Annotated in this window: 110 protein-coding genes and 2 pseudogenes (2 of these 112 cut by a window edge); 88 read left to right on the top strand and 24 right to left on the bottom strand. The window is 33.4% G+C overall.

Annotation, left to right across the window (positions count from 1 at the left end):
- On the bottom strand, positions 1-531 hold the 5' portion of the coding sequence (locus tag CS873_RS00880) for a C69 family dipeptidase (protein ID WP_099974010.1). 876 nt of this gene lie to the left of the window's left edge; 531 of the gene's 1,407 nt are visible here — the first part of the coding sequence; it begins with the start codon at positions 529-531; its stop codon lies off the left edge, out of view.
- Between the two features lie 778 nt (positions 532-1,309).
- Between CS873_RS00880 and CS873_RS00875 the strand changes: the two genes are divergently transcribed.
- From CS873_RS00875 to CS873_RS00865, 3 genes are all read left to right on the top strand, one after another.
- A complete protein-coding gene (locus tag CS873_RS00875) occupies positions 1,310-1,561 on the top strand; it encodes a hypothetical protein (RefSeq protein ID WP_099974009.1) in 252 nt (83 codons plus the stop codon).
- A gap of 23 nt (positions 1,562-1,584) precedes the next feature.
- Entirely contained in the window at positions 1,585-1,941 is a 357-nt protein-coding gene (locus tag CS873_RS00870; protein ID WP_099974008.1) for an MmcQ/YjbR family DNA-binding protein, read from the top strand.
- Positions 1,942-2,197: 256 nt separating this feature from the next.
- A complete protein-coding gene (locus CS873_RS00865; protein ID WP_099974007.1) occupies positions 2,198-4,729 on the top strand; it encodes a M1 family metallopeptidase in 2,532 nt (843 codons plus the stop codon).
- A gap of 81 nt (positions 4,730-4,810) precedes the next feature.
- Here the strand turns inward: CS873_RS00865 and CS873_RS00860 are convergent, their stop codons facing one another.
- A complete protein-coding gene (locus tag CS873_RS00860) occupies positions 4,811-5,848 on the bottom strand; it encodes a zinc-dependent alcohol dehydrogenase family protein (RefSeq protein WP_099974006.1) in 1,038 nt (345 codons plus the stop codon).
- 347 nt (positions 5,849-6,195) lie between these two features.
- On the opposite strand from CS873_RS00860, the gene CS873_RS00855 reads away from it, so the two are divergent.
- Complete coding sequence (locus CS873_RS00855; RefSeq protein WP_099974005.1) at positions 6,196-7,017, top strand: GIY-YIG nuclease family protein; 822 nt, start codon at positions 6,196-6,198, stop codon at positions 7,015-7,017.
- Positions 7,018-7,058: 41 nt separating this feature from the next.
- Here CS873_RS00855 and CS873_RS00850 read toward each other — a convergent pair whose 3' ends face one another.
- Positions 7,059-7,616 (bottom strand): stage II sporulation protein M, encoded by a 558-nt coding sequence (locus CS873_RS00850; protein WP_099974004.1) that lies wholly within the window; start codon positions 7,614-7,616, stop codon positions 7,059-7,061.
- 169 nt (positions 7,617-7,785) lie between these two features.
- On the opposite strand from CS873_RS00850, the gene CS873_RS00845 reads away from it, so the two are divergent.
- From CS873_RS00845 to CS873_RS00785, 13 genes are all read left to right on the top strand, one after another.
- Complete coding sequence (locus CS873_RS00845; protein ID WP_099974003.1) at positions 7,786-10,890, top strand: type I restriction endonuclease subunit R; 3,105 nt, start codon at positions 7,786-7,788, stop codon at positions 10,888-10,890.
- Positions 10,891-10,910: 20 nt separating this feature from the next.
- Positions 10,911-12,575: a type I restriction-modification system subunit M gene (locus CS873_RS00840; protein ID WP_099974002.1), complete on the top strand. Its 1,665-nt coding sequence runs from the start codon at positions 10,911-10,913 to the stop codon at positions 12,573-12,575.
- A complete protein-coding gene (locus CS873_RS00835; RefSeq protein ID WP_099974001.1) occupies positions 12,568-13,800 on the top strand; it encodes a restriction endonuclease subunit S in 1,233 nt (410 codons plus the stop codon). Before CS873_RS00840 ends, CS873_RS00835 begins: the two co-directional genes overlap by 8 nt.
- 103 nt (positions 13,801-13,903) lie before the next feature.
- Complete coding sequence (locus CS873_RS00830) at positions 13,904-14,551, top strand: nitroreductase (RefSeq protein ID WP_099974000.1); 648 nt, start codon at positions 13,904-13,906, stop codon at positions 14,549-14,551.
- A 63-nt stretch (positions 14,552-14,614) separates the two neighbouring features.
- Positions 14,615-15,172, top strand: coding sequence for a GNAT family N-acetyltransferase (locus CS873_RS00825; RefSeq protein WP_099973999.1), 558 nt, complete (start codon positions 14,615-14,617; stop codon positions 15,170-15,172).
- Between the two features lie 102 nt (positions 15,173-15,274).
- Positions 15,275-15,994: an ABC transporter ATP-binding protein gene (locus CS873_RS00820; protein ID WP_099973998.1), complete on the top strand. Its 720-nt coding sequence runs from the start codon at positions 15,275-15,277 to the stop codon at positions 15,992-15,994.
- Positions 15,994-17,106 carry an ABC transporter permease gene (locus tag CS873_RS00815; RefSeq protein WP_099973997.1) on the top strand — a complete coding sequence of 371 codons (1,113 nt, stop codon included), beginning with the start codon at positions 15,994-15,996 and terminating at the stop codon, positions 17,104-17,106. The genes CS873_RS00820 and CS873_RS00815 overlap by 1 nt, the downstream gene beginning before the upstream one ends.
- Before the next feature lie 4 nt (positions 17,107-17,110).
- On the top strand, positions 17,111-17,764 hold the full coding sequence (locus CS873_RS00810; RefSeq protein WP_099973996.1) for a TetR/AcrR family transcriptional regulator: 654 nt from the start codon (positions 17,111-17,113) through the stop codon (positions 17,762-17,764).
- A gap of 176 nt (positions 17,765-17,940) precedes the next feature.
- The gene (gene ptcA, locus CS873_RS00805; RefSeq protein WP_099973995.1) at positions 17,941-18,981 is read left to right on the top strand and encodes a putrescine carbamoyltransferase; all 1,041 of its coding nucleotides are present in this window, start codon (positions 17,941-17,943) and stop codon (positions 18,979-18,981) included.
- Positions 18,982-19,009: 28 nt separating this feature from the next.
- A complete protein-coding gene (locus CS873_RS00800; RefSeq protein ID WP_099973994.1) occupies positions 19,010-20,371 on the top strand; it encodes an APC family permease in 1,362 nt (453 codons plus the stop codon).
- Between the two features lies 1 nt (position 20,372).
- The gene (gene aguA, locus CS873_RS00795) at positions 20,373-21,470 is read left to right on the top strand and encodes an agmatine deiminase (protein ID WP_099973993.1); all 1,098 of its coding nucleotides are present in this window, start codon (positions 20,373-20,375) and stop codon (positions 21,468-21,470) included.
- A gap of 84 nt (positions 21,471-21,554) precedes the next feature.
- Entirely contained in the window at positions 21,555-22,655 is a 1,101-nt protein-coding gene (gene aguA, locus CS873_RS00790) for an agmatine deiminase (RefSeq protein WP_099973992.1), read from the top strand.
- A gap of 3 nt (positions 22,656-22,658) precedes the next feature.
- Positions 22,659-23,441 (top strand): MurR/RpiR family transcriptional regulator, encoded by a 783-nt coding sequence (locus CS873_RS00785; protein WP_099973991.1) that lies wholly within the window; start codon positions 22,659-22,661, stop codon positions 23,439-23,441.
- Between the two features lie 35 nt (positions 23,442-23,476).
- Here the strand turns inward: CS873_RS00785 and CS873_RS00780 are convergent.
- Both CS873_RS00780 and CS873_RS00775 read right to left on the bottom strand, forming a co-directional pair.
- Positions 23,477-24,496: pseudogene (locus CS873_RS00780) on the bottom strand (zinc-binding alcohol dehydrogenase family protein).
- Positions 24,497-24,662: 166 nt separating this feature from the next.
- Complete coding sequence (locus CS873_RS00775; protein WP_099973990.1) at positions 24,663-24,845, bottom strand: hypothetical protein; 183 nt, start codon at positions 24,843-24,845, stop codon at positions 24,663-24,665.
- 156 nt (positions 24,846-25,001) lie between these two features.
- On the opposite strand from CS873_RS00775, the gene CS873_RS00770 reads away from it, so the two are divergent.
- From CS873_RS00770 to CS873_RS08210, 5 genes are read left to right on the top strand one after another with little or no spacing between them, the layout of a single operon-like run.
- A complete protein-coding gene (locus CS873_RS00770; RefSeq protein ID WP_099973989.1) occupies positions 25,002-25,898 on the top strand; it encodes an ABC transporter ATP-binding protein in 897 nt (298 codons plus the stop codon).
- Entirely contained in the window at positions 25,891-26,631 is a 741-nt protein-coding gene (locus CS873_RS00765; protein ID WP_099973988.1) for an ABC transporter permease, read from the top strand. Before CS873_RS00770 ends, CS873_RS00765 begins: the two co-directional genes overlap by 8 nt.
- A 6-nt stretch (positions 26,632-26,637) precedes the next feature.
- Positions 26,638-27,765: a sensor histidine kinase gene (locus tag CS873_RS00760; RefSeq protein WP_099973987.1), complete on the top strand. Its 1,128-nt coding sequence runs from the start codon at positions 26,638-26,640 to the stop codon at positions 27,763-27,765.
- Between the two features lies 1 nt (position 27,766).
- The gene (locus CS873_RS00755; protein ID WP_099973986.1) at positions 27,767-28,366 is read left to right on the top strand and encodes a response regulator transcription factor; all 600 of its coding nucleotides are present in this window, start codon (positions 27,767-27,769) and stop codon (positions 28,364-28,366) included.
- 15 nt (positions 28,367-28,381) lie between these two features.
- On the top strand, positions 28,382-29,134 hold the full coding sequence (locus tag CS873_RS08210; RefSeq protein ID WP_245823064.1) for a hypothetical protein: 753 nt from the start codon (positions 28,382-28,384) through the stop codon (positions 29,132-29,134).
- A gap of 31 nt (positions 29,135-29,165) precedes the next feature.
- Here the strand turns inward: CS873_RS08210 and CS873_RS00745 are convergent, their stop codons facing one another.
- A complete protein-coding gene (locus CS873_RS00745; protein WP_099973985.1) occupies positions 29,166-29,960 on the bottom strand; it encodes an SDR family NAD(P)-dependent oxidoreductase in 795 nt (264 codons plus the stop codon).
- 87 nt (positions 29,961-30,047) lie between these two features.
- Positions 30,048-30,538: pseudogene (locus CS873_RS00740) on the bottom strand (PTS sugar transporter subunit IIA).
- A 188-nt stretch (positions 30,539-30,726) separates the two neighbouring features.
- Here CS873_RS00740 and CS873_RS00735 point away from each other — a divergent pair.
- Complete coding sequence (locus CS873_RS00735) at positions 30,727-32,112, top strand: MFS transporter (protein ID WP_099973984.1); 1,386 nt, start codon at positions 30,727-30,729, stop codon at positions 32,110-32,112.
- A gap of 25 nt (positions 32,113-32,137) precedes the next feature.
- Entirely contained in the window at positions 32,138-33,301 is a 1,164-nt protein-coding gene (locus tag CS873_RS00730) for an MFS transporter (protein ID WP_169922427.1), read from the top strand.
- A gap of 30 nt (positions 33,302-33,331) precedes the next feature.
- On the opposite strand, the gene CS873_RS00725 is transcribed toward CS873_RS00730, so the two are convergent.
- Entirely contained in the window at positions 33,332-34,657 is a 1,326-nt protein-coding gene (locus tag CS873_RS00725; protein ID WP_099973982.1) for a dihydrolipoyl dehydrogenase family protein, read from the bottom strand.
- 97 nt (positions 34,658-34,754) lie between these two features.
- Between CS873_RS00725 and CS873_RS00720 the strand changes: the two genes are divergently transcribed.
- On the top strand, positions 34,755-36,122 hold the full coding sequence (locus CS873_RS00720; RefSeq protein WP_099973981.1) for a flavocytochrome c: 1,368 nt from the start codon (positions 34,755-34,757) through the stop codon (positions 36,120-36,122).
- Positions 36,123-36,136: 14 nt separating this feature from the next.
- On the opposite strand, the gene CS873_RS00715 is transcribed toward CS873_RS00720, so the two are convergent.
- Positions 36,137-36,841: an NAD-dependent protein deacylase gene (locus tag CS873_RS00715; protein ID WP_099973980.1), complete on the bottom strand. Its 705-nt coding sequence runs from the start codon at positions 36,839-36,841 to the stop codon at positions 36,137-36,139.
- A gap of 15 nt (positions 36,842-36,856) precedes the next feature.
- Positions 36,857-37,768 carry an aldo/keto reductase gene (locus CS873_RS00710; protein WP_099973979.1) on the bottom strand — a complete coding sequence of 304 codons (912 nt, stop codon included), beginning with the start codon at positions 37,766-37,768 and terminating at the stop codon, positions 36,857-36,859.
- 119 nt (positions 37,769-37,887) lie between these two features.
- Between CS873_RS00710 and CS873_RS00705 the strand changes: the two genes are divergently transcribed.
- Positions 37,888-38,241 carry a DUF1516 family protein gene (locus CS873_RS00705; protein ID WP_099973978.1) on the top strand — a complete coding sequence of 118 codons (354 nt, stop codon included), beginning with the start codon at positions 37,888-37,890 and terminating at the stop codon, positions 38,239-38,241.
- Positions 38,242-38,267: 26 nt separating this feature from the next.
- On the opposite strand, the gene CS873_RS00700 is transcribed toward CS873_RS00705, so the two are convergent.
- Positions 38,268-38,735 carry an effector binding domain-containing protein gene (locus tag CS873_RS00700; protein ID WP_099973977.1) on the bottom strand — a complete coding sequence of 156 codons (468 nt, stop codon included), beginning with the start codon at positions 38,733-38,735 and terminating at the stop codon, positions 38,268-38,270.
- A gap of 86 nt (positions 38,736-38,821) precedes the next feature.
- Positions 38,822-39,274 (bottom strand): Fur family transcriptional regulator, encoded by a 453-nt coding sequence (locus CS873_RS00695; RefSeq protein ID WP_281252425.1) that lies wholly within the window; start codon positions 39,272-39,274, stop codon positions 38,822-38,824.
- A gap of 130 nt (positions 39,275-39,404) precedes the next feature.
- Between CS873_RS00695 and CS873_RS00690 the strand changes: the two genes are divergently transcribed.
- The 5 genes from CS873_RS00690 (at position 39,405) to CS873_RS00670 (ending at position 44,507) form a co-directional block, all read left to right on the top strand.
- On the top strand, positions 39,405-40,082 hold the full coding sequence (locus CS873_RS00690) for a VIT1/CCC1 transporter family protein (RefSeq protein ID WP_099973976.1): 678 nt from the start codon (positions 39,405-39,407) through the stop codon (positions 40,080-40,082).
- 12 nt (positions 40,083-40,094) lie between these two features.
- On the top strand, positions 40,095-40,775 hold the full coding sequence (locus tag CS873_RS00685) for a VIT1/CCC1 transporter family protein (RefSeq protein WP_245823063.1): 681 nt from the start codon (positions 40,095-40,097) through the stop codon (positions 40,773-40,775).
- Positions 40,776-40,864: 89 nt separating this feature from the next.
- Positions 40,865-41,836, top strand: coding sequence for an alpha/beta hydrolase (locus tag CS873_RS00680; protein ID WP_169922426.1), 972 nt, complete (start codon positions 40,865-40,867; stop codon positions 41,834-41,836).
- A 358-nt stretch (positions 41,837-42,194) separates the two neighbouring features.
- Positions 42,195-43,121 (top strand): hypothetical protein, encoded by a 927-nt coding sequence (locus tag CS873_RS00675; RefSeq protein ID WP_099973974.1) that lies wholly within the window; start codon positions 42,195-42,197, stop codon positions 43,119-43,121.
- 240 nt (positions 43,122-43,361) lie between these two features.
- Entirely contained in the window at positions 43,362-44,507 is a 1,146-nt protein-coding gene (locus CS873_RS00670; RefSeq protein WP_099973973.1) for an alpha/beta hydrolase, read from the top strand.
- A gap of 344 nt (positions 44,508-44,851) precedes the next feature.
- On the opposite strand, the gene CS873_RS00665 is transcribed toward CS873_RS00670, so the two are convergent.
- The gene (locus CS873_RS00665; RefSeq protein ID WP_099973972.1) at positions 44,852-45,802 is read right to left on the bottom strand and encodes a Dyp-type peroxidase; all 951 of its coding nucleotides are present in this window, start codon (positions 45,800-45,802) and stop codon (positions 44,852-44,854) included.
- 502 nt (positions 45,803-46,304) lie between these two features.
- On the opposite strand from CS873_RS00665, the gene CS873_RS00660 reads away from it, so the two are divergent.
- From CS873_RS00660 to CS873_RS00645, 4 genes are all read left to right on the top strand, one after another.
- A complete protein-coding gene (locus CS873_RS00660; protein ID WP_099973971.1) occupies positions 46,305-47,294 on the top strand; it encodes a bile salt hydrolase in 990 nt (329 codons plus the stop codon).
- 238 nt (positions 47,295-47,532) lie between these two features.
- Entirely contained in the window at positions 47,533-48,375 is an 843-nt protein-coding gene (locus CS873_RS00655; RefSeq protein ID WP_099973970.1) for a DUF4357 domain-containing protein, read from the top strand.
- Positions 48,376-49,132: 757 nt separating this feature from the next.
- Positions 49,133-49,861 (top strand): GntR family transcriptional regulator, encoded by a 729-nt coding sequence (locus CS873_RS00650; protein ID WP_099973969.1) that lies wholly within the window; start codon positions 49,133-49,135, stop codon positions 49,859-49,861.
- A 98-nt stretch (positions 49,862-49,959) separates the two neighbouring features.
- Positions 49,960-52,314, top strand: a complete 2,355-nt coding sequence (locus tag CS873_RS00645; protein ID WP_099973968.1) for a phosphoketolase family protein — start codon at positions 49,960-49,962, stop codon at positions 52,312-52,314.
- A 267-nt stretch (positions 52,315-52,581) separates the two neighbouring features.
- On the opposite strand, the gene CS873_RS00640 is transcribed toward CS873_RS00645, so the two are convergent.
- The gene (locus tag CS873_RS00640; RefSeq protein WP_099973967.1) at positions 52,582-53,391 is read right to left on the bottom strand and encodes a tyrosine-protein phosphatase; all 810 of its coding nucleotides are present in this window, start codon (positions 53,389-53,391) and stop codon (positions 52,582-52,584) included.
- A gap of 56 nt (positions 53,392-53,447) precedes the next feature.
- On the opposite strand from CS873_RS00640, the gene CS873_RS00635 reads away from it, so the two are divergent.
- From CS873_RS00635 to CS873_RS00570, 14 genes are all read left to right on the top strand, one after another.
- Positions 53,448-54,569 carry a glycerate kinase gene (locus CS873_RS00635; RefSeq protein ID WP_099973966.1) on the top strand — a complete coding sequence of 374 codons (1,122 nt, stop codon included), beginning with the start codon at positions 53,448-53,450 and terminating at the stop codon, positions 54,567-54,569.
- Positions 54,570-54,651: 82 nt separating this feature from the next.
- The gene (locus CS873_RS00630; RefSeq protein ID WP_099973965.1) at positions 54,652-55,119 is read left to right on the top strand and encodes a universal stress protein; all 468 of its coding nucleotides are present in this window, start codon (positions 54,652-54,654) and stop codon (positions 55,117-55,119) included.
- A 51-nt stretch (positions 55,120-55,170) separates the two neighbouring features.
- Positions 55,171-55,716: a DNA-3-methyladenine glycosylase I gene (locus CS873_RS00625; RefSeq protein WP_099973964.1), complete on the top strand. Its 546-nt coding sequence runs from the start codon at positions 55,171-55,173 to the stop codon at positions 55,714-55,716.
- Positions 55,717-55,813: 97 nt separating this feature from the next.
- Positions 55,814-56,305, top strand: a complete 492-nt coding sequence (locus tag CS873_RS00620; protein WP_099973963.1) for a hypothetical protein — start codon at positions 55,814-55,816, stop codon at positions 56,303-56,305.
- Complete coding sequence (locus tag CS873_RS00615; RefSeq protein ID WP_169922425.1) at positions 56,305-57,123, top strand: ABC transporter ATP-binding protein; 819 nt, start codon at positions 56,305-56,307, stop codon at positions 57,121-57,123. Before CS873_RS00620 ends, CS873_RS00615 begins: the two co-directional genes overlap by 1 nt.
- Positions 57,110-57,784, top strand: a complete 675-nt coding sequence (locus tag CS873_RS00610) for a hypothetical protein (RefSeq protein WP_099973961.1) — start codon at positions 57,110-57,112, stop codon at positions 57,782-57,784. Before CS873_RS00615 ends, CS873_RS00610 begins: the two co-directional genes overlap by 14 nt.
- 71 nt (positions 57,785-57,855) lie before the next feature.
- Complete coding sequence (locus CS873_RS00605) at positions 57,856-58,380, top strand: GNAT family N-acetyltransferase (protein ID WP_099973960.1); 525 nt, start codon at positions 57,856-57,858, stop codon at positions 58,378-58,380.
- Positions 58,381-58,498: 118 nt separating this feature from the next.
- Complete coding sequence (locus CS873_RS00600; protein ID WP_099973959.1) at positions 58,499-59,656, top strand: metallophosphoesterase family protein; 1,158 nt, start codon at positions 58,499-58,501, stop codon at positions 59,654-59,656.
- 9 nt (positions 59,657-59,665) lie between these two features.
- On the top strand, positions 59,666-61,564 hold the full coding sequence (gene asnB / locus CS873_RS00595; RefSeq protein WP_099973958.1) for an asparagine synthase (glutamine-hydrolyzing): 1,899 nt from the start codon (positions 59,666-59,668) through the stop codon (positions 61,562-61,564).
- A 179-nt stretch (positions 61,565-61,743) separates the two neighbouring features.
- Positions 61,744-62,964, top strand: coding sequence for a carboxylate--amine ligase (locus CS873_RS00590; RefSeq protein WP_099973957.1), 1,221 nt, complete (start codon positions 61,744-61,746; stop codon positions 62,962-62,964).
- Between the two features lie 24 nt (positions 62,965-62,988).
- The gene (locus CS873_RS00585; RefSeq protein ID WP_099973956.1) at positions 62,989-63,459 is read left to right on the top strand and encodes a universal stress protein; all 471 of its coding nucleotides are present in this window, start codon (positions 62,989-62,991) and stop codon (positions 63,457-63,459) included.
- 101 nt (positions 63,460-63,560) lie between these two features.
- On the top strand, positions 63,561-65,504 hold the full coding sequence (locus tag CS873_RS00580; protein WP_099973955.1) for a M13 family metallopeptidase: 1,944 nt from the start codon (positions 63,561-63,563) through the stop codon (positions 65,502-65,504).
- Positions 65,505-65,646: 142 nt separating this feature from the next.
- Positions 65,647-65,898: a hypothetical protein gene (locus CS873_RS00575; RefSeq protein WP_099973954.1), complete on the top strand. Its 252-nt coding sequence runs from the start codon at positions 65,647-65,649 to the stop codon at positions 65,896-65,898.
- A 63-nt stretch (positions 65,899-65,961) separates the two neighbouring features.
- Positions 65,962-66,714: an alpha/beta fold hydrolase gene (locus CS873_RS00570; RefSeq protein WP_099975315.1), complete on the top strand. Its 753-nt coding sequence runs from the start codon at positions 65,962-65,964 to the stop codon at positions 66,712-66,714.
- Between the two features lie 29 nt (positions 66,715-66,743).
- Here CS873_RS00570 and CS873_RS00565 read toward each other — a convergent pair whose 3' ends face one another.
- The gene (locus CS873_RS00565; RefSeq protein ID WP_245823062.1) at positions 66,744-68,213 is read right to left on the bottom strand and encodes an o-succinylbenzoate--CoA ligase; all 1,470 of its coding nucleotides are present in this window, start codon (positions 68,211-68,213) and stop codon (positions 66,744-66,746) included.
- Between the two features lie 9 nt (positions 68,214-68,222).
- Complete coding sequence (gene menB, locus CS873_RS00560) at positions 68,223-69,038, bottom strand: 1,4-dihydroxy-2-naphthoyl-CoA synthase (RefSeq protein ID WP_099973952.1); 816 nt, start codon at positions 69,036-69,038, stop codon at positions 68,223-68,225.
- A gap of 24 nt (positions 69,039-69,062) precedes the next feature.
- Between menB and CS873_RS00555 the strand changes: the two genes are divergently transcribed.
- Positions 69,063-69,431 (top strand): PaaI family thioesterase, encoded by a 369-nt coding sequence (locus tag CS873_RS00555; RefSeq protein ID WP_099973951.1) that lies wholly within the window; start codon positions 69,063-69,065, stop codon positions 69,429-69,431.
- On the opposite strand, the gene CS873_RS00550 is transcribed toward CS873_RS00555, so the two are convergent.
- The gene (locus CS873_RS00550) at positions 69,428-69,949 is read right to left on the bottom strand and encodes a DUF308 domain-containing protein (RefSeq protein WP_099973950.1); all 522 of its coding nucleotides are present in this window, start codon (positions 69,947-69,949) and stop codon (positions 69,428-69,430) included. The genes CS873_RS00555 and CS873_RS00550 overlap by 4 nt on opposite strands.
- A gap of 203 nt (positions 69,950-70,152) precedes the next feature.
- Between CS873_RS00550 and CS873_RS00545 the strand changes: the two genes are divergently transcribed.
- From CS873_RS00545 to CS873_RS00495, 11 genes are all read left to right on the top strand, one after another.
- Positions 70,153-71,886, top strand: a complete 1,734-nt coding sequence (locus CS873_RS00545) for a pyruvate oxidase (protein ID WP_099973949.1) — start codon at positions 70,153-70,155, stop codon at positions 71,884-71,886.
- A 105-nt stretch (positions 71,887-71,991) separates the two neighbouring features.
- A complete protein-coding gene (locus CS873_RS00540) occupies positions 71,992-73,422 on the top strand; it encodes an APC family permease (RefSeq protein ID WP_099973948.1) in 1,431 nt (476 codons plus the stop codon).
- A gap of 740 nt (positions 73,423-74,162) precedes the next feature.
- Positions 74,163-75,632, top strand: coding sequence for an SLAP domain-containing protein (locus tag CS873_RS00535; RefSeq protein WP_099973947.1), 1,470 nt, complete (start codon positions 74,163-74,165; stop codon positions 75,630-75,632).
- A 276-nt stretch (positions 75,633-75,908) separates the two neighbouring features.
- Positions 75,909-77,141: an SLAP domain-containing protein gene (locus CS873_RS00530; protein WP_099973946.1), complete on the top strand. Its 1,233-nt coding sequence runs from the start codon at positions 75,909-75,911 to the stop codon at positions 77,139-77,141.
- Between the two features lie 246 nt (positions 77,142-77,387).
- Positions 77,388-78,860 carry an SLAP domain-containing protein gene (locus CS873_RS00525; RefSeq protein WP_099973945.1) on the top strand — a complete coding sequence of 491 codons (1,473 nt, stop codon included), beginning with the start codon at positions 77,388-77,390 and terminating at the stop codon, positions 78,858-78,860.
- 378 nt (positions 78,861-79,238) lie between these two features.
- Complete coding sequence (locus tag CS873_RS00520) at positions 79,239-80,153, top strand: hypothetical protein (RefSeq protein ID WP_099973944.1); 915 nt, start codon at positions 79,239-79,241, stop codon at positions 80,151-80,153.
- On the top strand, positions 80,134-80,592 hold the full coding sequence (locus CS873_RS00515; RefSeq protein WP_099973943.1) for an SLAP domain-containing protein: 459 nt from the start codon (positions 80,134-80,136) through the stop codon (positions 80,590-80,592). Before CS873_RS00520 ends, CS873_RS00515 begins: the two co-directional genes overlap by 20 nt.
- Before the next feature lie 194 nt (positions 80,593-80,786).
- Positions 80,787-82,382 carry a hypothetical protein gene (locus tag CS873_RS00510; protein WP_138108114.1) on the top strand — a complete coding sequence of 532 codons (1,596 nt, stop codon included), beginning with the start codon at positions 80,787-80,789 and terminating at the stop codon, positions 82,380-82,382.
- Between the two features lie 158 nt (positions 82,383-82,540).
- A complete protein-coding gene (locus CS873_RS00505; RefSeq protein WP_099973941.1) occupies positions 82,541-83,683 on the top strand; it encodes a hypothetical protein in 1,143 nt (380 codons plus the stop codon).
- Positions 83,670-84,014: a hypothetical protein gene (locus tag CS873_RS00500; protein WP_099973940.1), complete on the top strand. Its 345-nt coding sequence runs from the start codon at positions 83,670-83,672 to the stop codon at positions 84,012-84,014. The genes CS873_RS00505 and CS873_RS00500 overlap by 14 nt, the downstream gene beginning before the upstream one ends.
- Before the next feature lie 145 nt (positions 84,015-84,159).
- Complete coding sequence (locus tag CS873_RS00495) at positions 84,160-85,635, top strand: hypothetical protein (RefSeq protein ID WP_099973939.1); 1,476 nt, start codon at positions 84,160-84,162, stop codon at positions 85,633-85,635.
- Positions 85,636-85,680: 45 nt separating this feature from the next.
- On the opposite strand, the gene CS873_RS00490 is transcribed toward CS873_RS00495, so the two are convergent.
- Positions 85,681-86,484: a hypothetical protein gene (locus CS873_RS00490; RefSeq protein ID WP_099973938.1), complete on the bottom strand. Its 804-nt coding sequence runs from the start codon at positions 86,482-86,484 to the stop codon at positions 85,681-85,683.
- Positions 86,485-86,689: 205 nt separating this feature from the next.
- On the opposite strand from CS873_RS00490, the gene CS873_RS00485 reads away from it, so the two are divergent.
- From CS873_RS00485 to CS873_RS00410, 16 genes are all read left to right on the top strand, one after another.
- A complete protein-coding gene (locus CS873_RS00485; protein WP_099973937.1) occupies positions 86,690-87,115 on the top strand; it encodes a hypothetical protein in 426 nt (141 codons plus the stop codon).
- A gap of 209 nt (positions 87,116-87,324) precedes the next feature.
- Positions 87,325-88,770: an SLAP domain-containing protein gene (locus CS873_RS08205; protein ID WP_099973936.1), complete on the top strand. Its 1,446-nt coding sequence runs from the start codon at positions 87,325-87,327 to the stop codon at positions 88,768-88,770.
- A gap of 98 nt (positions 88,771-88,868) precedes the next feature.
- A complete protein-coding gene (locus tag CS873_RS00475) occupies positions 88,869-89,102 on the top strand; it encodes a hypothetical protein (protein WP_099973935.1) in 234 nt (77 codons plus the stop codon).
- A 188-nt stretch (positions 89,103-89,290) separates the two neighbouring features.
- The gene (locus CS873_RS08275; protein ID WP_099973934.1) at positions 89,291-91,066 is read left to right on the top strand and encodes a glycoside hydrolase family 73 protein; all 1,776 of its coding nucleotides are present in this window, start codon (positions 89,291-89,293) and stop codon (positions 91,064-91,066) included.
- 103 nt (positions 91,067-91,169) lie between these two features.
- Positions 91,170-91,874: a hypothetical protein gene (locus tag CS873_RS00465; protein WP_169922424.1), complete on the top strand. Its 705-nt coding sequence runs from the start codon at positions 91,170-91,172 to the stop codon at positions 91,872-91,874.
- A gap of 155 nt (positions 91,875-92,029) precedes the next feature.
- On the top strand, positions 92,030-92,518 hold the full coding sequence (locus CS873_RS00460) for a hypothetical protein (protein WP_099973932.1): 489 nt from the start codon (positions 92,030-92,032) through the stop codon (positions 92,516-92,518).
- Between the two features lie 81 nt (positions 92,519-92,599).
- Positions 92,600-93,571 carry a peptidoglycan recognition protein family protein gene (locus tag CS873_RS00455; RefSeq protein WP_099973931.1) on the top strand — a complete coding sequence of 324 codons (972 nt, stop codon included), beginning with the start codon at positions 92,600-92,602 and terminating at the stop codon, positions 93,569-93,571.
- 127 nt (positions 93,572-93,698) lie between these two features.
- The gene (locus CS873_RS00450; protein WP_099973930.1) at positions 93,699-94,649 is read left to right on the top strand and encodes a peptidoglycan recognition protein family protein; all 951 of its coding nucleotides are present in this window, start codon (positions 93,699-93,701) and stop codon (positions 94,647-94,649) included.
- Between the two features lie 115 nt (positions 94,650-94,764).
- Positions 94,765-96,180: a hypothetical protein gene (locus tag CS873_RS00445; protein ID WP_099973929.1), complete on the top strand. Its 1,416-nt coding sequence runs from the start codon at positions 94,765-94,767 to the stop codon at positions 96,178-96,180.
- A gap of 57 nt (positions 96,181-96,237) precedes the next feature.
- Entirely contained in the window at positions 96,238-97,287 is a 1,050-nt protein-coding gene (locus tag CS873_RS00440; protein ID WP_099973928.1) for an AI-2E family transporter, read from the top strand.
- A 59-nt stretch (positions 97,288-97,346) separates the two neighbouring features.
- A complete protein-coding gene (locus CS873_RS00435; protein WP_099973927.1) occupies positions 97,347-98,675 on the top strand; it encodes a hypothetical protein in 1,329 nt (442 codons plus the stop codon).
- Positions 98,676-98,768: 93 nt separating this feature from the next.
- A complete protein-coding gene (locus CS873_RS00430; RefSeq protein ID WP_099973926.1) occupies positions 98,769-99,458 on the top strand; it encodes a 2,3-diphosphoglycerate-dependent phosphoglycerate mutase in 690 nt (229 codons plus the stop codon).
- A 137-nt stretch (positions 99,459-99,595) separates the two neighbouring features.
- Positions 99,596-100,117, top strand: coding sequence for an SLAP domain-containing protein (locus CS873_RS00425; RefSeq protein WP_099973925.1), 522 nt, complete (start codon positions 99,596-99,598; stop codon positions 100,115-100,117).
- A 144-nt stretch (positions 100,118-100,261) separates the two neighbouring features.
- A complete protein-coding gene (locus CS873_RS00420; protein ID WP_099973924.1) occupies positions 100,262-100,777 on the top strand; it encodes a hypothetical protein in 516 nt (171 codons plus the stop codon).
- Between the two features lie 138 nt (positions 100,778-100,915).
- A complete protein-coding gene (locus tag CS873_RS00415; RefSeq protein ID WP_099973923.1) occupies positions 100,916-101,422 on the top strand; it encodes an SLAP domain-containing protein in 507 nt (168 codons plus the stop codon).
- Between the two features lie 162 nt (positions 101,423-101,584).
- Positions 101,585-102,574 (top strand): carboxylesterase family protein, encoded by a 990-nt coding sequence (locus tag CS873_RS00410; protein ID WP_099973922.1) that lies wholly within the window; start codon positions 101,585-101,587, stop codon positions 102,572-102,574.
- 41 nt (positions 102,575-102,615) lie between these two features.
- Here the strand turns inward: CS873_RS00410 and CS873_RS00405 are convergent, their stop codons facing one another.
- Entirely contained in the window at positions 102,616-103,233 is a 618-nt protein-coding gene (locus tag CS873_RS00405) for an NAD(P)-dependent oxidoreductase (protein ID WP_099973921.1), read from the bottom strand.
- Positions 103,234-103,248: 15 nt separating this feature from the next.
- The gene (locus CS873_RS00400) at positions 103,249-103,590 is read right to left on the bottom strand and encodes a winged helix-turn-helix transcriptional regulator (protein WP_099973920.1); all 342 of its coding nucleotides are present in this window, start codon (positions 103,588-103,590) and stop codon (positions 103,249-103,251) included.
- 98 nt (positions 103,591-103,688) lie between these two features.
- Here CS873_RS00400 and CS873_RS00395 point away from each other — a divergent pair, with 98 nt between their 5' ends.
- A complete protein-coding gene (locus CS873_RS00395) occupies positions 103,689-104,417 on the top strand; it encodes an SDR family oxidoreductase (RefSeq protein ID WP_099973919.1) in 729 nt (242 codons plus the stop codon).
- 39 nt (positions 104,418-104,456) lie between these two features.
- Here the strand turns inward: CS873_RS00395 and CS873_RS00390 are convergent, their stop codons facing one another.
- Entirely contained in the window at positions 104,457-105,374 is a 918-nt protein-coding gene (locus CS873_RS00390) for a prenyltransferase (RefSeq protein WP_245823061.1), read from the bottom strand.
- Between the two features lie 170 nt (positions 105,375-105,544).
- On the opposite strand from CS873_RS00390, the gene CS873_RS00385 reads away from it, so the two are divergent.
- Both CS873_RS00385 and CS873_RS00380 read left to right on the top strand, forming a co-directional pair.
- Positions 105,545-105,844, top strand: a complete 300-nt coding sequence (locus tag CS873_RS00385) for a hypothetical protein (protein WP_138108113.1) — start codon at positions 105,545-105,547, stop codon at positions 105,842-105,844.
- A gap of 26 nt (positions 105,845-105,870) precedes the next feature.
- Positions 105,871-106,725: an MFS transporter gene (locus tag CS873_RS00380; RefSeq protein ID WP_099973917.1), complete on the top strand. Its 855-nt coding sequence runs from the start codon at positions 105,871-105,873 to the stop codon at positions 106,723-106,725.
- Positions 106,726-106,760: 35 nt separating this feature from the next.
- Here the strand turns inward: CS873_RS00380 and CS873_RS00375 are convergent, their stop codons facing one another.
- From CS873_RS00375 to CS873_RS00365, 3 genes are all read right to left on the bottom strand, one after another.
- The gene (locus tag CS873_RS00375) at positions 106,761-106,955 is read right to left on the bottom strand and encodes a hypothetical protein (protein WP_099973916.1); all 195 of its coding nucleotides are present in this window, start codon (positions 106,953-106,955) and stop codon (positions 106,761-106,763) included.
- An 85-nt stretch (positions 106,956-107,040) separates the two neighbouring features.
- Complete coding sequence (locus CS873_RS00370; RefSeq protein ID WP_099973915.1) at positions 107,041-107,604, bottom strand: TMEM175 family protein; 564 nt, start codon at positions 107,602-107,604, stop codon at positions 107,041-107,043.
- A gap of 20 nt (positions 107,605-107,624) precedes the next feature.
- On the bottom strand, positions 107,625-108,494 hold the full coding sequence (locus tag CS873_RS00365; protein WP_245823060.1) for a LysR family transcriptional regulator: 870 nt from the start codon (positions 108,492-108,494) through the stop codon (positions 107,625-107,627).
- A 106-nt stretch (positions 108,495-108,600) separates the two neighbouring features.
- Here CS873_RS00365 and CS873_RS00360 point away from each other — a divergent pair, with 106 nt between their 5' ends.
- The 8 genes from CS873_RS00360 to CS873_RS00325 form a co-directional block, all read left to right on the top strand.
- Positions 108,601-109,458 carry an aldo/keto reductase gene (locus tag CS873_RS00360; protein ID WP_099973913.1) on the top strand — a complete coding sequence of 286 codons (858 nt, stop codon included), beginning with the start codon at positions 108,601-108,603 and terminating at the stop codon, positions 109,456-109,458.
- A 59-nt stretch (positions 109,459-109,517) separates the two neighbouring features.
- On the top strand, positions 109,518-110,231 hold the full coding sequence (locus CS873_RS00355) for an alpha/beta hydrolase (protein WP_169922423.1): 714 nt from the start codon (positions 109,518-109,520) through the stop codon (positions 110,229-110,231).
- A 255-nt stretch (positions 110,232-110,486) separates the two neighbouring features.
- Positions 110,487-111,299 (top strand): aldo/keto reductase, encoded by an 813-nt coding sequence (locus CS873_RS00350; RefSeq protein WP_099975313.1) that lies wholly within the window; start codon positions 110,487-110,489, stop codon positions 111,297-111,299.
- 14 nt (positions 111,300-111,313) lie between these two features.
- Positions 111,314-111,967 (top strand): NAD(P)H-binding protein, encoded by a 654-nt coding sequence (locus CS873_RS00345; protein ID WP_099973911.1) that lies wholly within the window; start codon positions 111,314-111,316, stop codon positions 111,965-111,967.
- Between the two features lie 19 nt (positions 111,968-111,986).
- Entirely contained in the window at positions 111,987-112,442 is a 456-nt protein-coding gene (locus CS873_RS00340; protein WP_169922422.1) for a flavodoxin, read from the top strand.
- Between the two features lie 14 nt (positions 112,443-112,456).
- On the top strand, positions 112,457-112,993 hold the full coding sequence (locus CS873_RS00335; protein ID WP_099973909.1) for a flavodoxin: 537 nt from the start codon (positions 112,457-112,459) through the stop codon (positions 112,991-112,993).
- An 87-nt stretch (positions 112,994-113,080) separates the two neighbouring features.
- The gene (locus CS873_RS00330) at positions 113,081-114,109 is read left to right on the top strand and encodes an alpha/beta hydrolase (RefSeq protein ID WP_099973908.1); all 1,029 of its coding nucleotides are present in this window, start codon (positions 113,081-113,083) and stop codon (positions 114,107-114,109) included.
- Between the two features lie 76 nt (positions 114,110-114,185).
- Positions 114,186-115,343, top strand: partial view of an MFS transporter gene (locus CS873_RS00325; RefSeq protein ID WP_099973907.1) — the 5' portion only. It continues 189 nt past the right edge of the window; the window shows 1,158 of its 1,347 coding nt (coding positions 1-1,158); the start codon lies at positions 114,186-114,188; the stop codon falls past the right edge of the window.

The raw sequence follows: 115,343 nt of genomic DNA, 5'->3' as shown, positions 1-115,343 counted from the left end.
AGCCCAGTGATGTCCACCAATTGTTTCTAGCCACCAAACTTCATTATGATCAGAAAAGGCAATTCCATTTGTTTCGTATGTTCCAAATTCTTCTAAAAGGGATCCAAGTCTTTCTACTCCTTCTTTCGCACTATGGATATAAGGAAGAACCAGTGTAACAAGATCTTCTTCACCAATTCCACCATCTACTAATGGATCAAATCCTAATACTCTAGAATTTGTAGTGATTGTTTCAGTAGCTGACATAGCAACATTTTCACTATTGATACCAGCAGCAGGCCAGATACCATTTGTCAAAATAGAGTTAGGAATTGAGGTATAACGCATAGGATTATCAGGAAGGTCAACTTGAACTTTGCTGATTACTGATTGATATTTTCTAGGTTGATCTTCAGGTTGAACAACGATAAAACGTTGAGGATCAAGTGCTTCATGGCCATCATCATTCCTTGAAATAATTGTAGAGCCATCAATTGAAGCATCTTTACCAACCAAAATTGTTGTACATGAACCTTGAATTTTTTTACTCATAAAAGAATACTCCTTTTGTTATTTAACTATCATTATAGACTTAATTAATCAAAAGTTAATAGTGGGTGAAGTTCTTAGTTGTTAGTTATAAAGATTCATTTAATTGGTATAAAGAAGCTATAAAATCTAGTGGATCTATTTTATAGGACAAATAAAAAAAGACATCATTACGATGTATTTTTTTTATTATTTTGTTACGTCGAAGAATTCGTCGTAAACTGCTGATGCTGTACAAGCAAGAACATAGTTAAATAGTGTAATCATTATATAGCTCCTTTGAATTAATTTATGGTTAAATAGTAATATATAATTTGAATTAATTTATGGTTAAATAGTAATATATAATTTGAATTAATACAATAGATAATATAAAAATATATTTAATTTTTAAATAGAAATCGTTATAAATAAAATTTGTTTTTATAAATTAAAAAAACTCTCAAATAATTTGAGAGTTAACTATAAAAAAGTATATGATAATGTATTATGAAATCCATTACATATACTATTTTTGATATAATGTAAGTTGTCTAAAAATACATTAAAGATAATTTTCAATATCTAACTTGATATTAACGAGTACCATCAAAGAATTCGTCATTAATTGCTGATAGAACACATAAACCTAAATAGTTGAAAAGTGTAATCATATCTAGTTACCCCCGAAATTATATTTGTTCTATAAAAGGAATATTTCCTTAATAAAGGACAACCACATTATCACAAATAAATTCATTGATGTCAAGTTGTATTGCTAATTATTATTGAAAGGAAAATAATGAATCAAAAAGATAAAGATACACTGGGTTTTTTCTTAAAATCTAAGCGTTTTTTTGCTGATATGAGTTTACAAGATGTCGTTGATGAGTTGTCAAAATATGATTATCAAAGTTCTACAACTGGATTGAATCAAATAGAAAGAGACCAAGTTAAAAAAGTTGATATAAGACTATGTCTTATACTCTCAAAAATATATGATTTTAAAATGAAGGAACTAGAAGATATTTTGAAAGTTGAAAAACATTCATAGGTTAATTAGTCAAAGGCAGTATTATGAAAATCAAAGATCAAGTTTTAGAGTATATAAAAACTGAATACGGTGAAGAAATCACTTTTCCTTTTAAGAAGTTTCCTGAAGACGGAGTTTTTCGTCATTCAGATCATGGCAAATGGTTTGCGTTAATTATGACCATTTCAGCTGACAAAATAGGCTTGGATAGTAATGAAAAGCTAGATATTCTTGATGTCAAAGTTGATCCAGAAATATTAGGGTCATTACGAAAAGATGAGGGATTTTACCCGGGTTATCATATGAATAAAGATTATTGGATTACTATTGTTTTGGATAGTACGGTCAGTTTAGACAAGATTACTCCGCTCATTGATATGAGTTTTGAACTGACAAAGTAACAGAATATTCACAACTATTCTAATTTATTTCTTATTTGTATAGATATATCTTCAAAATTTCAGGTTACTATATAACCATAGTCAGATAAAGATATGGCTAATAGATTTTTTCAATAATATTCCCCCCTTAAATATTAATCCCCTCATAAATAAATAACTTTCCCCCAAAAAGTTGAAAAAGAGTTGGCTTAGCTAACTCTTTTTTTGTGCACTGTCGTATAATAAAAACAATTATTGAACTTTAAGGAGAGAATTTATGGCAGAATTGAATCATTTTTATCAATTATTCGAACCAACTCACTATGATATCTTTATTGATATCAATCGTGAGAAGAAACAAATCCAAGGTACATCAACAATTACAGGTGATGCCAAAGAGAAGAATATTTCTATTCATCAAAAATATTTAACTATCGAATCAGTGATTTCAAATGGTACAAATCTTCCATTTGAAGTGGACGACAAGAATGAAGCTATCAATATTGAACTTTCAGATATTGGTGAAGTAACATTAGAAATCAAATATAATGCTAAACTTACTGATACTATGATGGGAATTTATCCTTCATACTATGAAGTTGATGGCGTTAAGAAACAAATAATTGGAACACAATTTGAAACTACTTTTGCACGCCAAGCTTTCCCAAGTGTTGATGAACCTGAAGCAAAAGCCACTTTTGACTTAGCTATCAAGTTTGATGAACATGATGGCGAAACAATTTTGAGTAATATGCCTGAGGTTCGTAATGAAGGTGGAGTTCACTATTTTGATACTACAGTTCGCATGTCCACATATCTAATTGCCTTTGCATTTGGTGAACTACAAAGTAAGATGACAACTACTAAAAGTGGTGTTCAAGTTGGAGTGTTTGGAACTAAAGCACATGCTAGCAATGAACTAGATTTTGCACTAGACATTGCTCAACGATCTATTGAATTTTTTGAAGAATTCTATGAAACTCCTTATCCATTGCCACATTCATGGCAATTAGCTTTGCCTGATTTTTCAGCAGGAGCAATGGAGAACTGGGGTCTGATTACTTATCGTGAAGCATATTTATTGTTAGATCCTGAAAATACCGCACTCAATGTAAAACAATTAGTTGCTACTGTTATCGCCCATGAGTTGGCACATCAATGGTTTGGTGATTTGGTAACTATGAAGTGGTGGGATGATTTATGGTTAAATGAAAGTTTCGCCAATATGATGGAATATGTAGCTATCGATGCCATACAACCAGATTGGCATATTTGGGAATTATTCCAAACTTCAGATGCTCCAGCAGCATTGCAGCGTGATGCAACTGATGGGGTGCAATCTGTTCATGTTCAAGTAAATGATCCAGCTGAAATCGATTCTCTATTTGATGGAGCTATTGTTTACGCTAAAGGTGCTCGTATGCTAGTTATGGTTCGTGCTTTGATAGGTGATGATGCCTTACGAGCAGGACTGAAGAATTATTTTGCTGAACACAAGTATAGCAATGCCAGAGGTGCAGACCTTTGGGATGCTTTAGGTAAAGCATCTGGGCTAGACTTAGGTGCAATTATGAATTCTTGGTTGGAACAGCCAGGATATCCAGTAGTTACTGCTAAGATTGAAAATGGAGATTTGGTTCTAAATCAAAAGCAATTCTTTATTGGTGACGGCGTTGACAAGGATAGATATTGGCAAATTCCTTTGAATGCTAATTATGATCAAGCTCCAAAACTAATGACTGAAAATTCAATTAATTTGGGAAATTATGCTGATCTACGTACAAAAAATGCCAAATCTTTCCGATTAAATATGGAAAATAATTCACACTTTATAGTAAATTATGATCAAGAATTATTAGATGATATTTTGAATGATGTTGATAATTTGGATGCAATTTCAAAATTACAAATACTTCAAGACTTGAGACTATTGGCAGAAAGCCGTCAAATTTCTTATAGTTCAGTAGTTCCTTTGTTGAATCAATTCTCAGATAATGATGAAACGATTGTTAATGACGCTCTATACACAGTCGTAGGTAATTTGAAGAAATTTGTTCAACCAGATTCAAATGAAGAACAAAATTTACGTAAACTCTATGGTAAATTAAGTGAAAAACAAGTTGCTAAATTAGGTTGGGAAAAGCAAGCCGGAGAATCAAATGATAATCAATTAACTCGACCAATTGTATTATCAGCCGCATTATATTCTAAAAATCCCGAAATGATTTCTAAAGCGCATGATTTATTTAAACAAAATAAATCTAATCTAGCTGCCTTACCAGCAGATACACGTACATTGATTTTGGCAAATGAAGTTAGAAATTATGGGGATGAAACATTATTTGAAAATCTTCTAAACGAATATGTTCAAACTTCAGACCCTAGTTATAAGAATGCAATTACTTCTGCACTTACAAGTGCTACTGATGAGAAATTATTGACAAAATTGATCGAAAAATTTGAAGATGCTAGTGTTATTAAGCCTCAAGATTTGCGTGCTTGGTTCTATGGCGTATTGAATAATTCTAAAGGTGAGCAATTAGCATGGGATTGGATTCGCAACGAATGGCAATGGCTAGAAGATACTGTTGGTGGAGATATGGAATTCACGACATTTATCCTAGTTATTAGCCGAGTGTTTAGAACTAATCAAAGATTGTCAGAGTTCAAAGAATTCTTTGAACCAAAACTTAACCAATCTGGATTAACTCGTGAAATCACAATGGATATTAGTGTTATTGAAACACGAGTCAACTTGATCGAAAATGAAAAAGATTCTGTAAATAAATCTATTGAAGAAGCAATTTAAATATAATAATTTCCTTAAAAAAGGATAATAATATAAATAAAAAAGCTAAGACAATTACAATTTGTCTTAGCTTTTTATTTATTACATAACAATTAGTGATTTGATTGCTTCACGTTTGTCCATTGCTTCATATGCATCTTCAATTTCATCAAGAGAGAAACTCTTTGTAAATACTTTACCAGGGTTGATTTCTCCACTTAGAACAGCATCTAGAAGTCCGCCTTTAACATATGTTGTAACAGATGCAGGGCCACCTCCGATAATGTTGTTATTGTAGAATGTTGAAGTCATATCCATATTAGGATTTTGAGGTAGACCAACACGACCAATAGTAGCACCAGGACGAGCAGCTTTTAGGGCTGTTTCAGTTGATAATTCTGTACCAACACATTCAAGAACTGCGTCAGCACCTGCGCCATCAGTAAGTTCCATGATTTTGGCAATAGCTTCGTCACCACGTTCAGCGATGATATCAGTAGCACCAAATTCTAGAGCAAGTTTTTGTCTGTCTTCGTGACGACTCATAGCAATAATACGTTTTGCTCCACGCATTTTAGCAGCGATAACACCACATAGACCAACAGCACCATCACCAACGACAACAGCTGTATCACCAGCTGAAACATTAGCTACTCGAGCAGCGTGGTAACCTGTAGGCATAACGTCTGAAAGAGCTAATAGTGATTTGATCATATCATCACTGTAGTCTTCTGGTTTACCAGGAATCTTGATAAGAGACCAGTTAGCATGTTGATAACGGATGTATTCAGATTGGATACCTGAACTGAAGTTATCAGTATGGTTTTGACAATCTCCTTCAAAACCTGCAAGACATGCAGCACAGTGACCACATCCATGAGTAAATGGAGCGATAATGAAATCACCAGGGATAAAAGTAGAAATATCAGAACCTACTTCTTCAATGACACCAATAGCCTCGTGACCACCATTTTCAGAATGTTCTGGTTTTTCAGTTAGACCACGATAAGCCCATAAATCTGAACCACAGACACAAGTACGAACAACGCGAATAATTACGTCATCAGGTGCTTGAATTTTTGGCATATCAATATCTTCTATTTGAATATCTCCGACTTTTTCAAAAATAGCACTTTTCATATTTTCAATATCTCCTATTAGTCATATTATTTAATAATAAATGTAATACAAAGTAATTTTACAACTTAAACCATACTATAAGTCAAACAAAATCAATTAATTATGTAAGTTAACAGAATCTTCACATTTTATTAGTTATTAATTCAAATATTAAAGTTAATATATAACCATAGTCAGATGAGAGATGACTTTTAATACTTAATATTCCCCCCTATAATATTAAACCCCCGTAAAACTCTCGATAAAAATATACAAGATATATAAAATACAAAAAGCTAACCTTCCCCTGGGTTAGCTTTTTTTTGCGTAATTAATAGTAGTGAGATATTTAAAAATTTGGAGGCAATATGGGTGAAAATATTTTTGTTACAGCTGACGGAAAAAATGATAATATCTATGTCTATCATCAAGAACCAGCAGAAGTCGTTATGGCAAATCGTGAAGATATAAATTCTTTAAATTCATTAGATGAAGCTAATTTACCAGGTATTTATATTTTAATTGGAGATAACCGTAGATACATTGGTCAGGCTGCGACGAGTGTTATTTCAAGATTAAACCAACATCATAAGAATAAAGATTGGTGGACTAACGTGATTTTCTTCGGCAGAGAAGATAGTCATCTAGTTAAATCTCAAACTGATTATTTAGAGAAAAAATTGATAGATTTATTTCAACAAACAACATTTGATATTGATAATTCAACACAAGGAAATCAAAGTTACATTGATAAATTATCTAAAGCACAAGCGGATAATTTGTGGTCAATAGTTCAAGAGATACTATTGGACGTAGTGAATATTGATTTATTCGAAAACGAAAATCAAATCGTTGATGAAAACACAGATCAAATAAATTGTTATGTGATTAAAGATAATCAGGGAAACGAGTTTTCAGATTCATCAATGAGGTCCGTTTTTGTAAAAATGGTTACGAATTACTATAATTCATCTTACAAAGATCAATTAAGTAAGCTGATAGTGTCTGATAAACCAACTACAATTAATATTTTAGGAACAAAAGAAAGTATATCTAAGTCAGGATATAAATTAACAAAAGAAATATCAGATGGTGTTTATTTATACGCAAATTTCTCTAAACAAGATATTATCAAGAAAATTAGTTATATAAGTGACATCCTAGGAATTAAAATAATATGTAATTTTTAAAATGAATACTACAAAAAAGCTAACCCATAGGGTTAGCTTTTTTATATCATTAAATTAGTAATCCAATCAGCAACATAAGTTTCTAAGAAAGCAGCTAATATAATCAATGGTAAGACATACAAGATATATCTTTTCAGGAATAATTTGATTTCAAACCAGAATGTAGAATTATTTTCTCTGTGAAAAATTTTATTTCGAATCCATAGGTTAATTGGGTATATTGCAGATGCAAATAAACATAAGGCAAATACCTCTGCGAATAAGTGTGGTATTGATCCAATAGTAATTGCAAATCCTTTTTGAAAATCTAGAGTATAAGCAACGCCATATAATAATCCAGGTAATATAGAAGTATAAAATATGTTTATCAAATAAAGAAAAGGTACCGGAATAAGTGCAAGAATAAACATTTGCAGAGGAACTTTAAATCCGTTATTCAATATGTATTGAATAAATAAAGTAAATCCGCTTTTATTTTCAATCTCATTAGGTATTGCATCACTAGCACTTTTTACAACTGAGTGTAGATCCGGATGAATTAAATAGATAGCGAGTGCTGTAATTATAGTTATTGCAATGGCTATTTCAAAAAATACCATGCTCTAGCTATAAAATTGTTAGAAGATTTTTTCATAATTATATTTCCCCACTAATTAATATATTAACATTGAATTACTTGTTAATGAATTCGCTATAATCATCGAATGAAGTAAAAACTCTTGATATAATAAAATTAAGAAAATTAGTTTAAGTAAAATGGGGAAAATAATGGCAGTTGAGAAGAGAGAATTAGAATTCGAGAATAAAATTGTAGAATATCTAACAAAAATTGGTGGGACAAAGCAGTGGCAAGAAATGCCAGATATAAAAAATACCGATCAATTATGGGTAAATTTCAAAACAATTTTGGAAAACAATAATCCAGATAAATTAAAAAAGCCTTTGTCTGTGAGTGAATTTAATCAAGTTAAAAGTGAGATCAGCAATTTATCCACATCGTTCAAAGCTGGTCAATTTTTGTATGGACTAAATGGTACTTCTCAAGTTGAAGTTGATTTAGATGATGGTAGACATGTCTTTTTAACTGTATTTGATCAAGCACAAGTTGGCGCAGGAAATACTACATATCAAATAGTAAAACAAATAGAACGTGATCCTATTGTCGCAGGTAAAAAATCACGTCGATTTGACATAACTTTATTGATTAACGGACTTCCAATTATACAAATAGAAGAAAAAGCTGACGGTCATGATGCTAAAGAAGCATTGAATCAGATGCATCAATACATTGCAGAAAAACAATACTCTGATATTTTTTCAACGTTGCAAATCTTAGTAGCCATGACGCCGCATGACGCAAGATATATGGCAAATACATCATCAGATATGTTTAATACTGATTTTGCATTTAGATGGCAAGATGAAAAAACTAACGCCCCAATATTAGACTGGAAAGAATTCGCTAACAAGTTCTTATCTATTCCAATGGCGCATCAAATGGCTACTAGCTATATGATTTTAAATGGAACAAAAAACCGTCAAATGATCATGTCTATGAGATCATACCAGGTCTACGCTACTCGTCGTGTTATTGAAAGAATTAGTAATCATCATTTTGGAGAAGACCCTAAAGAATTAGGATATGTTTGGCATACCACAGGTTCAGGAAAAACAATCAGTTCTTTCAAAGCTGCATGGTTGGCATCAAGATTGCCTAATGTAGATAAAGTTGTCTTTTTGGTGGATCGAGTTGCTTTGACAAATCAGACAGTTGAAGAATATCAAGCGTATGATCCGGATAGTGATGACTTGAATAAAAATGGTGTCGTAGATGATACTGCTAATAAGTCAGAGCTTGAAAAAAAATTATTATCTGATGGATCAGGAATTATCGTTACATCTACTCAAAAAATGGGTGGGTTGGCTGAAAGTAATAAATTAAAGAACCTAGATAAAAATATTGTATTCATAGTAGATGAGGCTCATAGATCTACTTCTGGAGACATGATGTTACGAATCAAAGATTCTATTAAGAGATCAGCTTTTGTCGGATACACAGGAACTCCAGCATTTGATCCTAAAGAAGGACCTACAACTCAAGAGTTATTCGGTGATTTATTACACGCTTATACCATCAGGGATGCTATCGCAGATAAAAATGTCCTAGGATTCAAAGTTGATTTTGAGACAACATTATCTGATCAGTCTCTTAAAGAAAATTACCTACCAAGGTACTTTAAGTATCAACATCCAGAGTGGACTGCAGAACAAATTGACCATAAGATCAACAATATGACTGCAGCTGATATGGATGATCAAGTTACACCTAGTGTTTATGATATGAATGAAGATCATGTAAAAGAAGTGGTCTCAGAAATTATTCGAAATTGGAATAAAAGATCAAATTCATACAAATATAACGCCATTTTGACAACTAAAGTTGGTGGAGGTAAAGCCTCTACACCAATGGCAATGATGTACTACGATGAATTCAAGCGCCAAAACAAAACTTTAGAGAAACCACTTAAAGTCGGAGTTACTTTCAGTAGAAAAACGGACAATAGTGATTCACAATTAGAGACAAATGAAAATCTAGATCGTGCTATGCAAGAGTATAATGAGGAATTTGGTACAAACTTCGATGCTACTCAAGATAAAGAATACAACGAAGATTTAGCAACTAGACTAAACAAGAAAGCAGTAGATGGCAATTACCTTGATTTGGTTATCGTAGTGGATCGATTACTAACAGGGTTCAATGCTCCACAACTAAACACATTGTACGTTGACCGTACTCTGAAAGGTGCTGGATTAATTCAAGCGTATTCAAGAACCAACCGTGTTCAAAATATGCAGGAGAAACCATTTGGACATATTGTAAATTATCGTTGGCCACATAATTCAGAAAAATTAATGGATGAAGCACTTCAATTGTATGCAAATCGTGAATCTGCAAATTATCAATTAGTTGTAGGTGATCTGAAAAATGATCCTGAAAAAGGTGTTCTCGAAAGTTCATATACAGAGTTGGTCGATGAACTAAAAGAAGTAGTAGCGGATATTTCAGAAGCAACATCCAATTTTGTCATGGTTCCACCAAGTGAAACTTTACAAGAGACTACTTATGATAACTTAGAGAAATACAATCGTATCATGGCCAAAATCAAACAAGATGAAAACTATGATGAAGAACACCCAGAAAAATTGCTAGAATCACTAGGAATGACAGAAGACGACGAAGCCAAAGTAACGGGTGTCTTCGCTGAAGAGTTGAAAAAGGTAGTCGCAGAAAATCACGATGTCGATCTATCCGATCTAACCTTGACTATGGAACATGTGAAAGACGTCAAAGTTAACTATGATTATTTGAATATTCTTATTGCAGAATTAGCTAATCAAGTTAAAGATGGCGACAACTCAGAAGCAGAAAAAACTAGAGATAAGATTGTTAAATTTGCTGATCAACTGGAAGATTCTAAGTATGCTAAGCAAGTTAGTGATTACGCTGAAGATATCTATAACAAAGAAGTCGAATTTGAAAAATATCCAGTTAATTCTACAGAAATCCCTGATTTATTGGATAATTACGCCACTGATACCATGAGAAAATCTATCTTAGAATTCAAACGTAAATGGGGGCTAGTTGATATAAAGAATGTTCATCTGATAAATGAAATACTAGAAAATCATGTTGTTGGTGCAGATGATCTAAACGTATCCGGAGAACGTGACCAGATTCTAAAAGAAGGACAAGTTCTTTACCAAGAAGACTCAACTGATCCAGAAATTAGAGAACTAAGCAAAATCAAATATAGAAATAGTTTTAAAGAAGCATTTAATAAGTTTGCCGATACACTAAAAAGAAAATATTAAAGACAAGAGGAAACAATATAGTGAGTGAAGAAGTAAAGAGCGCACAGGACCTAACAAATCAACTGTGGTCAATGGCCAATGATTTGCGTGGAAACATGGACGCAAGTGAATTTAGAAATTATATATTAGGATTCATGTTTTACCGCTATCTGTCAGAACATCAAGAAGACTATATTATCAATGAAGATTTAGTAGAGATATCAGGTGATGAAACTGTCAATGAAGCATATATCCGAGCAGCTGCAGAAGATGGTGAAGAAGACTATCTAGAAGATATCGCCAGTTCTCTAGGTTATGCTATCGCACCCAATGATACATGGGCATCAATTATTGATCGTGTTAACAGTGACAAAATCTTGCCAGAAGATTTTCAAAATATGTTTGATAACTTCGATAAAAATGCACAGATCAATACTAATGCTTCAGGAGACTTCACAAATATCTTTGCCGATGTGAATTTGTCTGATAATAAACTAGGTAATAGTACAACAAGTCGTGCCCGTGCTTTGAAAAATATTGTTTTATCAGTAGATGAATTCAACTACCTAGGAGAAAACGGTAAGGATATCCTAGGGGATGTCTATGAATATCTGATTGCTAAGTTTGCCGGTAATTCTGGAAAGAAAGCCGGAGAATTCTATACTCCTCATGAAGTATCCCAAGTCTTGTCAAAATTAGTTACTATTAATGAATCAACTGTTGATCGTCCATTCAGTGTATATGATCCCACTATGGGATCAGGCTCACTATTGTTGACAGTTCAAGATGAATTACCAGATGGTAATACTCAAGGTGCTGTTCAATTCTATGGTCAAGAGTTGAACACTACTACTTTCAACTTGGCACGTATGAATCTGATGATGCATGGTGTTGAGTATCAAAATATGACATTGAACAATGGTGATACCCTAGAATCTGATTGGCCAGATGGTCCAGATGATCAAGGAATCGACCATCCACGTAGTTTTGATGCAGTAGTTGCTAACCCACCATATTCAGCGCATTGGGATAATAATGACAATAAATTAAAAGATCCTCGTTTCAAAGATTATGGCTTAGCTCCTGGAACTAAAGCAGATTTTGCGTTCCTACTCCATGGTCTATATCACTTGAAATCTACAGGAACGATGGCAATTGTCCTACCCCACGGAGTTCTATTCCGTGGAGCAAAAGAAGGTAAGATTCGTCAGGCACTATTAGAAAAAAATCAAATCGATGCCGTTATCGGACTACCTGCAGGACTATTCTTCTCGACTTCAATTCCTACAGTCGTTCTAGTGTTGAAACGCCAAAGAGATAACCGTGATGTAATGTTCATTGATGCAAGTGAACACTTTGAAAAGGGAAAGAATCAAAATGTTCTTCGTAGTGAAGATATTGAATTGATTATCAATACCTACAAAGATCGTAAAGATGTTGACAAGTTAGCTCATGTAGCAAGTTTAGAAGAAATCCAAGAGAACGATTACAACTTGAATATTCCTCGATATGTCGACACATTTGAAGAGGAACCAGAGATTGATCTTGATAAACTAACTACTCAAATGAAAGAAACACAAACTCAAATCAAACAAAATGAAACAGAACTAATCAGCATGTTGAATGAACTAAAAAGTGACGATCCTAAGATAAAATCTGATCTACAACATTTTATTCAAGCACTAGGCGGTGATAGTAATGAGTAATGTTCCAGTAGTTAGATTTAATGGATTTGATGATGAGTGGGCTGATAAAAAGTTGGGTGATGTGACAAAACGGGTCAAAGGTAATGATGGGAGAATGGAGCTTCCAACTCTTACAATTTCTGCATCTCAAGGATGGATGGATCAAATAGATCGTTTTTCTAGTAATATAGCTGGTAATGAACAAAAAAATTACACGTTATTAAAGAAAAATGATCTATCTTATAACCATGGCAATTCTAAAATTGCTAAATATGGAGTAGTGTTTTCTTTGGACTCTTATGAAGAAGCCTTAGTTCCAAGAGTTTATCATAGCTTTAGAACAACTAATGATTCTTTCTCATTGTTTATTGAATATTTATTTTTAACAAAAAAACCTGACAGGGAACTTAGAAAGCTTGTTTCTTCTGGGGCAAGAATGGACGGATTACTTAATATAAACTATGAATCATTTATGGGAATAAATATTATGTTCCCTTCCCTACCAGAGCAAAAAAAAATAGGTAATTTTTTCAAACTGCTAGATGACACCATTGCTCTACATCAAAAGGAACTAGACGCCTTGAAGCAGGCTAAACAAGGATTCTTACAGAAAATGTTTCCTGCCGATGGTGAAAAGGTTCCGAAGATTCGTTACCCAGAATTTTCAGATGATTGGGTTGAGACTAAGTTGGGGGATATTGGTGACACGTATAATGGCTTAACAGGAAAAACAAAACTAGATTTTGGCCATGGTAAAGGAAAATTTATAACTTATCTTAATGTAAACAAAAATACATTTTCTGATTTTAATGGTGTTGGTAATATCGAGAAAGACATAAAGCAAAATGAGGTTGTTTTTGGTGATGTTCTATTTACGGTATCTTCAGAAACTCCTGAAGAAGTTGGACTATCATCAGTATGGTTAGGAAAAATGTCTAATGTTTATTTAAACAGTTTCTGTTTTGGTTATAGATTACATGAAGAAGTTGATTATTATTTTATTGGATATGTTCTTCGATCAAATTCGGTGAGAAAAAAAATAAAATTACTTGCTCAAGGGATATCTAGGTATAATATTTCAAAATCTAAAGTTATGGATACAAGTCTGTTATTTCCTGAATTAGAAGAACAAACAAAAATAGGTAAATTTTTCCAAAAAATAGATAAATCAATTGCTTTAGAAGAACAAAAACTAGATGATCTAAAGAATGCAAAGAAATCTTTCTTGCAAAAAATGTTTATATAATAATTCAATTCATTTAAACAAGATATTATCAAGAAAATTAGTTATATAAGTGATATCCTAGAAATTAAATAACCAATAATTTCTAGATTTCAGAGGTAATATCATGGAATTTTTAAACGTACTAAACAACCGCCGATCTGTCAGAAGTTTTAGCAATCAACCTATATCTGATAAGGATTTACGGGAGATTGTTGAGCAAGCATTGCTAGCACCATCTTGGGAGAATACTCAACCTTGGAAAGTATACATTGCTGGTGGTAACACTCTAAAAAATATCAAGCAGCAACATCTTCAATATTCTAAAGACAAGGTTCGCAGTAATCCTGAAATGCCTATTATGCACTATAATCAATGGGCAAAGGATTCTGTTCATAACATTGATCAATGGAACTCTGATATTAATAATTTTCTTGGCGATGAATCTGATGAGGTTGGGGATGTTCAGTTTAAGTTATTCAACGCTGCTAATATTGTCTATCTGACTGTTCCTAAAAATTCATCATCATGGTCAATCTATGACTTAGGTGCATTTGGACAAACTCTGATGCTTTCTGCCACCAACAAGGGAATAGATTCAATTCCAGCATATGCTTTGGTTAAATATCCTGATATTGTCCGTAAAAATATAGATATTCCTGATGATCAGATGCTTGTAATGGGTATTGCTTTAGGATATCGAGATACTAGTAAAATCAATGATTTTGAATCTAAACGTATGAACTTAGATGATGTTTTAAAAATTGAAAAGTAGCACAAATAAAAACTATAAGTCTATAATTGACTCATAGTTTTTTTATTTACGAGGTGAAAATTTATGGCAGGGATACGTTTAGCTACAACCAGTGATGCGCAAAAAATACTAGATATCTACACACCCTATATAGAAAATACAACAATAACTTTTGAATATGATGTTCCAACACTGGAGGAGTTTGCTGAACGTATTAATGATGTTCTAGAAAATTTTCCATATCTTGTTTATGAAGATAAAAATGGCAGTATTCTCGGTTATGCGTATGCTCACTATTATGGAGAACGTTCGGCATATAATTGGACGGTGGAAGTTAGTATATATTTATCTGAAAATGCCAGTGGGAAGGGTATTGGAACAAAACTTTATCGATCGTTAGAAGAAGAGTTAACTAAACAAAAAGTCATTAATATAGTGGCATGTGTTACAGAAGAGAATATAGGTAGTATTAGATTTCATGAAAAACTGGGATTTAAAAATATCGGAACATTTGAAAAAGTAGGATATAAATTTAACAAATGGTTAGATGTTATCTGGTTTGAAAAGAATGTAAATAAGCGTGATTCTGAAGTTTCAGAAATTATTCCATATGCTAAATTAGAAAAAAGAACTTACCGTTAGGTAAGTTCTTTTTATTTTGTTGTTGCTATTTTATTTCCAACGATGTATATTAAATTCATCAGGTGAGTGAGTACTCACTCATAAAATAAATGGAGCAGAAAAATGGAAAATATCATTTCATTAACTAATATATCCAAAACATTTGGTAACAAAAAAGTATTAGACAATATTACTTTTCAACCACAAAATGGTAAAATCATAGGTTTAATCGGACCTTCAGGTGCAGGTAAATCTACTATTATCAAAGTACTTTTAGGTATGGAAATCGCAGATTCCGGTAGTGCCAAAGTTTTCGGAAAGACAATGCCTAATCGCCAACTACTTTCCAGAATCGGATATATGGCGCAAAGTGATGCTCTATATGGACAATTGACAGCTCAAGAAAATCTAGAATTTTACGCTGAGATGTTAAAAATTAGTAAGCAAGAGCAACAAAAACAAATAGCCAAAGTTGCAAAAATTGTTGATCTAACTGAATCACTAAATATCAAAGCCGATGATTACTCAGGTGGTATGAAACGTCGATTATCTCTAGCAATAGCAATGCTCGGTGACAAGGATCTTTTAATATTGGATGAGCCGACTGTTGGTATTGATCCTGCTCTAAGGATCAAGATCTGGAAAGAATTGACCGCTATGAAAAATCAAGGGAAAACAATTTTGGTAACGACTCATCAGATGGACGAAGCTGAATTAGTAGATGAAGTTGCAATTTTACATGATGGCAAAATCATTGCTATGGATACGCCAGATGTTCTAAAAATGAAATATGATGCAGATAGCATTGAGCAAGTATTCTTGAAAGCAGAAGGTGAAGACTAATGAGAGCTTGGGCAATTTCAAAACGTGTAACTAAGGAGTTACTCCGCGATAAAAGAAGTTTGGCGTTAATGTTTTTAGCACCAATATTAATATTGAGTTTGATGAAGGTTGTGTTTAATAGCAATTCGACAATAGATGTTAATATTGCCACAGTTAACATTAATAGTTCATTAGTTAAGCAAATGGACGATCAAAAGCATGTTTCTGCAAAAAAATATTCAACAAAAAAATCAGCTGATAAAGCTTTAAAAGATCAAAAAGTGGATTCAATTATTCAATATAAGAATAACGAGTATTATGCAACTTATGCGAACAATGATCCTAGTAAGACAAGTTCAGTAAAAATGACTTTGAAATCATCCATGTCAGCTGTTGGTATTAAATCAATGCAAGAACAAATTATCACGATGAAGAGCATGCTTCCCGAATCTGTTCAGTCAAATATGCCTGCTAATAGTAACGGTTCACAAGTAAAAATCCATAATTCTTATATTTATGGTGATGGCAATACTTCATTTTTTGACAAAATAATTCCAATTTTGATGGGATTCTTTGTATTCTTCTTTGTATTTTTGATATCAGGAATGGCATTGTTGAAAGAAAGAACAACAGGAACATTGGACCGTTTGTTGGCAACACCTGTTAAAAGATCAGAAATTGTATTTGGTTATATGTTAAGTTATGGGATGTTAGCGGTATTTCAAACTTTGGTGATTGTTCTATTCACAATATTGGTATTACAAGTACAGGTTATTGGTAATATCTTGTTGTTACTGCTAGTCAATTTGGTATTTGCACTAGTGGCATTGGCATTTGGATTACTAATGTCGACATTTGCTAGATCGGAATTCCAGCTAATGCAATTTATTCCGTTGATTGTTGTTCCACAAATATTCTTTTCAGGATTAATTCCCTTGGACAATATGGCTAGTTGGGTAAGATATATTTCATATATTATTCCATTAAATTATGCAGGAAATGCTATGAGTGGTATTGTTCTATCAGGCGATGGACTAGTATCAATTTTGCCAGATATAGGTATACTTTTGATTTTCTTAGTTGTTTTGGTAACCTTAAATATACAGGGTTTGAAACGTTATAGAAAGGTCTAGAATAATGACAGAAAAAAATATAATTTTAAACGATCTTTCTAGTTGGTACGATAGTGAAGATATTCCTAACGGAAAAAGAAAAGTTATTCAAGCAGCACTAAAAATATTCTCCGAAAAAGGATATGATGCAACTTCTACCGCAGAAATCGCGGAATTAGCTGGAACTAGTCAAGCTACCTTATTCAAATATTTCAAGACTAAGCAAGATTTGCTACAGTTTATTATTGACCCTATTTTGCAAAATATAATCCCAACATATTTTGGAGGTTTCGTAGATATTGTAAAATCTGAAAATAAGGGATTAGAATCTCTGATTAATTTTATGGTTCACGATAGATTTCATTTTTTGGTGAAGAACAAAGAAACCTATCTAATTGTATTTTCACAATTGATGGTTAACGTTGATATTCAAAAACAAATATCAGGATTCCTTCAAGCAAATTTATCAAACTTTTTAGATAGACTGTTTCCCATTTTGGAAATGTCTGGAGAAATGAGAGAAGATATCGATAGATTAGCCGTATTGAAATTAGTTATTAGTCAGATTGTATTTGAATTCATAGGAATGTATAAATTTACAGATAACCCAGATCCAACACTTATTGATCATGATTTAGATGAAATAGCTAAACTGATATATCATGCAATAAGTAAATAAAAAAGACCGCGCATGCGGTTTTTTTTTATTTGCCCATGTAATTTGTTACTTAAAATGTAACAAATTACATCTACTTGTATAAAGTTTGAATGCACGAAAATCTATTTCAAAAACACTTGGTTAGATTTAAAGTGAAATTGTTAACAAATATAAATTATAAATTTGGGAGAAAAACCATGAAAAGAGATTTTATAGATACTAATGATTATACACAAGAAGAAGTTCAATATTTAATTGATTTAGCAGTACAAATGAAGAAGGATATAAAGGATGGCAATTATCCTCAACTTCTTAAAAATAGAACATTAGGAATGCTTTTTGAAGAATCATCCACAAGAACTCGTGTTTCTTTTGAAACAGCTATGACACAACTTGGTGGACATGCTCAATATTTGGCACCGGGTCAAATACATCTAGGAAGTGCAGAAAGTGAGTCACTTGGTGATACAGCAATTGTTCTATCAAGATTGGTAGATATTTTGATGGCACGTGTTGCTCAACATGAAACAATTGAAACTATCTCCAAATACTCAACCGTTCCTGTTTTAAATGGTATGACTGATTACAATCATCCAACACAAGAAATCGGAGATATTATTACAATGTTTGAACATTTGCCAGCTGGTAAAAAATTAAGTGATTGTAAGGTTGTCTTTGTTGGAGATGCTACACAGGTTTGTGTTTCATTAATGTTTATTGCTACAAAGATGGGAATGGATTTTGTTCAGTTTGGACCTAAAGGATATCAAATTAAACCTGAAACTCTAGAAATCGGTAAGAAAAATGCCGAAATATCTGGTGGTAGTGTACTAATTACAGAAGATGCTGATGAAGCTATGAAAGATGCTGATTTTGTTTATACAGATGTTTGGTATGGATTATATGAATCTCCATTGTCATATGAAGAAAGAATGGAAATTTTCTATACTAAATATCAAGTAAATGATGAATTAATGGCAAAAGCAGGTAAAGATGCTAAATTTATGCACTGTTTGCCAGCTAATCGTGGAGAAGAAGTAACAGATAGTGTTCTAGATTCCAACAATTCAGTTGCTTGGGATGAAGCAGAGAATAGATTGACTGCAATGCGTGCTCTTCTTGTCTATTTGATGGCACCAATTATTGATTATAGTGATGAAGATCTAAATAGTTTGGAAGATGAAAAGCTAAAGAACCTTTTAATTAATCGTGTTGATTCACAATTAGTTACAGACTAGATCTTTTCTTAGAAAGTAGGGAATTTCTATGGAGAATAAAAAGAAGTTTAGATTATTTGATGCTGTACTGATGGCAGTGGTTGTTGTTTTGGTAGTTGAATCAGCTGCACCCGCTGCCGCGATTGGACCATCACAATTTTTCTGGTGGATTTTATTGTTGCTACTGTTCTTCTTACCATACGGATTGATTTCTGCCGAATTAGGTACAACCTACGATGATGAGGGTGGTATTTACGATTGGATAAGGAAAGCCTTTGGTGGCAAGTGGGGCGGACGTGCTGCTTGGCTATACTGGATTAATTTTCCTATCTGGATGGCAAGTTTGGCAGTTCTATTCAATGAAGTTATAGAACAAATTTTTAAAGTGAAAATTAATAGTATTTTAGCTGTAGTAATTGAATTAATATTTATTGCTGTGGTTACAGCAGTCTGTTGCTACCCGGTTGCAGACAGTAAGTGGATACTAAATATCGCTGCTATTGCTAAAGTAGTTATTATGTTAAGTGTCGGTATTCTGGGAGTTTATCACGCTGTTACTGTTGGAATGGCAAATGATTTTTCAGGAACAGCTATGTTACCTAAATTTGATGTTAAAAGTTTAGGTTATATATCCGTTATTTTGTTCAATTTCCTTGGATTTGAGGTTGTAACAACAATGGCCAAAGATATGGAAAATCCCAAAAAACAAATTCCTCAAGCAATTATCTGGGGTGGTATTTTAATCGCTATCTTTTATCTATTTGCTGCTTTTGGTATGGGGGCCGCAATACCAGTTGCTAAAATATCAACATCAGGCGGTTTAATTGATAGTTTAATCTTATTAGTTGGTCAAAATAATTGGTTTGTCTTCATTATTGGAATTTTATTTATGTATACTTTATTAGCTAACCTAATTTCTTGGTCAGCAGGTGTTAATTATGTTGCCTTGTATGCAGCTAAAAATAATGATCTACCAGGAATTTTCAAGAAGGTTAATAAGAAAGAAATGCCTATTGGTGCTACATTTTTAAACGGAATAATTGCTGCTGTATTAGTTGTTATAGCACCAATGATTCCCAATGAAAATATATTCTGGGCATTCTTCTCGTTAAATGTTGTTGCATTACTCTTATCATATGTTCTAATGTTTCCAGCCTTTTTGAAATTAAGAAAAAAAGATCCAGATACAGAACGTCCATTCAAAGTTCCTGGTAATAAGTTATTAATCAATTTATATACTTATGTGCCAATGGTATTGTTATTAATTACAATTTTCTTTACTGTTGTACCTTTGAATGGCAGTCATGAAGAGATATCAACTAAACTACCTATTATAATTGGAATTATTGCTACACTAGTTGTTGGAGAGATATTTATCAACAAAGCAGAATCTAAAAAGGAGAAAAAATAACATGAAAACTTTACAAAGTTCACCTCAAAAAGATGGATATCGAATGCCTGGAGAATTTGAAAATCACAAGGGTGTTTATATTCTATGGCCAGAGCGCCCAGATAATTGGAGAGATGGTGCCAAACCTGTACAGCATACTTTTGTTAAGGTTGCAGAAGCAATTTCTCAATTTGAAGAAGTAACCGTTGGTGTTTCAGATCGACAATATACAAATGCTCGCCATATGCTGCCTGATAATATAAAAGTGGTTGAAATTTCAAATGATGATTCGTGGATAAGAGATTGTGGTTCAACATTTGTTGTGAATGATAAAGGTGATATACGTGGTGTGGATTGGACATTTAATGCTTGGGGTGGTTTGGTAGACGGCCTTTACTTCCCTTGGGATAAGGATGACCGTGTTGCACAAAAAGTTACTGAAATGGAAAATACGGATCGATATCGTCTTGATGATTTCGTCTTGGAAGGTGGTTCTATCCATGTTGATGGAGAGGGAACACTTATTGTGACTGAGGAATGTTTACTTTCTGAAGGCCGTAATCCACAGCTGTCAAAAGATCAAATCGAAAGTATTTTAAAAGAGTATTTGAATGTTGAAAAAATCATTTGGCTAAAACGTGGAATTTACTTAGATGAAACAAATGGCCATGTCGATAATATTGCTAATTTCGTTGAACCGGGAAAAATTGCATTGGCTTGGACAGATAATGAAGATGATCCTCAGTATGAAATATCAAAGGAAAATTATGATATTTTAGTAAATTCAACAGATGCTAAAGGCCGTAAAATTGAGGTTGAAAAATTATACCTACCTTCTCCTATTTTAATTACTAAAGAAGAGAGTGAAGGTGTCGATGCCGTTGATGGAACATTACCAAGATTGGAAGGAGACCGTTTAGCTGCAAGTTATGTAAATTACTACACTGCTAATGGTGGAATCGTTTTTCCAATGTTTAATGATCCTATGGACGATAAGGCACGTGAGACACTACAAAAATTATATCCAGATCGTAAGATTGTAGGAATTCCTGCACGTGAAATAATATTAGGCGGTGGAAACATTCACTGTATTACTCAACAGGTCCCTGCAGTTTACTAATAAAAAAGATTAGATCAAAAGACCTAATCTTTTTTGTTATCAAATAATGATATATTAATAATATAAAAACAAATGAGGCTAGAGATGAAAATAATTAATTCAACTCCTATATCTGATGGCTATTATCTTCCTTCAGAGAATATAGAGCACAGTGAGTCAATAATGATTTGGCCAGAACGAGCAGACAATTGGCGTAATGGAGCTAAACCGGCACAAAAAGTATTTTCTGAAATAGCTAACAAGATATCAGAATATGAACCGATAACTATGATTGCCTCTAAAGAACAATACGACCACGCACGACACGTTTTGTCAGAAAATGTTCGAGTAGTAGAAATGAGCTATAACGATTCTTGGATTAAAGATATTGGTCCAATGTATCTGTTAAATAAAAGCAATAATATTCGTTCTGTAGATTGGCGTTTTAATGCTTGGGGCGGATTAGTAGATGGACTGTACTTTCCATGGGATCAGGATGACAAAGTAGCCAGAAAAATTAGTGATTTTCAAAGAATAGATTATTATTCTGTTAGTGACTTTATTTTGGAAGGTTGTGCTATTCATACTGATGGGGAAGGAACAGCTATATTAACAGAGGACACAGTTTTATCAGAAGGTCGAAATGGTCATGTGACTAAAGATGAAGCTGAGGAAATATTAAAAAATTATCTTAACTTGGATAAAATAATTTGGTTAAAGAGTGGATATTTCATGGACGAAACAAACGGTGATGTTGATAACATGCTGAGTTTTGTGAAACCAGGTGTAATCCTTTTGACATGGACTGATGATGTTACTGATCCACAGTATCAAATATCTAAGGATGCTTTTGAAATTTTGAGTCATTCAACGGATGCAAAGGGTAGAAAATTAGAGATACATAAACTGCCCATCCCAAAGCCTTTATTTGCCACTGAAAACGAGAGCAATGGGGTGGATTCAGACAATGGCTTGTTGCCACGCTATCCAGGAGATAGATTAACAGCCAGTTACGTTAGTTATTATTTGTTTAATGGAGGCTTATTATTACCTATATTTGACGATCCAAATGATCAAATTGCAATAGATATTTTGAAAGACTTATTTCCTGATAGAAAAATAGAAACTATACATGCTAGAGAATTACTTCTAGGTGGAGGAAATGTTCACTGTGTAATTGAAGCAGTCCCAATGTATAAGGAGTAGCTGATGAATTTTTTTGAGATAGTTAATTCAAATGTTGATAGTTTAACAAATAATGAACAAAAACTCTTGGACTATGTTATAAAAAACATGGATCAAATTAAGAACAAAAGTATTAGAGAGTTGTCGTCTGAGTGCTTTGTTTCGACAACTACTTTTTTGAGATTTGTTAGAAAAATTGGTTTTTCAGGATATAGTGATTTTATTACCGTTATAAAATATACACTTTTGAATAATGATGTTAATTCTAAATCAGAAATGTCTCCTTTTGTTGTCAATCAGTCTGAATATCGAGAAGAGTATCTAAAAAATATTAATGAAACTATCCGTGTTTTGGATAATGAAAAATTAAACCAAGTAGCAAATATAATGAACAAAGCTGAAAAAATATATTTTCTAGCCAAGGGATTTAGCAAATATACTGCAGAATACGTTGAATATCTTTATACTCTCAATGGTTTTGTTGTGATTTTTCCCAAGAATTTTGAACAACGTAAGTTGATGCACTTGAATATTAAATCGAGTGATGTTGTTTTTATTTTCAATTATGATGGGGAAGATAAAGAACTAATTGAGATTACACAAAATTTAGAACGTAAGTTTCCACAATTAAATTTGGTTTCCGTCACGGGAGCGAATAACAATACTATTCAAAATATGAGTGATATAAATTTTTATCTATTTTCAGATGAAATATATAAAAATAAAATAGAGATGACTTCTCATGTATCTTTGATTTCAATAATGGAATTATTACTATACCAATATAATGAGATATTCGATAAATAAAAAAGACCGCGTAAGCGGTCTTTTCTTTTTCCAATTTAATCATCCCAACCATTAATAGTTACCTTACCGATCATATGACCAGACTCTACGTCTGCATGAGCTTTTTTAAGGTTCTCAGCATTGATTGGCGAATAATTCTTGGTTGTTATTACTTTCAGGCTATTATCTTCATATAATTTTGCTATATGATTCAATATTTCATGTTGTGTAACCATATCTTCGGTTTGATAATATGATTTGCTGTACATCCATTCCCAACTGAACGTTGCACGCTTCTTGGTTAGTTTTTGTAAATCGATTAGACGATGATTTTCTGTAGACGCTGCGATATTACCATCGGGTTTTATCAATTCAGCAATCTCATTCCAGTGGGCATCTAGATTATTCAAATTTAGTATATAGTCAACATACTTATATCCTAAATCTTTTATTTGTGGCACTAAATCTTAGTGATGATCTACAACATAATCTGCACCCAAATTTTTAACCCATTCAATCGAATCAGGTCTTGATGCTGTAGTAATAACGGTTAATCCCGCTATTTTGGCCAATTGTACAGCCATAGATCCGACGCCACCAGAGCCGTTGATAATCAAAATTGTTTTACCTTCGTTGTTAGAAAAAGTTAGATTTAACTTTTCAAATGATGACTCATAGGAAGTCAGTCCAACAAGTGGAACGGCGGCAGCTTGACTGTCATCTAGATTGTTTGGTGCCATTCCAACAATTCTTTCATCAACTGTCTGATATTGGGCGTCACTACCTGATTTTGTAAAATCACCAGCGTACCAAACTCGATCTCCAATATTAAATAAAGTTGAATCATCCCCCTTTTCAACTACTGAACCAACAGCATCCCAACCGATAATTTTGGGATGTGACAATTTGTCTTTTCTTCCACCCTTACGAACAAATGTATCTACTGGATTGACAGAAACACCATCGACTTTAACTAATAGTTCATGTCCTGTGGTCTTTGGTAAATCTATTTCCACATCTTCAAAACTATTGCTGTCATTGATAGGTAAATGACTATAAAAACCTACTGCTTTTATTTTTGTCATATTAATATCCTCCTGACAAGGCCAATGATAGTCTTAAAAAATTTATTGTCATGGAATATGCTCAATATTTATTTATAATATTCTTTCAACAAATGAATTCTATTGAGATATTGAAAAAATTAACACACAAAAAAAAGAGACCTTAAAAGGTCTCTTTTTATATTCTAGATATTCTAGAAATACCGGCAATTGCTATACCGATAAGGAATATCCAAAATGCTAATTTGATGAATAATATTGCGAATACAATTAGCAGTATTGTCCCTATCAACTTAAATAAAAATGGTCCGGCTACTCCAAAGAAAAATAGAACCATAAAAAGTGCAAACAATAAGAACATATCTACCTCCGTTATTTATATTTGATAGCAATCATATCACGTTTACAGGGAAAAGCAATCAAAATTTACTATGACATTTGTCATGTTTTTTTGTGATGATTTTTACTACTGCAAGAACTCAAACCTATATAAAATTGGCTGTGAGGTGAGGGGATTATGACTGAAATTTTAAAGATTGAAAATATAACAAAAAAATATGGGTCAAACACGGTTTTAAAAAATATAAGTTTTACCAGTGAAAGTGGTGAAATCGTGGCTTTAATTGGAGAAAATGGAGCCGGTAAATCTACATTAATTAACATTATTAATAATTTAACTGAAAAATCTTCAGGAAAAATAATGATATTTGGGAACACTTCAATTAAAGATAAGTCATTAAGAGAACGCATAGGGGTCATGCCACAGCAAGATATATCGCTAGAAAAAATTAAAGTTAAAGAAACGATTAATCTAGCTAGGTCATATTATAAAAATCCTGTGGATTATAAAGAATTAATTTCTCTTTCTAATCTTAAGTCTAAAGAAAATGAATTTGTAACAGATTTATCAGGAGGTCAAAAACGATTATTATCGTTTGCCGTTGCTTTAGCCGGTGATCCTGATTTGATTTTTTTGGACGAACCTACAAATGGTATGGACGTCATGAATCGTGAAAAATTTTGGAATACTGTATTAAAACTAAAAAATCAAGGTAAGACATTCTTCGTAACTAGTCATTACATAGAAGAGCTTCAAAATATAGCAACAAAAATCATGATTCTTCAAAATGGAAAGTTTGTATTTCAAGGAACATTAGACGATTTACGTAAGGATCAGGAAAGTACACAGATACAGTTTGATTCGCAGGTTAATCTTGTTAATTTAAAAAAAATTGAATCAATTAAAACTATTAAGCAAAACGGTCAACATTTCATCATTACAACGGATAACTTGATTGAATTTTTGAAAGATTTTCAAGTTTTTTATGATGAAATATCAAATTTAAGCATTGAGCAAAATACATTGGAAACAATATTTAAAAATTTAAGTAAGGGGGGACAAGATAATGACTGATTTTATATATCAAACAAAAATCAATTTTTTACGATTAGCTTTGCGAAACAAGAGCTTTTTTATTTATGATGTAATTTTCCCAGCATTTTTCTATTTACTTTACACTAAGATATTACCTGTAAATCAATCAGGTCCTTTAACTGAAAAATGGAATAAAGAATATTTAATTAGCATGTTGATATTTAGTGCAACCTTGATATCGATAACAACGTTTTCTAACTTTATCTTGAGCGACAAACAGAATAAATTTGAATTATTTGTAAAACTATCGCCTATTTCAAAAATTCAATATTATGTTTCAATGATTGTGGTTTTAATTGCTATGAAGCTAATATCATTTTTATTGATAGGATTAGTTGGTGGTTTGGTGAATAGCATTCATATCTCAGCTGGTACGTGGATTAATTTAATATTAGTGTTTGTAATAGGTACGATACCTTTTGATATTCTAGGTTTATTAATATCTCAGTCTGGTAATATAAATCTAGTTAATGTTTTGAACAATATTGGAGTATTTCTATTAGCTATCCTTGGTGGATTATGGTGGCCATTGAGGATGTTCCCTGAATGGCTTCAACATATAGGTAAATTAACTCCGGTATATCAACTTTCTAATATCATGAAATCAGTTGTATTAAATTCCAGTTTTCATGTCACAGATATTATAGGATTAAGTTGTTGGACAGTGGCATTTTTAGTAGCTATGTATTTGATAAATCTTAAAAAAGAGTGAGAAAATATGAAATCATTCCTTCAAAAATATGTTTTATTTCCTAAAAGATTAGGATTGGCACCTTATTTCTGGCTTGTGTGGCTTATAGTTATGGTGGCTAATTTGATACCTTTTGATACATTATCTAAAAAAATACAAATAGGGTTAATATTTGTATTTTTAGTTATTTATCGAAATACCTTTGCAGATCGTAAGAATTTTTTGCCATATGTAATTACTCAGATTATTTTGGGTTTTATATTTACTGCATTATTTAGAAATCCTTATATATTTGTGTATTGTGCCTGGGTGATTGGGAGTTTTAGGATTAGTGAGCAGTATTTTAGAAGATTAGTTACTGGATACTATATAGTCGCATCAATTGGTATTGCTTGCTTCATTTATCAGATTAAATCTGATTTATTCTTTAGTGCTAACTATATTTCAGATCTGATACTTATATTAATATTTGTTTTTGCATCACCAATTGTAGCCAGATCTCTGACTAATGCATATACCAAAAGTGTTCAAACATCAGCTTATTACGAGCGAGTACTACAAGTAGTCAAGATGGATGAGCGTGAGAGAATATCGCAAGATCTTCATGACCAAGTAGGACAAGTTATGTCAGCGATAACTTTGAAATCAGAATTGGCACAAAAGTTAATAAAAAAAGAGAATTATGCTAAAGTTAATGATCAAATGATAGAAATTGAAAAACTATCTCGGGACAACCTTAATCTAATTAGAGAAATAGTAACCGATCTTCGCAAGGAAACTATATCAGAAGTTATTTTAAAAGAGAGTAATCTCTTAAGAGACTCTAATATTATTCTAGAAACCACTAATGAAAAAGCAGCCAATACTTGGCCTACTGATATTCAAGATATTTTTGCAGCAACAATAAAAGAAGCTACTACCAATATTATTAGGTACTCTAAGGCACTGCATGTTCAGATTGATTTTGATGAAAATAAGAATTTTGTAACCATGACTATAACAGATGACGGAGTTGGATTTAGTGAAGCTGACGTTCGAGAGAATTCTTTCGGATTAGATGGTATGAAGAAGCGATTTAATATACCAAATGGAAAAATAACTATTAACTCGGATGACGGTACAACAATTACTGCTCAACTTCAAAAGGAGAAATAATATGGTATCAATATATTTAGCTGAGGATCAAGAAATACTAATTTCAGCGTTATCAGAAATTTTGTCATTGGAAGATGATTTTCAAGTGATCGGAACCGCTACAGACGGTGAAAAAGCTCTTGAAGAAATTCGACAATTGAAACCTGATCTAGCAATATTAGATATCGAAATGCCTAAGATGACAGGGCTTGAAGTGGCAGAACAAATCAAAGAATTAGATACAAAAGTAGTAATTCTTACTGTGTTTGCACAGAAGAATTACTTCCAAAAAGCTGTAAACGCTGAAGTAAATGGATATTTGTTGAAAGATAGTAAAACTGATTATTTAATCGATGCTATTCATAATATTATGAAAGGAGATACAATATATTCTCCTGATTTGGTAAAATCAGTATTAACAGCTGAAGAAAATCCATTTAATGAACGTGAGACAGAGATAATAAAGATGATTAGTGATGGTTCCAAAACTGCTGATATTGCCAACACATTATTTTTATCAGAAGGAACAGTTCGTAATTATATCTCTTCAATACTTAGTAAAACTGGTTCTAGTTCACGTATTGAGGCGATTAATGTTGCTAATGATCATGGTTGGATTTAATTTAAGGAGATAATTATGACGAAAGTTAGTGCTGATTTAACTACAGATTCTACCCATGTTAAAGTAGAAGAATTACCTGTTGAAATTACTATAAGTTCTGCGGATTCTACAGAAGAAAGTATTTTCAAGATTGCTCTGAATAAACACAAGATAGTTGCTGCATCAGCTGCTACAATTACAGAAGATTATGATGAATTAATTCAAATCACAGCAAATCCAGATTTTGAAGTGGACTATTTGGCTCGTAGTTTGAACAATGAATTGATTGAACTGGGAGCAAAAATACCTCTTGAAGAACAACCTGTTCCTACTAATATGAAAAAAACTGCAGGTGAGTATGTCAAAGTAATCTTTTTAGTTCTATCAAGATTTGGTTATCAGTTTGCTCCAGTTAAAAAAGCCCCTGCTAAAAAATTACATCGTTGGAACAAAGAGGTTAGTACTATTCCTTTCTATGTGGATGCTTTCGATAGTAAGGCAACGGTTTACTGGCAAAAGAGAAATGAAATGCTCATCAAGAAGGGTGCAACTCTAAAAACAGATGTTCCACTTAACAAAGATGGTTCAGTAGGATTTGCTGCACGTTTCACAGAACAACTGCGAACAGAGCAAGCTGATAAGATTAAAGATGGCAAAACTACCGAAGATATTATTTTAAAGAGTGTCAATGAAGTAGGTAATTTTCTATACTACGCAGGGACAAATAGTTGGTTAGTTTTGAAAGATGCAGATGGTAAAACCATTGATGAATATACTGAAGTAAAATAAAAAATCATGACACTATGTCATGATTTTTTTGTTAGAACATTGTAGGAACTAATCCACCTTCAACACGGATGGCTTCACCAGAGAATGATGATGAACTTGGACTTGATACGAATGCGGCAAGTCTACCAACTTCAGATGGTTTGATTAGTCTTTGTATTTGAGAACGTGATCTTTCAGTCTTCATGAAATGATCACCCCAATCTTTTTCAGGAATGTCAGTATCTTGATACATATCTTTAAGCATTTGTTCAACACCTTCAGTACGTGTTGGTCCAGGTAAGATAGTATTCACAGTAACGTGTGTACCAACAGTTAGTTGTGATAGGTTTTGGGCTAGAGATAGGTTCATAGCTTTTGACATACTATATGGTGCCATGCCACCAGAAGGCATAATAGCTTCCTCACTAGCAATAAAGATAATACGACCGAAATCTTGATCCAACATGTTTTTAAGATAGTGTTTTGCCAAGGCATTACCAGATAAAACATTGATATCAAAATATTTCTTCCAGTCTTCGTCTTCTAATGTCCAGTAATCAACTTGATCAAAAATACCCATGTTGTTAACTAAGATATCTATTTTAGGAAAAGTTTCAAATAATTTTTCTTGATCAGACTTCTTTGATAAATCAGCAGCTACTCCTTTTGGAGTAGTATTTGGAAATTCTTTCTTTAATTCATTTACTACAGCATCGACACCCGATTGGCTGCGTCCATTAATAACTACATTTACACCCTCTCGTGCTAACTCTGTAGCGATAGCTTTACCAATACCCTTTGTAGATCCGGTTATTAGTGCTGTTTTATTCTCTAAGTATAAGTCCATGTTCACACCTCAAATAGTTATTTTGTCTCAAATATATACCCAACTACATTTAAATTAAAGTAGGTACTTTGAAGTGCCCATGACTTACTATTTTAATTTAGCTTCGACCATGTCAGTTCCAACTGTTATGACTGATGAATCGGCTAAATCTAAATTAGTAAGTTCCTTAACATCATCCATATTGGTAATAAGCATCATACACGTGCTATCTTTTTGTGAATCCTTCAATTTTTGAAGATCAATTTCAGCAATTAATTGATCTTGTTGAATTTTTTCACCTTCTTGAACCAGTATGTTGAAAGGTACACCATTAAGTTCAACAGTATCAATTCCCAAGTGAATTAAAATTTGTAAACCATTTTTTTCACTGATTGTAATAGCGTGTTTAGTGGGGAAGACACTTGCCACAGTTCCTGATACGGGAGCATATATTTTCCATTACTAGGCAAGATTGCAAATCCATCACCCATCACTTTGCTAGAAAATACCTTATCAGGTACTTCTTCAATTGGAACGTATTTTCCTTCTGCAATAGTTGTAACAGTAATATCTTTAATTTTTTTACTAAAAAGTCCCATGATTATGTTCTCCTTTATTAGTACTCTGAATTATAAATACTCAACAATATATCGATGTTTACTACATAATGCGATTCTTCAAGTTAAATTACAATAAGAATAATAAATTTTTTTATACTAAACAAAATTTGATTTCTGACCTAGTTTTAACCGATAATAAAGTCATACTGTTTGGAAAGGTTATGCATATGAAAGAAAATGAAAAAGTCTCCAAAAAAGATCTCGTTTCAATATTCTCAGTGGCTTTAGTAGCATTTTTGAGTATTTTAACTGAGACATCTATGAATGTAACTTTTCCAACGCTGATGAAATCGATGAATGTTTCTCTCAATTTAGTTCAATGGATAACGACAGGATACTTGTTGACGGTAGCTATTTTGATGATTATTTCAGCCTATTTAAAGCAACGTTTTAAAAGCAAAACGTTATTTATTGCCGCTACAATATTTTTTGTCGTTGGTGATTTAATTTGTATTTTTTCTCCAAATTTTCCAATTCTTTTATTTGGTAGAATAATTCAAGCATTTTCAGCTGGAATATCTATTCCATTGATGTACAACATTATTTTAGAAAATGTCCCTATTTCAAAACTTGGCTTTTATATAGGAATAGCCGCTTTAGTTATTATGATTGCTCCTGCCACAGGTCCTACTTATGGTGGATTGATGGTTTCATTGGCAGATTGGCGAATGATATTCTGGTCAACACTACCAGTGATTTTCATCTTAATGTTCATCGGAATAAAAACAATTCATCAAGTTTCACCAATAAAGAAGACTAGGTTTGAATTAAAACAATTTATATTACTAGCGGCAGGGCTAGTTTTGACAATGTTAGGATTTAGTAATTTATCTATTTCAGGTGTTGGTAGCTGGCAATTTTTAGGAACTATATTGGCGGCTATTATCGCGTTTGCCCTATACTATGTTGTTTCGCAACGCAGTGATAACCAATTGATCAATATTAAAGTTTTCAAAAATCCAATGTTCAAATACAGTTTTTTAGCTTATGTTATTTTACAATTTTGTAATTTAGCAACGAATTTCTCACTACCTAATTATGCACAGATAATTGTTGGTGCCAGTTCATTAATAGGTGGATTGGTGTTATTACCTGGTTCGCTATTAACTGCAATAAGTCAGCCATGGTTTGGTCATCTACTAGATCGCTACGGTGCGAAAATACCGATAATTAGTGGTAGTATCTTGGTTACAATATCGGCAATTGGGTTCACTGTTTTTGGATTAAATCTGACAGTTGCAATGATAATAATATTTTATACAGTATTTAGTTTTGGTCGTTCAATGGCATTTGGTAATTCGTTAACTTATGGGTTAAAGAGTGTCCCAAGAGAATTAACTCCAGATGCCAATGCGATTTTTAATACTGGTCAACAATTTGCAGGTTCATTAGGAACCACAGTTATGGCAGCTTTTATGTCATCTGATAAAGCTGCAGGAGTTTCTTATGCAACTGCAACTGCAGTGGGATCTCATCGTGGATTTGTATTCATATTAATATTGAGTTTGATTAATTTTGTATTATATTACCAAGCATTCAAAAAAAGAGCTTAGTTAATTTCAACAAGGGGGTGTGATGATGTCAATAAAATATCAGAAAACCTTCTTTTTGTTTGCTAATTTTCTTTACAACCTATCCAGAGTTTTGCCACATGCAATATTATCAATTATCTTGCTATCTAAGGGATTTTCGATAGGACAAATATCGATTATTCAGAGTTTTTTCATGATTGCGGGTATATTATTGGAAATTCCTTCTGGAATTTTGTCAGATATAATTTCAGAGAAATATATTTACCAAATTTCTCTGGTTTTTATAACAGCTTCTTACATGATTGTTATAGTTAGCTCTTCTTTTTGGTTAATGTGTTTTTCATGGTTCTTATATGGCGTTTCTAGTGCGGGAATGACAGGATCTTTGGACTCGTATTTTATAAAAGATGCACTGGATAATGACCAAGGTATTAAGAAGTTTAATATCCAAAATAACTATTCTTTGCTACTTAGTTCTCTATTGGGTGGGGGTATAGGTGCAAGTATTTATGGATTAATTCATATCAATATCTATATTTTATCTATTTTAGGATTTATAATTTTATTTGTACTTATTCAAGTAACAATTCCATTTAAAAGAGTGGAGAAAATAAAAAGAATAAGTGTTAAAGAATTATTTGAAAATATCAGAGGCTTATTGAAAGATGAGAAAACAAAGAATTTAGTCATATTGATAAGCTCGTATCAAATAATCGCTCAGGTGTTTTTTCAGTACTGGCAATTTATACTAATTCAAAAAGATATATCAGCTAAATATTATGGGTTAGTGTACGTTCTTTTTCAATTTACTGCTCTAATAAGTAATTGGTTTTTCTTGGTAATTAATGTTTCAAAACGAAATTATATTTTCTCAATAATTTTAATTTCAGTATTATTTATATCGGGACTGTTAGTAACTAATTCTTACTTAGTGATTTTACTTCTATTAATATTTGAACTACCGTTCAACTTATACATAAGTCAACTAAACATGGAACTTCAGAATACTGTTGGTTCAGAAGGATTATCAACTAGTATTTCTGTTATGGAATTTACATCAACAATAGTTGCAACTTCGACTTTATGGTTGATTGCCATATTGGTTTCAAAAAATAATCTGTTTTTAGTCTTAGGAAGTGTGGTAATAATCTTTTTAGTTGTGTCATTAATAGTTATTTTTAATCGTAAAAAAATAAAAGATATAAATTAAAAAACCTCAGACATTGTCTGAGGTTTTTTATTAGATTAGATATTCTAAATCGCTGGCTGATGTTGGATAAGCCATAACTTGATTCAGGATATCATTTATTGGAGTTTTTGAGTTAATAAATGTTGTAAATAAATTGATGAATTCACTACTATCAGAGCTTAAAATTGAAGCTCCAACTATTTGATTTTTATTGTTTATAACTGTTTTTATTTTAGCAACGGGGTCGTTACTTCTATGATAAGTAAACCAATTAGTAGTATCTAAATCTTTAACAGTCATTGAACTATCATTTTGAGCTTCTTCCACGGAAACTCCAATTTGAGCTAATTCCGGTCCACCGTACACAACTGTGGGAATTACCGGATATTGTACAGCAGCTGTGTTTTTGCCAAGGAGATAGTCTGTAACGTATCTTGCTTCAAATCCAGAAACAGGTGTAAGTTTTGGTTGTTTCTTAGCCAACACATCCCCAATTGCAAAGATAATTGGGTTCGATGTTTGAAGAAATTCATTTATTTGAATTCCACGCCGATCATAAGTGACATTTGCTTTTTCTAAATTCAAGTTCTCAGTATTAGGAATTCTACCTGTAGCATCAAAAATTAAATCACTACTTAACTCAAAATTGTCAGCATGCAAATTATATTTAGAATCATCTTGAGTGATCTCTTGAGGGTTTATATTGAAATGAAATTCAATATTGCGTTTTTTCATTTGTTCCATCATAGATGAAACCATATCTGGATTGAATGCTTTTAGAGGTTTGTCATTATGATGGACAATGTTAACCCTTGCTCCCGTTGAACTAGCTATAACAGCTAATTCAAAACTGATATATCCAGCACCTATAAAAGTAATCTCCTTTGGCATTTCATCCAGAGCCAAGAAATCAGCACTATCTAATAAATATTGATTACCTGAAATATCTAAGCTGTGTGATCTTTGACCAGTAGCAATAATAAAATTATTTGCAGAGAGTATTTCACCATTTATATCGATCTCATTGTCAGAGATGAACTTAGGATTACCGACGATAGTTTTAATATCCATATTATCTAGAGATTTTCGACTACTTTCAGATACAGGATCTGTAAAAGTACGTTTAAAAGCTTGAATTTCTTTCCAATTTACAAATGGTGTATTTTCGAATCCTTTACCCTGTAATTGTTCAATTTTATCACGAGCTTGGACACCACTGAGTAATACTTTTTTAGGATCACAACCACGGTTAGGACATGTTCCACCCCAGAGGTCATTTTCAATAACGGCGACACTTTTTCCAGCTTGCTTTATGGAGCTGGCAGCTGCCATCCCACCAGGACCGGCACCGATAATAATCACATCATATTTATCCATTAGAAACCTCCTACAAAAATCAATATATCTATATTATAACTACAAGCGATAGAATATACTGTTATTAAATACTTACATAAAAAGGCAGGATAAATTTATGGCTGATAAGTTCGAAGTTTCATCAAAAGATACTATAAAAGATCAATATGATTTGATTATTATCGGATCAGGTGGAGCAGGTCTTGTGACAGCAGTCCAAGCTTATGAATTAGGTTTGTCACCAGTTATTTTGGAAAAAATGGAACGTATCGGTGGTAACACTGGTCGTGCCTCAACAGGTATGAACGCTGCCGAGTCGTTAGTTCAAGTGAAGAATAAAATTATCGATACTTACAGTGATTTTTATGAAGAAACATTTGTGGGTGGTGGCAAGAAAAACAATCCAGCTATGCTTAAGTTTTTCTCTGAACACGCGGCACTTGGGGTAGATTGGTTGAAAGAACATGATGTTATTTTGACTGATTTAACAACCACAGGAGGTATGAGTGTTCCCCGAGCACATCGTCCAGGTTCGACAGCTCCAATTGGTGCTTACTTGATCAAGGGATTGCTAGAGAAAATATCTGAATATCAAATTCCGGTATTCAATAATATGGCTGTAGAAAATATTGAGAAGATTGATAATCAATATACTGTTGAGACAGCTGATACTAAAATAAATGCACCTGCAATAGTACTAACATCAGGTGGTTTTGGTGCTAATGTTGAGCTGATTTCAAAAGTTAGACCTGATTTGAAAGAATATAAAACGACGAATCAACCAGGAACTATGGGGGATGGCTTAAAATTGGCTGAAAATTTGAATGCTGAAATTATAAATTTATCAGATATTCAAGTACATCCAACCGTCCAACAAGATACAGACCACACCTATTTGATAGGTGAAACTGTCAGAGGTGAAGGCGCAATTCTAGTAAATAAATCTGGAAAAAGATTTGTTAATGAATTAGATACTCGTAAAGAAGTCACACGAGCAATAGATGAACTACAAGAAAATGGTGCCTACCTAGTATTAGATCAAACAGTATTTGATCGAGTGCAGGCACTAGGTTTTTACCAAAGTATCGGATTAGTTACTTCAGCTGATTCAATCGAAGAATTGGCTCACGAAATAGATGTAGATAGTGATAATTTGGAAAAAACTATTGATAAATGGAATAGAGCTATTCAAGCCAAAAAAGATAGTGAATTTCACAGAACAACTGGTATGCAACATGAAATCAAGAAACCAAAATTTTATGCAATTCATATAGCTCCCGCTGTCCACTATACAATGGGTGGCGTAAAAATAAATGAGTTAACACAAGTTATTGATAAGGAAGACAATGTTATTCCAGGATTCTTTGCTGCTGGAGAAGTTACCGGTGGTTTGCATGGTAATAATCGTATTGGCGGGAATTCAATAGCTGAAACTGTGGTCTTTGGTCGACAAGCAGCACAACAAGTACATAAATATTTGAAATAAAAAAAGCCTACTAACTAGTAGGCTTTTTTTATTTCTTTGAATACGTCAACAATATCACCTTGAATAAAGTGAATACTATTATTTAAATTTTGAGGAAGTTCATTATTAATTATTACGACGGGTGTGCTGGCTTTTTTGTACTGAATTAATCCAGCAAATGGATAAACTTTCAAACTTGTACCAGCGACAATTATCAAATCAGCACTGGATATTTCACTGACAGAATTTTCAATATTGCAAGGTTCAATACCTTCACCGTAGAGTGTGAAATTAGGACGATATAATCCTCCATCTTCTTCATGAGTAAGATGTTTTTTATAAAAATCTATCGAAACATGCTTCCCACATACACTACAATAGGCAAACTGAATATTTTTGTGAAATTCAATTACATGATTGTTACCAGCTAATTTATCCAAGCCATCTATGTTTTGAGTAATTAAAAATCCTTTTCTGTTAGAAAGATCAGCAATCACTTGATGAACAATATTGGGTTTGGCATCTGGAAAATACATATTGCGTAAAACAAAATCTCGTAAAATTTCGGGATGATTGTGTAAGTTATCTACCGAAAGGATTTCTTCGTTTTGCATATTATTGTATATACCAGTTTTACTACGATAATCAGGTATTCCTGAATGTGTCGAAACTCCAGCACCAGTCAAAAAGACTAAGTTGTTAGCAGATTTAATTAAGGATATTAATTCAGATACTTCCATCAGTTATCACTTCTTTTATTTGAATAGTTGATCAATAAAATCATAATCTTCTGAAGATAATTGTAAATCCATAGCCTTAACATTACTAATAACTTGATCGGAGTTTCTAGCGCCTGGTATTACTACACCGATATCTGGATTAGCAATATACCAAGCCAAGATAACTTGAGCAAGAGTAGCATCATACTTGTTTGCCAAAGGTTTAATTTTTTCTAGTGAATCAATAATTTTAGAAAACTCAGACTCGCTGAAGTTTTTAAATTTATTGGCATCATTCTTTGTATATTTTCCCGTCAATAGACCTGAAGCTAGTGGGAAGTAAGGTACGAAGGAAATTTTGTTTTCTCTTAGATATGGGAAGACAGTTTTTTCAAAATCACGATGTACCAAACTATAGTTATCTTCAACGATGTCTACATCACCATTTTTATTAGCTTCTTTGATTTGCTCAGGTGAGAAGTTTGAAATACCAATAGCACGAATTTTTCCGGCTTTCTTGGCTTCAACTAAAGCATTGACAGCTTCATCTTTGGGAGTATTTTCGTCAGGGAAATGAATATAAAAAATATCAATATAGTCTGTCTTTAAGCGTTTTAAAGCTTCATCTATAGACTTTGTTAAAAATTCTGGTGAGTTGTTTAACTCCAAATTATTATCAGGATCTTGGGCAGCTTTTGTAGCAATAATTATTTTAGAGCGATCGTAATCTTGTATTACGTCTCCGATGATTTCTTCAGAACGACCTAAACCGTACATATAAGCAGTGTCCAGAAGAGTAATGCCGTTATCAAGAGCAGTTTTTACTAATGCAGCACCATCTTCATCTTTTAAATTTTCAAAAAGATTATGTCCACCAACTTTGTTTGTTCCTAGACCAAATTTTTTTGAAGTAATATCACTTTTACCAATTTTTATTTCTTCAACCATGTTTTTTGTCGCCTCCGTAAAATTAATAAAGCCATTGTAGCATTTATTTATAAATATAGAATTAATTTTGTATCAGTAGTATTGTTAAAGTATCAATAATTATAAAAAGGGGATTTATCATGGCTTGGTTATGGACTCACTTGATTACTTGGGTTGTTATTGCTGTTTTGGTAGCAATTGTACTGCTAGGTAATTCAAAATATGATCGAATTTATCAAATGATTGTTAGACTAGGATATTTGGTATCAATTATCTCAGGATTAATGTTATTTGAATATGGTTGGCACCGAGATCCAATATTTACAACGTTAAAAATTGTTGTTGCTTTAGCATTTATTGCGTTAGTTGAGATTGGGTTTGCACGAAAGAAGAATGGTCAATTAAGCAATTCTACCATCTATACTGTATTTGCGTTCTGTATAGTTGTAGGAGTTTTAGGATTTATCCTAGCTGGCGGACGACCATTTGTATAAAAAAAGACTTCCGTTTGGAAGTCTTTTTATTTGTTTGTAATTGGAATTAAAACTTTAAATTCTTTGTCATGGTTTTCAACTAGACAATCGATAATTTCGATATTGAAATTACCATTGATGTTGTAGTCGTTAGATGACATTATTTCAGCGTATGCACCACCGATGAATTGATCCAGTTCCAAACGTGATTTTTTATCAGTTGTGAATTCAGCGTAATCACCAGCAGGAATTTCAAATGAAGATAAATCAGCGATTTCTGTTTCAGTACGTACGCCTACTAGATAGTTAGGCTTATCAGTATTGAAATTGATACCATAAAATTTGTTTTCGCAAGAATCAACTTTATAGTCTTCTTTTGAATCTGCTAATTTTTTAATATATTCATCTTTTACTTCACTAACAGCAGGTAATTCATCAGGGTTTGTGGCAGCTGGAAGAACAGTTGCTAATCCTGAAATTAGTTTTCTATGTAAAGTTTTTATTTCAAATGACATAATAATTTCTCCTAAATTTTTCTGTAACAAAAGTATACATCTATTGTTAATTAAGGTGAAACAAAACAAATGATATTTTTAACAAATTAAACTAATTTTTGACAGTCTGCACAAATACCTGTTACTTCAATTTGGGTATTAGAAATTTGAAAACCGGTTTCTTCCTTTACCTTATCTTCTATCCTCTTCTGATCTTTGCCAAAACCGTCATAGTTTACATCGAAAATTTTTCCGCAGTTGCTACATACGGCATGAAGATGAGGCACTCCAAAATAATCATAGTGAGTGAAACCATCACCATTTTGAATTTCTATGACGACGTGGTGTTCCACCAGTGTGTTCAAAGTATTATATATAGTAGAGGAACCAATATTAGGCATCTCTTTTTTTAGTCCTTCATGAATCATATCTACAGTAGGGTGATTATTCTGAGATGCTAAATAAGCCAGTATAGTATGTCTTTGAGGAGTTACACGTAAGTGATTTTTTTTCAATACTTCTAAGGTATCTTCAGAAATTTTTTGGTCAATCATTTTCATTCCTCCGTGAAATGGATTAATTACATTTTACATTTTTTTATTGTGTGATAATATTGAAATAGTAAATAAGAATCATTCTTATATAGGTCTGGTTATATTATACATTATTTCTTGAAAAAGGTGAATTCTCATGAAAAAACAAAGTTTAGCTGAGAGGATTAACGTCATTCGGGCAATCGTTATGGGTGCCAATGATGGAATTATCTCAATTGCTGGTATTGTTATTGGTGTGGCAGGTGCTAAGGCTGACAACTCAGCTATTTTTTTGGCGGGTATTGCCGGTATGTTGGCCGGAACAATTTCTATGGCTATGGGTGAATGGGTCTCTGTTTCTACTCAATCAGATAGTGAGAAACAGGCTATAATTACCGAAACAAAAGCCTTAGATACAAATTTTCAAAAAGAGTTTGATTTTATAAAAGAAAAATACATGGATACAGGTATTTCTGAAGAACTTTCAGCTAAAGCTACTAAAGAAATGTTGGAACAAGATAGGGTTAATAATGCAGTTCGTGAGAGATATGGTTTCAATCCTAAATTCAAAACAAGTGCTATTGCTGCGGCAGTGGCTTCGATGATTGCTTTTCCTACGGGATCATTGTTACCTCTATTGTCTATAATCTTTTTTCCTCAAAATATTCGTATTGCTGCAACAGTTGGAGCGGTCATGGTTGCTTTGATTATTACGGGATATTCTGCAGCTGTTTTAGGTGATGCAAATCGTACAAAATCTGTTATTAGAAATGTTATCTCAGGAATGTTAACCATGGCGGTTACATATCTTGTTGGTTCATTGATCGCGATGTAAGGAGGGTAAATCATGAAAAAAAGTAAGAGAACTATGGCAGAGAGATCTAATACCCTTCGTGCAGCAGTACTGGGTTCAAATGATGGAATATTGACTGTTGTTGGGGTGCTATTTTCAGTTGCTGTAGCCACAACTAACACATTTGTTATCTTTGTTGCGGGAATTTCTGATTTATTTGCCTGTGCGTTTTCAATGGCATCAGGTGAATTTGCTTCAGTAAGTTCTCAAAAAGATACTGAAAAAAGTGCGGTAGAAAAAGAACGTGAACTTTTAAAGACTAATTATGATGATCAAGTAGCTACAGTAGCTTCCTTCTATCAAGAAAGAGGAGTAACTCCTGAGACATCAAAAGAAATTGCGGATGAATTGATGAGCAAAGATCCGCTTAAAACAATTGTTAGAGTGAAGTATGATCTAGAACTAGGTCACTACATGTCACCATGGGATGCAGCTTTTTCTTCATTAATTGCAGCATCATTAGGTGGACTATTCCCACTAGTTGCTATGACTGTTCTACCTACTAATTGGCAATGGCCAGGAACAATCATAGCAGTTATTCTATCTGTTGGTTTAACAGGATATTTGAGTGCAAAGCTAGGAGATGGGTTGGTAAAAACTGCGATCGTGAGAAATGTTATCGTAGGTATCATCACTATGATTATTCACTATTCTGTAGGTATTTTGTTGAAATAGTTAAGATTAAGTAATAAAAAATCGCAGCGATTGCGATTTTTTTTGTTATTAAATATAATTGTAGATAATAATAAATGCGGGTGAAATTTATGAAAAAATCAAAAGTAATCTTAAGTGCTGTTATTCTCGGTTTAACAATAACTAGCCAAACTAATACTTTGGTAGCTCTTGCTGATGAAACATCAGATGTAACTACCTCAGAGGCTGTCACTGCAGATACTCAAGATACAACTAAAGCTGTAACTACCGATAATACAGAAACAGCAACCACTACAAATGAGCAAAATTCTACAAAACAAAAAACTAATCCAGATTCTAACTATACAGATTTGATTGATGAAAATGTGGGACTACGTGATACTTATGAAGCACCACGTGCGCTGGTATTAGTTCCGGGATTAGGTGGCACTGTAGATACTTATGATTATATGGCACAAAATATTTTGACACATACAACTATGAATCTAGTTCACGTTTATGTTCAAAATGACGGAACAGTTAGATATACAAAACCATTGAATATGAATACTGATCAAACAAAGACAATATTCATGATGGGATTTGAAAACAATGGGGATGCTTTAGACAACCTAAAAATCCAAACAAATCTATTCAATAAGGGTATGAAATCAATTACTGAAAACTATGGTATTACAGATTTCGATGCAGTAGGATACTCAAACGGTGGTATTGTTTTAACAAGATATTTGGAAAATGATTATCAAGATAATACTAATGTTATTCACAATTTTGTAAGTATTGCGACACCATATAATAATCGTGATAATACAACCACACCATCAAGTGCCTACTATGAAGATATGACATCAAAAAGTAGTTCCTTACCATACGATATGAACGTTACAAATATCATCGGTTTACTAACACCGACTTCAGATGGTTACATTCCACGTACAAGTGCAGAATCCGGAAAAGGTATCTTTGAAGGACACGTAGAATCATTTGAACAAGTATATGTTGAAGGTCAAAAAGCATCACATGGTAAAAATGTAAATAATCCAGAAACTTGGGATATTATCGAAAATATTGTAAGAAAATAAGGACGTCGAAAGACGTCTTTTTTTGTTACTTCTAGAACTATGGTATATACCAAAAACGAATAAAACCAAAAATTAGTTATCAAATGATCTAAAAAAAGTTTTATTTAAATATAACTAGTTTGGTAATTGTTCAAAATATTTTTAAATAAAATTAATTTTTGATTTATTTTCACAAACTTAGAAAACGGTTACCATTAGATGCTAGTATATATTCATGGAGTTAATGTGAAATAAAAAGTCTGGTTGTTAATTGATTGTACTGGGGAGTATAGTTATTATTGATTAGTTCAATATTTAACAATAAAACAGATGGATTATAATACGCTTCATACAACGTATTGGGAAAAGGGGTTTAAATATGAGTAGAAAAAGTATTTTTTATTCAGTCAGTGCCAGCGCTTTATTGTTAGTAGCTGGTATTACATTTACAGATATTGCAAAGGCAGATACTGTTAATGATCAAGCAACTTCAGAACAAGTTACCGCCGGTGATCAACCAGTTGTAGACAGTTCTTCTACTAGTGGACAAGATGTTGTCGCTACTGACGAATCAGTTGATACAACATCATCAGAAGATAGCAGTTCTATCTCTGATTTTGCCGATGGTGTGAAGGATCAAGTAGTTGATGACGCCACTCAAAAAGTGGAAGCCATTCCTGGTGACTTTGTTGGAAACAAAGTTGTAGCTCCAATAGTTAGTGGAGCATTATCAGCCGTACACCCTGTGTCTAATGTATATGCAGGAGTTGCCGGTGGTCTTGTACCATCAAGTAATGCAGCAGGAAGACTTGTTGCAGATACACAGACTATAGTTAGTGATATTAAAAACACATCACTAATTACAAAATTAGGATTTACAGCATTAGAATCAGCTATTCCACCACTTGGAGTTATTTCAAAAATTGGTGGTCTAAGTATCTGGTCATCAGTAGCTGCCAATGGGTACGGTTTGCTTACTGGTAAAAATGACTTAATTCCTGATTATGTAGGGTCTAAAGTTTCAGAATCAGTAACAGATTCAATATTTGGCGATGATACAGAAGTCGCAAAAGCAGCTACTACTAAAGACACTTCTATCTACACAGATAAAGCCGTATCAGGAATTGTTTCTGTTGTAAACTCAACAGAAATTTATGATGGAGCTCAAGAAGCAACTGGCAAAACAGTTGCTAAAGATTCAGCGTGGAAAGTATCAGATCTACGTGTTTTCAACACATCAGGTCAAGCTTACTACGAAATTGGTGAAAACCAATTTGTACCAGCGCAAAATGTTGTTTTCTCATAAGATTTCAAAATCATACCTCCCTTGTATAGATGCAAAATATTAATAAAACAACGTGTATATAATATATAAATAAAAAACCTCCTACTAGAGAATGGGCTAGTAGGAGGTTTTTTATTACATGAAAATTTACAGAATAAGAGAACATATTAAAAAATGTGAAAAAAATCACGAATACTATTGATTGTGTTTTTTCTTTTTAATAAAATTTATTTTGTACTACAGATATTAGGGAGGAAAAGTATGAAAAGAGTATTGAGAAGTTTACTTATCGCAACAATGATTGGAGCGTCAGTCGTAGGAGTTAATCCATTAATAACTCATGCTGACACCGTTTCAAATATAGAAGCACAAGGGAATTACGAGAAAGCCATTGGGGACAATTTATCTGATTACCTTAAGTCAGATAAAAAAGTGCAGAATATCAATGGAAACAGCAAGCGACCATTGAAAGAGATTGAAAAAATCATTTTAGCTGAAGCTGTTTATAGATTTGCATTTGATAACAGAGTTCCATGGCCACAAAATCCGATTCAATCAGATGGACCATATATGAAAGAATTCCAAGAAGCTAGTGATTGGTTTGTAAATTCACCAAAAGAACAATGGACAATGCCATTTACAGACCGTGACGGCGAAACAAAGAATTTAAATGCTTACTATATCAAGAATCCAGCAAATACAAACAAGACCGTAATAATTGCTCATGGTTATCGTATGAACGCTCTACAAATGGGTGGTTGGGCAAAAATATACTATGATATGGGATATAACATATTAGCACCTGACGCTAGAGCACACGGAGCAAGTGACGGTAATGCAATATCATATGGTTGGAAAGAAAAGAACGACTATAAGAACTGGGCAGACAAAATTGTAGAAAACGACCCTACTTCTGAAATTGTTATCACTGGTGTCTCAATGGGTGGTGCTACAACGATGATGTCTAGTGGTGTTCAAGATATGCCATCAAATGTCAAAGCTTACATAGAAGATTGCGGTTATACAAGTGTATACGATCAATTTGAGTTCTTAATTCCAACAGCACAATACGTTATTGAACAACAAACTGGTCTTAAAATAAGTGATTCAGATATGCAAGATATTTTGAAATATGTTGATGGTTACTTAAAGAGCAACCAAGGCTTCACTCTAGAACAAGCAAGTTCTGTCAACCAATTGAAGAATGTTGATAAACCAATGTTGTTTATCCATGGTGGTAATGATAACTTTGTACCTACAAACATGGTATATACTAACTACGATGCTAAACTAGGTGATAACAAAGATATCTGGGTAGTTCCTAATACAGGCCATGGAATGTCGATTATTCAAGACTTACCTGGCTATCAAGAACATGTAAAAGAATTTATAAATAATAATATTTAATTTAATAAATTACTTTACCTTTTAAAAGGGCTTCCAATAATTATTAACATTTGTCTACATAATAAATGGAATATTGTCGGTAGCGATGATGAAATAAACAATTTATACAAAGTAATGTCAGGTGATCTAGAAACTGACGAGTAATTAAAAAAGGGCTGCATATGCAGTTCTTTTTATTTTCCAAAAAAATAAGCCCATACATAGGCTTATTAATATATATCGTTCATCTTATCTAGTCCCGCTACTTCTGATTTATCTTTTACTGTTAGTTCTCTTTTTGCAGGTTTGAATATTGCTTTTAGCCAATTAAAGAATTTCATAATGTTTTCTCCTTAATTCATGTTCTAAATATAGTATTCACCATCTATTATTTTATCGAGTGTGTCTTTGGAAGGAATGAAGAATAGACTTCCAGTTACTGGTGTAGAGAAATCTAGTAGGCGGTCACTTTCAGTGAACATCTTAGTTAACATACGGTTAGTGATTGTAAATGTTTTTGAGTAACCTATAAAGTATGTTCCTGTGATATTTTGTGCAGGATCTGAGAACGGTACATTCATTCTTACTATCTTGTTTTCTACACCATCAACTTCATCTTTTGAAACAATGTTGTGAGCATTAGGCAACTTCTCATCATCTTCAAGCTCACGGTCATTAAACTTGTGACGTCCAACAGCTTTTTCTTGATCTTCGGTTTTGAGACCGTTCCAATCAGTCATTTTATGGATGTATTTTTGAGCAAAAGCATATGAACCATTTACAAATTCAGCATCTTCATCTGAATCTATTAGAGTGTAGTCCATTGATTCTACTCCAGCGGGATTTTCTGTACCATCAATAAATCCGATAATTGAACGACCTTCAAAATATCTAAAACCGTGAGTTTCGTCTTCAACTGTTGTGATAGGTCTTAGAATCCCCATGAATTGTTCAATCAATTCATAACAAATAGACATTTGTTGAGCACGTACGTGTATAAAAATATCTCCGGGGGTTGAGATAGCAGTATACTTTGGGCCCTTTATTTCTTGGAAATTATCTAATTCTTTGGGCTTTGGGGCATTGGGAAAGAGATAATCCCATGCGTCTGAACCAAATCCCAAGGCAACACTAATAGGTTGTGGATCTTGGCGGATACGCATACTATTGATAATTGAATTAGACAAATCTGAGAATTCTTGTATAACTTCTTGATCATGTTTGAGATCATCTTTTTTTAACATCAAAGTTGTAAAAATAATGCTCTCTCCTGCGTCCTTATAAACATCTTGAGATTTTTTAATATCGATTGCCATAGCATCGTCTCCTCCGTATTCCTTGTTACAAACTGAGCATAACATATAATAATTAAGTAATAAATTTATACGATTTATGATTTTGAATTTTCTGAAAATAAAAATATAATTTTGATTCCAACAAATAAATAATTAAATAAAACTGAGCGTGAACATCTGTACAACAATGTTTGTGAGAATAAATTTGTCATTTTGTCGACGTATTATTATTTTTATAGAAAAATTCAGTGCTTAGTTTGGTTCTATTCCCAATTTTATTGGTTTCATTCCAAAAAGCAACAGGTGTTGTAGTAGAAGATGATACCGACACAATTTTTAACAGTTTTGAAAATGGAAATTACTCATTTATTATAAGAAAACTCACTCAAATAAAGAGTGAGTTTTTTATTTAATTATTAAGTTAAAATCTGGAAATTATATAATCTGTGATTGTTGATTTTATCAATAATAGGAATATAATATTGGTTAAAATAAATAATTTTTTAAATTAAGGGGTAGAAACATGTGCACAAGTCTTAGTTATGAAGCTTTAGATGGTACAAAATTTTTGGCAAGAACAATGGATTTTGCTTTCGAATTAAATGGCAAACCAACATTCTTACCTCGCGGATATAATTGGCTTTCTTCATTAGATAATAAAACTTATAATTCAAGTTATGCAATTCTAGGTACAGGTGCTAAGTATGGTCATAATTACATGGTCGCTGATGGATTCAACGAACATGGTTTGGCATGTGCTGAATTATACTTTGACCACGAAGCAGTCTATGAAGCAGCTCCTGAAGAAGGAAAGATTAATTTAGTATCTGAAGAATTTATTTTGTGGGTATTGGGTCACAACAAATCAATTGCAGAACTTCGCAAAAATCTAGAAGACGTTCGTATTATTGACTCAGATGCTGGGGTAATGGGTGCTAATCAGCCACTTCACTGGATTGTCACTGACCGTTCGGGTGCTACATATGTTATTGAACCACGTGGTCAAGGTCTAGAACTGGAAGAAGATAAAGTTGGTGTTATGACAAATACACCTGATTATCAATGGCACAAGACTAATCTTTCAAATTATCTAGGTGTTCAAACAACTAATTTCCAAGGTATGAGATTTGGCAATCAAGAAGTTGAAAAATTAGGTCAAAATGGTACTTTCCGACTACCAGGTGGATTTACTGCAGTCGATCGATTTGTTCGTGAATCATTTGTTCATGAAGTGGTTCAAAAACCTAACACAGCAAGCGAAGCAGTCAACACTATCATGCACATGTTTGATACTGTTCGCATTCCAAAGGGTGTCAACGTGAAGGACAATAATACAATTAGTTATACTCAATACGAAGCAGTACTTGATATCACTAATTGTGTAATGTATTACACTCCATATTCTAATCGTACAGTTTATAAAATTGAATTAACTCCAGAAATGATCAATTCAGGAATTGAACCAAAAGAATTTTCTGTAGACTTCGAACAACAAGTTAAGTCTTTAAATTAAAAAAAGAATTCCAGAGTATTAAATTCTGAAATTCTTTTTTTATTTGCAAAAATAAAAGTTAAAAAGGGAAAAAAACAATCATATTAATTAAAGAAAAAAACAATCTAAATAAAAATATCCATTTTACATAAAACTATATCGTATATTTTGTTTATTCTTAAAATTTATATTGTTCTACATATAATAATTTTGTATAATTTGTTAGATTAGACAAATAATTTACTTAATATATGGGGCGGTGGAAATTATAAAACCTTTTGCAATTAACACATCATTTCCAATGGGTGATCCTACTGGATTTAGATTTTCAGAAATTATGACAAGACCGATTCAAGCTTTTTACATTTCAAGAAACAATTTGAAAGAAGTTATTGAATCAAGAACTGAGCTATCAAGAAGCGGTGTATTCGTACTTGTTGACAACTTTAGTAGCAACTTAACTAGAAGAAACGTTTATCTAGGTCAGTCAGAAAACGTTGGTGAAAGTATTCTAGATCACAATACTCAAGGTGAAGACTGGTGGGATATTGTGATTGCTTTCGTAGTTAATGATAAATCACATCAACTAACAAAAGAAGAAGATATCTATCTTCAAAGATATATGTACAAACAAGCTAAAAACGTTGATATTGCAAATATCTTGAATACTGAACTTCCTAAGAAGCCATTCTTAACAGAATCAAGCAAGTATGCTCTTGCTGATATTTTTGAAAATATCGACATGTTGCTACAAAGCTTTGGTTACTCATTGTTCACAGATTACATGCCAGAAGATGAAGAAAGTTCATACCTACGTTTCAACGAACGTGGAAGTGAAGCTTTTGGTAAGTACACTAGTGAAGGTATGGTAGTCAAAAGAGGTTCAAGAATTTCATCTGAAAAACCTCTAGACAACTTCAACGGTTTACTATTGAAGAACTTGATGAACGATGGAGTTATCAAAGAAGATATCTTCGATACAGATTTCGTATTTTCAAATCCTTCAGTTGCTGCTAATATTTTAGCAAAATCTGATGTAAATGGTTGGCTAACATGGCAAAACAGTCGTGGTCAATCACTAGATGAAATTACACATAACTAAATTTTTATAGGGATAAACTGCTGTCCATTCAAGAGGGATAAATTATGTATCTACTCCCTTGTGGATATAAATGCGGGGGAGTAGATACATAATTTCTAACTATACCGTTTGGTTTACCAAACGATATTTGCTAGATGATGTTAAAATTCTTGTTTCAAACTACGATTTTTGACTATGAATAGTTGATAATATTGCTAACTTGATTTATAGAGATTGTTACAGCAATTGTTGATTAGATTGGCGTTCTTACTAATGTTGATTTCCGATCACTCCATTGCATTTGGCCATCCCTCTAACGGTCAATTTATTGCATAATAAAGTAGTTTAAAATCAATTCTTTTCATAGAATGTTATAACCTAATTAACAATAGATGAACAACTCATAAGATTGAGTTATTGATTTTGAAGCTATTTTACGATTAAATCGAAATTCAATTAATAATTATTTCGATGAGAAATTCTAATATTTTACTAGAGCTGTCTAGTAACTCTCGCTTTGACTGTGAAATTGTGATGTGAGTCCTGTGGATCAGATTGAGGTATTTTGAGTTATTAATTTGCAATATTGGAATAACAGATGATTTCATTGAATGTTTGTTGATTGATGAATATGTGAGAAATAAGTAGAAAGTCGCTCGTAAGAGTGGCTTTTTTTATTTACCCAAATTTCTGTTTTGCAATCTCAATCAAAATTGGTCTATAATGTGCCTATAGAAAACATTACCAAAAAATAATTGGATAGGTCCAGGTGAAGTTTATGGCAGATTTAATTTACCAAAAAATTAGCTCCTCACTTAGAGAAAAGATAGATAATAATGAATTTAAAGAAATGCGTCTACCTGATGAACGTTCTTTAGCTGAAGAATACGGTGTAAGTCGTTCTTCAATAAAAAGAGCCCTATTATCCATGTCTGAACAAGGGATTATATTTAAAAAACGTGGGTCGGGTACTTTTGTAAATCCTTTGTATTCCAAAGAAGAAACATACTTCAACTATTCTGGGAATAATTTGGGTATCTCAGACAGTTTTAAAAATGAAGGACAAAAATTAGGAATCAAGGTTCTACGATTTGATGTTGTGAGATCTAATGAAGAGATGCAACACAATTTATTTTTAAAACCTGGAGAATTTGTATACTCCTTTGAGAGACTACGTTTCTTGGATGACCAACCCTTTATGATTGAAGCAGGATATATTCCTATAAAATTAGTTCCAGAGTTAACAGAAGAAATTGCTTCCGAATCGATTTATAATTATATTGAGAAGGAGTTGGGTAAAGAGGTCAATAAAAGTTATTTAACAATCTCTGTAGAACCTAGCAACGAAGAAAGTCAAAAACTTCTCAATCTCAGTGCCAACGAACCAACGGGTTTGATGTCTGGAATTTTCTTTTTAGATGATGGAACACCATTTGAATACACATCCATGAAAACTCATTACAAATATTTTAAGTATAATTCCTTTGTAGATATGGGAAATGGATAACGTTTTCATATTTTGGACCGTTCCAATTATATAAATGGTTGACTTTTACAGAAATTCTGGTTATTATTAACTCGTAAATTAATAAGGAGTGTGCAGTTATGACAGACTATTCATCAAAAGAGTACTTAGAAACTCTTGATAAGTATTGGCGTGCTACCAACTATGTTTCAGTTGGACAACTATATTTAAAAGACAATCCACTATTAAAACGTGATATTGTCGCTGATGACCTAAAAATTCACCCAATCGGACACTGGGGAACAATTGCTGGTCAAAACTTTATTTATGCTCATTTGAACCGTGTAATTAACAAATACAATGTAAACATGTTTTACATTGAAGGACCTGGTCATGGTGGCCAAGTTATGGTTTCAAATTCATATTTAGACGGTAGTTATACAGAAATATATCCAGAAATAACTCAAGATGAAGCTGGTATGAAGAAATTGTTCAAACAATTCTCATTCCCAGGTGGTATCGCATCTCATGCCGCTCCTGAAACTCCAGGATCAATGCATGAAGGTGGAGAATTAGGTTATTCTCTATCTCATGGTGTTGGTGCAATTCTTGATAATCCAGATCAAATCGCTGCTGTTGTTATTGGTGATGGTGAATCAGAAACTGGCCCATTGGCTGCTTCATGGTTCTCAAATGTATTCATCAACCCTGTTACTGATGGTGCAGTATTACCAATTCTTGATCTAAATGGATTCAAGATTTCAAATCCTACAATTCTTTCACGTAAAACTGATGAAGAATTGGCAAGTTACTTCAAGGGTCTTGGTTGGGATCCTATCTTTGTTGAAGGTGATGACCCTGCTAAGGTTCACCCAATTATGGCAAAAGCTATGGATGAAGCAATTGAAAAAATTCAAGCTATCCAAACAGAAGCTAGAAAACACCCAGCTTCAGAAGCTAAGATGCCTCACTGGCCAGTAATGATTGTCCGTGCTCCTAAGGGCTGGACTGGTCCAAAATCATGGGATGGTGTTCCAATTGAAGGCTCATTTAGAGCTCACCAAATTCCAATTCCTGTAGATCAAAATGATATGCAACACGTTGATGCTCTTGTTGACTGGTTGAAATCATATGGTCCAGAAGAACTATTCAATGAAGATGGTTCTCTAAAAGATGATATTAAAGAAGTTATTCCTTCAGGAAACAAACGTATGGCAATGAACCCTATTGTTAATGGTGGTGTAAATCCTAAGGATCTAAAACTTCCTGACTTTAAGAATTATGCACTTAAGTTTGACAAGCCAGGTGTTAAGATGGCACAAGACATGATCGAACTAGGTGGATACTTAGAAGAAGTTATCAAACTTAATGGTGACAACTTCCGTATGTTTGGACCTGACGAAACAATGTCAAACCGTCTAAACAAGATTTTCCAAGAAACTGATCGTCAATGGATGGAAAACATCAAAGAACCTAACGATCAATTTATGGATGCTACTGGTCGTGTTATTGATTCACAACTATCAGAACATCAAGCTGAAGGATTCCTAGAAGGATACGTCTTGACTGGTCGTCATGGTATGTTTGCCAGTTACGAATCATTCCTACGTGTAGTGGATTCAATGCTTACACAACACTTCAAGTGGTTACGTAAAGCCAATGAACAATCTTGGAGAAACAAGTATCCTTCACTTAATGTGATTGCTACTTCTACAGCTTTCCAACAAGATCACAATGGTTACACTCACCAAGATCCAGGTATCATTACTCACTTAGCTGAAAAGAAACCTGAATATATTCGTGAATATTTCCCAGCTGACACAAACTCACTTCTAGCTATCATGCCAGAAATCCTAACCTCTGAAGAAAAAATCAATTTATTGGTTACTTCAAAACACCCTCGTCAACAATTCTATTCAATTGAAGAAGGACAAGAATTGGCTGAAAAAGGTCTAAAAGTTATCGATTGGGCATCAAATGATAATGGTGATCCAGATGTTGTTGTTGCAGCAGCTGGTACAGAACCTAACTTGGAATCTCTTGCAGCTATTAGTATTCTACGTAAGCAAAAACCTGATATTAAGATCAGATTTGTTAACGTATTGGATCTACTAAAACTAAGAACTCCAAGTATTGACCCTCGTGGTCTAACAGATCAAGAATTCAACAGTATCTTCACAGTAGACAAACCTGTTGTCTTCGCATTCCACGGATTCGAAAGCATCATTAAAGAATTGTTCTTCGACCGTGACAACCACAATCTATATGTTCATGGATACCGTGAAAATGGTGATATCACAACACCATTTGATATGCGTGTTGTTAATGAAATGGATCGTTTCCACTTGGCAGAAGAAATTGCTGTTGCCGTTGAAGGTGATGGAGCAAAAGACTTTGCTGATTCTATGGAAGCTATGGTTGATAAACATAACAAGTTCACTCGTGACCAAGGTACAGATTTACCTGAAGTTGAAGAATGGACATGGGATGTATAATCCTTAAGTTTAAATAAAAAGACCGATAACTTTAGTTATCGGTCTTTTTTAGTACAAAAAAACCCTACACATCTTGTAGGGTTAGAATTTATACTTATAAATGCGGGGACATTTATACGTAACGAGTATTTATTTATATCTTGTATATTTGGGGACAAGCTCAGTTGAATTGCTTTCAACCAAGCTCATGCGTAAATAATAACATATAGTTAAATAGATTGTATTAATAATGCATTATAGTTTTTGTTATTTCTAATTTCATTTATATTACACAAGGTAAATTTTTTTCAAATCATTTATCTCATTGTCTGAAACCTTTAATTCATTTTTGATATAATTATTTATATCTCCAGAAGTTTCTTCGATGGCTTTTTCGGCCATTTCAAGATAATTATTTTGAACAGTAAGAAGTGATCTTATAGAGTCCACTAGCTTAGGTTCTTGGGCTTCAACTTGTTTGAGTACGCCATCAACATAATCCTTACTTGTTTTGTTTGTTAGCAAGTAATCTTTTTGGATAGTATCCTTAGGGACATCCAAACTTGATAATAGGAAGACAGCGCCCATACCAGTACGGTCTTTACCAGCTGTACAATGGAATAATAATACGTCATCTTCTTTATCATTTGCCAATAATTCATCAAAGAAAGAACGATATGCCTTTTTTGACTGATCTTCTGTGATCATATTTTGGTATACTTCTAGCATATGATCATAACCTTTTGATGGATCAATATCCAAACCTGGTATTACAGAGTCTTTCTTAATCTTAGACGCTTCAGTTTGATCTTCTTTGAAAACAGGAAGAGAAACGTATTTTGTGCCATCAGGCATTCTGTCAGGTTCTTTTTCAATTTCTTCAGATGATCTGAAATCAATATCGATATTCAGACCGTAATTTTTCAAGTAATCTAAATCGTTGTCAGTTAGTTCATGTAGTCCAGCAGATCTAATTACTTTATTATATTTAATTGATTGGCCATCTTTTGTCTTATAGCCACCCAATTCACGGACGTTGCGTCCTTTATCTAGATTAGCATCTAGAACTCTCCTTGATAGATCAGTTGAGTTATCCATATTTATGCACCTCCATAGGTTCCAATCATCACATTATAACAAAGGAAATACTTATAATGAAATTTATAATTTCACCAGGAAAATATAATTCACAAATAGACCGCGCAAAAATATCAGAATCAATTTCGCAAGGTATTTGGAATGCCATTCCAGACGCTGAAATAGCTACTATGCCAGTTTCTGATAATGAGTATGGTGTTTCTTCATTGGTCTATCATACTATTGGCGGACGTTGGATAAGTACGCCATTTTTTGATGCATTTTGGCAAAATAAAATGGGTTCTTACCTATATACAACAATTGATAGTCAAGAGACAGCAATAATTGATACTGAACAGGTTGTCGGCCTGAGCTTAGCTGAAAATAAATCTAAAACGGAATTATTTCATGCTACGAGTTACGGAATTGGTGAAATGATGTTGGATGCGGTGACAAATGGAATAAAAAATATTGTGATATGTCTTGGTAAGACATCTATCGCTGATGGTGGAATTGGTGCATTACAGGCTCTAGGAGCAAAAGTACGAGACGAATCGGGTAATCTTATACCTCAAGGTGAAAATCCATTAATTAATGCGTTTGATGTAGAATTAGAGAGTGTTAAGGAATTGCTTAGCGATCGTGTTAAAGTGACAATTTTACTTAACTACGCTGATTCCATAAAGGAACAACAGAAGCGGGAAGAATTAAATGAAGCTCAAACTAGCTACCTGCTAGATAGTCTTATGTTTATTACTGAAAAAATGAATCGTAAATATCATTTAGAGCTACATCCTGAAGTAAGCACTGATGCAATAAAAACAGTTGCAGGGGCATTTGCTATGATAGACGCTGAAATTTTGCGTTCATCTTTTGAGTGGGTAGCCCATGTAACCGGTATGGATCAAGTAATTCGTTCAGCTGATATTTTGATATCAGCTGCTGAAGATATTTCAGAAGAATTCATGCACGATGATATTATGTATTACTTTAATCAAACTGCTGGTAAATCAGCTATACCTACATTTGCATTGTGTAATAATTTTTCTGATGACTTTGATAATAGTGCTCAGTTATTTACCGGTATTTTTTCTACTAGAATGAGCGAATATGAAGATAAAGATGATCAAGAAAAACTTTACAAAAACTATGAGACAACTGCTCGACAATTAGGTAGAACAGTTCAAAGATTTAGTTAAGTAAAGGATTGCATAATTATTAGCAATATATTAATCTTAAAGATAATAAAACTATTTATAAATAGCGTCGGAGGAATCAATCATGGAACAAGAATATAAAAAGATTTTGGTGCCAGTAGATGGCTCAAAAGAATCAGAAATGGCTTTCAACAAAGCAGTTAATGTTACAAAAATAAACAAGAGTCATCTAGATGTACTAACAGTTTTAGATACAAAACAATTTATTGGTTTACATGGTGGAATGTTGAATGGAGATGTTATCTATCAACTATCAGAAGACGCTCAAAAATATCTTGTAGAACTTAAAGAAAAGGCTGTTAAAGAAAGTGGTATCTCAGAAAATGATATCGATATTCACGTTCGTTTTGGTGAACCTAAGACAGTCATTTCAGATGAATTCGTTACTGAATATGGAAATGATCTTATCATGATTGGTTCAACTGGTATGAATGCAGTAGCAAGACTACTTGTTGGTTCAGTATCAGAATACGTAACAAGAAATGCTAAGACAGATGTTATGATTGTCAGAACAGACAACGATAATAAATAAAAAGATGTGCCATTGGCACATCTTTTTTTATACATGGGGGAGAACTTAAATATGCGATGTGAATGGGCAACAGGCTCACAAGGGATGATTGACTACCATGATAATGAGTGGTGCAAACCAAGCTATGATGAAAATTATTTTTTTGAAATGTTAACTTTAGAGGGAGCCCAAGCGGGTCTTTCATGGTCTACGATAATTAATAAACGCCAAGGATATCAGGAATTGTTTGATAATTTTGATATTGATAAAGTTGCAGAATTTGATGATGATAAAATTGCAGAATTACTAAATAACCCCAGCATTGTTAGAAATAAGTTAAAGGTTAATTCGACAGTAAATAATGCCCAGCAAATCAAAAGCATGCACGCAAATGGTGAAAAATTCTCTGATTATATTTGGAGCTTTGTGGACAATAAACCAATAATGAATCATTGGAATAGCATGAATGAACTACCAGCAGAAACTGAATTATCACAAAAGATAAGCAAGGACTTAAAAAAACGTGGCTTCCGATTTGTTGGTCCAACAATTATCTATTCGTTTCTTCAAGCTGTTGGTGTGGTTAATGATCATGTCGAAAACTGTGATTATAAATAAAATTTCTATATTATTATCAAAAAAAAGATGATTTTTAGTAATTGGTTTTAAAAAAAATGTTTTTTTCAGTATAATAGAAACATCTGGAGGAATGACAATGAATTCTGAAGCAATTAGTAAGTTAGCACTTTATATAGATGAAAACTCAAAAGATATTCGTGACAACAAGACTACTTTTGACGCTGAGAAAGTTTATGAAGTCATTGATGGGTTAGAGGTACTTCGTAAACCTGTTCAAGAATATTTCGAAATGACAGAAGATGAATACTATGAAAATGAGTCTGACCATAGATTAACTTTACAAAACTCATCTGAAAAAATAGGAAAGCTTAAAGACCGTTTTCAAGTAAATCATGTCGATGGTTCTCTTGCAGCTCATGAGATTAACTTTACCTATAATCACGAAGATCCCTATACAAGTGGAAACTATAATCCTAAGATCGATCTTGATTTAATTGATTTTTCTTTAACTGTTATAGGTGCTGTATTTGCCAACACGATTATTTCAGATGTTCGTAATTCCCTTTCAAATGACGCTCTGTTATCAATCGGCTTAGCTGCCAAAGCAATTAAGGAATGGCAAGATTAATGAGATTATTAACAATAAAAGATTTATCGCTGCAAAACGAAGGTTACTTTGCTTTTAAGCATGTAACCTTTTCTTTGTCTTCCGGAGAAAGCATCTTAATAAATGGTGAGAATGGTAGCGGAAAGACTCAACTGATTGAAGCTATAGCTAAGATGAAAAATACAGACGGTGGACGTGTCCACTATGAACCAGGTATTAACGCTGCTTTGATGCCACAATATACCAACATGGTAGTGAATAAAAAGGTGGGATCTTACTTATCAGATAGTCGTAAATTGGCAGGTAAAAACGCCATCAATGAAAAACAATTAGAGGATATTGTCGGTTACTTAGGACTAGCTACTTATCTTGATCGAAATGTTTCTAGTCTTTCTGTGGGTATTAGAAGACGTGTGGAATTTTTAAATGCTACTGTTGGTAGACCCAAGATATTATTGTTAGATGAACCATTTGCCTTTCAATCTCCTAAATATGTTGAGCGTATGACCAACTTAATAAATGATTTAAAAAGTAACGGCTCAGCCATTGTGGTGGTAAGTACCATGCAGAATCAAGCAACATTGAAATTGTTTGAACGTAGATATTTACTTAAAAATAAGAGTTTAGAATCTATTGAAGATCAGATAACTGACTGTATTCTTACATTCAGAACTATGCCAGATTCAATGGCAATAACTCGTGAAATCAACAGTTTGATTATTTCTCAGAACAGCTCATTGATAGAGTTGAAAGTACCATTAAGAATAAAAGATCGTATGATCAAAAACATGATAGATTTGAACTATCAATTTGAAGGAGAACGTATTGTCGAAGATTAATATTTTATTCAGAAACTTTTTTAGACTAACAACTCGAAATTATATATTTCTAACATCGTTGTTTGTATTTTTTGCTGCTGAGTTTAGTTTAAGTACACTATTTGATTTAGAATCAGAAGTACAATTTGCGTTGATAATTTTGGGGATGTTTATCTTTTCGATAATTAATACAACAACCTTTTTCAAAAATGATCAAATCAAGAATCGCTACATTAAACAAAAGTTTTCTAGTTACTGGCTGTATTCTTTTGTTGAATTGTTATTTTTGATTGTCTTAAATCTATTTGTGGCTCTTGTGGTTTACTTCCTAAGCTTTATTGTTTCCGCAGATTTTAGCTTTATGTTGATATCAGTATTAGGTTTATTTGCTACCGGATTAGTCGGTTCATCAATTGCTTGGATTTTTAAATTTCAATGGAATGCTTCCTTAATCAGCAAAATATTTGGTCAAATAGGTTTGATTATTGTGAGTTTCTTAGCATTAGTGAACGTGGATAATTTTTTGAAATATATAATTCCTCCTGTAGGTCAGTTTATTAATTTATCTTTATCTAAGTCTTCAAATGCCGGTTTCATGGGGATATTAGTTCATCAAATAATATTTGCTATAGTATTATTTTTGGCTGGAATACAACTTAACAAAAATAATTTCACAAAATAACAAAAAATGGTTGAAATTGCTTATATAAATTTGTTTTAATATCCAGATGAACTAATGGAGGTTGTTCTATTATGAGTAATATTTATCTAAGACAAGCGACCATGAATGATTTGCCTAGAGTGTATGAAATTATAGATGGAGCTAAGCAAACACTAAAAAATCGCGGTGTTGACCAATGGCAATCTGGATATCCTGACCATGCAATTTTGAAACAAGACACAGAAGATGGAATAACATTTGTTTTATTACTAGACGGTGAAATTGTCGGAACAGCAGCCTTACAACAAGGCAGTGACAAAAACTATGAAAAAATAGCAAACGGCAACTGGCAAGACATCTCTAAGTCAGAATATTCAATAATTCATCGTATTGCGGTTGAACCTGGTCATCAAGGAAAACATTTATCAACAACATTTATACAACAATTATTAACGATGTCTTATCACCTGGGTTATCCAGATGTAAGAATCGATACTCATCCAGAAAATTTAGTTATGCAACATGTCATTACTACAAACGGTTTTGAGGAACGTGGAACTATTACAATGGATGAAGATCACGGAATTAGAAAGGCATACCAACTAGTCATGGGCTAGTTGATATGCTTTTTTTGTAGTGAAATAAATTCATGTATTTTTCATGAAAAGTTATAGAGTTTGAGCTACTATAAATATTAAAATAAGTGTTATATTTAAATAAGTTAGGAGAGTGATTATGAAATTAAACGTGTTTGGTAAAGATATTTTTAGTAAGAATGTTTCCACGCATATAGAAGACATTTTTATGAATATGAAGCCAAGATCATTTGCCACTAACTATATTGAAAATTTTTATAATACTAACGTTAAGGAAAAAGTATCTAAAGATAGTTTAAACTTATCGCTTTTAACAGATACTCATGCGAAAGCTCTGGCAAGTACTAGTTATTATGGATATAATGGACTAAGGCATATCTATGAGACCAATGCTGCCGGTGAAAACTTGCCGATTGATCTCAATGTTCATCTAGGAGATATGATAGATGGATCAGATAGACCTGAGATTAGTAAGAGACTTTTGAAAAAAGCTACTGAAAATTATCAGTCTTCTGGTAAACCTTTTTATATTGCAGAAGGAAACCATGATGAAAATGACAAATTTGATGAACATAAGTTTATTAAGTCCGTCTCATTTGATCGTGATGATTATTTTAATTTAGTTACTAAGCAAGTAAATAAACAACCAGAAATCCAAAGACTTAGTCAGGTATCAAGGGTTTCTTGGTTTGATAAGGATGATATCCGAGTTATTTTTATAAATACTAGTGATATTCCTTATATTGTCTATGGCAATAATAAAAAATATGATTTTAAAAAAGTTCGTGGAGTTCGCGAACAACAAATTCAAGATCTGATAAAAATATTGGAAAATACCGTGGATAAACGTGTAATCGTTATGGGACACGCAAATATTGTCAGTCCTAGCGGTAAGAATGCTTTGAATTTTAATGGGGATTTGTTACAAAAAATATTCGAAGAATTTAACAATAAGCAACATGGTCAATTAAAAAATAATTTATTAGGTGATTTTGGAGTAAGCACTGCATATGATTTCTCAAATACAGGTATTTCAACAATTAGTACTTATATTTGCGGACATATGCATTATGAAAAACATTATCAAGTATCAGGAATAAACCATATTATTTTGAATTGTTCTGCCTTGATGGGCAAAAAGCGGGGCTTAACAACAGATTACAATAGAAAATGGGATCGTAAAATTAATGAAATATCTGAATTCTGTGGATACTTCATTAACGTAGATTCTAAAAAAATGATATTACAAATATTCGGATATGGTGCAGCAACGAGATATGTTAACTTCAATCTTTAGGAGAAAAATATGTGTGGTATTGTCGGGTTTGTGGATAAAAAAATTGCGGATAAGAAACCAGTAATTGAAGCAATGATGGAAGCAATCGTTCACCGTGGACCAAATAGTTCAGGTCAATTGGTAGATAACGATGTAGCATTGGGGTTCAGAAGATTAAGCATTATTGACGTTAAGTCAGGTATGCAACCTATCTATAATGAAGATAAAACAAAAGCTATCATTTTTAATGGAGAAATATATAATTTCCGTCCATTAAGAGAAGATTTGATTAAAAAAGGTCATGAATTCTCCACCGGAGCTGATACTGAGGTATTGCTACACGGATTTGAAGAATGGGGCATTACTGAATTACTAAGGAAAATCCGTGGGATGTTTGCTTTTGTAATTTATGATTTTGTAACTGGTGATATTACTGGTGCAAGAGACTATTTTGGAATTAAACCACTATATTATTACAACCGAGAAGGTACTTTTATATTTGGGTCAGAAATTAAGTCATTCTTAGCACATCCTAATTTCAGAAAAGAGCTTAATAAAGAAGCTCTTAAGCCTTATCTAACTTTCCAATATTCTGCACTACCAGAAACATTCTTTAAAGATGTTTTCCGTATACCAGAAGGACATTACTTTGAGTATAAGAGTGGAAAATTAAGTATCAAAAAATACTGGGATATTGAATTTAAAGAAAATTCTCTTTCCTTTGAAGAAACTGTTCAAGCAATCGACAAATCACTTAGAGAGTCTGTTGAGGCTCACTCAATCAGTGAAGTTCCTGTGGGCTCAATGTTATCTAGTGGGGTTGATTCCAGTTATGTAACAGATATTCTCAGACCAGAGCACACTTATTCAATTGATTTTGATTCTACAACTTATGAAGAAGGATCAGACGCTAAACTACTAGCAGATCAATTAGGTTTAAAGAACACTCGTGGAATTGTTACTAGTGATGAAGCTATCAAAGCTATGCCACTGATTCAATATCACTTAGATGAACCTGATTCTAATCCTTCATGTGTGCCACTTTATTTCCTAACAAAATTGGCAAGTAAAGATGTTACTGTTATTTTATCTGGTGAAGGTGCTGATGAATTATTTGCAGGTTATGCAAATTATGGTGATCACTCACATTCACATACTATTAGAGTAATCTCGGATCAACTAAAGAAGTTACCAAAGGGTATAAAATACAAGTTGGCACGCAAACTACGTAAGATGCACAACTTCCCAGGACGTCTTCATATGTACGAATCTACTGCTAAAGCAGAAGAATTCTTCATTGGACAAGCAAAGGTTTTTGATGAAAAAGAGGCCGCAGAAGTTGTAACATCTGATTATCGTTCATCTAAATCAGTTAAAGATATTGTCAAAAGAAGTTATAGCAAAGTTGCTGACTATGATGATGAAGTTAAAAAGATGCAGTATCTTGATATGCATCAATTCATGGCAAATGATATCTTGTTAAAAGCTGACCGTTTGAGTATGGCTAATTCAATGGAATTGCGTGTTCCATTCCTTGATAAAGAGGTTGCTAAGGTTGCAGAAGGAATTCCAACTAAATATCTACTAAATGCACGTGGTAGCAAGTATGCTTTGCGTGTGGCTGCTGAAAGAACTCTTCCAGAAGCATGGGCAAAACGTGAAAAATTAGGTTTCCCAGTTCCAATTCGTGATTGGATAAGAACTGAAGCAATCTATAAAGATATTCGTGATTTGTTCTCAGAAGATTATGTAAAAGAATTCTTCAATCAAGAATCAATTTTGGAGATGTTAGATGGTTTTTATAACCATGAGAATGATGATCGTCGTAAAATTTGGACTATTTACACATTCCTAGTGTGGTACAAAGTTTACTTCATCGAAGATGGTAAGAAACCAGAAGTTGATCCACAAGTAAAAATTGCTGAATAAAAAAGACGCGAGAAGCGTCTTTTTTTATGCACAAATTTATTCAATAAAAATGAGAAGTTTGAAATATGGTATAATCAAAAAAATAAATAAGATAATTCAAAAGTGAATTAATTGAGAGGTTGATAAAAATCGAAACTGCTACAAACAAGAAATTTACGCCGATATTATTAGGAAGTGACATGAACGTTTATGGAATGGCAAGAGCATTCCATGAAGAATATGGTGGATCTGTGAGAGCTTATGCAGGTGCACAACTAGCTCCAACTAGATTTACAAAAATTGTTAATTTGACAGTATTTCCAGGATTCGCTGAAGATCCTGTGTTTATTGATAAAATGCGAGAAATTGCAAAAGAATATCAGGACCATGATGAACCAGTTATTCTTATCGCCTGTGGTGATGGTTATGCTGAGTTAATCAGTCAACACAAAGAAGAATTATCAAAAACTTTTGTGTGCCCTTATGTAGACTTCGATTTGTTGAAGTCACTAAACAATAAGGAAAGTTTCTACAAAATTGCTGAAGAACATGGTTTGCCACATCCAGAGACAACAATTGTTACTAAAGAAATGTACACAAGTAATGAAGATATAAATGTCCCTTATGACTATCCAGTAGCTTTAAAACCAGCCAACAGTGTTGAATGGTTAGATATTCACTTTGAAGGACGTAAGAAGGCATTTACGATCCATTCTAAGGAAGAATTCATGGATATTGTTAGCAAGATTTATGACAATGGTTATACTTCTGATTTAATTCTTCAAGACTTTATTCCTGGTGATGATTCAAATATGCGTGTGTTAAATGCCTATGTAGATAAAAATCATCATGTGAAAATGATGTGTTTAGGACACCCAATATTGGAAGATCCAACACCACAAGCTATTGGAAATTATGTGGCAATTCTTCCAGAATTCAACCAAGACGTCTATGACCAAGTACAAAAATTCTTGGAAGATATCAAATTTGTCGGATACGCTAATTTTGATATGAAGTATGATTCTCGTGATGATACTTTCAAATTTTTTGAAATCAATTTGCGTCAAGGAAGAAGTAGTTTCTTTGTAACTTTAAATGGATATAATCTTGCAAAATATGCGGTAATGGATTATGTTGAAGATACATTAGCAGATGAACCAACTGTCTATGCTAATAAGAATAAATCACAGGCGAAGTTATGGTTAGGTATACCTACCAAGGTTTTCAAAAAATATGCTGCCAACAATGAAGCCACTGATTTTGCTAAGGAACTCATCTCACAAAATCGTACAGGTACTACAGTATTTTACGATAAAGACATGTCTATTAAACGATGGGTACTTCTAAATTACATGTTCCACAATTATGTTAAGAGATTCAATCAATACTTCCAAGAGAACAAAGGAAGAGATATTGAATAAAAATAAAAAGTGAGGTATTTGGATATGGATGAACTACAAAACTATAAAGTAAAAAAAATCGATTACGCTAAGATTTTAATTTGTGTTGATTCGGATGATTTTGGATCATCAAAAAATGCCTTCAATTACGCTTGTTCACTTGCAAAACACTATGGAGCTGAGCTTGGTATTGTTTCTGTTCTTGAAACAGGTGATTTGAATGTATTTCAATCACTAGATCCTTCAATCTTGAAAGAACGTCGTGAGGAAATTAAACGGCTTCTTGAAACATATGGTCAAAAAGCTAAGGAATACGGAATGTCAGATGATGATATTCACTTGATGGTTACAGAAGGTAACCCAGGTCATGTTATTACTGAAAATGTTATTCCTCAGTATGGTCCAGATCTTGTAGTCATTGGTGTAGATAAAAATCGCCGTGATCATGATAATATCGGATCTCAAGGATCAAGAATTGTTAACTTATCTCCAGTTTCAGTCAGTGTAATAAGATAAAAAAAGACCAGTTAAACTGGTCTTTTTTTATAGTAAATTTTTTATTTAATAATTAAAGAGTGATATATTATATATCAAAATTAGTAACTAAGAGGAATTTTATGAAAATTAATAAAATTATTGGTGGAGCAGGAGATATGTTTGATGCTAAGCCAACAAGTGCTCAAGAAAATTTATATTTATCAGTCAATGGAGAGTGGCAAGAAACAGCAAAAATTCCTGCAGATAAACCTAGAACGGGTGGATTCATGGACTTGGATGAAGCTGTAGAAAAATCATTAATGAAAGAATTTGAAGATTTTTCTACTGGAAAAGTTGCTTATCCAAATGAATTAGTTGAGGAAGCAATCAAACTATATCGAGTAGCTAATGACGCTGAGAAACAAAGTAAGTTTCATCAACAACCAATTTTAAAAGATCTTCAAACAATTATCGATATTAAAGATATCGAAGATTTCAGTAATAAGATTGTTGAATTATCTAAAAGCGGCTACGCACTACCTATCGATATCGATATTGATGCTGATATGAAAGACACTACTAAGAATGTAGTTTATATCGATGTTCCCGGATTAATATTGCCCGATAAAACTTACTATGATGAAGATAATGATTCCAAGGAAAAATTACTATCTAAATATACTGAAGTAGTAAGTAAATTACTTTCCATGGTTGGATATGATTTAGAAAAAGCCAAATCTATAGTAGAGCAAGCTAAGAAATTTGATTCTATCCTAGTTCCTATTGTCAAAAGTTCAGAAGAAAAAGCTGACTATACAAAAATGTATAATCCTATGTACTTTGATGAATATACAACAAAGTCTAAATATCTTGATTTGAAGAGCCAAGTTGTAGGGCAAATTAACGATACACCTGAAAAAGTTATCATTATCGAACCTAGATATGTAGATAGCTTGGATGACATCATCAATGCTGATAATTTTGAGCTAATGAAATCATGGATGATTGTAAAATTATTGATGAGTAATGCTGGTAATCTTGATGAAGAATTCCGACAAACAGTTGGAGAATACAGCTTAGCTCTCAATGGAGCAAAAGAATTACAAAATCGTACTAAATTTGCTTTCCATAAGGCAACAGGTTATTTCTCACAAATAATCGGTCTTTACTACGGTGAAAAATATTTTGGTGCTTCAGCAAAAGCTGATGTCAAAAAAATGATTGAAAAAATGACAGCAATTTATAAAGATCGTTTGGCCAATAATTCTTGGCTGGGTGAAGAGACTAAGAAAAAAGCAATTCACAAGCTAGATATGATCGAAGTGAAAGTCGGTTATCCAGATAAAATTGACGATATTTATAAAAAATATAAAATAGATGAAAATATCTCACTATATGAAAATATATCCAATCTTCGTCGAATAATTATTCAAGATCATTTGGATCAATATAGTAAGCCGGTGGACCGCAGTAAGTGGCTAATGCCAGGACATATGGTTAATGCCTGCTATGATCCCTCAAGAAATGATATAACATTCCCAGCTGCAATTTTACAAGCTCCATTTTATAGCTTAGATCAAACAAGCAGTCAAAATTATGGTGGAATTGGTGCAGTTATTGCACATGAAATTTCACATGCATTTGATAATAATGGTTCTCAGTTTGACGAATATGGAAATATGAATAACTGGTGGACAGATGAAGATTATGCGAAGTTTAAAGAACTTACTCAAAAAATGATAGATGAATTCGATGGTATTCCTTATGCTGGTTCAACTGTGAATGGTAAACTGGTTGTTTCTGAAAATGTCGCTGATGTGGGTGGCTTGAGATGTGCCTTAGAAGCTGCTAAAACTGAATCAGATGTTGATTTGAAATTATTCTTTAACAATTGGGCAAGAGTATGGAGATTGAAATCAACACAAGAATTCACAGATTTACTATTGTCCACAGATGTTCACTCACCGGGTCCTTTACGTGCCAACGTCCATGCACAAAACATGGATGAGTTCTATCCAACATTTGGAGTAGAAGAAGGTATGGGCATGTGGCTTGAACCTGAAAAAAGAGTAAATATCTGGTAGTAAATGTCAATTTTTAAGTTTTTCAAAAATAAAAGAAATCTTTTAATAAAGGTGAAATAAGAATTATATAATAGATGTTATTATCTAACTACAGAAGTTTATTGGAATGAACTTTTGTAAGAAAGTATGCGGGGGTAACATTATGTCAATGTTCAGTTTTGAAGATAAAGTTAACTCTCTGGTTGAATCTATTTTTTCATTTGATATCAAATCAGATGAAGACTTGATAGATATGGTCATGGGGCACGTTAACGAAATGGATGAAGAAGATGTAGATCAACATATGAATCAATTGGATGTTGAACTAACTGAATTTGATTCTAAAACAGATCGCCAACATGCACGTAGTGTTGATGAACTAAAATTCAAGCTTAATATGTTAAGTGAAGATTAATTTATTAATGAGGTGATGTCTTATGACGTTGCCTCTTTTGTTTTTAAAAAGTGGGGTAGTGAAATGGTTTCAATAAGACATCGATTAATAAAAGGAATACCTACTTTAGAATTAACTGAAGAAGGTCAAGAAAATACAGTTTTACCAATTATATTTTTCTATCATGGTTGGCAATCGAAGAAAGAACTTGTTTTGACTCAAGGTCGTAAACTTGTCAAAAAAGGATTCAGAGTTATCTTACCTGATTCCAAAAATCATGGAGAAAGAAAATATCAAGTGAACGCCATCCTTTCATTGACATTTTGGGACACGATTCAGGCCAATATTGCAGAATTTGGAATGTTGGAACAATTTTATCAAGATCGTGGTCTTATAAAAGATGGTCAAATAGGCGTAGGTGGCTATTCTATGGGAGCAATGACTACTGGAGCATTATTGACTCATCATCCAGAAATTAAAGCTGCAACAATTATCATGGGAACTCCAAGTTTTATTTCATATGCAAAATTAGTTCGAGATCATGCTAAGAGAAATAATATCTATGTTTCCAATGATTTAGAAGATTTAACTAGTTGGATAAAATATTATGATTTGGATACCAACATAGAAACATTAAAAAATCGACCATTGCTATTCTGGCACGGAACTGAAGACGAAAGAATTCCATATAGCCAGTCGTGGGATTTTTATCAGAAGTATAAAGATAATCCAATTGCATCTCAAACAGCTTTTATAACAGGTTATAAAGCTGGGCACTTGGTGGAAACTAGGTTAATGGACAAGATAGCTAATTTTTTTGAATATTATGTCCAATAAAAAAGGTCAGTCGTAATCGACTGACCTTTTTATATTGATTGATAATCTATATTTTTAAGTGCAAACTTCTGAATCTTTCCACTAGCAGTTTTTGGCATCTGACGAATCACTCTAAAGTCTACTGGAACTTTATAGTGAGCAAGGTGTTTTTTGCCAAATTCAATTAGATCTTCTCGATTGAGATCAGCACCCAATTTTACTACCATATAAGCAACAGGTACTTCACCCCAATCGCTATTCGGTATCGAAGTTATAGCAATTTCTTTAATATAATCTAAACCTTGATAGACATCTTCTATTTCATTAGGGTAGATGTTTTCTCCACCAGAAACGAACATATCGTCTAAACGTCCCTTTATATACAGAAAGTTTTCTCTATCAATGTAGCCTAGGTCACCGGTTTTAAAATATCCATCAGAAGTTATTTTTGATTTGTATTTTTCTTCTTTATTGAGATAACCTGGACTTACATTTTTGGCTTTGACCAGAATTTCTCCAACACCTTCATTATTAGGGTCTTCAATTTTTAATTGAACTGGGAATAGTGGTTTACCAGAAGAACCAATTTTTCTTCTGGCATCTTCGTTGTTTAAAGCCACAATGTTCGAAGAGGTCTCAGTCATTCCAAATGATTGTAATACGGGAATCTTCAAGGATTCACATCTTAACAGTGTAAGTTCATCGATAGGACCTCCACCTAGGAAGATAAATCGGAAGTTATCATTGAATGATTGCTTGGGTTCAAGATTATTTAATAATCTTTTTAACATGGTGGGAACTAGTGAGACAATCGTAATAGGATTTTCAATTAATATTCTATTTACTTTATCTTCACGAAATTTATCAACAAGATAAACTGAAAATCCAAGAATTAGAGATCTCATGATGATAGAAAAACCTGAAATATGAAAAATAGGAACTGTTAGAAGCCATAAATCAACACAGTTGATATCCATATTTATATCAGTACCAATGGTAGAATAAAAATGATTTTGATATGTTTGTAAAACACCCTTAGGTTTACCTGTAGTACCGGAAGTATACATAATAGATGTTACTTCATCATCTTCGAATTCTTCTACCGGACTGTAATCTGGAGAAATATCTGAGAACAAAATATCTGATAACGGGATAGCAGGGCAGCTTTTGATTTTGTCAGTATCCTCTACGCGCAAAAAATTATCGATTAGGCAAAATTTGATCTTAGAATCTTCAATTTGATAATTCAACTCAGGTTCTGATAATCTGGTGTTTAGAAAAACAATCTTTGCTCCAACTTGCTGAAGTGCTAAGATCGCAATATACCCATTGAATGAATTCGCAATAAAGACACCAATGTAATCACCCTTACGAACGCCGTTGTAATATAGTTTGCTCGCAAACTTTTGAACAGTGCGATTTAGTTCGTTGAACGTGAAATCTACATTATCAGATATTAATGCTCGTTTATTGGGGGATGTTTTAACTCTCTTTAACAACCAGTTTTCCAATTTTACCACCTCGATATTTTAAGGAAACTTAGGGAATTGATCGAAATCAGGATCGCGTTTTTCTAAAAATGCATCTCGTCCTTCTTTTCCTTCGTCACTTGTGTAGAATAACATTGTAGAGTCACCGGCAAGTTGTTGTAAACCTGCAATACCATCAGTATCGGCATTCATGGCGGCTTTTATGAATCGGATTGCAGTTGGTGATTTCTTGAGTATCTTTTCACACCATGCAATTGTTTCTTTTTCGACATCTTCCAAAGGAACTACTTTGTTAATCCAACCCATTTGCAGAGCTTCTTCTGCAGAGTAAGGATCGCACAAGAACCAGACTTCTTTGGCACGCTTATGCCCGATAACTCTGGCTAGATAAGCAGAACCATATCCAGCGTCAAAACTTCCTACTTTGGGACCAGTTTGCATAAATTGGGCATTGTCTGCAGCGACTGTTAGATCACAGACTAGTTGTAAGATGTTACCACCACCAACTGACCAACCTTTGACCATGGCAATAACTGGCTTAGGTATTACTCTAATAAGTCTTTGCAAGTCTAGTACATTCAGTCGAGCTATATGATCTGGTCCTACGTAACCACCGTTACCACGGATACTCTGATCACCACCTGAAGAAAATGCAAGATCTCCTTGACCTGTTAAAATAATAACACCAATAGACGCATCATCACGACAGTAAGAAAATGCTTCAATCATTTCTTGAATTGTTACTGGTGTAAAGGCATTTCTTTTCTCGGGTCTATTAATAGTAATTTTTGCAATTTTATTGTTTCTTTCAAAAAGAATTTCACTGTATTCTTTTATTGTTTTCCATTCAGTCATAAAAAATCCTCCGAGGTATATTATATGAACATTTTACAAAATTTAGGCATAGAAGTAATTAGTCAATCTAAAAAAGAAGTAATATTAGAGATTAAAATTTCTGATAAACATTTGCAACCATATGGAATAATGCACGGTGGTATGAATACTATTTTAGCTGAGACAGCTGCTAGTATTGGTGCAAATTTGAATATGGAAGATGGTTTTGTCGGCGTTGGAGTAGACGTAAATACTCATCACCTGCAACCTGTTAAGTCAGGTATTTTACAAACTGTTGCTTCACCTATAAGGATAGGTAATAATACACAGGTTTGGCAAGTAATAACACATAAAAAAAATAGCACTGAAAATACAAGCTTCAGCACTATTACTATACAAAAAATTAAACGTTAGTTTCTATATAATCTTGAATTTATAAATTCAAAAACAGCTAGAACAATCAAGATTACACCAACTAGTTGATAAATTAGAACTAAAGTTCTAGATGGTTCTAGTATGAAGACGACACCTGCTGCAACCATCAACGCTGAATAAAAGTAATCAAGCCAAGGAGTTACATTCACGTATTTACGCGTATCGTGGGAGTCTCTGAATTGATTGATTCCATTTATTATTAGGATAATACCCAGTAGAGGTGGAACAAGCTTTATCAAAATTTTTGCAACTGCAAGAATTACAAGTGCAATAATAATAGCTCCAATACCTAAGCCGATGGAGAGGTTGTTTTCTCCAGTGGCTTTTTTTATTGTCAAACCATCTATGATAGAAAGAATACCGTAGATAGCAATATAACTAGAAACAAGGTAAATTATTACATTTACACTTGCGGTTGGTTTTATAACTATAATTATTCCTGCTATCAATAGGAACAAAAAGCGTAACCAACGATAAAGTTGAAACTGTTTGACCATTTTTTCACACCCTATATTAGTTTGTATATCTATCATATCAGAATTTTGATTGAAAAATATAGTTTATTTATTATTTTTTTCACATTCACAATCTAACTCAAAAAGTTTTTACTGTAATTGTTTTACAAATTAATTTTTTGAGATTGTGAAAACGTTGTGATATTATTAAAACTGATTTGAAAGTTTTTTTAGGAGGAATAATTATGAAAGTTCGTGCATCTGACAAAATGGTAGATGTTATGTCAAAATGGGGAATCGATAATGTTTTCGGTATCCCTGGAGATTCTGTTGATACTACTATTGATGCCTTATATAGAGCAAAAGATAAGATTAAATTTACACATGTTTTACATGAAGAGGTGGCTGCTTTAGCTGCATCATCTCATGGAAAACTAACAGGGGAAATCGGTGTTTGTTTGTCAATTGGTGGTCCAGGTGCTATCCATTTGCTAAACGGATTGTATGATGCCAAGATGGATCACGCACCAGTTTTGGCAATTTTGGGACAAGTTCCATCACCAACAATGAATACAGACTACTTCCAAGAAGTAGATACACACGTATTGTTTGAAGATGTTGCAGTATACAACAAGCAAGTTATGAATCCTCAAACATTACCACAAGTAGTAGATGAAGCTATTCGCACAGCTATCTCTAAGAAGGGTGTAGCTGTTCTTACTATTCCTGATGATGTTCCAGATCATATGATTACTGATGGTTTCCAACCTAACGTTGATAATTTCAAAGAAGAAGAATATCTAGTTAGTGACAATGATATCGCTGCTGCACTCAAGTTAATGGAAAACCATTCTAATCCGCTAGTTCTTTCTGGACGTGGTGCCGAAGATGCTAAACCTGAACTACTAGAATTTATCGAAAAATACAAATTACCTATCATTCAAACAATGCCTGCCAAGGGTACTGTTGATGATTCTCATCCTTACAACTTGGGTCAAGTTGGTAAATTAGGTACAAAACCAGCATATGAAATGATGCAAAAAGCTGACTTACTAATTATGCTAGGTACAAACTATCCATTCAGTGCATACCTAAACCACAAGATAGACGCTATTCAAGTTGATACTGATGCTGACAAACTAGGAAAACGTCACAAGGTTAATGTTGCCATTCAAGGTGATATTAAGACTGTTCTTTCACGTATGAATGAGATGGGAAATCCTATTTCAGAACGTCCATACTTAGATACAGCTGTTAAGCGTATGGCTACATGGCGTGGATGGATGAACGATGTATACTCAAAAGATCATAAAGCAGGAGTTCTTCCTTCAAAAATGTTCCATACAGTGAGTGAGCAAGCTGAAGATAATGCAGTTTGGTCAATTGATGTTGGTACATCTACTTCATTTGGAGCAAGATTTATTGATGTAAAACCAACTCAAAAATATACAATTTCTTCATGGTTGGGAACAATGGGATGTTCACTTCCAGGAGCTATCGCATCTAAGATGGCTATGCCAGAACGTCCAGTATATGGATTCATGGGTGACGGTGCGTTCTCTATGGTAATGCAAGATTTTGCTACTGCTGTAAGATACGATTTGCCAATGGTATTGATAGTTCTAAACAATAAACTACTAGCATTTATTCAATACGAACAACAATCAGCAGGTCAACAAAACTATGCAGTCTCACTACCAGATATTGATTTTGCTAAGTTTGCAGAAGCATGTGGTGGTATCGGTGAAAGAATTACTACTGATGAAGAATTTGAAGCTGCAATAAAGAAATACAGAAATCCTAAGAAACCAGTTCTACTAGACGTAGCTACTGTTGATGAAGCTCCACTTCCAGGACAAATTGTTATGGAAGAAGCACTAGGATATACAAAATTTGGTCTAGGATACGTAGCGGACAAAAAGAAATTACCACAACTTCCTCCAGTAAAAGAAATGATGAGATCTTTCTTAAAGATATAAAAAAAGAGACTACTTGGTAGTCTTTTTTTTATGTCTTCAAATGATTTATTAAGTAAATTCTGTTATTATTAGAAGTAATTTAATAAAAGAGGAGATACATTAACTATGGGGGATTTTTTTAAACGTATTTTTAGAAAAGAAGATCCTACTAGATATGAAGATAAAGATTCAAATCTAGAGAGGGTACTTACCGTTAAAGATTTCTTATCACTTGGGGTTGGTACAATTGTTTCAACATCTATCTTTACATTGCCAGGTGTAGTGGCTGCAAAACATGCAGGACCTGCAGTGATTTTTTCATTTTTGATTGCCGCAGTTGTTGCTGGGTTAGTAGCCTTTGCCTATGCTGAGATGGCTTCATCTATGCCATTTGCAGGATCTGCTTATTCTTGGATTAACGTAATATTTGGGGAAGTATTCGGTTGGATAGCTGGATGGGCTTTACTGGCGGAATACTTTATTGCGTTAGCCTTTGTTGCATCAGGACTCTCGGCTAATTTACGAGGATTGCTAGCCCCAATGGGGATAGGACTACCTAATTATTTGTCCAATGCTATTGGTGTTAATGGTGGTTTCGTCGATATTGTGGCAATTTTAGTTATAGCTTTAGTAGCCTTTCTACTATCATATGGAGTTAGTGAGGCAGCCCGAGTTGAAAATATTTTGGTGGTTATGAAAGTTGTAGCAATTTTAGTATTTATAGTTGTTGGTGCAACAGCTATCAAAGTTAAAAACTATATTCCTTTGGTTCCTGCTTATCACGTAAATAGTGATGGTACAACATTTGGTGGATGGCAAGGAATATACGCTGGTGTTTCAATGATATTCTTGTCATATATTGGATTTGATTCAATTGCTGCTAACTCTGCAGAAGCAAAGAATCCTGAAAAAACTATGCCTCGTGGAATTATTGGATCACTAGTTATTGCAGCAACATTGTTCGTCGCAGTGGCGTTAGTACTTGTAGGAATGTTCCACTATACTTCATATGCAAATAATGCAGAACCAGTGGGTTGGGCATTGCGTCATGCAGGACACCCAATTGTAGCTAGTGTTGTTCAAGCGGTAGCGGTATTAGGGATGTTCACAGCTTTGATTGGTATGATGATGGCAGGATCAAGATTACTTTATTCCTTTGGTCGTGATGGAATGTTACCTAAATCTCTAGGTAAACTAAATAAACGTAATCTGCCTAATAATGCTCTTTGGACTATTGCCATAGTTGCTATTGTAATAGGAGCATTTTGTCCATTCGCATTCTTAGCACAGTTGATATCAGCTGGAACGCTTATTGCGTTTATGTTTGTTTCATTGGGTATTTACCCATTACGTAGACGTGAAGGGGTGGACTTGGCAGAACCAGGATTTAAAATGCCATTTTACCCAGTTATGCCATTCCTAGCATTTTTAGGATCATTGTTGGTATTCTGGGGATTAGATAATGAGGCTAAATTATATGCATTGTGCTGGTTTATAATAGGGCTTGTTGTTTATTTCTCATTTGGAATAAAGCATAAAGATGCCGAAAAACAATGACATTAATCAATTGATATAAAAAATATTTTATATATGTAACAATTAAGTTACATGTTGGTGAAATTAGAAAAAAATATTCTCAATTATGATAATCTTAAGTTACGTTAGGGAAACGTCTTAACGAATAAATTTTAGAGGAGTTTATATTATGTTTACATTTCTTTTAGGTACACTATCAAACACATTAAGCTACGGAGTAGATTTCATTAAAGGAATCTTTGGTGGTTTGTTTTAATTAATAGTTATAAAAAAAGAGGTACTATCTAACCAGTAGATAGTACCTCTTTTTTATATTTAAGTTTGTAAAAAGATATGATAAAATGTGTTAATGCAATATATTTTTGCAAATATATAAATTGGAGGATATATAAATATGTTTACAATTTTTAACCTAAACCCATTTATCGGTGGTACTGTTAGCAATGTTCTAAGTTATGGTGTAGATTTCGTAACTGGAATTTTTGGTAAATAATTTTAATTGATTAATTAAAATTTTGAGAGGTGCAGCTTATGCTGTACCTCTTTTTTGTTGATTCACTTAATAGTAAACTGAAATTTGTCAATCAAAATGCCTATATTACGGGCTTGTAACAGAAAGTTACAGGTTAATTAAGATATATTTCAATATAACGACATCTATATATTTTTTATTCTCACCATTGTATTCTAAGAGTATATTAATTAATCACTTAACTTTGATTAAATTAATAACTAAATAAAAATCTCTGGGGGATTTTCACATGAAAAAATCTATTACTTATGCAGGTGTTGCCACAGCTGCACTTATCGCAATCGCACCATCTGTACAACCTGTAATGAATGCATTACCATCACAAGTACAAACAGCCAAAGCTACATTTGATCCTGCTACACAGGAAGATGCTTACAATGCTTTTGATGCAACATGGAAAAATTATAACAATGCTACACAAGCAGACTTTGCTTACGGTGCAACATTTGCACTATTAGAAACAAACAACCGTTTGACATACTCAGGTGACTGGGCAGCTAACGGAATTGTTAAGCCATTGCACCCACAATATCAATCAGTTACAAATGACGTTGATGTTGTTGCACAATTGAACGAAATCGTATTCTTAGTTGTTCCTCCTGTTGGAATGACATCATCAGAATGGCAAAATGAAATGTTCGCTGCTGCACAACACGGTGGACAAGTAGAATACCGTATTGTTGGTTACGCAATGCAAACAATTAAAGACCACGCTCTATGGTCAAACCAACAAATCGTAAACACATTCCCAGCTTACAAGCTAAATGGTCACTCATTAGACAAGACTGTTTATGCTAAGACAGCATCTACACAACAAGTATCACACGCACTAAACATTAACTACGCTACACCAGTTGATGGTTATGTAGGCCAATCAAAGAGTGACTTCTACATGAACGGTCTTTACCCACTAACAATCAAGAATAACTTGGGTGAAACAGTTACACCTCAAGACGTTACTTCAACATTCTACAAGGGTACTGATATCTTAGGTACAACTCTAGACGCATCAACATTACCAACTGCTGGAGTAGTTACACAAAAGATGACAATCAAGTTCAACCGTAACGAATACTCAGCACTATTGAATGATATGGATCAAATCACAATCAATGGTCAAGAATATTCAGGTGGACTACTATCAAAAGTTTGGGATAAAGTAAACAATACAGTTACAGTAACTCGTCAAATTAATGTTACTTTAGATAACTTTACAGATACAAAGATTGATGACATCGTTGATACACCAATCGTAAATATGTCAAATGACACAATTGTTACTCACGTATATGATGCAAATGGTAAGCTAATTGCTAACCGTGCATTGGCACAAGGTACAGGTTGGGTTACAGATACAAAACGTGTAAATAACGCAACTGGTCAAGTATACTACCGTGTTGCTACAGGTGAATATGTTAAGGCTGAAGATGTAACTCTTCGCGGTAAGACAACAACACCTTCAACAGGTTCAGAATTAACAGATATCACTGATCTATCTGGCAAACACACAGTAGATTTGGATACACCAGGATTTGTATATCCTCTATACACTGCAGAAGGCAAGCAAGCTGGACGTAATGTTGCTGGTGGCACATCATGGGTTACAGACAAGACTGCTAAAGATGCAGAAGGTAACACATATTACCGTGTATCTACAACAGAATGGGTAATGGCTGGAAACGGTGTTACTTTTAAATAATTCTTTTAATATAGTTACAAAAAAAGAGACTACGTAAAGTAGTCTTTTTTTGTTATTAATTTTTCAAATTATTAACTATTAATCCTATACCTAACTATATATAAAGAATGAGGTAATTGATTAACAAATATTATGTTACAGAAATGTTAAGAGAAGGTTATGTATTTATTAATAACATTGCAAAGCTAAATAATCATAGTAATATAGTTTTCATCGGTAGTTGATTAACAACATATTCAACTATTTCAATAAATTATCTTAAGAGGGGTTTTACCGATGAAAAAATCTGTTAAATACGCTGGTATCGCAGCCGCTGCTCTACTTACAGTAGCACCTGCAGTAGCACCAGTTATGAACACAACTGTACCAACACAAACACAAACTGCTAAGGCTACATTCGATCCTGCTACAGAAGAAGACGCTTATAACGTATTCGATGCAACATGGAAAGATTACAACAATGCTACACAAGCAGACTTTGCTTACGGTGCAGGATTTGCACTAGCAGAAACAAACAACCGTTTGACATATTCAGGTCAATGGGCAGCTAACGGAATCGTTAAGCCATTGCACCCACAATATCAATCAGTTACAAACGATGCTGATGTTACACTAGCATTGAACGAAATCGTATTCCTAGTTGTTCCTCCAGTAGGAATGACATCATCAGAATGGCAAAACCAAATGTTCGCTGCTGCACAACATGGTGGATCAGTTCAATACCGTATTGTTGGTTACTCAATGCAAACAATCAAAGATCACGCTCTATGGTCAAACCAACAAATTGTTAACACATTCCCAGCTTACAAGCTAAATGGTCACTCACTAGACAAGACTGTTACTTCTAAGACTGCATCTACACAACAAGTATCACACGCACTAAACATTAACTATGCTACACCAGTTAATGGTTATGTTGGTGAATCAAAATCTGATTTCTACCAAGGTGGAAAATACCCACTAACAATCAAGAATAACTTGGGTGAAACAGTAAATCCTCAAGATGTTACATCAACATTCTTCAAGGGTACTGACATTCTAGGTACAACACTTGACGCATCAACATTACCAACTGCTGGAGTAGTTACACAAAAGATGACAATCAAGTTCAACCGTAACGAATACTCAGCACTATTGAACGACATGGATCAAATCACAATCAATGGACAAACATTTGCTGCAAATAGCAACATGTTCAGTAAAGTATGGGATAAGATCAACAACACAGTTACAGTTACACGTCAAATCAACGTAACAACTGACAACTACACAGATACAGCTATCGACAATATTGTTGATACACCAATCGTTAACCTATCAAACGACACAATCGTTACTCACGTATACGATGCAAATGGTAAGCTAATTGCTAACCGTGCATTGGCACAAGGTACAGGTTGGGTTACAGATACAAAACGTGTAAACAACGCAACTGGTCAAGTATACTACCGTGTTGCTACAGGTGAATATGTTAAGGCTGAAGATGTAACTCTTCGTAACGCTCAATAATAAGTATTCATTTATAATAGGAAGAAACTACTTCGGTGGTTTCTTTTTTTGTTAAAATACAATTATATTATTTCTATAAAATGTCAAAAATAGCTTATTTTTTATGAAATTGTTAAAAAAATACAAATAGATTAAATTTTGGCTTTCCAAAATGATCAAAATAAGTTATTATAAGTATCGTACTAGTTAAAAGAATCATTTTGACTATATTAAAAATATCTAAAAACTTATGGGGGATTTTCTCTAATGAAGAAATCTATTACATACGCTGGTTTCGCAGCCGCAACTCTACTTACAGTAGCACCTGCAGTAGCACCAGTTATGAACGCAACTGTACCAACACAAACACAAACAGCTAAAGCTACATTCGATCCTGCTACAGAAGAAGACGCTTATAACGTATTCGATGCAACATGGAAAGATTACAACAATGCTACACAAGCAGACTTTGCTTACGGTGCAGGATTTGCACTAGCAGAAACAAACAACCGTTTGACATATTCAGGTCAATGGGCAGCTAACGGAATCGTTAAGCCATTGCACCCACAATATCAATCAGTTACAAACGATGCTGATGTTACACTAGCATTGAACGAAATCGTATTCCTAGTTGTTCCTCCAGTAGGAATGACATCATCAGAATGGCAAAACCAAATGTTCGCCGCTGCACAAACTGGTGGATCAGTTCAATACCGTATTGTTGGTTACTCAATGCAAACAATCAAAGACCACGCTCTATGGTCAAACCAACAAATTGTTAACACATTCCCAGCTTACAAGCTAAACGATCACTCACTAGACAAGACTGTTACTGCTAAAACATCAGCAACAATCCAAAAATCACACGCACTAAACATTAACTATGCTACACCAGTTAATGGTTATGTTGGTGAACCTAAGACAGACTTCAACGTTAATGGTAAATACCCACTAACAATCAAGAATAACTTGGGTGAAACAGTAAATCCTCAAGATGTTACATCAACATTCTTCAAGGGTACTGACATTCTGGGTACAACACTTGACGCATCAACATTACCAACTGCTGGAGTAGTTACACAAAAGATGACAATCAAGTTCAACCGTAACGAATACTCAGCACTATTGAATGACATGGATCAAATCACAATCAATGGTCAAAACTTCTCAGGTGGACTATTGACAAAAGTTTGGGACAAAGTAAACAACACAGTTACAGTTACACGTCAAATCAACGTAACAACTGATAACTACACAGATACAGCTATCGATGATATCGTTGACACACCAATCGTTAACCTATCAAACGACACAATCGTTACTCACGTATACGATGCTAACGGTAACCAAATTGCTAACCGTGCATTGGCACAAGGTACAGGTTGGGTTACAGATACAAAACGTGTAAACAACGCAACTGGTCAAGTATACTACCGTGTTGCTACAGGTGAATATGTTAAGGCTGAAGATGTAACTCTTCGTGGCAAGACAACAACACCTTCAACAGGTTCAGAATTAACAGATATTACTGACCTAACAGGTTCACACACAGTATCACTAGACACACCAGGATTTGTATATCCACTATACACAGCAGCAGGTTCACAAGCTGGACGTAATGTTGCTGGTGGTACATCATGGATTACAGACAAGACTGCTAAAGATGCAGAAGGTAACACATACTACCGTGTTGCTACAGACGAATGGGTAATGGCTGGAAACGGTGTTAACTTTAGCTAATTCGTTTTGATAAAAAAGATCGCCTTTGGCGGTCTTTTTTTATTGTCTAAATAAATTTAGTTCTTAAATAATATATATAGAAATTATTAATCATGCTCGTATTATCAAATTAACTTAATTTTCAAGTCTATTAACTGATTTTTTAATTGTTATGAATGAAATATTTTGTTTTATTATAATTTATCAATTTATTAGAATAATCCGATAATAATTCAATAATTTTTTAGAATTTCAGATAAAATGTCTGAAAATTCTTATTTTAATAAAAATATTATTTTATTTTCTAAACCTTTTCAAAGTATATATTCTTATGTAATATATGGGATATGAAAATTGTTCAATTTCTAGTTGGATAATTTTTAGGGGGATTTTTCTATAATGAAAAAATCTATACAATACGCAGGAATTGCTGCAGCTACATTGCTAGCAGTTGCTCCACTAGCAACACCAATGATGGGAGTTGAATTACCATCAGCATCTCAAACAGCCAAAGCTACTATGGATCCAGCCACAGAGCTAGATGCTTACAATACATTTGATGCTACTTTTAGAGATTACAATAGCTCATCAAGAGCTGACTTCTTGAAGAGTGCTGTAAGTACAGCTGCTATGACAAACAATAGATTCACATACTCATTCACAGGAACAGGACTTACAGCAGGAGTTGATATCCTAGATATCCTTGCTCCAGTTCATCCTCAATTCCAATCACTTTCAAATGATGGTGATGTTACTCTAGGATTGAACGAAATCGTATTCCTAGTTGTTCCTCCAGTAGGAATGTCTACTTCAGAATGGATCGGTCAAATGCGTGCTGCTGGTCAAAACGGTGGTTCAGTCCAATACCGTATCGTTGGTTTTGCAATGCAAACAATCAAAGATCACGCATTATGGTCAAATGAACAAATCGTAAGAGATCTTACACCATACAGTCTTGCAGGTAAGAAACTAGACAAGACAGTTACTGCAAAGACAACAAGTGTTACTCAAGTATCACACGCACTAAACATTAATTACGCTACACCAGTTGATGGATTTGTTGGTGAATCAAAATCTGATTTCTATACAAATGGTAAGTTCCCACTAACAATCAAGAATAACTTGGGCGAAACAGTTACACCTCAAGATGTTACTTCAACATTCTTCAAAGGTACTGATATTCTAGGTACAACTCTAGGTGCTTCAACACTTACAACAGCTGGAGTAGTTACACAAAAGATGACAATCAAGTTCAATAGAACAGAATACTCAGCATTGTTCATTGTTGAACAACATGGACCAAATTACAGTTAACGGTCAAAAATATTCAGGAAATATCTTGAACAGAGTATGGGACAAGATAAATAACACAGTGACAGTTACTCGTAAGATCAATGTTACATTGGATAACTATACAGAAACAAAGATCGATGATATCGTTGACACACCAGTTGTTAACCTATCAAATGATACAATTGTTACTCACGTATACGATGTAAATGGCAAGCAAATTGCTAACCGTGCTCTATCTCAGGGTACAGGGTGGAAGACAGATACAAAACGCGTAAACAACGCAACTGGTCAAGTATATTATCGTGTTGCTACAGGTGAATATGTTAAGGCTGAAGATGTAACACTTCGTGGAACATCATGGCTTACAGACAAGACTGCTAAAGATGCAGAAGGTAATACATACTACCGCGTATCTACAACAGAATGGGTCATGGCTGGAAATGGCGTTACTTTTAAATAATTAATTATATAAATACACAAAAACTACTAAAGAATATTCTTTAGTAGTTTTTTTATTTTTATAATAAGAAGGAAATTTCATTTATATTAAAATTAATTATCATTTTTAAATATATATTGTATGCTGTGATGATTATTACTATAATTTAGCTTGTAAGGTAAAATAATATACCTATAATTAGGGAGATTAAAAACATGAAGAAAACAATTTTGGCTTCAACATTAGCAGCAACAGTGCTAATTTCAACACCAATTTTAACAACAGTCGCACAAGCTGATGTAGCAACAGACGCAATTTCATCTGTAACAACATCAACAAAAAATACAGATACAACACCAACACAAGATACTGCAAATACAGAATCAACAGCCACTACAGAGAGTATTTTTGATGGCTTTGATACTATTATTGATAATATAAAGAATCAATTGGGTCTTGGTGAAAAATCTTCAGATGATTACACTTTAGCAAAAGCAGTAGATGGTTCACTAGTTAATCAATATAATTTAACATCTGTTCCTTCTCCATCAGTTCTTAGAAATTCAACAGTAAAAGATGAAGATGGTCATGCTCAATATAAAATAAATGCAAAACAATTTTATAGTTCTTCAATGGGTAAATTACAAACAGCACCCTCAACTGGTTCTACAGCTTCAAGTAATGCATTGCTAAATTTGATTCAAAGTATATTCGGTGGTAACGAATTAGAAAAAATTGACATGACATTTACCCTAACAGATTTAGACGGTAACGACATTTCCCCTACTTCTTCTGCATCTGTATACAAAAAGGGATACAAGATGAACATAAGTTATTCTAGTAAAGATGAAGGAGATATGTTTGCTAGAGATGAAGCTCTAGTTTATTCACCTTCATCACAAATTGATACAGATGATAACGAATCTCTTAATGCTAGATTCACATCACCATATTCTGTAGCAGCTGGTACAACTAATGCTTCATTACAAGGTATTGCTACAGATCTATACATTGCTGATGACAATGGAAATACAGTATCAAATGTTACAAATACAACTGGTAAGTTATACACAACTGAAAAAGCTGCCTACAATGCTACAAGTTCAAAAGAAGTAACAGCTTCTACATTGGATACAGTAGGAACAACTTACTACCAAACAATTAATGTAACATCTACAAGTCAAGCAATGATCAATCTTATGACTAAAGTTTCTGACGGTGACGAAGATTACGCATTGATGGTAAATGGTTCTGAAGCAGATGCTGACAACTTAAATATTAATCTTAAATCAAAATCTGTAACATTCAGACTTGTTAGAGCTGTTACTGTTGCTGCTCCATCTACAGCATGGAACACAACATCAATTTCAGGTACTGTTACAACAGGAAGCAATGCTATTTACACACTTGTAAATGACAATGGTGATGCTGTTGCTAACCGTGCTCTATCAGGTAACTCATCATGGAGAACTGATACTGTTCGCACAAACGCTGCAGGTCAAAAACAATATCGTGTTGCTACAAACGAATGGATTGACGCCTCATCTGTAACATTTTCAGATGGTTCATCAACATCAGGTTCAGCAATCACAAGTATCACTGATCTATCAGGTTCACACGTTGTTGATCTAGCAACACCAGGATTTGTATATGCTCTATACAAAACAGATGGTGGAGCATCAACGAGATATGTAGCCGGTGGAACATCATGGGTTACTGATAAGACAGGTAAAGATGCAGCTGGAAATACATACTACCGTGTATCTACAAATGAATGGGTCATGGCTGGTAATGGAGTAACATTTAAATAATTAAAAAGACTGCTTATGCAGTCTTTTTTTATTTCACAAAAAAATAAGACATTCTTCGTAATTTTAAAAAGTTCACATAAATAAAGTGAAATATATTTTAGGGAGAATTTTTTAATTATGAAGAGAAGTATTAGATATACACTATTGTAGCCGTAGTGTTGACATCAGTATCAGCCGCACTACCAGTACTTAACGTCAAAGCTGATGTGGAAGAACCTACATCAGAAACTACAGAAGTTAATAATGAAACAATAGATAGTTATTCTTTAATACCTACATGGGGACATGACGACAAAAAAGATTTACCTACAGAAATAGGTAAAGTTAATGCCAAACTAGCCAGTCAATACGGATTGAAAACAGTTCCAGCATTGCATGGATTATTAAAATCTGGATTGATTGATAGTTATCAGAATGGTGTTTCAAATACTATTAAATTTGAAACTCTTAAAGATTCAGATCTATTCAAACTTCAAAAAGCTGCTCTATCAGAAACAGCTTCTGTAAAATTTTTGGATCAAAAAAATGTAAAAGTTCAGCTATCAGTTAGAAGTATCGACAAAACTAAAAAAGTTGTTAACCTAGATGATATTAAAAACATCGATAAAGCAAAACAAGGTTTTTACGTTACAATTAATTTTCTAGATTCAGAGGGTAAGTCAATTGCTAAATCTGCTGAATTGAAATATTCAACACTATCAGAAGTAGCAGCTACAGATTTCAAAGAAATGAATGTTAGTTACACTTCTCCTGTAAAGGTTGGAGTGGGATCATCAATCAAGAGCGTAATGGATCCTAAAAAATCAGATTTAAAAGTTGTCTTAAATAAAAAGGGACTAGCAACTAATGCCAAGGTAGATATGGGTAAGATTTACTCAACTGAAGCAGAAGCAGTCAAAAATACTGGTAGAGGTATACTTACTAGCCCAATAGGTAAATTTTCTAAGTTTACTAAAAACAATGCTACTTATTATCAAAATGTTACAGTAAGTGTAAATGACGACAAAGTTAAGTCACTTATTAAGAGAGTATTGCTAAACGAAGAAGGTTTCTCTGTGACAGCCAGTGATAAAATCGCAAGTATCGCAGAAAATGAAATGCATTTCGTAAGAAAAATATCAGTTGTAGATGCAACAACAACTCCTGATACTACAGATCCAGAAGAACCAGAAACAACAGATTCAGCCTGGAAAGAAAGTTCAGTTTCAGGAATTGTAACTACTGGTAAAAAAGATTACTACACACTTGTTAATGGAGAAAACAAACCAGTAGCCAACCGTGCTCTAGGTGGAAACAACTGATACAGTTAGAGAAAATTCAAAAGGTGACAAACAATATCGTGTTGCTACAAATGAGTGGATTGATGCTAAAGATATCACATTCTCTGAAGGCAAGCAGTCAACAGCTATAAATGAAATCACAGATCTACCAAGAATTCATGTCGTAACTGTAGATACACCAGGATTTGTCTATCCATTGTTTACTATCGATGGAGTAGCTTCAACAAGAAGTGTTGCCGGTGGAACAGCATGGGCAACTGACAAAGTTGGAAAAGATAGTGCAGGAAATACATACTATCGAGTAACAACAACAGAATGGATCCTAGCAGGAAACGGCGTACATTTCGAATAGATAGAAAAAAGACTATGAAATCATAGTCTTTTTTTGTTGTTTACTATAAATGTTAAGAATTTTTTAAGAAAATAGATTGTTTTGAATTCAAAGCTCAACTATAATTAATTTGTATATTCATATATTACAAATAGGGGAGAATATTATGAAAAAAAGTTTAAAAATGGCAGTATTGCTATCAGCTACAATACTTGTCGCAAGTCCAGTAATTGCACCTTCAATTGCTAACTATAAAGCTCAAACATCTTTGGCTGCAACACACAGTGACAGCGATATGGAAAAAGCTATTGATAAATTCAATAACAAATTGACAAGTATTTACGGTATAACATCAACAAAGTGGAATAATTCTGCAGATTTAACAAATATTTTTTATGAGAATGCAGATCATACTATAAATACAAATGTTGATTATAGTAGATTTCAGGCAAACTCAGGTCAATCAAATGTATCACATAGCATCCTTTCAGATAGTGATTCTCATGTTCAATTACAGTTAACTTTGGAAAAACTAGATGGTACTGAAGTAACAAAGTGGTCTGATCTTTTAGCTATTAATAACGAAAAAATAGGATATAAGATTGTTGTAAATGGTTACACTTACGGAACTACAAACAAACCTTATAATCCAACAGAAAAAACTTTAGTTTATTCAAAATATTCAAAATCAGTTACAGATAATAACTTGACTTCGGCTAATGTTAAATATTCTAAACAAGTTAAAGTTAATCTAAAGTCAAAAATTTCAGATTTATCAGATCCTAAGTCAATTGACTTATTCATGACCGATCAAAATGATGACAAACAATTAGATGGATATTCAGTAGCACCTGGACGTGTATACACGTCTGAAAATGCTGCTATCAAAGATAATGGTGGTTCTAAACTTTATGCACCAACATCAGGTACATTTGAAAAAGCAAATGCTACATACTATCAAGCACTGACAGTTAAATCCTCAAATGCCAATTTGAATGCATTATTCGACCATTTAGAAGATAATTCTCCGAGTTACACAATTGTTGTAAATGGAAAGGGATATAGGGGGGATGAATTTGCAGATACATTTGATGCAAATTACAACAAAAATGAATTCACTGTTGTAAGAACTATTTACACTAACAACACACCTGCAGTTGACGTTCAAGACAACCTATGGGAAACAAAGGATGTTACTGGTGTTGTTACAACAAAAGAAAATCCATTCTACACACTAACTAATGACAAGAACGAATTTGTTAAAGATCGTGCTTTAACTGGTAAGTCAGCATGGAAGACAAATGCTGTTCGTACTAACAAGTCAGGTGTTACTCAATACCGTGTAGCTACAAACGAATGGATCGATGCTGCTGGTATTACTTATGTAGATGGCGCAACTGCTTCTGCAAACACAGCACTTACTTCAACACAAAAATATGGCACAGCACATGTTGTTAACTTCGACACACCGGGTACAGTTTACAGATTGTTTGATATAAATGGTAAAGCAACTGATAGATATCTAGCTGGTGGTTCATCATGGTTAACTAATGAAAGAATGGTAGATGCTAATGGAAATGTCTTCTATAGAGTATCTGCTAACGAATTTGTAAAAGTTGACAATGGAGTTAGCTTTAAATAACAAATAAAAAACCTCAATCATATGATTGAGGTTTTTTATTTTGTATTATTTTTGTTTGATGTCACTTTCTTTGATAGTTGAACGACCATCAGCGGCAGCGTTCTTGATAGCGATAACTATGTCGTTGTCACTCCAAGCATCAACGTTCTTAACACCTTGATCTCTAAGTTGTTGCCTTGCTTTTTCGATATCGGAAGCAGAGATGTTTCCTCTATCTACTACATCAAAATCACCATTAGCAGCATTACCAGTATCTGATGAAGAACTACTACTTGAGCTAGATGATGTTGTAGTTGAACCTGTGTGATCTAACAATAGGTCAACTGCATCTTTATAGATATCAGAGTAGTAAGCATCTCTGATGTTTTCAGCATTTAGAACTTCTTTTAGAAGAGCAATAGCTGATTCTGTATTACCAGATTCAAAGAATGTTTTTGCATTTTTAACATTCTTTGAGTAGTCGCTACGATCTGACTTGATATTCTTGATATCACTGATCAAATCCTTAGCATTAGATTTCATAGTAGAATTACCATTTGATTCGTCTTTAACTTTGTTCAATGTTGTCTTGGCTTTACCAAACTTGTGACTGTTCATTTGTTTTTGAGCAGATACAAGATTCTTAGCCTGATTCTCTGATGCCTTCGACTTATCATCATTCTTAGCTTCATTAGCTGATTTGTAATAAGCGTAAGCTTCTGAATAATTTTGATCATTTACCGCGTTGTCACCATTAGCCATAGCTGAGTTGTATACGCTGGAATCTCCACTACCATTGGAACTGCTGCAGCCTGCAAGCATAAGTACCACAGCGCCTAAAGTAGTAAGAATAAGAATAGATTTTTTCATTGAATACCTCCATTGATAATCTTATAAACCCCATTATAACATGTTGCAAAAAAATCAAAAATTAATTTCCGATTACTAACGTGTTAAACGTTATTAATATTGTAAGCAACTTAATTGGCCAATTTATAGTACTTACAAATAAAAAGTATAGGGGAAATAAATATGTCTTGGGAAAAATCATTAATTAATTTAACGCTAAAAAACGATGCGTATTCTGGAGGAACTGCTGTTAAGAGATTTAACAACATCATTCAAGAACCAAGCTCTTGCAGCAAATACAGCATGGCTAACAGATCAACAACGTACAGAATCTGACGGTTCTGTTCAATACCGTGTTGCCACAGGTGAATGGATCGATGCAGCTAGTGTAACATTCTCTGATTCTATTGCTACAAGTTCATCAGCCTTGACAGATATTCAAGATTTGCAAGGTAGACACGTTGTAAGTATCTCTACACCAGGATTTGTATATCCATTGTTCCAAGCAGATGGATCAAAAGCCGGTAGAGCATTAGCTGGTGGTACAGATTGGTTAACAGATAAAACAGCTAAAGACGCTGAAGGACATGTTTACTATCGTGTATCAACAACAGAATGGTTGATGGAAGGTACAGGAGTATCATTCAAATAATCAACAATTTAAATAAATAGTTCACAAAAAAAGAGATCGGCTTAATGCCGGTCTTTTTTTGTAATATAAATGAAATAATTAAGAAATTATAAATTAATATCTAGGATATTGATTAAAATTTATCAATCTCATATACTTGTTCTGTGGTCGAGAGAAATACCACGTTCACATGATTACAAACAAATTAATGTTTCAATCGGAGGATATACATGAAGAAATCAATTAAATACGCAGGAATCGCAGCTGCAGCACTTCTAACAGTTGCTCCTATCGCAACACCAATCGCATCAAACGTTACAACTACAGTTAAGGCTGCAGATAATGATTCACAAGGAACTATTATGGCAGCTACTACTCGCTATATTACTAGCTTGTCAGACAATAGCAGTCTTGCTGCTGCCAACTTACCTGAAGTATCAGATTTACCAATTGCAACTAGTGGAAGTGTATTAGATACAAAAAATACAATTTCAATGTCATATTCAAACTTTTCTAGTCATTTTGGACAAGTTGCAAATCCTAACTATGCAGGTGATACAGATGTATTAACAAAGCCTGCTAATGATGTGAAAATTGTATTTACTATCACAAATTCAAAAGGTACAGTTGTAAAGAACTCTACTCAACTTGAAGCGGTGGATTCTCTTGGTAAAGGATATACAATTAATGTTTTAGGATATACATATAATAATGGAACTTCTACAGAAGCTGCTTATCAAGCAAAGGATGTAGTATTTACACCTACTGAATCAGCAAAAGCTATTAAAAAAGCTAATGTGACATATTCAGATAGCATTAGAGTAGACCCTTCATCAGCTACATCAGCTGTTAAGACATCTGCTTCATCAGATTTGAAAGTTACAAATAATAACGGTGGTGCTACAGTTACAGGATTGAATCTTAACCCTGGTGTTCTTTACACAACTGAAAATGGTGCTATTAAAGGTTCAGGAACAACATATACAAAAGCTAATTTTGGTGCAGATGATGCTACATACTACCAAAGAATCGTTGTTACTTCAGTTAACAATGCTCAAATGACAGAATTCCTTACAGAATTAGGTGATGTAACAACAGGTTATTCTATTACGATTAATGGATCAACTGTTAAAGCAGCTGATATGATTGCACTTTCAGACAATTCATTTGCAGTTATTCGTAAAGTTAACGTTGCTGATGCACCTGTTTCTGATGGTTGGACATACTCAGATCTTAACGGTGTAGTTACAACTGGTTCAAAAGATGTATACACACTTAAGAACGATGACAACAAAGACGTTGCTAACCGTGCTTTAGCTGGTGGTACAGATTGGAAAACAAACTCAGTACGTACAAACGCTGCTGGTGAAAAACAATATCGTGTTGCTACTAACGAATGGATCAACGCATCTGACGTTACATACAAAGACAGCACAAATCCAGGTACAGGTATCTCAAACATCCAAACTCTAACAGGTTCACATGTTGTCGTACTAGACACACCAGGATTTGTTTACCCACTATACCAACAAGATGGTAAGACATCATCAAGATATGTTGCTGGTGGAACATCATGGGTTACAGACCAAACAGGTACTGATGCTAACGGTGTAGTATACTACCGTGTATCAACTACTGAATGGGTAATGGCTGGACAAGGTGTTAACTTTAAATAATTAAAAGTTTAAAGTAAAATTAAGACTCGCTTCGGCGAGTTTTTTTTATACCCAAATGTTGTATAATACAACATAAGCAATCAAAAGGTGGTACTAACATGATTACAGATGTTAACGGAATTGTTAAAGTAAATCAGGATGACAGATATGTCGTATTCTTATTTGACACATTCGAAACAAATCGCAAAATGTTACAAGACAAATTTGTAAAAGGTCAAACAGCTTGGTATACAGACGCTAAGGGTGTTGGTGAAGACGGCAAAGTCTTCTACCGTATCGCATCTGATGGCGAATGGATTGAAGCTGATTATGTAGATTATATCGAGAGATAAAAAAAGTCTTATTCTCGTCCAGAGAATTAGGCTTTTTTAAATATGTTTCAAAATTATTAAATTTTTTTATGTTATTTGTTTAAAAAGTATTACAGTTTGACCTAATATATTGAAGAGATGACAAAATCATAGTACTGTTATCATTAGAGAAAAATTTAACTTAATAACAAAATCACGGGGAAATCGCAATGAAAAAGAAATGGCTTGCTTCCACTGCACTAGCTGGATTGATCACTTCTGTTGGAGCATCAACAGCTACACAAGCAGTTCGAGCATCTGACACATCAAACGACACAGATAGTCAATCACCATCACAATCATCTACAGGTAAGGATACATCAGTTGCATCTGTTATGGATGAAACAGGTGCACCTGTTACTACACCTGAAGAGGCATCTGCAGCTAACGCAGGAGATGCTAGCCTAGCTGCATCTATGGGTAGAAGTGCTGTTGAAGCAGTTACACAAGCTGCCGCAACTAAAGCAGCAACACCACAAGAACAACAAGCATTCTTGGCAACTGCAGTCCCTCTAGCACAACAAATGGCTGCTAAATACAATATATATACATCAGTAATGTTGGCACAAGCTATCTTGGAATCTTCTTGGGGTCAATCATTATTGGCTACCGAAGCTCATAACCTATTTGGTATGAAAGGTGATTACAACGGTAATTACTACACTATCCAAACAGGTGAATGGAGCCAAGAACAAGGATATTACTATATAAGTGCTAATTTTAGAAAATATCCTTCATGGACAGAATCATTTGGTGACAATGGTAATAAAATCCGTAATGGTGTTTCATGGGATTCAACATACTACTCTGGTGCATGGAAAGAAAATGCTGCAACTTACAAGGATGCTACACAAGCACTTCAAGGTAAGTACGCAACCTCTCCAACATATGCTCAAAGTTTGAACAACGTTATTGAAACATATAATCTAACTCAGTATGATACTAATACATCCACTGGAAACAACAATGGTGGCTCAACTGGTGGAGACACAAACTCTGGTTCATCAGCTGTTGTTAATGGTACACAAACACCTATGGATGATGTAGCTGTAGTAATCAACAAGAGTACAGCACGTCTATACATCGACGCTTATCCTAACCAAGCATCTAATAGAGCTTTAGGATATGGTACTCCATGGAAAGTAGCATCAAAAGTTGTAACTTCTGATGGTTCTGTTTACTATCAAGTATCAACACATGAATATGTTAAAGCATCAGATGTGAAGTTGAATTCTTCAACTTCATCAGCTACACAAGCACCTGAAAAAATCAGTGATATTGCTAAGATTTCATCTGTTCGTGGTGCTACTGTATACAGTTCACCAGATTTATCTTCAACTACAAGTCGAGTATTACCTTATCAATCAGACTGGGTAACTACTGCTTATGTTCTTGATGAAGATGGCAACAAATTCTACATGGTTGGTAAGAATGCTTATATCCTTGCCGACGATGTAACCTTGAATTCAGAAGCTGGATCTACACAATCATCAGCCAATGAAGGAGAAGATACAATTGTTTCTTATCCAGATGTTGTTACTGTAACAGCATCACCAAGTGCAAAACTATACGATGACAATCACAAGTTATTGCAAGTTAGTCTTGCTAATAAAACTGATTGGAAGATTGACAAGAAGTCAACACACGCTGATGGTTCAGTATGGTATCGTGTTGCAAGTAACCAATGGGTAAGTGCAGACAATGTCCAAGTTAAGGGAACTAATTACGTGAAGACTGTAAGTGGTTCTGTTAAAATCAATTATATTCCAGGTTATGCAGTTAACGTTTATAACTCACCTGCAGTTAATAACCAATTTACTGGTAATAGATTGTCAGACGGTACAACATGGGACGTCACTTCAATGCAAATTGTTGATGGCCAAACATGGTATGAAGTACCAGGCGGTTGGGTAAATGGAAAATATTGTATTTACACAGCAAATTAATATAAAAGACGCCAATAGGCGTCTTTTTTTTGCGCGGAGGACAAATTTGTTATATCAGTTTAAGGATGTACTAGTTAGTAAAAAGTACTTGTTAGGGGATGGATTGCGGTTACTCTATATCAGTGAAGACTTTGAAGTCGATCCTGATGTCGTAGCGGTATTAGATGTTTCAAAAGAAAAATTGTCTTATGGCAAATCGATAATTTTGCATAAAAGTAAGGGAGTATTCTTTGTTAGTCAAAATAGTAGGCAGGTTATAAATGAGTTTCATAAGTACAATCGATTGGGAATTTTACTATCGAAGATTCTAGCTAATTATTTTGAAATAAAGCAACTTATCCCGTTAGTACATGGTAATTATGCCTACATGCCGATGCGAGGTACTAGTCATGGTAGTACTGACTGGATAGGAGTGCATCATGTGGAAGATTTTAACCAATATGAGCAACAGGGGATATTTGAAACATCACAAGGAAAGGTGAAAATAGTATTTCCAAAAGGTAACTTAAACGATCGATTGCATGATTGTTGCTTCTTGAGTGAGATATTTTATATTGCGATTAGAAGATTAGTCGGTACGATGAATTATGAACTGAAACCATCTGAAGATACAGGGATGTTGCAGAAGTATCATCTGTGTAATTGCCTGAGGCACAGCAGTAGGGACAATGTCAGATCAGATCTCAATCCTGTGATTGACTTTGTCAAAAACTCTATGTTGTACTCGATGGTTCATGGGGAAATAGGTCAAAGAGATTTAATTACAAGTTATAAACAACGAATTAATAAGTTAAAGCATATCTTCTAATCTTGCCAGTTAGAGCTATATTTAGTTGAAATGTTTAGACTAGTTTGTTGATAGATCAATCTATAATCTTAGTTTTGTCGATTATTATTACAAATAATTTTTCGATACTTTATTAATTGCCACAAGCGCTTGTGAGTAATCGGTGAAGTACTGAAATGAATTTAGAAGAAGGATTTGAATTAGCTATACAAGATGAAAAACTAATTCACGGTGTTTTGAAAAAATTAGGAATTTGGCAAAATAATCCTAGTTATCAAGATTACTTACAAGAGGGATTTATAATATATGCTCGGGCATATGTAGATTACTGTAAAAGAAATGATAATCTAGAAAAATTCAATGTCTATGTTTATCAAAAGTTACGTTGGAGAATACTAGATTTGATGCGACAAAATCAGCGATTTGAGGATAATCATGAGTTAGGACTAGAGATAGAACAGAGCACTGAAATTGATAAGTTAGATCTAGACTTCACAAGTCTCGATCTAACAAAGATAGAAACTATAATTCTGACGGAATGTTTCTATAACGGTAAATCTCTCACAGAATTAGCAAAAATATTAAAATACAGTGATAGAAATTTGAGATATCATCGAGATAAATTACGTCAAAAAATTATAAAAGATTATCAATGTGTTACATAGTTTTACAGTTCTGTTACTAAGGATATTTTCATCAAAAAACTTGTTATACTTATTGAGTTAAGAAAAGGGAAGGTAATATTAATGTTTTTGCATAAAAAATTTATAGCAAGAATAGCTACGGCAGCTGCTTTAGCAACATTTGGCTTGGTTACATACAATCAAGTTTCACCAAATGCTGCAGTAGAAGTTAAAGCTGATTCTTGGATTAACCAATATATAGTAGATAACAATATCAAACCTGCATCAATTACATATGAACAAGGAACATTTACAAAATTCATTTCTTATCGTAATGGTGTTGGTAAACCTGAGGGAATCGTTATTCACGAAACTGCTACACCTGGCGCATCAGCCAGAGCAGAAACTACATATTTCAATAATAATTGGCAATCTATACAGACATATGTCCACGCTTTTGTAGATTCTAAGGAAATCTTGAATATTCACAGTACTGATTATGCAGTCTGGGGAGCTGGTCCATCAGCCAACTCAAGATATATTCAAGTAGAATTATGTGAGGTAAGTACTGCTGATGCATTCGCACGTTCAGTTGCCAATGATGCTTACTATACAGCAGCTAAGCTACTTCAATATGGATTACCATTCGAACCAGGTACTACAATTGTTTCTCATAAACAAACGTCAGATATGTTCCACGAAACTAACCATACTGACCCTGTTGGATATTTTGCATCATGGGGCTATGATATGGAACAATTCAACGCTCTAGTTTCTACATATTACAACAATATGAAGAATGGTACTTCCGTTGATAGTGGTTCGGGTAGCACTACTGCTGGTGGTGGTTCTACAACTTCTCCTAATGGCGACGCCAAGGGTGAAGGTGTGGTAAACGTATCAAATTCAACTAGCTCAAGTGTACCAATTGTACAATTTAATGCTGCTGGTAAACCTGTTAATTCAAACCGTGCGCTAGCAAACAATACACCTTGGTACACTGATCAATCTAAGACATATGGTGGTCACAAATACTATCGTGTATCTACAAAAGAATATGTAGAAGATACATACGCAACATTCACAGTTAACTAGATATTAAATATAGGCTCTCACAAAAATTTCGTGAGAGCTTTTAGTTTTAAATAATCGATTATTATCAGAAATGATCTTATAATTCACTATTAAGGGTTACAAATTAATTTTTTGGGAGAAAAATACTATGTTCAGACATAAGAAATTTATTGCAAAAATTGCTGCCGCAACAGCAATTGCAACTTTTGGATTTGCTACTTACAATTCAGTTTCTACACAAAGTGTGCAAGAAGTACAAGCTGCAACATCAGCAATCAACACATATATAACTAATAACAATATTCAACCGGTAGGTATCACTAACGAAGAAGGAACATTTACAAGAATGTTTGGTTATCGTAACGGTATTGGTAAACCTGAAGGTGTTGTTATTCACGAAACAGCTACACCAGGAGCTACAGCTAGAAACGAAGCTACTTACTTCAATAGAGAATGGATGAATATCAGTACTTATGTTCATGCTTTCGTAGATGACAAAGAAACTTTGAATATCCACAATACTGATTATGGTGTTTGGGGAGCTGGTCCTACAGCTAATGCCAGATATATCCAAATCGAGCTATGTGAAGTAAGTACTACTGATGCATTCGCACGTTCAGTTGCCAATGATGCTTACTACACTGCTTCCAAACTGGTTCAATATGGATTGCCATTCACACCAGGTACTACTGTTATGTCACATAATGATGTAAGTAAAAACTTTGGTGATACAGATCATACAGATCCTGTTGGTTACTTCTCAAAATGGGGTTACAGCATGGATCAATTCTATGATCTTGTAGGTACTTACTATAACAACCTAAAGGGCGGTACATCAACTGGTAATAACGGTGGTGGCACAACTATCAACGGTGACAACAAGGGTGAAGGTGTTGTTCAAGTGAAGAATCCTAATGGTTCAATTGTTCCTATTTCAGTGTTCAATGATGCTGGTCAACCTTCAAACTCAAACCGTGCTTTAGCAAACAATACACCATGGTATACAGATCAAAGTAGAGTTTACAACGGTCACACTTACTATCGTGTATCAACTAAAGAATGGGTTATTGATACATACGCGACATTTACAGCTCAATAACAAACAAAAAGACCTACCATTTGGTAGGTCTTTTATTCTATTCTGAAATCAAATATATTTTATTATTAGGTATAATTAAAGTAATGAGTTTTTTTAGGGAAAAGGGAATAGATTAATGAAAAAAAGAGTGTTAGTTATAGCAGCATTTTGTTTGCTGTTACTATTATCAGCCTGTGGTAAGAGTGATTTGCAAGATTTGACAGAGTCTAACAATACTTGGTACATGTATCAAGATGAAGGCAGTTCCGATGTGGTTTCACTAAAATTCACAAAGGATAATAGAGTATCAGTTAGGGATGTCAATAATATAGGTGGCTCAATAGGTGTTAGACGTCTGGATAGTGATAACAAAAATCCTATCTATAAAATTGCTAGAGACAAGAAGACCCTATCTATCGCTACAAAAGATTCACCGCTAAACTTTAAAATTCTGAAATCTTATTCTGAAAATATATATGGAAAACATATGGTGGGATACCAAATTCAATCAGGTGGAGAAACATACAAACTAGCCTATATTTCTAAGAATGAAAAAAAGACATCTTCAGATGATACAACAGAAGAGAAAAAAGATTCTGGTCAAAAAATCAATGTAGATGATATGGCTAATCACTTGATAAATGTAAATAAAGGTGCCAAAGCTATCAAAGATGAAAGACTGATTGGAAAATTTGATTTCTCAACACTTATTGACCTACATAGATCATTGGCTAATCTAGAAATCAAATCAAACGGTACTTACCAGATGACTATCACTGAACATGCACCACAAGAAAAAACAGAAGAAAAAGATAATCCCTATATCGTTTCTACTGTAGTTGAAAATGGTCAGGTCAAATCGCTATATGGTAAATATTATTTAGTACCCATGAATCAACTAACTATTTCTTATTATTTCCGCGGTCAAAATGTTGATAGATTGTTACCATCAGGAATGAATTTGAAGACTAATTCTAAAAAAGCTAACCAAATAAATAGATCTAAAACTAGAGTTGAAATTACCGATGACGGATTGAACTTGTTCGCTGACGATTTCGAACCAATCACATCTTCAGATAATAATGCAATTCAATTGGTATCATCAGATACAGAACAAGTGCAGATTGCTGATGCAATTACTCAAACGTCTGATTATTATAAAGATTACAAAGCTAATTCACTTACTTCTAATGCTGACTTGATGCAATTAGTAGGAGCTATTGCTGAAAATAACAATAAAAAAATTGGTAGTTATGGAGTTAACTTTGGTGATCAATTCGGTTCTGATCTGGCGCCAGATGAATATATCGGGACAGGAAAAGATGGTAGTCAACAACCAACTATGCAATATGTATTCATGGTTTCTCCTTCTCAAGATGGGCAAAAGAGTGCTGCTATATCAACAAATCTTGGTAATTTCTTGATATTTGGTGAATTGGAAAACAAATTATTCATCTTGAATCAACCAGATAAGGATTTGACAACAGTAACTTGGAAACAAGTGAACGATGTAAAATTAAAAGTTCCTGCTCTAAAATCAACTATTGGTTAGGCGATTTGTCTGAATACTGTTATTATTAAAATTAATAAATATCAATAGGAGAACGCCATGTTATCGTACGAACGATTCGTTGAAAATCGACGTCTGCGTCGCTTTGTTTTGCTAGCAATAGTGATAATATTTTTTTACTTGATGAGAGGGATGATGAGTTTATTCCTCCTAACATTCACTTTTACATTTTTATCAGTTCAATTAGTAAGATTTGTTCAAAAATATATTAAAGTTAAACCAATCTGGATTATAACGCCGGTGTATCTGGTTATCATTGGTCTACTGGTCTTTGCTGTTACCAATTATGTGCCAATGCTTGCTAATCAAACTATGAAAATGATTAATTCATTGACTAAGTTCTATCAGAGTAAAGAGTTGAGCTCTAATCAATACTATCAATTTGTCTATTCTTATATTCAACAGATTAATTTGGACAATCAGATTAAATCCGGACTAACACAAGTAATCAATTACATTTCAACTGTAGGTGCAGTTGGTCTGAATATTGCACTATCATTCTTATTGAGTTTCTTTTATACCTCTCAACTAGATCAAATGAATGCATTCGGTCGACGTTTTTTGACAAGTAATTTTGATTGGATTTTCAAAGATTTAAACTTCTTTGGTAAAAAATTTGTAAACACATTTGGTGTTGTCATTGAAGCACAGATTTTTATAGCAATTGTAAACACTGTTTTGACTACTATAACTTTGGCGGTTATGAAGATGCCTGGCCTAGTAGCTCTAGCATTTATGGTTTTCATACTTTCACTTATTCCAGTGGCTGGAGTGATCATTTCACTAGTTCCGCTTAGTTTTGTCGGATATACAGTTGGTGGATTGAGATATGTCATCTATATTTTGATCATGGTTGCAGTTATTCACTCAATCGAAACATATTTCTTGAATCCGCAATTTATGTCTAGTATGACTCATTTACCAATATTCTTAACTTTTGTTATTTTGATCGTTTCAGAAATGTTGATTGGTACATGGGGACTTATTATTGGAATTCCAATTTTTATCTTCTTCTTGGATATATTGGGAGTTCACTCCATTGGAAAAGGTAAAGAAAAACCTAAGTCTGAATTACCATCTGACTCATAATGAGTATAGTGGTCTATAATTTATGATAAATATATACCTCTTGAATGGAGATGTGCGTTATGACTTTTAATGATAACCAAGACCCTATGATGTACGGGCAACAAGATAACAATCCAGGTTTCCCTGAAGAATTTGATTCTGCTAGGGATTTGCCTAGAGAAAATCAATATCAACAATTGCAAGATTCTTACTACATTCCTCAAGATAATCCCTTACAAAATGATGTTCAATGGGAATTAACTGAAAGTGATTTAGAATCATTGATTGAGCAAACTAAAAATACTAAATCTCAATTGAGACACGATCTATTATTCGACCGTAGTTTTTGTAATCATGTTTTGAAAAATGCCGACAATACTCATGAAGATCAACGTCGTGAAGCTGAAAAACGTATTGAAACAATCAATGCATCTCTTCGCCGCTGGTTTGGTAGTGACAAGATGGCAAACGAATTATTCATAGATGGTGGTCGTAGCTACTATACATTTATCGATAAATTGCCAGTTACACCGACAAAAGATAATACTCAAATTTGGTCACAACTGACAGAACTACTATCACTTAATGGAGTGATGCCTAACTTTATAACAGCACAATATGACAATGAATTAGAAGAAAAATGGCAATCTTATCAAGCACAAGGTTATTTCTTACAAGATTCATTTTTAGAAAATGTATACGATGATTTGCAAGAACGTGATATCTATGAAAATGTTGCAGGAGTGAATGTTCCCTTTGAGGATACATATTATGTTGAAACAGTCAGTCCTGAACTTGATCAAGTATTCGATGATAATAACAAGATAGTCATGGAAATTTCTCGCAATGAAAATCAACAAATATCTGTTATCAAGCATTTCCGCAATGAAAAAGTTGTAAGTATAGATTATTTTGATAATCGCGAAGTACTATCATATACACAATTTTTCGATAAGAAGGACGAAAAGAAACTAGTCCGCGAAAACTATTATCGTGAAGATGGCACACTGGTATTAATCAAGAGTTTTGACGAAGATGGCTTAAATATTCAATTATTCACATCAAGCAATGTTCTACTGGAAGAATTTAGTAGTGAGGAAGCTCTGGTTTCTTGGTGGTTGGCAAACAAAGTCTTCAAAGGCATTCCAGTCTCAATCTTTGTTCCAGTTAGTTCAGTTTATTATAATGAATTGTTGAAATTGAGAAATTACGGATTTGAAATTATTCCAGTTGTCATGTCAGTTAATAAGTTCACTGAAAAAGTCGAACGTATCATTAACGATGCTGATAAAATTACTGCAATCGTTGCAGGAAGCGACAAAGTAAATGAATATATCAACCAAAAATCAAAACAACGTATTGATATAACAACTATTCGTGAATACGAAGAATCAGATATAGAGAATTAATTACAGGAAAAGTAGTCTATGACTACTTTTTTTTGTGGGCAGAATCGTGTAAAATGTACAGGTGTTATAAGAAATGAAAAGAGGAATTTGAATATGTCTAAACTAGTTTTCATTCGTCACGGACAAAGTGAATGGAATTTGGAAAATAAATTTACTGGATGGGTTGATGTAAACCTTAGTGAAGAAGGAGTTAAGCAAGCTCAAAATGCTGGTAGACTTCTTAAAGAAGAAGGTATTGAATTCGATCAAGCCTATACATCAGTTCTTACTCGTGCCATCAAGACACTTCACTACGCACTTGAAGGTAGTGATCAATTATTTGTTCCAGAAGTTAAATCATGGAGACTTAACGAACGTCACTATGGTGCACTTCAAGGAATGAACAAAGCTGAAACAGCTGAAAAATACGGTGATGAACAAGTTCACATCTGGAGACGTTCATACGATACACTTCCTCCACTATTGGATGCATCTGATGCAGGTTCAGCAGCTAACGACCGTCGTTACGCTGATCTGGACCCTCGTGCAATTCCAGGTGGTGAAAACCTTAAAGTTACACTAGAACGTGTAATTCCTTTCTGGGAAGACGAAATTGCTCCTAAACTATTAGACGGCAAGAACGTTATCATCGCTGCTCACGGTAACTCACTACGTGCCCTGACAAAATATATCGAAAACATCTCTGATGAAGATATCATGGACGTTGAAATGGCAACTGGTGAACCAGTAGTTTATGATTTAGACGACAAACTAAAAGTTGTAAGCAAGAAAAAATTAAACTAATTATAATTAATAAAACACTACCTTCAAGGTGGTGTTTTTTATTTTATATATAAATAAAATTCTGTATTAATGGTATGCACATTATCGTTCTCTCAAAACGGACTATGATTTTAGTTGTACAGGAGGGATAAGAAATTATGAAAAGAAAAATATCAGTAATATTAGGCATAGTATTAGTAGCAGTATTGTCAGTATTTCTACTTCCTGCTAATGCAAAAGCAGATTCTCTACCATTTCTATATCCAGAAGAACACTCAGCAATTCAGGTAATTGTCCCTAAGCCTATTTTGGTAAATAAATCAGGAGTTAAGGTAGTAGATAATAATATTAAACTGGATACAAATTGGGCAACACCCGAATCGACAACTGAAATATTTGGTCAATATTATTATCAAATAGCTAGTGACGAGTACATTTTGGCAGATGATGCATATAGTTATGTTGCTATTAATGAAATTATTAAGGTGACCTCTGACGTGCCTACCCCACTTTATACATACTATGGCCAGGTCATTAAAAATCGTCAATTGGCACCAAATACTCTTTGGTATGCTGATAGAATCATGGGAAGTCATACAGTAGATGGTAGTGGTTATTTCTTAAGAGTAGCGACTAACGAATTTGTTAGATTTAGTGATGCATATCTAGTAATGAATTAGATAAATTATATTAACTAAAAAAAAACACTGTCTTGAAGGTAGTGTTTTTTATTCTCTATATAAATAAAATTTTGTATTAAGGGAATGAATATTATCTTTCTCTCAAAACAGACTATGATTTTAGTTGTATAGGAGGGATAGATTATGAAGAGGAAAATATCATTATTATTAGGTATAGTATTAATAGCGCTATTTTCATTTTTTACATTTTCTACTAATACACAAGCAGATTCTTTATCTTATGCAGAAGAACATTCTGCAGTGCAGGTAACTGTTCCAGATCCCATTTTGGTAAATAAATCTGGTAACAATATAGTAGATAATAATATTCAGCTTGATTCAGATTGGGCAGCACCTCAATATGGAATAGATATATTAGGACAAAAATATTTTCAAATAGCTAGTGACGAATACATCTTGGCGGATGATGTATATCCTTATGTGGCAACAAATGAAATTATAAAAGTAACGACTGATGTTCCCGCAAGACTATATACTTATGATGGTCAGCTTGTGAAAAATTGTATGTTAGCACCTAATACTCACTGGTATTCAGACAGAATAATGGAGAGCCAGACAGCAGATGGTAACACTTATTTCTTGAGAGTAGCAACTAACGAGTTCGTGAAATTTAGTGATACCGCGTTAGTAATTAATTAGATTATTATCTTTCTGGAAAGTAACCTGGTTTTAAAATTATTGACGTTGCAAAAATAAATGATGAACAAATGGATAAGATAGCTACTGATGCATATATACCAGAAGGCTATACACAGTTTGGAGTGGGGGATTAAGTAAATGACAAAAAGAAAAATATCATTGGTAAGTATAATTTTAATAACATTAATTTCTGTATTCTTATTTCCTTCTAGAGCACAGGCGGGATCATATTCGATTAATCAGTCTGCAGTTAGGGTAACTGTTTCAGATCCGACATTAGTAAATAAATCCGGAACTAAGATAACAGACAATAATATTAAACTAAATTCTGATTGGATAGCACCATCACCTGGTGTAATGATTGCAAATCAGTATTATTTCCAAATAGCAAATAATGAGTATATTTTGGCAGATGATACGTACCCTTATATAGCTACTAACAAGACTATAAAGATAACTTCTAACGGTCCTGCACAACTATATACTTATGATGGCAAAGAGATTCAGAACCGTATGTTAGCACCTAATACATTATGGCATTCAGATAGAATAATTGGTGCATATGGATTTCATAAGAGTAATTGCTATTTGAGAGTAGCAACTAATGAATATGTAAGATCTGTCGATGCAACAACACTTAATTAAATAAAATAAAAAAACACTATCCTGATGAGATAGTGTTTTTTTATTTTATAATTTATTTCTTTTTAATCATATAATCAAAATGAAATAGCCAAAAAATGATACCATTTATGTTATAAACTTGCTATAATTTATAACATAAAAAAGAATAGGAAGTGTCTACTTTTGAAAAAACTACGACTTCTAGCAGCTATGCTTATGATTATGACTGTTGTATTAGGTGCATGTAGCTCTAATTCAGGTTCATCGAAGAAATCTAGTTCTACAAGTACCACTGAAAGTTTTAAGAAAACAGATACAAATGATCCAACTACTGATCCTTCTCTAAAAAATGTATTGAAAGAAACACAATCTAAGTTTATTCAAACAACATATAAGGATCCTAAAACAGGAGTAGAATTACCTTATAACTTATACGTTCCCGAAAATTACGATAAGAACAAAGATTATCCATTGTTAACATTCATCCATGATGATTCTGTAACTGGACAAAGTGTTGAGTCATCACTTACACAAGGTTATGGTGGTGTCATCTGGGCAACTAAGGCAGAACAAAAGAAACATCCTAGTTTTGTTTTAGTACCTACATTCAAGACAAGTACTATTGAAGGTGGATTTGGTCAATCTGGTTCATCTGTTGTTGAAGATCAAGTAAAAGCATATATGAATTTACTATCATCACTTCAAAAGAAATATTCAGTTGATAAAGACAGACTATACCTAACTGGTCAATCAATGGGTGGAATGACATCATTCTACTTGAACTCACATTATCCAGATAAATTTGCTGCTACATTGTATGTATCAAGTCAATGGGATGTTAGTCAGCTAGAACCACTTAAGAATCAAAAATTCTTCTACATTGTAGCTGGTGGAGATTCAAGTGCTTCAAAAGGACAAACAGATCTTCAAGCTATGCTTAAGAAAGACAAGACAAGTTACACATCTACAACTATGGATGCAACATGGTCTGCTAAGAAGAAAAATACTGAAGTAAATAAATTACTAGATAAAAATAAAAACATAAACATGATTAGTTGGAAATCAGGAACTGTTTTAGAGAATTCAGATAAGGGAATGGAGCACATGGCGTCGTTTGATTATGGTTACACAATTCCTGCAGTACGTGACTGGTTGTACAATCAATCAAAATAATTAAATAAAAAAACCACTATCTTAATAGATAGTGGTTTTTATTATTCTACTCCCCAAACTGAAATTACTGATTTGTTAGTAGATGGATTGTTAATTTGATCTACAATCATAATCGCAGTGTCTTCAAATGAAATGGCAAAATTATTTTTGGGAATATAGTCAGAGCCAATTACATATTTTCCGGTGGAATCTACTAGTGGCGAATTCAAAGTACTGTAAAGTGCTACATATAGCCGATCAAAGTTATAAGAGTTACGTAGAAGTTGAAATGATTCTATTTCTGACTTAGTTATTTTGCTAAATTTAAACAACAGTCTATCGGCTACTTGCTTTTTTCTGGTTGAATCTTGATAAAGATTTGTAGGGGAAGCAATCTCTATCAGGCGTGTTTGAGTTTGTTCCAACAAGTTTATCAAATGTTTAGTATTTTCAATTTGCTGCTGGGCATCCCTAGGGAAGTGAACAGCATTTATAACTACATCAAAAGGTTCTATATCTTCCACTGTTAGATTAATAAGATTTTTTTCAATGAATGCAATTTCATTTGTGAATTTTTCGGGGTGGAGAGCAACACCTACAACCTCTATTGATCTAGATAAAGCCTCTTTTATAATTTCTTGACCCATTTTTCTATTGGCTTCTGTTACTAGTATTTTCATTTAAACTACCTTCTTTTATTCATCACATAGATTTCTTTCCATAAGTGCTGGATCTATATGAGTATCGCCCCACTCACAGATGGCATCTAAAACAGGGATAATAGATTCACCTCTACCAGTTAGTTGATATTCTACATGTGGTTCGGCTGTGGTTAAATCATGCCTTGTAATTAACTGATCTCGCTCTAGTTCTCGTAATTGATTAGTCAATGTCTTGTGAGAAACATCTTGGATATGGCTCATTAGCTGACCAAATCTTCTAGGACCTGATTCGGATAATTCATACATAATCATGATTTTCCATTTACCTTGTATTAGGTGCATTGTTGCATCGAACTCATTCAAATATTGTGCCATTTGCTGGTTACCTCAATGTGCGTACTTGTTGTTAACAATAATTGATATTATACTGTAATTCATTTGAAAAATCTTTTTACAATTATGAGGATATAAATATGAAGAATTTAGTAGTAATTACAGGTGCTAGTTCAGGTTTTGGAGCTGAAATGGCTAAAATTTTTAATGCGGATGGATTTCCATTGCTATTACTAGGACGTCGCACTGAAAAGTTAGAAGAAGTTGCAAAAGGTATGGATAATGTAATGATCGATTCAGTTGATGTTACTGATTATGATCAATTTGAAACAGCTATTCGTAAAGCCGAAGATAAGTATGGAAAAACTGATTTGTTGATTAACAATGCTGGTTTGATGTTACTAGGTAATGTTCAAGACCAAAGTCCAAAAGAATGGCAAACAATGCTTGATACTAATGTCATGGGTGTTCTAAATGGTACACAAATCGTTCTTAACGACATGATTGAACGTGAACATGGAACTATCTTGAATGTTTCATCAATCGCTGGTAAGAAGACATTTACTAACCACGCTGCCTATGTAGCATCTAAGTTTGGTGTACATGGATTGTCAGAAACTATTCGTGAAGAAAGTGCACCTAAGAATGTACGTATCATGATGGTTGCTCCAGGTGCTGCTGAAACTGAATTGTTGACTCATGTTACTAGTGAATCAGCGCTATCAGATTATGAAGCATGGAAGAAAACAATGGGTGGTATCACACTTGATCCCAAACATGTTGCTGAAACTGTTAAATTTATGTACGATATGCCCCAAGAAGTTAATATCCGCGAAGTAGATATTGCCACAACTCGCCAAGATGCATAAAAAAAACCACTACTTAGTAGTGATTTTTTTTGTTTTAAACTATATGAATAAATCAATGACACAGCCAATCATGACAGCCAGTAATAAAATTTGTGCATTCATAATTGAATTAACAAAAGTAGTAGCTTTATCAGGTTTATTAACAAATTCCATAGTTTTTTTGTAAACCATTGGGAATGTTAAAACTAGGAATATCAAACAGTACCATGGTAAATAACCTAAGATAATTGAGGCAACAATTGCTAAGTAACCCAAGATATAGCTAGCAACCCAGAGAATCATTGAATTTTTAATACCAATATAAGCAACTATTGTTTTACGGTTAATTTTTAAATCCTCATCTAAATCAGCAATGTTATTAGCAAGCATAACGTTGCTAATAGCAAAAATAGAAATTAATGAGATCAAAAGTGTTTTTAACCAGAAAATATTTTCAAACTGTGGTGTATTAGCAATATTAATATATACAGTAATTAACGTAATAAAGTATCCCATAGTGATACCAGAAGCAAATTCACCGAATGGTGTGTATGATATCGAATGCTTACCACCAGAATAAAAATATCCAACAATGAAACTCAAAACTCCGATCAATAATAAGAACCAGCCAGTTTTGACAGTTAAGTAAATTCCAATAATTCCTGAAATACCCGCCAATGTATAAGCAGTGATTATTGCAAATCTAGGTGTAATGTTGTGGCGCACTAGAGTGTTATTGTAGCTGTTGGCAAACAATTTTGGATCACTCTTAAAATGAAAGTAATCTACATATTGATTGTGAGTATTCACAGCCAAGTGGAAGAAGACTTCAGCGACTAACAATAATATACTGTATCCCCAATTAAACGTTTGATAGTAAGTAGCAACAAATAATGCACCTAATAGAAAAGGCATCACTGAAGTTACCACTGAATAAATTTGAACAAGAGTTAAAAACCCCAAAATTTTCTCTTTCAAAATATAACCTCCTATAATGTTTATATTTAACAATAATACAAAATACTTAGAGTAGGTAGTTATTTGAGTTGATTTAATGGATTTTTATTGACATTTAAACTCAATGTTTTAATCTGTGTATAAATTAATGTGTTAACAATCATTTGAACTTGGGGAATGGGGGGATGATTGTGAGTAATTCAAAATTTAATTTGTACCAGTATTACGTATTCTTTTTTGTTTTTTATATATTAATGTCCGTAGCATCTTTTGCCCAGATTATGTACTATCAGGGTGAACACCAACTGATTAACTATGGTTATTCATATGTAGCTATGGCTATTTCGGGAGCATTGACTCAAGCATTATTTGTTTATATCCGTAAAGTGTCCTCTAATATAATTATCAAAGTGGCATTTCTACTGTATGGATTTGCCATGTATCTTCGTATATTTGCAGATTCTTCAATTATCATATTATTTCTGGTTTAATCGGCGGTTTTGGAGCTACTATTATATTGATATATATTCGACTTTCACTGATTGAGTGGGCTTCAAATTATTCTAATAATGAACACAAAATTATTAGTTCCAGACATACTATTGTTCAAATAACTACATTAGTGGGAGTTGCTATTTCAGGTAGTTTGATAACTTACTTATCACATCTAGGAATAGATCTTAGAGAATTCATCGTTACACTAGCGTGTTTGATGGGTTTGTTGATGTTTTGGCCACAAGGAGTATCAGTAACATTTGAATCGAATACAAAGTTCAAGATTTTTTCAAAAGATAGTGTTCTTATTAAAGTGGCAATTTCTTCACTATTACTAGGATTCCTGGTTTCACTATATGAGCCTTTGATACCAGTTTTCATTAAGAATGTGATTCCTCAGCTAGGGTTGGTAAGTATCTATACAACAATCTGTGGAGTACTGACAGTTCTGGGGTCATTGTGGATGACTAGAGAAAGAATAACTAGTAATTCGGTGTATTTTCTATCATTTTTTGCATTACCGTTGGGAGTTACTTTTATAGTTTCAACCAGGTTTTCATATATTTACAAATATCTCATAACAATTGTTATGTTTTCACTGCTATATCCAGCATATTTTCAACTTAGAGATGTGTATGAATACGATTTGATTCAAAATTTGCATATCCCTAAACCGATGATAGTAGCTGTATCGCAAACTTCGCTAATGTTCGGAGATTCCGCAGGAACACCTATAAGTAGTTGGGTGTTTGAAAAAAGAGGTTATGATCCATTGATTATATACTATGGGATATTTAGTATATGTATCGCTGTGGTATTCTTTATTATGTGGCGTAATACTTTTCAAAAAACAGTGAAACCTAATATCAAAAATTGATCAATAAAAAAGCTATCTCTTTTGAGATAGCTTTTTTATTGATGTCTATGTTGATGTTGTTCTATGGAAGACTTCGACTGATTGTGATCCAAAATATCGAATATTGCTGAAACTATAGCAATGATAAGAATAGCAATCCAGAATAGAGTTCTCAAATGGTGTGAACTAACAAGCAAACAAAATAGAGCAAGTAGAATATAGATAATGTATTTATAATAAAATTTTGTCATAGTATTTCCCCTAAAATATTAACCTATGAATAATATAATACAAAATTATTATAATTAATACTATTATTTTTATGTTATTTGAACTTTATTTTGCTAATTGGGAATCGATTGATATAACACAACTAGCGATTAAAATTGAAATCATCATTGCAGGTGGGAATACAGTTAATGCTAATATTAATCCAATTAATTTTATAGCTAGATCGATGTATACAGTTCTATCCGCTGAGGTATAAAGTAATCCTAATCCCGCTTCGGGATTGATTTTTCCTAAATTACGAGAGATTGCAATATTTAGGAAAGAGATAATAATAATAATCACTCCATAAAAAACTTGAGCAGTTTTATTGTAAAAGTTTTCAGCGACTATCTTTGTAGTATATGGGAATAATGACGAGAAAAACAACAAGACCAGTGTTAGAACTACTGTATTATTGTTTACCTGACTTAGTAATCTCCAATTATTGTGATGTGTCATCCACATTAAACCTAACCAGAAAAATGAAAGTGCATAGGCAAAGAAGTTTAATTTTAAGTCCCAAAATCCTGCAACTGAGACAACATCAGGTTCCTTCAATTCCAATACAAGAATTGTCATTATAATTGCTAAAACAGCATCTTCAAATGCGGTTAATCTATCGATATTCATAATTAATAATTTCCTTTATTCTATTTAATCCAGTTTTTTTCAGCTATGCTGATTATGTCTGTCAGTTTATTTCTATTTGATTTAAGATAGCTAGCGTAAAAGGTTGTTTTAGCAGCATCTTCGTTGATGGGTACTCTGACACGATCATCATCTTCATTCCGATGGAAATCGTATGCATCTGTGATGCTAGAACTGAAATAGGTAAAACTTGAAAATTTTGTTATTTCTTCAAATGTTTCCATTTCTTCTTGGTATACAAATTTTGCAGAAGGTATTTGTTTGTTAACTTTGTCCTTCCAGATACCTATATCACTGAGTACTAAAAAACTCTGGTTTTTTAAATCATCAAATGTCACTGATGGTTTATTGGCTAGTAACGTAAATTTGTCGATATTTACATATAACGATTCGGTTCCCAGAAACTTAGACTCAATTTCGTTATTATTTATTTCCTGATCGGTGATAACTATCGAAAAATCATTGTTTTGTAGAGCCTCTATGGTAGATTCGGGGAGTAACAGCTGGTTTTTTAGTTCTATATTATTTGGGAGAAGTTTTTTTATATGATCCAAGTATATCAATGGACCTGGGGCAACAGAACCAATGCTAACAACGTTATTGATGTTTTCAAATTTTTTCACGTTTAGGATAAATTTATTATTTGTTTCTACAATTTCTTGAGCCAACTGGGCAGCGTATTTACCAGTATCTGTGAGAGAAATACTGTTGGGATTGCGCTCAAAAAGTTTCACTCCTAGCTCATCTTCCAACTTTTGCATACCACGCGTTACCGATGGTTGGGTAATGAGTAGTTCTTCAGCTGTAGCTGCCAGAGTACCCACCCTTGCAAAGGTAGCTAGTTCTTCTAATAGATAGTTTTCAATCATCATCTGCTCCTACCATACGTTAAACGTATAGTAGCATGTTTATTAAGTAATTTTCAATAGTATTTTGACGTATTACTATGAACTCATAAATAAAAAAGAGGTAACAATAATGAATACAGTCAAATTGAATAATGGTGTAGAAATGCCACAATTAGGTTTTGGAGTATTTCAAGTTCCAGATTTAAGTGAATGTGAAGAAGTAGTGTTGAATGCTATTGAAGAAGGATATCGATTAATCGATACTGCGGCCTCTTATCAAAATGAAGAAGCTGTTGGTAATGCTATTAAGAAAAGTTCAGTAGATAGAAAAGAATTATTTATCACATCAAAATTGTGGGTATCTGATGCAAATTACGAGAGAGCAAAAAAAGGAATAGATAACTCTTTAGAGAAATTAGGATTAGATTATATAGATTTATATCTATTACATCAGCCATTTGGTGACGTATATGGTGCTTGGAGAGCTTTGGAAGAAGCATATGAAGAAGGTAAGATTCGTGCTATAGGTGTATCTAATTTTGCTCCTGATCAATTAAAGAATCTCGAATTATCAAGCAAAATTAAACCTGTAATTAATCAAATCGAAGTCAATCCTTGGAATCAACAAGTAGAAGAAGTTAAATTTTCTCAATCTGAAGGTATTGATGTTGAAGCATGGGCACCATTTGCAGAAGGAAAACACGAAATATTTACAAATGAATTGTTAGCTAATATTGCTAAAAAATATAACAAGTCAAATGGTCAAGTTATTCTAAGATGGCTATTACAAAGAGGAATAGTTGTAATTCCTAAGTCTGTTCGTCGAGAGAGAATGGCCGAAAATATCAACGTGTTTGATTTTGAATTAACAGATAGTGAAATGAACGAAATATCTGCTTTGGATAAGAAAGAAAGTCAATTTTTCGATCACCGTGATCCTGTTGCAATAGAACAAATATTTGGTTCAAGTCTAGCAAAATTGAGATGATAAAAAGAATTATCGTTATTCTGTTAATTGTTTTAATTTTGATAATTGGAGGTATTGGTATGACGATAGATAAAAGTCATTCATCTAGTGTTGAAAAAAAGTCATCAGAAGAAGGCACTGTTACTCAAATTGAGTATCAAACTACATATGAAAAAAAAAATTTCAAAAAGAATGCAGTAGTGTACCTACCTCCAAACTATGATTCAAAAACGCCCCGTAACATAATTTATTTATTACATGGATCGACAGAGAGCGCTGATCATTTCTTTCGAGAAGGTAATTTTAAAGAAATATTAGATAAATTAAATCAACAGAAAAAATTACAAAATACGATTGTTGTTTTTCCTACTTATTATCCGAGTCGTGATTTTGTGACTAGTGATTATTATGCTGACTTTAAATTAAATGATCAATTTGCAAAAAATGAATTGATAAATGATTTAATACCAGCTGTTGAAGGAAAATATCATACTTACGCCAATGGTATTAGTCAAAATGAATTTAAAGACTCTCGTAATCATCGAGCTTTCGGCGGGTTTTCTATGGGAGCTGTTACCACTTGGCAAGTATTTGAAAATGATATGGATTATTTTTCAACATTTATTCCAATGGCAGGAGATAGCTGGACTATCAAAAATGATGGTGGTGCACTTGCTAGTAGTCAAACAGCTTCAAAATTAGCTGAAGCTACCAGATCAGATTCACCATTTAAAATTTTGGCATCTGTTGGATCTAATGATGGTACACAATCGTCAATGAATCCACAGATATAAGCAATGTTGAAGTTGAATGAGTTCAATCATCAAAATTTAAAATTTCGTATACAAAATGGAGGACAACATACTCCAGAGTCTATAGGAAAACAGTTTGAATATTACTCGGATCAGATATTTGAATAGTATACGTTGAATGTATGGCGCTATACCTAAATAGTAATTTTCATAAAGATAATTTAGATATATTATTAACGCATAAATAAAAAAGAGGTAAGCAAAGTGGAAAAAGTAAAGTTAAATAATAATTTAGAAATGCCAACTATTGGTTTGGGAACATTCCAAATGAGTTCTGAAGATGCTGAAAATGCAGTCAAAAATGCATTGCAGTCTGGATATCAACTTATCGATACTGCTAGCGCTTATATGAATGAAAAAGCTGTAGGTCGAGGAATTAAAGAATCAGGTATTTCAAGAGATCAAATTTTCTTAAGTTCTAAATTATGGCCATCACTTTACAACGATGAAAATGCTGTTGATGATACATTGGCTAGATTAGATACAGATTATTTGGATTTATTATTCATTCATCAACCTTCTGGAGATTTCATGGCTGGTTACAGACAACTTGAAAAAGCTTACCGTGAAGGAAAAATCAAGGCAATTGGAATTTCTAATTTTGAAGGTGAAGATTTACAAAAATTATTAGATGAAGCTGAAATTAAACCACAAGTAATTCAAGTTGAAGCACATCCCTATTACACACAAGATGTTGTACGTAAAACATTAGAACAATATGGAACAAGAATTATGGCATGGTATCCATTGGGACATGGTGATTCAAGTTTGATCAATGAACCAGTATTTAGTGAATTAGCTAAAAAATACAATAAATCTAATGTTCAAATTATTTTAAGATGGCACATGCAAATGGGATTCATAGTAATTCCTGGATCAACAAATCCAGAGCATTTAAAGAGCAATATAGATATTTTTGATTTTGAATTAACTGATGAAGAAATGTCTGAAATTAGTAAAGTTAATAAAAATGTTCGTTATTACGTACCAAATAAGCAACAAACAGATGCATATGCTAATGCACAACTAGATTTTTCAAATGAAAAATAATGGAGAAGATAATTATGACAAAAAATGTATTGATTATGGCTGCAAATGGCCAAATTTCTCAAATTGTTGAGGACAGAATTTTAGAGGATGATAAATATTCAGATGTTCATTTGACTCTATTTTTAAGAGAAAAAGATCGACTAAGTAAATTTAATAATAATCCTAGAGTAACTTTGGTTGAAGGTAGTTTGGACAGTGAATCAGATATTCAAGCTGCAGCAGAAAATCAAGATATTGTATTTGTAGGTGTAGTTGATCATACAGAAGATAATATCCAAACAAAAAATGTAGTAAATGCTATGAAAGCAGCAAATGTAAATCGCTTAGTTTATACAAATGTTTTGGGAATTTATGACGAAGTTCCTGGTGAATATGGCAGATGGAACAAAGAAATGATTGGCGGAGGCTTGCCATCAGCATTGCGTTCAGATGAAATTTTGGAAAATTCAGGTCTTGAATATACTACATTGAGATTACCTTGGTTAAATGATCGTGAAGTAAATTATAAGATCACTCACAAAGGCGAAAAATATATTGGTGTATCAGGATCTCGCAAGAGTATTGCAGATGTTGTAGTTAAAATTATTGAAGATCCAGATTATTTAAAAAATGACAGTGTAGGAATTGCCGATCCATCAACAGATGGCTTGGATAGACCAGTTTATTAATACAAAAGAGATGAATAAAATGACCAAATCCTTAATATTATATTTTTCAATGTCAGGTTCGACTAAAAAAGCTGCACAGCAACTCCAAAGATTAACTGATGCAGATATGTTTAGAATTGAATCAAAAGATCCATACCCAATGGATTACAGTCAATACGCAGAAGTGGCAGAAAATCAGATGAATAATAATATTCATCCTGATATTAAAAAGTTACCAGATTTTACAGAGTATGATCAAATATATGTTGGTTTTCCAGCATGGTGGGCAATGCCACCGATGATTATCCATACTTTATTTGAGAAATCTGATTTATCTGATAAAAATATTTTGGGTTTTATAACAAGTATGAGTACTTCGGCAGAAGAAGTTGCACCAACTTTTAAAAAATTAGTAACTGCGGCTAATGCCAACTATCTTGGTATCTATAGAGCTCCCATAAGTGACCGAAATTTAAAGGCAATTTTCAAAAATTAGAAGGTAATTATGATATGAATAAAAAGTTAGTATCAATAATTGGTGCAGTTGTTTTGTTGGGTGTAATTTCAATATTTGTTTTTTATAGACCAGTAGTAAATGGGATAGCAACCAATTATAATACTGCAAGTTCAAAAAAAGTTTCCAATAAAAATGGTAAAGCGTTGATATTTTATTATTCAAACTCAGGAACTACTGAAACTGCAGCTAAGGAGATTCAAAAACGAACAGGTGCAGATTTAATAAAAATGAATATTTCTCCTGATTATCCTAGCAATTATGAAGAATTAACAAAAGTATCACGAAAACAAATTGATGATAATTCTAGACCTAAAATTACAAATAATATAGATATGTCCAAATACTCTACGATATATTTAGGATTTCCCACTTGGTATCATCAACCACCAATGTTTATTAATTCATTTTTTGAACAGTACAATTTGAATGGTAAAACTGTTATACCTTTTACAACAAGTATGAGTAGCCCTATTGATGTAAGCACACCGTTCCTTAAAAAGATGGTGCAAGGAAAATATGTAGATCTTTAAACGGGATTCCGTGCTAATGAAACATCAGATATTACTAAATATTTGAATGACCACAATTTAACAAATTAAAGTTGGAGATAATATGTTATGCCAAAAATGGAATTAAAAGAAGTTCTGATAGATGATTTACCCAAAGTAAATGACAACCCTTGGGGACTTGTTTATAAGGATGCCATTACTGAAAATAAAGACGGCGCGGTCAATATTCATCCAGTTAGTTATGTTTTAAATGGATTGAAAATAGCTGCAAATATATACACTCCTGCAAATTATGATTCTAAAAAATCATATCCTGCCTTAACAGTTGCTCACCCAAATGGTGGTGTTAAAGAGCAGGTGGCTGGATTATTTGCCCAAATTCTTGCAGAAAACGGATATATTTCGATAGCTGCTGATGCTTCATATCAAGGTGGATCTGAAGGTCAACCACGAATGGTTGATAATCCCGCTTTTCGTGTTGAAGATATCCATGGTATGGCAGATGCTCTTTCGATTTTTCCAGGAGTAGATTACAAACGTATCGGTGCTTTTGGTATTTGTGGGGGTGGAGGATATACTCTAAAAGCTTCACAGACTGATAAAAGATTTAAAGTAGTGGCGACTTTATCGGCATTTAATTCAGGATTAGTAAGACGTAATGGATTTATGGATTCTGAAGTTAATACAATTCAAGAACGTTTAGCAGCTGCCTCTGAAGCACGTGAAAAAGAAGTAAGGGGCGAAGAAGTTGAATATACACCTGACTTGAAACAGATGTCACCTGAGGATGCGGCTAAATTACCTTACGCACTATACCGTGACGGTTATACATACTACGCTCAGACACATGCACACCCCAACTCTTCATTTGTTTACACAAGAAGTAGCTTTTTAAATTTAATGACATTTGATGCATCTGAGAATATGGATCTCATTAATGTTCCTCTTTTAATGATGGCAGGAAAGACTGCGGATACTTTCTATCTAACAGAAAAAGCTTATGCTAACGCCACTGGAACAAAAGATAGAGAATTATTTTTAATAGAAAATGCACAACATATAGAGACATATTGGAAACCAGAATATGTTAAACAAGAAGCAGATAAATTAGTTAACTGGCTTAGTACAAGACTTTAAAAATTTAAAACTGTAGATATTATTATTTACTACAGTTTTTTATTTTTTGCATTTTTTTAGAAAACAGGAAGTAATAATGAAAAAAGAGAAATTCGGAATTGTTTTACCAATCGTATTGTTAAGCTATTTTATGATTATATTGGATAATTCAATTATTTTTACCAGTACCAATAAGATTGCTCAAGATTTGTCATTAAGTACACAGTCATTGGCTTGGATAACAAATGCTTATGCGCTAACTTTTGGAGGCTTCCTACTTTTTGCAGGGAAAGCTGGCGATATTATTGGACGAAAAAACTTCTTTATAATTGGCTTAATTATATTTAGTATTAGTTCACTATTTGTAGGAATGGCAACAAATGCTACAGTAATAATTTTAATGCGTGCTGTACAAGGTTTTGGATCAGCAATTTTAGCTCCCAGTTCTTTGGCATTATTGATGGATAGCTATCAAGAAAATATGCGTACCAAAGCTATTGCTTATTATGGTGCAACTGGTGGTATAAGTGCCAGTTTTGGGTTAGTGATTGGTGGAATAATTGCTACTTATACATCTTGGAGAGTGGGATTTTTCATTAATTTTCCTATTGGAATCTTATTGTTATGGTTATCGATAAAGTATTTTGAAAAATCAAAAGTATATCAACAAAGAATCGATTATATTGGAACAATCCTATCATTTATTGGAATAGTTGCTCTGGTTTATAGTCTCGATGGAGTTGTATATAGAGTGATATCTCTTATTTTAGCGATAGTATTTTTAGGCATGTTTATCAGACATGAGAGTGAAACAAAAAATCCAATTATGCCACTTACTTTATTTAAAGATAAGGAAAGAATGTATGCTTATCTAACTAGATTCTTTTTCATGGGTGTAGGAATTTCATATTTTTTCTTAACTCCGTTAGCAATGCAAAGAGTTTATGATTTTACACCTTTGCAATCGGCAATAGGATTTTTACCTGAAACTATTCCTCAATTTATTACTGCTTTAATTGTTACCAGATTAACAACTAAATATAGAATATCCAGTATCATAATATTTGGAGTATCGCTATTATTGGTGGGCGTTGCTTTATCTGCATATTTAGGAATTCAAGCAGGTTATTGGGTAGGTATAGGACTTCCAATGGTTATCATAGGAATAGGTCAGGGCGCAGCATTAGGTACTCTGACAATAGCAGGAGTTGCACATACTACAAGTGAACTTAGTGGCGCAGCATCAGGTGTAGTA

This window comes from Companilactobacillus metriopterae (assembly GCF_002762335.1).
Classification (GTDB): domain Bacteria; phylum Bacillota; class Bacilli; order Lactobacillales; family Lactobacillaceae; genus Companilactobacillus; species Companilactobacillus metriopterae.
Note: the sequence above shows the minus strand (reverse complement) of the source record. Positions and strands in the feature narration are given on the sequence as shown.

Coding starts and splice junctions, on each gene's coding strand:
- CS873_RS00875 (WP_099974009.1), top strand. CDS start 1,310: ATGAATCAAAAAGATAAAGATACACTGGGTTTTTTCTTAAAATCTAAG.
- CS873_RS00870 (WP_099974008.1), top strand. CDS start 1,585: ATGAAAATCAAAGATCAAGTTTTAGAGTATATAAAAACTGAATACGGT.
- CS873_RS00865 (WP_099974007.1), top strand. CDS start 2,198: ATGGCAGAATTGAATCATTTTTATCAATTATTCGAACCAACTCACTAT.
- CS873_RS00860 (WP_099974006.1), bottom strand. CDS start 5,848: ATGAAAAGTGCTATTTTTGAAAAAGTCGGAGATATTCAAATAGAAGAT.
- CS873_RS00855 (WP_099974005.1), top strand. CDS start 6,196: ATGGGTGAAAATATTTTTGTTACAGCTGACGGAAAAAATGATAATATC.
- CS873_RS00850 (WP_099974004.1), bottom strand. CDS start 7,616: ATGGTATTTTTTGAAATAGCCATTGCAATAACTATAATTACAGCACTC.
- CS873_RS00845 (WP_099974003.1), top strand. CDS start 7,786: ATGGCAGTTGAGAAGAGAGAATTAGAATTCGAGAATAAAATTGTAGAA.
- CS873_RS00835 (WP_099974001.1), top strand. CDS start 12,568: ATGAGTAATGTTCCAGTAGTTAGATTTAATGGATTTGATGATGAGTGG.
- CS873_RS00830 (WP_099974000.1), top strand. CDS start 13,904: ATGGAATTTTTAAACGTACTAAACAACCGCCGATCTGTCAGAAGTTTT.
- CS873_RS00825 (WP_099973999.1), top strand. CDS start 14,615: ATGGCAGGGATACGTTTAGCTACAACCAGTGATGCGCAAAAAATACTA.
- CS873_RS00820 (WP_099973998.1), top strand. CDS start 15,275: ATGGAAAATATCATTTCATTAACTAATATATCCAAAACATTTGGTAAC.
- CS873_RS00815 (WP_099973997.1), top strand. CDS start 15,994: ATGAGAGCTTGGGCAATTTCAAAACGTGTAACTAAGGAGTTACTCCGC.
- CS873_RS00810 (WP_099973996.1), top strand. CDS start 17,111: ATGACAGAAAAAAATATAATTTTAAACGATCTTTCTAGTTGGTACGAT.
- ptcA (WP_099973995.1), top strand. CDS start 17,941: ATGAAAAGAGATTTTATAGATACTAATGATTATACACAAGAAGAAGTT.
- CS873_RS00800 (WP_099973994.1), top strand. CDS start 19,010: ATGGAGAATAAAAAGAAGTTTAGATTATTTGATGCTGTACTGATGGCA.
- aguA (WP_099973993.1), top strand. CDS start 20,373: ATGAAAACTTTACAAAGTTCACCTCAAAAAGATGGATATCGAATGCCT.
- aguA (WP_099973992.1), top strand. CDS start 21,555: ATGAAAATAATTAATTCAACTCCTATATCTGATGGCTATTATCTTCCT.
- CS873_RS00785 (WP_099973991.1), top strand. CDS start 22,659: ATGAATTTTTTTGAGATAGTTAATTCAAATGTTGATAGTTTAACAAAT.
- CS873_RS00775 (WP_099973990.1), bottom strand. CDS start 24,845: ATGTTCTTATTGTTTGCACTTTTTATGGTTCTATTTTTCTTTGGAGTA.
- CS873_RS00770 (WP_099973989.1), top strand. CDS start 25,002: ATGACTGAAATTTTAAAGATTGAAAATATAACAAAAAAATATGGGTCA.
- CS873_RS00765 (WP_099973988.1), top strand. CDS start 25,891: ATGACTGATTTTATATATCAAACAAAAATCAATTTTTTACGATTAGCT.
- CS873_RS00760 (WP_099973987.1), top strand. CDS start 26,638: ATGAAATCATTCCTTCAAAAATATGTTTTATTTCCTAAAAGATTAGGA.
- CS873_RS00755 (WP_099973986.1), top strand. CDS start 27,767: ATGGTATCAATATATTTAGCTGAGGATCAAGAAATACTAATTTCAGCG.
- CS873_RS08210 (WP_245823064.1), top strand. CDS start 28,382: ATGACGAAAGTTAGTGCTGATTTAACTACAGATTCTACCCATGTTAAA.
- CS873_RS00745 (WP_099973985.1), bottom strand. CDS start 29,960: ATGGACTTATACTTAGAGAATAAAACAGCACTAATAACCGGATCTACA.
- CS873_RS00735 (WP_099973984.1), top strand. CDS start 30,727: ATGAAAGAAAATGAAAAAGTCTCCAAAAAAGATCTCGTTTCAATATTC.
- CS873_RS00730 (WP_169922427.1), top strand. CDS start 32,138: ATGTCAATAAAATATCAGAAAACCTTCTTTTTGTTTGCTAATTTTCTT.
- CS873_RS00725 (WP_099973982.1), bottom strand. CDS start 34,657: ATGGATAAATATGATGTGATTATTATCGGTGCCGGTCCTGGTGGGATG.
- CS873_RS00720 (WP_099973981.1), top strand. CDS start 34,755: ATGGCTGATAAGTTCGAAGTTTCATCAAAAGATACTATAAAAGATCAA.
- CS873_RS00715 (WP_099973980.1), bottom strand. CDS start 36,841: ATGGAAGTATCTGAATTAATATCCTTAATTAAATCTGCTAACAACTTA.
- CS873_RS00710 (WP_099973979.1), bottom strand. CDS start 37,768: ATGGTTGAAGAAATAAAAATTGGTAAAAGTGATATTACTTCAAAAAAA.
- CS873_RS00705 (WP_099973978.1), top strand. CDS start 37,888: ATGGCTTGGTTATGGACTCACTTGATTACTTGGGTTGTTATTGCTGTT.
- CS873_RS00700 (WP_099973977.1), bottom strand. CDS start 38,735: ATGTCATTTGAAATAAAAACTTTACATAGAAAACTAATTTCAGGATTA.
- CS873_RS00695 (WP_281252425.1), bottom strand. CDS start 39,274: ATGAAAATGATTGACCAAAAAATTTCTGAAGATACCTTAGAAGTATTG.
- CS873_RS00690 (WP_099973976.1), top strand. CDS start 39,405: ATGAAAAAACAAAGTTTAGCTGAGAGGATTAACGTCATTCGGGCAATC.
- CS873_RS00685 (WP_245823063.1), top strand. CDS start 40,095: ATGAAAAAAAGTAAGAGAACTATGGCAGAGAGATCTAATACCCTTCGT.
- CS873_RS00680 (WP_169922426.1), top strand. CDS start 40,865: ATGAAAAAATCAAAAGTAATCTTAAGTGCTGTTATTCTCGGTTTAACA.
- CS873_RS00675 (WP_099973974.1), top strand. CDS start 42,195: ATGAGTAGAAAAAGTATTTTTTATTCAGTCAGTGCCAGCGCTTTATTG.
- CS873_RS00670 (WP_099973973.1), top strand. CDS start 43,362: ATGAAAAGAGTATTGAGAAGTTTACTTATCGCAACAATGATTGGAGCG.
- CS873_RS00665 (WP_099973972.1), bottom strand. CDS start 45,802: ATGGCAATCGATATTAAAAAATCTCAAGATGTTTATAAGGACGCAGGA.
- CS873_RS00660 (WP_099973971.1), top strand. CDS start 46,305: ATGTGCACAAGTCTTAGTTATGAAGCTTTAGATGGTACAAAATTTTTG.
- CS873_RS00650 (WP_099973969.1), top strand. CDS start 49,133: ATGGCAGATTTAATTTACCAAAAAATTAGCTCCTCACTTAGAGAAAAG.
- CS873_RS00645 (WP_099973968.1), top strand. CDS start 49,960: ATGACAGACTATTCATCAAAAGAGTACTTAGAAACTCTTGATAAGTAT.
- CS873_RS00640 (WP_099973967.1), bottom strand. CDS start 53,391: ATGGATAACTCAACTGATCTATCAAGGAGAGTTCTAGATGCTAATCTA.
- CS873_RS00635 (WP_099973966.1), top strand. CDS start 53,448: ATGAAATTTATAATTTCACCAGGAAAATATAATTCACAAATAGACCGC.
- CS873_RS00630 (WP_099973965.1), top strand. CDS start 54,652: ATGGAACAAGAATATAAAAAGATTTTGGTGCCAGTAGATGGCTCAAAA.
- CS873_RS00625 (WP_099973964.1), top strand. CDS start 55,171: ATGCGATGTGAATGGGCAACAGGCTCACAAGGGATGATTGACTACCAT.
- CS873_RS00620 (WP_099973963.1), top strand. CDS start 55,814: ATGAATTCTGAAGCAATTAGTAAGTTAGCACTTTATATAGATGAAAAC.
- CS873_RS00615 (WP_169922425.1), top strand. CDS start 56,305: ATGAGATTATTAACAATAAAAGATTTATCGCTGCAAAACGAAGGTTAC.
- CS873_RS00605 (WP_099973960.1), top strand. CDS start 57,856: ATGAGTAATATTTATCTAAGACAAGCGACCATGAATGATTTGCCTAGA.
- CS873_RS00600 (WP_099973959.1), top strand. CDS start 58,499: ATGAAATTAAACGTGTTTGGTAAAGATATTTTTAGTAAGAATGTTTCC.
- asnB (WP_099973958.1), top strand. CDS start 59,666: ATGTGTGGTATTGTCGGGTTTGTGGATAAAAAAATTGCGGATAAGAAA.
- CS873_RS00590 (WP_099973957.1), top strand. CDS start 61,744: ATGAACGTTTATGGAATGGCAAGAGCATTCCATGAAGAATATGGTGGA.
- CS873_RS00585 (WP_099973956.1), top strand. CDS start 62,989: ATGGATGAACTACAAAACTATAAAGTAAAAAAAATCGATTACGCTAAG.
- CS873_RS00580 (WP_099973955.1), top strand. CDS start 63,561: ATGAAAATTAATAAAATTATTGGTGGAGCAGGAGATATGTTTGATGCT.
- CS873_RS00575 (WP_099973954.1), top strand. CDS start 65,647: ATGTCAATGTTCAGTTTTGAAGATAAAGTTAACTCTCTGGTTGAATCT.
- CS873_RS00570 (WP_099975315.1), top strand. CDS start 65,962: ATGGTTTCAATAAGACATCGATTAATAAAAGGAATACCTACTTTAGAA.
- menB (WP_099973952.1), bottom strand. CDS start 69,038: ATGACTGAATGGAAAACAATAAAAGAATACAGTGAAATTCTTTTTGAA.
- CS873_RS00555 (WP_099973951.1), top strand. CDS start 69,063: ATGAACATTTTACAAAATTTAGGCATAGAAGTAATTAGTCAATCTAAA.
- CS873_RS00550 (WP_099973950.1), bottom strand. CDS start 69,949: ATGGTCAAACAGTTTCAACTTTATCGTTGGTTACGCTTTTTGTTCCTA.
- CS873_RS00545 (WP_099973949.1), top strand. CDS start 70,153: ATGAAAGTTCGTGCATCTGACAAAATGGTAGATGTTATGTCAAAATGG.
- CS873_RS00540 (WP_099973948.1), top strand. CDS start 71,992: ATGGGGGATTTTTTTAAACGTATTTTTAGAAAAGAAGATCCTACTAGA.
- CS873_RS00535 (WP_099973947.1), top strand. CDS start 74,163: ATGAAAAAATCTATTACTTATGCAGGTGTTGCCACAGCTGCACTTATC.
- CS873_RS00530 (WP_099973946.1), top strand. CDS start 75,909: ATGAAAAAATCTGTTAAATACGCTGGTATCGCAGCCGCTGCTCTACTT.
- CS873_RS00525 (WP_099973945.1), top strand. CDS start 77,388: ATGAAGAAATCTATTACATACGCTGGTTTCGCAGCCGCAACTCTACTT.
- CS873_RS00520 (WP_099973944.1), top strand. CDS start 79,239: ATGAAAAAATCTATACAATACGCAGGAATTGCTGCAGCTACATTGCTA.
- CS873_RS00515 (WP_099973943.1), top strand. CDS start 80,134: ATGGACCAAATTACAGTTAACGGTCAAAAATATTCAGGAAATATCTTG.
- CS873_RS00510 (WP_138108114.1), top strand. CDS start 80,787: ATGAAGAAAACAATTTTGGCTTCAACATTAGCAGCAACAGTGCTAATT.
- CS873_RS00495 (WP_099973939.1), top strand. CDS start 84,160: ATGAAAAAAAGTTTAAAAATGGCAGTATTGCTATCAGCTACAATACTT.
- CS873_RS00490 (WP_099973938.1), bottom strand. CDS start 86,484: ATGAAAAAATCTATTCTTATTCTTACTACTTTAGGCGCTGTGGTACTT.
- CS873_RS00485 (WP_099973937.1), top strand. CDS start 86,690: ATGCGTATTCTGGAGGAACTGCTGTTAAGAGATTTAACAACATCATTC.
- CS873_RS08205 (WP_099973936.1), top strand. CDS start 87,325: ATGAAGAAATCAATTAAATACGCAGGAATCGCAGCTGCAGCACTTCTA.
- CS873_RS00475 (WP_099973935.1), top strand. CDS start 88,869: ATGATTACAGATGTTAACGGAATTGTTAAAGTAAATCAGGATGACAGA.
- CS873_RS08275 (WP_099973934.1), top strand. CDS start 89,291: ATGAAAAAGAAATGGCTTGCTTCCACTGCACTAGCTGGATTGATCACT.
- CS873_RS00460 (WP_099973932.1), top strand. CDS start 92,030: ATGAATTTAGAAGAAGGATTTGAATTAGCTATACAAGATGAAAAACTA.
- CS873_RS00455 (WP_099973931.1), top strand. CDS start 92,600: ATGTTTTTGCATAAAAAATTTATAGCAAGAATAGCTACGGCAGCTGCT.
- CS873_RS00450 (WP_099973930.1), top strand. CDS start 93,699: ATGTTCAGACATAAGAAATTTATTGCAAAAATTGCTGCCGCAACAGCA.
- CS873_RS00445 (WP_099973929.1), top strand. CDS start 94,765: ATGAAAAAAAGAGTGTTAGTTATAGCAGCATTTTGTTTGCTGTTACTA.
- CS873_RS00440 (WP_099973928.1), top strand. CDS start 96,238: ATGTTATCGTACGAACGATTCGTTGAAAATCGACGTCTGCGTCGCTTT.
- CS873_RS00435 (WP_099973927.1), top strand. CDS start 97,347: ATGACTTTTAATGATAACCAAGACCCTATGATGTACGGGCAACAAGAT.
- CS873_RS00430 (WP_099973926.1), top strand. CDS start 98,769: ATGTCTAAACTAGTTTTCATTCGTCACGGACAAAGTGAATGGAATTTG.
- CS873_RS00425 (WP_099973925.1), top strand. CDS start 99,596: ATGAAAAGAAAAATATCAGTAATATTAGGCATAGTATTAGTAGCAGTA.
- CS873_RS00420 (WP_099973924.1), top strand. CDS start 100,262: ATGAAGAGGAAAATATCATTATTATTAGGTATAGTATTAATAGCGCTA.
- CS873_RS00415 (WP_099973923.1), top strand. CDS start 100,916: ATGACAAAAAGAAAAATATCATTGGTAAGTATAATTTTAATAACATTA.
- CS873_RS00405 (WP_099973921.1), bottom strand. CDS start 103,233: ATGAAAATACTAGTAACAGAAGCCAATAGAAAAATGGGTCAAGAAATT.
- CS873_RS00400 (WP_099973920.1), bottom strand. CDS start 103,590: ATGGCACAATATTTGAATGAGTTCGATGCAACAATGCACCTAATACAA.
- CS873_RS00395 (WP_099973919.1), top strand. CDS start 103,689: ATGAAGAATTTAGTAGTAATTACAGGTGCTAGTTCAGGTTTTGGAGCT.
- CS873_RS00375 (WP_099973916.1), bottom strand. CDS start 106,955: ATGACAAAATTTTATTATAAATACATTATCTATATTCTACTTGCTCTA.
- CS873_RS00370 (WP_099973915.1), bottom strand. CDS start 107,604: ATGAATATCGATAGATTAACCGCATTTGAAGATGCTGTTTTAGCAATT.
- CS873_RS00365 (WP_245823060.1), bottom strand. CDS start 108,494: ATGATGATTGAAAACTATCTATTAGAAGAACTAGCTACCTTTGCAAGG.
- CS873_RS00360 (WP_099973913.1), top strand. CDS start 108,601: ATGAATACAGTCAAATTGAATAATGGTGTAGAAATGCCACAATTAGGT.
- CS873_RS00355 (WP_169922423.1), top strand. CDS start 109,518: ATGACGATAGATAAAAGTCATTCATCTAGTGTTGAAAAAAAGTCATCA.
- CS873_RS00350 (WP_099975313.1), top strand. CDS start 110,487: ATGCCAACTATTGGTTTGGGAACATTCCAAATGAGTTCTGAAGATGCT.
- CS873_RS00345 (WP_099973911.1), top strand. CDS start 111,314: ATGACAAAAAATGTATTGATTATGGCTGCAAATGGCCAAATTTCTCAA.
- CS873_RS00340 (WP_169922422.1), top strand. CDS start 111,987: ATGACCAAATCCTTAATATTATATTTTTCAATGTCAGGTTCGACTAAA.
- CS873_RS00335 (WP_099973909.1), top strand. CDS start 112,457: ATGAATAAAAAGTTAGTATCAATAATTGGTGCAGTTGTTTTGTTGGGT.
- CS873_RS00330 (WP_099973908.1), top strand. CDS start 113,081: ATGCCAAAAATGGAATTAAAAGAAGTTCTGATAGATGATTTACCCAAA.